Source organism: Paenarthrobacter sp. NPDC089714 (assembly GCF_044748905.1).
Lineage (GTDB): Bacteria > Actinomycetota > Actinomycetes > Actinomycetales > Micrococcaceae > Arthrobacter.
This window is the reverse complement of record NZ_JBIVGX010000010.1, coordinates 1-115,343: the sequence shown is the minus strand read 5'-3', so window position 1 is coordinate 115,343 and position 115,343 is coordinate 1. Positions and strand designations below refer to the sequence as shown.

Below are 115,343 nucleotides of genomic sequence, written 5' to 3'. Positions count from 1 at the left end.
GGGCGATCTTTGGTTTCCTGGTCCTGGGTATGGCCATTCCCGCCCAGGCCAACATGGTCCCGCTCTACGTACTTTTCGGACGGCTCGGACTGTTGGACAACCTCACGGGACTGATCGTGGCCAACGTGGTCTCGACACTGCCCATCGCCGTGTTCATCCTGGGCGGCTTCATGCGGACGCTGCCCAAGGAACTCTACGAAGCCTCCTCCATCGACGGAACGGGCCCGTGGAAAACCTACGCGTCGATCGCGCTGCCGCTGTCCGCACCATCGATCGCGGCCGCCGCAATCTTCCTGTTCGTCATCCACTGGAACGAACTGCTCTACCCCCTCCTGTTCATCCAGTCCCCCGGAAACCGCACCCTGCCCTTGGCGTTGCTGAGCTTCCAAGGCGAATTCCAGACCAACTACCCGCTGCTGTTCGCAGGAGTCATCCTGGCTTCGCTGCCGGTGGTGGTGGCCTACATCTTCCTGCAGCGCTACTTCGTGGCGGGCATCACCGCCGGCGCCAGCAAGGGATGAGCACAGCACTTACCGAAAGGCACTACCTATGAACCTGAAATCGGCACAGCACCTGATCAACGGGACCTGGCACTCAGCCGCAACGTCCAAAGACGTCAAGGATCCTGGAAACGGAAGCACTGTGGGCGAGGTGACGTGGGGAGGTGCGGAGGACGCGACCAGGGCCGCCGATGCCGCGGCCGAAGCATTCAGCAGTTGGTCCCGGACCACGGCACGGACACGGGCCGACCTGCTCCACAACGCCGCCGGCCTGTTGGCTGATCGCCGCGACGAACTGGCAAATACCCTGGCTTTGGAAGCCGGGAAACGACTGCCCGAAGCCCAGGGCGAAGTGGACTTCTCCGTGGAATACCTCAGGTGGTTCGCCGAGGAAGCACGCCGAACCACTGGCACCGTCAGCCCGCCGGAGCTCCGGGGCCGCCACCACCTCAGCGGCCGCAGGCCAATCGGCGTCGCCCTGAGCCTCACGCCGTGGAACTTCCCGGTGTCCATCCAGGCCCGGAAACTCGCGGCCATGCTCGCTGCCGGCTGTACCGTGGTGGGCCGGGTCTCCGAGAAGGCACCCCTTGCAGCTACCGGCCTGTTCGAGATCCTGCACGACGCGGGGTTCCCCGCCGGCGTCGTCAATCTTGTCCATGGACCATCCCGGGAAGTGACCGGGGCCCTGCTCAAGCACCCCGCCGTTCGGGCGGTCAGCTTCACAGGATCCACCGGCGTCGGACGGCAGATCATGGCCTCCGCTTCCGAACGGGTGGTGCGGCCGCTGCTCGAGCTCGGCGGCAACGCGCCGTTTATCGTCTTTGAAGACGCCGACCTCGATGCCGCCGTCGAGGGCGCAGTGCTTGGCAGGCTCCGCAACACCGGCCAATCCTGCGTGGCCGCCAACCGCTTCCTTGTCCAGGACAGCGTCGCGGACGAATTCGCCCGGAAACTGGCCGCACGGTTTGATGCCATGAGCATCGGGCACGGAGTTCCCGACGGCGACACACCGGCACCGGACCTTGGTCCAGTGATCGACGCCGAACGGGTGGCAGCTGTCCAGGCCCTGGTGGATGATGCCCTCAACCGCGGCGCCCAACGGGTCACCACGCGCACCGAGGTTCCTGGCGAAGGCTCCTTTATGGCACCGACGCTCCTCGTGGACGTTCCCGACGACGCGCTTCTGGTGAGCGAAGAAGTCTTTGGCCCGGCAGCCGGCGTCGTGACTTTCGCTTCGGAAGAGGAAGCGATCCGCAAGGCGAATGCAACGGAAATGGGCCTCGCAGCCTACGTCTGGACCAACAGCCCCAAGCGCGGCTGGGACATTCCCGAGCAGCTGGAAGCCGGCATCGTCGGCGTCAACGATCCCCTTCCGTCGGTGGCCTTCGCGCCCATGGGCGGGGCCAAGCAGTCCGGCCTCGGCCGGGAAGGATCCAACCTGGGCCTCGAGGAATTCGAGGAGGTCCAGTACGTTGCCTGGAAAGCCTAGATGCTGACCACCGGGCTGGTGCTGGGCGCCGTCGTGATGGGGGCCGGGATGCAGCGGGTGACCGGGATGGGATTCGCTTTGGTAGCGGCACCCTTCCTGGTCCTGCTGCTCGGTCCAGTGGAGGGCGTAGTGCTGGTCAACGTCTGCGGAGCCGTGACAGCCGGTGCCATCATCTTCCGCGTCGTGCGGGATATCGACTGGAAGCGGTACCTGGCACTGGCCGCATCCGCCCTCCTGGGGATTGTCCCCGCGGCCATCCTCATCCGGTTCATGCCGCCGCCGGTCCTGGAGATCTCGATCGGGGTCATCCTCGCCGTCGGCCTGACAGTCCTGCTGTTCATGAAATCCGCTGTCCTGCCCAAGCGTCGCCGGTACCTCTTCACCGCAGGAGGGCTCAGCGGTTTCATGAACACCGCGGCCGGGGTGGGAGGACCGGCCGTCAGCATGTACTCCATCGCAACCCGGTGGCAGCACAAGTCGTTCGCGGCCACCATGCAGCCCTACTTCTTCACCATCGGCTCCTTGTCGCTCATTTCCAAGGCGGTCACGGCACCGGAATCGTTTCCCGTCCTGCCGGCAACCATGTGGGTGGCGGTCGCCGTCGCCTGTTTGGTCGGACTCGTCCTGGGCGACCTCGCCTCCAAGCGGGTGTCCGCGCGCGCCGCGCAGATCCTGCTGATCATGCTGGCCTACCTCGGAGCGGCTGCCACCATTGTCCGCGGCGTCCTCGACGCCGTCGGCTGAACCCCATAACCCCCTAAGAAAAGGACCACTATGTTTGACGTCTCCCCCAAAGAAGGCACGCTGCGGGTTTCCACTTCCAACGGCGAACCCGTCTCCCTCACGGCTGACCCAAGCGGGCTCCGTCTTGAGATCGACACCAACTGCCGGTGCAGCGAAGCCCCTGAGCGGCGCGCCGGCTCGTACACGGATACCGACTTCGGCGCTCGCTGAATCAAGGACGATCATGGATCTTTCTTCGTCCTTCAAGGCTTACGACGTCCGGGGCATCGTCGGTGTGTCACTGACCGACCAAGTTGCAGAAGCCATCGGTGCCGCCTTCGTCGATGTCCTAGGCCTTGCCGGGAAGACCGTGTTCTGCGGCGGTGACATGCGCCCGTCATCTCCGGGGTTCGTCTCTGCTTTTTCGCGCGGTGCCTCCAGTAGAGGCGCCGATGTTCGCGATCTCGGCCTCATTTCGACCGATGAGCTCTATTTCGCCTGCGGATCCCTCAACGCGGCCGGCGCCATCTTTACGGCCAGCCACAACCCGGCACAGTACAACGGGATCAAAATGGCCCAGGCCGGAGCCGTCCCCGTTTCCTCCGATTCAGGGCTTTTCGAGATCCGGGACCTCGCCCAGCGCTACCTCGCCCAAGGAATTCCGGCGGCCGGCTCACCGGGTACCGTGGCCGCGCTGGACGTGCTTGGCGACTACGCACGCAAGCTGCGCTCCCTCGTTGACCTGACCGGCGTTCGTCCCCTCAAGGTTGTTGTGGACGCCGGAAACGGCATGGCTGGGATGACCGTTCCTGCGGTACTGGGCGGCCAGCACCTGGAGGCCCTGCCGCTGACGATTGTTCCCCTTTACTTCCAGTTGGACGGCACCTTCCCGAACCATCCCGCCAACCCGTTGGAACCAGAGAACCTCCGCGACCTGCAGGCGGCCGTCGTCGCGCACGGCGCCGACCTTGGGTTGGCGTTCGACGGCGATGCGGACCGCTGCTTCGTCGTCGACGAGATGGGACAACCGGTCACACCATCCGCCATCACCTCCATGATCGCGGTACGTGAGATCGCCAGGGCGCAGGCGGCCGGGGAGGCAGAGCCGGCCGTGATCCACAACCTGATTACGTCCACGTCGGTTCCGGAGTTCATCCAGTCCGCCGGTGGCCGTTCCGTCCGAACACGGGTTGGCCACTCGTTCATCAAGGCCCGCATGGCCGAAGAGGATGCAGTTTTCGGTGGCGAGCACTCGGCCCACTACTACTTCCGCGACTTCTACAACGCGGATACCGGCATGCTCGCCGCAATGCACGTCCTCGCCGCCCTCGGCGGGCAGCCTGGACCTCTCTCCAGCTTGGCGCAAAAGTACGAACCGTACTCCTCAAGCGGCGAAATCAACTCGGCCGTGGCGGACACGGCCACGTCCATCGCGGACATTCAGGGCTCCTACGAGGGCATGGACGGTGTCCTGCTGAATGATTTGGATGGCCTGACCGTGACCGCGGAATCAGGAGACTGGTGGTTCAACGTCCGGGCGTCCAACACCGAAGAACTGCTGCGGCTCAACGTCGAGGCCAAGGACGCCAAGACCATGGGGCGTGTGCGTGACGCTGTGCTGGAGATGATCCGGCGTTAGGGGGCCGGCGCGGCGCACAGCCCTCAGCCCTCTCCACCATCCTGCAGAACGGCAATATGCCGGTGCGCGTGCTTGATGAACTCCCGCGTGGCCGGCGAAAGTGAGCCGTTCACTCGGGTGATGAAGGCGAAGTGTTCGTGGAACGGCGGGTCCAGCCGCACGTAGCCAAGCCCGAGTGGTTCGAGCATGGACTTGGCAACGTGGTAGGACACCAGCGAATCACCAACGCCCTGCGCCGCGAGTTCCACGGCGTGGGTTTGGAATTCCACCTCGGCGATCGGATCCAAGGTCATGCCCGCGTGCTGGGCCCGGGCCGTCATGGACTGGCGGAGGGGGTCCGAGTCCGACCAGCGGGCTTCGGAGAGGATCAGCGGAGCGGTGGCCAATCGCTCAATCGAGATAGGTCCGTTCAACCGCGAAGGTTCGGCGCTGACGTAAACCACTTCGTCACGAAGCACAGGCGGCCCGACGGTCAGTCCCCGGTCGTCGATGGGGAGCTGCACCAGACCGGCTTCAAGGTCCCCGGAGCGCACAGCATCGGCAACTTCGGAGGAATTCAAGCCCACCACGCGGATCTTGACCATGGGGTATTGCTCGTGGAAATCGCGGATGAGCCCGGTCAGAAGGTACAGGTGAGCGCTGTTGAAGGTGCCGAATGACACCGTTCCGCCTTGAAGCGTGCGCACTTCCCGGACGAGGTCCGCCAGGCCCTCCACTTCGGCGAGCGCACGCTGCGCATTGGGAAGGAGAAGCCGTCCGGCCTCGGTGATCTGCAGCTCCCTGTTGGTCCTGGTAAACAGCTTGACGCCAAGGCTGTGCTCGAGCCGGCGGATCTGTTCGGACAGGCTGGGCTGGGCGATGTGTTCGGCTTCCGCGGCGGCTGACAGCGTTTTGTGCTTGGCGGCCGAGAGGAAGTAGCGCAGCTGTATGAGCGTGAGGTTAGGCATAGGCATTTCCTTGAGGAAGGGTCAGGAATTGAGTCTACACCTCGACCAAGAATCTCCGTACGGTAGTTCCATACCCGGTGACGCCAATCACATTGATTCGATAACCGGACGAATATCCCACCATCCAAGGACTCTCATGACCGCGATTTCTGCTGCGTCCGCGCACCTTATAGACGACGGACCATTGACCCGCTACCACCGCCGGCTCATTGCTGCTTGTTCGGGCGGGCCGTTCCTCGATGGCTACCTGCTCAGCATCGTGGGCGTCGCCCTCACTGGGGCAAGCGCGGAGCTGGGCCTGGGTTCGGTTGAGCTCGGCTTGGCTGGAGCCGCATCGCTGATCGGACTGTTCCTCGGCAGTCTGGTCCTGGGACCCATCACGGACCGCATCGGACGGAAGATGATGTACACCGTGGACCTGCTGGCCATGGTCATCGCCTCCGCGGCGTGCCTCTTCATCAGCGACGGCTTCCAGCTGATCCTCCTTCGCCTGGTGGTGGGCCTCGCAGTGGGAGCCGACTACCCCATCGCCACCGCGCTCCTCACTGAGTGGATGCCCAAGAAACGGCGCGGCGCCATCATCGGTTGGCTCTCCACCATCTGGCTCGTGGGCGCAATCGTGGCCTACGTTGTGGGCTTCGCACTCTCCAGCGCGTTCGGCCCTGAGTCGTGGCGCTGGATGTTGGCCAGCGGCGCCGTGTTCGGCATCATCGTGATGCTGCTCCGCTTCGGAGCCCACGAATCCCCGCGGTGGTTGGCCGCCAAGGGCCGGATCGAAGAAGCCCGCGAAGCCCTCAGCAAGGCCTTGGAACGCAACGTGACGGTAGAGGAAGTCCGCGCACTCGTGGCCACCGACGAGGAAGAGACCAAGTCGGGTTTCGCCTCGCTCCTGAAAGCTCCGTTCCTCAAGCGGACCCTGTTCTGCGGCCTGACGTGGATGTGCATCGCACTCCCCCAGTTCGCCCTCTTTACCTATGGCCCCATCATCCTGTCCCAGTTCGGCCTGGCCCACGGCGGCGCGGAGGAAACCCTGGGACAGATCGTCCTCAACCTCGGCTTCCTTGTCGGCACCCTGCCCGCACTCCGCTGGGTTGAAACCATCGGCCGCCGCCCCCTCATGATCTGGACCTTCGTGGCCGCCGCTGTTTTCCTCCTTCCGCTGGGCCTGTGGCCGAACGGCCCCAGCTGGTTCGTGATGGTCTTCTTCTTCCTCTTCACCCTGGCCAGCGGGGCCGGCACCATCCTGGTGTTCATCTACCCCAACGAGCTCTTCCCCACCAGCATCCGCGCTTCCGCCGTCGGACTTGCCACCGCCATCAGCCGCATCGGCGCGGCGATCGGCACCTACATGGTCCCGCTGTCCCTCAGCGGCCTGGGAACCGGTCCCACCATGATGATCGGCGTCGGCCTGACCCTGCTGGGCCTGGTGATCAGCATCGCCTGGGCCGAAGAGACACGCAACAAGTCCCTCACGTCACTGACCACCAAAATCATGACCACGGTCAAGAACTAAATCCTTAGGAACACCATGAACAACACCACTCCCCGCGTAGCACTGGTCACCGGCGCCGGCAGCGGCATGGGCCGGAGCACCGCGGACGTCTTCCTCAACGAGGGCTGGCACGTGATCGCCGTCGACGTTTCCGCTCCTGACTTCAACGGTCATTCGGGGCGGGTCACGCCGCTGGTGGCCGATGTGCGGGACCGCGCCGCGCTGGAGGAACAGCTCGACGCCGTCCTTCCGGACTTGGGTGGCTCCATCCACGCTGTCGCGAACATCGCCGGGGTGTACCCACCGTCTACCTTGGACTCGTTCTCGGAAGAGCTGTACCGCTTTGTGTTCGACGTCAACGTCCTGGGCGTCCTGAACGTCATGGCCGCCGCCAAACGGAACATGCCCGCGGGGTCCGCGATCGTAAACTTCGCCTCGGTGGACGGTTACCACGTCTCCCCCGGCCAGTTGGTCTACGGCGCCTCGAAGGCCGCCGTCATCATGATCACGAAGGCCACCGCGCTGGAACTGGCGGAGCGCAAGATCCGCGTCAACGCGATCGCCCCCGGATGGGTTAACACTCCAGGAAACGCCGCAACGGGACGCATGGAAGCGGCCGCGGATTCCATTCCCCTTGGCCGGGTGGCCGAGCCCGGGGAAATCGCCCGCTGGGCCTGGCTCCTCACCGGCAGCGACCACGCCGGATTCATGACCGGTGAGACGGTCACCCTCTCCGGCGGCGACGTCATCCGCTGAAACGGCACCACTCCCTATCTACCCGAACGGACACACCATCATGACCCGCTATTGCGTCATCGGCGCCGGCGCCGCCGGCATCTCAGCCCTCCAGCAACTCCGCCAGGCCGGCTACGACGTCGACTGCTTCGAAAAAGGCGACCGCGTCGGAGGCCACTGGCACACCGACTACGAGGCCCTGCACCTCATCACCGCCCGGGACATGACCCACTTCGAGGACTTCCCCATGCCGGCGCAATACCCGCACTTCCCGCGCCGCGACCAGGTGCGCGACTACCTCGAGTCCTACGCCCGGCACCACGGCCACTACGACATCATCCAGTTCAACACCGAGGTGCTTTCCGTCACCCCCGTAGCCACTGACGGACCGGTCGGGTCCGCGGGATGGAACGTCACCACCTCGCACGGCTCGGAGACCTACGACGGCGTGATCGTCGCCAACGGCCACCTCTGGGACAAGAAAACCCCGAGCTTCCCTGGGGAGTTCGCGGGCAAGCAACTGCACTCGTCCGAGTACACCAACGTGGGCGACATCGACGGCACCCGTGTCCTGGTGGTCGGTGCTGGGAACTCCGGCTGCGACCTCGCCGTCGACGTAGCCCAGCACCGCCTGGAAGCGGACATTGTGATCCGCGAAGGGACCTACTTCCAGCCCAAGGCGTACTTCGGCAAACCCCGCCAGGAACTGGACTTCCTGAAGCAGTTCGCCCCCGACGAGGTGGACCTCATCAGCCGTCTCCTGGCCCGCGTCTCCATCGGCGAATGGAGCGACTACCCCGGCATGCCCGAACCCAAGCACCGCACCTTGGCCGAGGGCAGCACCGTGGTCAACACCCTGCTGCCCTACTGGATCCAGCACGGCCGCGTGGGCGTGGTTCCTGGCATCGAACGCTTTGACGGCAAAACCGTCCACTTCACCAACGGCACCGCCAAGGAATACGACACCATCCTCTGGGCCACCGGCTTCCACTCCAGCGTCCCCTTCCTCGCCGAAGAACTGGTCCCCCGCCGCAAGGGCGCCCCTATCCGCTACGGCGCGGGCATCATCCCCGAAGGCCTGGAAAAGCTCTACTACGTGGGCATGATCGCACCCCGCGGACCACAAATCCCCGTCTACGGAATGCAGGCCAAACTCGTCGCCACCATGATCCGCCTCCACGAACAAGCCGGCGACGGCGGCGCCACCATCGGCGCGTACCTCTCCGGACTGCAGGAATCCGAAGACCGCATCGACATCGTCCGAGCCATCTGGGAAGACCAAATGGCCGACACCGAACGACTGCTGGCCGCCTTCGCGGCAGCCCAAGCAACCGCAACGCCGGTGACAGCCAGCGCCTGAGCCGGCCACCGCCGTCGTCCTTCCGTGGAAGCGGAAGCAGGCAGGGGTTGGCGCCGTCCGAAGGCGCCAACCCCCTGATCCCCACCCGATAAACACACCAAGAGACCAGGAAAAGATGACAACGCAGTCAACGGCCGTCCACACCAGACCCTTAGAAGCGAGCATTCCCCTGACAAAATCGGCCGGCCATGTGATTGTCGATTCGCTGGTGGCGCACGGCGTACAGCGAACGTTCGTGGTTCCCGGCGAGAGCTTCCTTGACGTCCTCGACGGCCTGCACGGATCGCCCATCCAGACCGTTGTGTGCCGCCACGAGGGTGGCGCCGCGTACATGGCCGAGGCCGACGGCAAGATGAACCAGATCCCCGGAGTGGTCATGGTGACCCGCGGGCCGGGCGCAGCGAACGCGCACGTCGGGCTGCACACGGCGTGGCAGGATTCGACGCCGATGGTCCTGTTCGTGGGGCTCATCCCGTTCGGGCACCGCGACCGGGAGGCGTTCCAGGAGTTCGACATCAAGGCCTGGTTCGATACCGGCGCCAAGCGCGTCATGGTCCTTGACCACGCCGAACGGGCCTCCGAGATCGTCGCCGAGGCCATGTTCGCAGCCCAGTCCGGACGGCCGGGTCCGGTGGTGGTCGGGTTGCCGGAGGACATCATCCGCCAGCAAATCGAACCCACGCTGCACCCCGCGATCCCCGTGGCCACGGGCGGGATGACAACGGTCGATACCCGGGCGGTGGCCGCCGCCTTGATGAATGCCACCAAACCTCTGTTCGTCACCGGCGGCAACGACTGGTCCCAGGCCGCCGCGAGCCAATTGACCGCTTGGCTCGAAAAGCACCACATCCCCGCCGCTGCCGAATGGCGCACGCAGGGAACAGTGTCCTTCGACTCACCGTCCTACGTGGGCCCCATCGGCTACGGACGGCCACGGCCCACCTACGACCTCCTGGAAGAAACCGACCTGCTCATCTTCGTCGGGACCGTCCCCGGCGATGTGATCACCGACGGTTTCGTGTGCCGGCAGGACTGGAACAAGCAGAACTTCCTGGTGACCATCGACCCCGCACTTCGCGGACGGTCCGGGCCCGTGTCCTGGCAGATCGTGGCCAAACCCGATGTCTTCGTCCGGGACCTTGTGGAGATCGACCTGCCGTTCCGCGAAGACTGGAAAGCCTGGACCAACCGAATGCGCGGAGAGCAGGTGGCCTTCGCCTCCCTGCCATCTCCCGTGCCGGGTCCGGGGCCCGCACACATGGATACCCTCATGGCACACCTCGTCCCGTCCCTGCCCGAAGACGCCCTGGTGACCTTCGGAGCCGGAGAACACACCAACTGGGCACACCGATACTTCCCCACCCGGCGCTACGCGTCCATGCTCAGTGCCCGCAACGGTTCCATGGGCTACTCCGTCCCGGCCGCGATCGCCGCATCCCTTGCCCACCCCGAACGACGCATCGTCACCATTGCCGGAGACGGCGAATTCCTCATGAACGGCCAGGAACTCGCCACCGCTGCACAATACGGCGCCACTCCGTTGGTGATCGTCATGGACAACCAGGAATACGGAACCATCCGCACCCACCAGGAACGCCACTACCCCGGCCGCGTCTCCGGCACCCAACTCCACAACCCAGACTTTGCCCTGATGGCCCGCGCCTTCGGCGGCTTCGGCATCCGTGTCGACGAAGACACGGACGTCCCCGCCGCGCTCGAAGCTGCGCTGCACGCCATTGACCATGACCGTACGTTTGCCCTGCTCCACATGGTGGTGGAACAGCGCACCAAGGCCTACTGAGACCCCAACGGGTTCAGCGTCTTCGAGAAGATGACGGCACCGTTGGCGTTCCGCAGGCTCACGTTGAAGGTGTTGTCGGAACCCAGTTCGACGTGCCCGAAGTACTGGTTCTCTCCATCGCGGGGAGACTCGCCGGGGAAACGCCCGGACTTGGCGAACACCACCTCCGGCCCGAACGTCCCGTCCATGCCGTTCGGGCCGAAGGACCCCGCGTTGATTGGACCGGCCACGAACTCCCAGAAAGGATCGAAGTCCGTGAAGGACGCGCGTTCGGGAGAATAGTGGTGTGCCGCGCAATAGTGCACGTCCGCGGTCAGCCACACCGTGTTCTTGATGCCGTACTTCTTGAACGCGCTCAGCACCCCGGCGATCTCCAACTCGCGGCCCAGCGGCGCCCCGTTGTCCCGGTTGGACAGGCTCTCCTGGTTCACCGCGCCGTCCGGAACCACGATTCCGAGGGGAAGGTCGGCGGCGATCACCTTCCAGGTCGCCTTCGACTGCCGGACTTCCCTGATCAGCCAGTCCACCTGTTCCCGGCCCAGGATGTTGGTGGCGTAAGGTTCCTTGCCGTCCGTGTTCGGCGACTTGAACGTCCGCATATCCAGGCAGAAGATGTCCAACTGCGGGCCGCGCGAAATCTTCCGGTAGATGCGCGCGGGTTGGTACTGGCCGGCGTCGTACGTTCCCGGACGCCACAGTGCAGCGGAGTCCGCGATCGGCATGTTCTCCTGCCACGCCTGCCGGCCGCGGGCGGCGAGGACGTTCACGTCGCGTTCGGTGTAGCGGGCGTCGTCCAGGATCTGGCCGGGGTACCAGTTGTTGTGGGTTTCGTGGTCGTCCCACTGGGCGATGACAGGTACGTCGGCGAACAGGGCGCGCATGTTGGCGTCCAGGGAGTTGTAGCGGTGGCGGCCGCGGTATTCCTTCAGAGTCTCGGCCACTTTGGCAACGTCCTCCGTGACGATGTTCCGCCACACCTGGCCGTCCTTTTCAGTGACGGTTTCGGCGATGGGGCCGTCGGCGTAGATAGTGTCACCCGAGTGGATGAAGAAGTCCGGGCGGGTCTGGTGCATGGCCTGGTAGCCGCGCATTCCGCCGATGTCCGGGTTGATGCCCCAGCCCTGCCCGGCGGTGTCGCCGGTCCAGACGAAGGACTGCGAGTACGACGCCGGCCTGCCGCCAGCGCGCGCGTCCTGCGAGCCGCCGTCGTTGGCTTTGTTCGTTCCCGGCGCAGTGCGGAAGGTGCCCTGAACAGCCTCCCCGAGGCCGTTCTCGTCTTCGAAATTCAACTCCAGCGTGAAGCGGGTACCTGCAGGAAGTCCCTTGGCATGGATCTTCGCGGTGAAGTCGCTGGCTTCGCTTGCCAGGGGGCCACGGATGGTTCGGCTGAAACCGTAGCGGCCGCGGAGAATGTCACCTGCGTCGTCGATGGCCCGGAGGGTGGCGGTGAGCCGGCCCGGTCCGGAGGCGCGGGACCACAGGACGGCGGAATCGGTGGTGACATCGCCGGTAGCGATTCCCGTAGGGAGGGTGAGGCGCTTGCGGACCAGGGGGATGGCGTTCGGGGCGGCGTTCGCGGGGCTTCCTGCCGTGGCGAGGCCGGCCAGGGTGAGGCCGGCGAGGGAGGTCTTGACGAGGGAGCGGCGTGAAAGGTCAGTCATGCCGTCCACCCTTTCGAGCCGTTGTGAACAGCGGGTGAGGGTGGGGTGAAGGTTTCGTTGGGCGGTTGCTCGACGCATCCTGTGGTGGGTGGGATTCTGGAGAAATGAATGCAGCCATCCGTGTCACCCCTGTCCGTGTCGGCGAACTTATGGCCGAAGGCGAACCGATGCCGATCTACGTCCATGTCATCGACCACCCCGAAGGGCGCATCCTGGTGGACACCGGCCTGACTGAACTTCATCCGGCAATCGCCGATATGGATCCCCGCCTGAACCCGTTGAACGAGCAGGATTTCGACATCCAGGGCATCGACATGGTGGTCAACACACACCTTCATTTCGACCACTGCGGTGGCAACCATCTCTTCGCCGGCAAACCCATCTACGTCCAGCGGCAGGAACTCGACGACGCCCGCACCAAGGACGACTACACCATCCCTCACTGGGTGGACGCACCCGGGGTTGATTACGTGACGGTGGATGGCGAGTTCGAGCTGCTTCCCGGGGTGCGCCTCCTTCCCGCGCCAGGGCACACCGCGGGTTCGCAGATTGTGGTCGTAGACGGCGACAACGGGCCGACCATCATCGCCGGTGACACTGCCGTGTGGTTCGGAGAACTGGATGATCCGGGCACGGAGGGACAACGGCTGGTGTTGTCGTTGAACCCGGACAAGGTGTGGCTCACGCACACCGACGAGCCGTGGAGGCCGGGGGCCACGGGCTGAACACGCCGCCTGAGCTGGTGCTGCCGCGTCGTCGATCGGCCGGCTTCTAGCGCTGCAGACACTGTGGACTTCGGGCATGATGCAGCCTAAGATCAAAACCAAGTTTGACTAGGTTTTCATCCACGCGCTGCCGTGCAGCCACTTCAACGGAGACACCACAGCATGACAGACCAACTGACCCGCAGTCCCTCGGCGTTGCGGGTGGTGCTTGGCACCCCCTTGTATCGCGGCGCAACGCTGGCACTGTTCTTCTCCGGGCTCGGCTTCTCCGCTGCCGCTCCACACATTGCCCGCTTCCTGGTGGAGGACTTGGGCAGTTCATTGACGGTCGCGGGACTCTACTATCTGACGAACCTCACCGCTTTAGGGGCGGGGTACCTTGTTGGACGGCGTTCTGATCACACGGGCCGCAGACTCGGCCCGTTCCGGCTCTGCGCAGTGGCCGGTTTCCTGGGGTGGCTGGGGATCGCGTTCTCAACCGAGCTCTGGATGCCGTTTGCCATCAGCGCCCTTGTCCTCGGCTTCGCCGGTGCCGCCACCTCCCAACTGTTCGCAGCGATTCATGATGAACTCCAGGCCAATCCTTCGCCGGCAGGTGATGGCGTGATCTCCTACGTCCGGATGTCGCTCACCCTGGGTTGGGTGATTGGCCCGGTAGCAGGCTCTTTCCTGGGCGCCCAACTCGGCCTGCGTGCCATGCTGATGGCTACGGCGGTTTGCACCCTGGCGCAGTTGCTGCCTCTGGGAACTCTTCGGGACCGGACCCGGAACACCGCAACAGGGATCGCCCCGACGCCGAACACCCAAGTATCACTCAAGACCATGTGGCCATTGCTGGCCTTCACGGGCCTCTACATCCTGGTGTACGCCGGAGAACCCATCAAGTACGCTTACCTCCCCATCTACATGAATGACCACCAGTATCCGCCGACACTTGGCGGCATCATCATCGGCATCCAACCGCTCGTGGAACTGATCCTGATGCCAGTGGCGGCGGTCCTTGCCCGCCGGACCGGAATGCTCAACCTCATGTTCCTCGGGGCGCTGTTCGGCGTCGGGGCGAACGTGCTCTTCGCGCTCAGCGGCTCACCCGTCGGGCTGCTGATCGCGCAGGTCCTCATGGGCGGCGTGTGGGGCATCTTCGCAGGCCTCGGAATCATCGTTGCCCAACGCCTGCTCCCACAAGCAGTTGCAACGGCGTCGGCGATCTTCATCAGCGCACCCGCGGTCAGCTCCGCCCTGGGAGGACTCGTCGGCGGCCTGGGAGTTGGCGTCGTGGGCTTGCCCCTGGTCTTTCTGGCCCCCAGCGCGCTGGCGCTCGTCGCTGCAGGTGGACTGTATGCGCTCCAGTTGCGGTTAGGCCGCCGGATCTAGGCCGAACCTGGCGAACGACGCCGGCCTGCCGCCTGCGCGCCCGACTCCAGTGCCGCCGTCGTCGGCTTCTGCTCAAAACGACTGCTCGATCAGCGTCAGCTGGGTGCCGTCAGGATCCACCAGGTAGCCTGCCCGGAGGCCCCAGGACTGCATCCTCACGGGGCGCAGCCTGGGCATGCCGGTGGTCATCACGGGTACGCCGGAACGCTGTATGGCTTCGTAGAGCCCATCGACGTCGGCAACCCGAACGGAGCACATGAAGTTGCTGGTGAACGGGTCAAGGTCCGGGGCGGGAAAGAACTCCAATTGCAGGCCGTCCCGCGTCAGGATCAGCCAGCCCTCATCGCGGAAAACCCGTTCGAAGCCGAAGCCACCGTAAAAGGCTTCGGTCACGTCGAAGTCCGCGGACGGAAGGTTCGGTACGGCACGGTCAGGCAGGGGTGTCGGGACCATGGACCTATCTTGGCACGAGGGTCACCGCTTGCGAGCCGGTGTCGCTGAGAGCAGGCCTGCTGTCGCTGCGCTGGTTGAGGACAGGTCATTGGCCGTTTCGATGACCAGATCCTGCATGGCCTGGGCTGCACGCGTGAGCGGAACGTCGTTTCGGTGCGCCAGGCTGATGGAGCGCGTGAAGCGCGGGGCCGTAAGCCGAACCGAGTGCAGACCTGGCCTGTCCACCATCACCATGGCCGGAACCACGGCCACACCCAGTCCGCGTTCCACGCAGCGCAGTACGGCGTCCATTTCGGCGCCCTCAAGGACGATCCTGGGAGTGAGGCCCGCCGCGCGGAAGGCCTGTGTGGTGGTTGCCCGCAGTTCATAGTTTTCCTGGAAAGTGATCTGCGGCAGTTCAGCCAATTCGGTGAGCGTCAGGGTTTCAACGCCCTCCAAGAGATCGCGCCTGGCCGAGGAGATGACCACCAGTTCCTCACTCAGGATCGGAAGCATTCCCAGGCTGGGCGAGGGGGTTGGCGCGTCCTCCGATGTGGTGACGAGGGCAAGGTCCAGCGCACCATTGGCCAGTTCCTCCAGCAAACCCAGCGAACCGCCCTCTGACAGGTGCAACTCGATGCCCGGATAGGCGGAATGGAAAGAGGTCAGGACTTCCGCAACGAGGCTGATGCACAACGTCGGGGTAGCGCCGATGCGCACCCTCCCGCGCCTGAGCCCGGCCAACTCCTGCATTTCAAATCGAACGGTGTCAGCATCTGCCAGCATCCGGGTCGCCAACGGCAGGAGAGCTTCCCCCGCTGCGGTCAACGTGACGTTGCCCCTGACGCGATGGAAAAGGGCCGCTCCGAGGTCGGACTCAAGGGTGGAGATTTGCCGGCTCAACGATGGCTGGGCCAGATGCAGATACGCGGCGGCCCGGGTGAAGTGCCCCATCTGGTGTACCGTCACGAAGCTCCGGAGCTGTTCAAGATTCACCTTCATAGCCTATATGCATCAAGGTGAGCAAAACAATGCATTGGACTGATCATGCAGTCGGTTTTTAGCATGAATTTATGAATACTTCCCCCGCAGAAAAGCAGATCTCCACCACTGTCCTCGTCATCGGGACGGGCGGATCAGGCCTCCGCGCGTCCATAGAGCTGGCCGAAATGGGAGTCGACGTGCTCGCCGTCGGCAAGCGCCAGCGCACGGACGCCCACACCTCCCTTGCCGCCGGCGGCATCAACGCAGCGCTCGGCACCATGGATGAAGACGACAGCTGGCAGCAACACGCAGCAGACACCATCAAGGAAAGCTACTACCTCGCCAACCCCCACACAGTAGAGATCGTTGCCCGCGGAGCCGCTCAAGGCATCCAGGACCTGGAACGCTACGGAATGGCATTCGCCCGTGAGGACGACGGACGCATTTCCCAACGCTTCTTCGGCGCCCACACCTTCCGGCGCACGGCCTTCGCGGGCGACTACACCGGGCTGGAGATCCAACGCAGCCTGGTTGCCAGGGCCCAGCAGTTGGAGATCCCCATACTGGACGAGGTGTACATCACCCGCCTGCTCGTGAAGGACAACCAGGTCTTCGGAGCCTACGGCTTCGACCTCAACAACGGCACCCGTTACCTCATCCATGCCGACGCAGTGGTCCTGGCCGCCGGAGGGCACAACCGCATCTGGCGCCGCACCTCCTCACGCCGCGACGAGAACACCGGAGACTCGTTCCGCCTCGCCGTCGACGCAGGGGCAAGGCTCCGCGACGCCGAACTCGTGCAGTTCCACCCCTCCGGGATCATCGAACCCGAAAGCGCCGCAGGCACCCTGATCTCCGAAGCCGCCCGCGGTGAAGGCGGGATCCTGCGCAACGACCTCGGCGAACGGTTCATGGAACGCTACGACCCGGAACGCATGGAACTGTCCACCCGCGACCGGGTTGCACTGGCCGCCTACACCGAAATCAAGGAAGGCCGCGGCACCCCCAACGGCGGAGTCTGGCTCGACGTCTCCCACCTCCCCCGCGAAACCATCATGGATCGCCTGCCGCGGGTCTACCAGACCATGTTGGAAGTCCAGATGCTCGACATCACCACGACTCCGATCGAAATTGCGCCGACCGCCCACTACTCGATGGGTGGCGTCTGGGTACGCCCGGAAGATCACAGCACGGATGTAGAAGGGCTGTATGCCATCGGCGAAGCATCCAGCGGGCTCCACGGTGCGAACCGTTTGGGTGGCAATTCGCTCATCGAACTGCTCGTGTTTGGCCGGATTGTTGCCCAAGCAGCCGCCGGCTACTCTGCATCCCTCACGTCCCAGCCCCGCTCGGCCGAAGCCCTGGCCCAAGCCCGGGCGGAAATCGACGAGCTGCTCGCCGCCGATGGCACCGAGAACGTACGGGCACTGCAACGGGCCATCCGCAACATGATGACCGAACACGCCGGCGTCGTCCGGGACGAAGACGGCCTCATGACCGGCCTCGCGAAACTCAACGCCATCGAAGAACGCATGCAAAACATCGGCGTCCACCCGGACCTCGCCGGCTACCAGGACCTGGCCCACGCCTTCGACCTCAAAGCCTCGGCACTCGCCGCCCGCGCCACCCTCGAATCCGCCATCGAACGCCGCGAAACCCGCGGCTGCCACAACCGCAGCGACTATCCCGGGATGGATGCGGAACTGCAGGTCAACCTCGTCTGGTCACCCACCACAGGCGTGGCTAAGGAACAGATCCCGGCCATCCCCGCCGAGATCGCCGCCCTGATGAAGGAAGTCTCAACGGTGGGCAAGCTGGTGGAGTAAGCCGGACGGTCCGTCGACCCAAAGTGCGCTCCCGCCAACTTAGGCAATAGTGTGGCCTTATGGGGACAAACGCCTTGAATAAGGGTACGCAGAACAACGGTGCGCAGAACAACGGCGAACAGCTCGACAAGCAGTCCCGCATTCTCGAAGCAGCCATGGAGCTGCTCTCGCGCCACGGCATCGCCGGAGTGAGCATGAGGGCAGTGGCCCGCGAAGCCGGAGTGGCGCTGGGCCTGGTGAACTATTACTACGACGACAAAACGAGCCTCATCCGCGCGGCCCTGCGCCGCGTGGATGAGGACGACCTCCTCCTCGTCGCCGCGAACTCCGAGGCAGACCCAGGCGAACATCTGCGCCAGGCCCTCCGCCGCGTCGCCGGCCCTGACCTGCTGACCACGCCCTACCTTTCCCTGCGCCTCCACCTCTGGGCCCTGGCCCAAGCTGATGAGGGCTACGCGGAAATCAATGCCGCGGCTTTCGACCGCTACCTCGACGGCGTCGCGACCCTGATCAACAACGCCACACCCGCGCTTTCCTGGGAGGAATGCCGGGACCGCGCCGCTGACATCGTCGTCATCCAGAACGGCATGTGGCTGACCTCCCTGCTGGGCATAGACAAAGGCGCCATCCAGCGCAGCATCGCCCGCACGGAGGAAATCGCCTTTGCCCCGGCGCGTGACGCCAAGTAGCTCGCCACAAGTCTCCTAACGAGACAGAGTCACAAACACGCGTATTGATATATCTCGCCTCAAAACGCTTGAACGATCGTTCAAAGTGGTTTAGTGTACTTCTATGACTTAGGACACACCTACTCCGGACCACTAACAATGCGCCCGGTCTCACATCCTCTGCAAAGTCGCCAACGCTGAACCACTCCGCATAACCCAATACACCGGACAGCACCGCACTACCGCCAACCAGCCCCGCGCCTTACAAGGCGCAGCTGCGCTGTACCCAAAACGCCGCACCGGAACCTCAACACCACCCCTGAAACACCCGCCCTACCTTTGAACACCGGGCCCAATTCCTAGGGAGATCCATGCCAAAAACGCTTTTCATCAACGGCTCATGGGAGGCGGCTGCCTCCGGCGCCGTCCGTGAAATCCGCAACCCCGCCGACGGCGAACTCGTCGCCACCGTATCCGAGGGAGGCAAGGAGGACGCCGAACGCGCCATAGAAGCGGCGCGCGCTGCTTTCGACTCCGGCGTCTGGTCCTCAACCCCCGCCCCGGAGCGCGGCGCCTTCCTCCTGAAGGTCGCAGCCGGGCTACGGGAACACCGGGAAAAGTTCGCCCGCGCCGAATCGCTGGACACGGGCAAACGGATCATCGAGAGCCGGATCGACATCGATGACATCGCCGCCTGCTTCGAGTACTTCGGCAGGATCGCCGGCCAGCAAGCGGGCAGGCTGGTGGACGCGGGCAACGCGGACGTCGTCAGCCGGATCGAATACGAACCGGTGGGCGTCTGCGGCCTCATCACCCCGTGGAACTACCCGCTCCTGCAGGCCGCGTGGAAGATCGCCCCGGCACTGGCAGCAGGATGCACCTTCGTGCTCAAGCCGTCAGAGCTGACACCATCCACCAGCATCCTCGCCATGCAGCTCCTGCAGGACCTGGGACTGCCCGACGGCGTCGCGAACCTCGTGACGGGACCCGGCGCCCAGGCGGGTGCACCGCTTTCGGAACATCCCGCCGTCGACCTCGTCTCCTTCACCGGCGGCCTGGAAACCGGCAAGCGGATCGCCGCGGCGGCGGCCGCGACGGTCAAGAAAGTGGCGCTGGAACTCGGCGGCAAGAACCCCAACGTGATCTTCGCCGACGCTGACTTCGATGCCGCCGTCGACAATGCCCTCAACGGTGCCTTCGTCCACTCCGGCCAGGTCTGCTCGGCGGGTGCCCGGCTGGTGGTGGAGGAATCGATCGCCGAGCGCTTCGTCGATGAGCTGGTCCGCCGCGCCGAAAGCATCCGCCTGGGCGGCCCGTTCGACGATGACGCCGAGACCGGACCGCTGATCTCCGCGGCCCATCGGGACAAGGTCCACACCTACGTCCAGCGGGGGCTCCAAGAGGGCGCCCGGTTGCGGACCGGCGGCGCGCCGGTTGAGGGCGGGACGTACGACGCCGGGTTCTACTACCAGCCCACCGTCCTGGACCGCGTCACCCGGGGGATGTCCGTGGTCACCGACGAGGCGTTCGGGCCAGTAGTGACGGTGGAGACGTTCTGTACCGAAGACGAGGCCGTGGCAACCGCCAACGACACGATCTATGGACTGGCCGGTGCCGTGTGGACGCAGGATGCCGGCAAGGCGCAACGTGTGGCAAAGCGCCTGCGGCATGGCACGGTCTGGATCAACGATTACCACCCCTACCTCCCCCAGGCCGAATGGGGCGGGTTCGGCCAATCCGGAGTCGGCCGGGAGCTCGGGCCCACCGGGCTGGCCGAATACCAGGAAGCCAAGCACATCTACCAGAACACCAGCCCCCAGGTAACCGGCTGGTTCGCTGACCACAGCGCTGCACACAGCAAGGAGAACTAGATGCACTTCGACAACATCGAGGACCTCAGCGAGCGCGCGTTCGACTACGTCGTGATCGGTGGCGGGTCCGCGGGCGCCGCGGTGGCCGCACGGCTCAGCGAAGATCCGGACGTGACGGTGGCGCTCGTGGAAGCGGGCCCGGACGATCGCAACCTACCCGAAATCCTGCAGCTGGACCGCTGGATGGAACTGTTGGAATCCGGTTACGACTGGGACTACCCGATCGAGCCGCAGGAGAACGGCAACTCGTTCATGCGCCACGCCCGGGCCAAGGTGATGGGCGGTTGTTCCAGCCACAACTCCTGCATCGCTTTCTGGGCGCCACGCGAGGACCTGGACGAGTGGGAGTCCAAGTACGGGGCCGCCGGGTGGAACGCCGACGCCGCCTGGCCGCTGTACAAGCGTTTGGAAACCAACGACGACGCCGGTCCTGACGCCCCGCACCACGGGGACTCAGGTCCTGTGCACCTCATGAACGTGCCTCCCGCCGATCCTGCCGGCGTCGCACTCCTGGACGCTTGCGAAGAGGCCGGCATCCCCCGCGCGAAGTTCAATACGGGCACCACGGTTGTCAACGGCGCCAACTTCTTCCAGATCAACCGCCGGGCGGACGGCACCCGCTCTTCCAGTTCGGTGTCCTACATCCATCCCATCATCGAGCGGCCCAACTTCACCCTGTTGACCGGACTCAGGGCCCGCCAACTGGTCTTCGACACGGACAAGCGTTGCACCGGCGTCGATGTTGTTGATTCGGCGTTCGGACGCACCCACCGCCTTGGCGCACGCCACGAGGTGATCCTCTCTACCGGTGCCATCGACTCCCCCAAGCTGCTGATGCTTTCCGGCATTGGCCCGGCCGCACATCTCGCGGAGCACGGGATCGAGGCCTTGGTCGACTCTCCGGGCGTGGGCGAAAACCTGCAGGACCATCCAGAGGGCGTGGTGCAGTTTGAGGCAAGGCAGCCCATGGTGCAGTCCTCCACCCAGTGGTGGGAGATCGGCATCTTCACCCCCACCGAGGAGGGCCTGGACCGTCCGGACCTCATGATGCACTACGGCTCGGTTCCGTTCGACATGAACACCCTGCGCCACGGCTACCCCACCACGGAGAACGGCTTCAGCCTCACCCCGAACGTCACCCATGCCCGTTCCCGCGGCACGGTCCGCCTGCGCAGCAGGGACTTCCGCGACAAGCCCATGGTGGACCCGCGCTACTTCACGGACCCCGAAGGCCACGACATGCGCGTCATGGTTGCGGGCATCCGCAAGGCCCGGGAGATCGCCGGGCAGCCCGCCATGGCTGAGTGGACGGGGCGCGAACTCTCGCCCGGCATCGAGGCGCAGACGGATGAGGAATTGCGGGAGTACATCCGCAAGACCCACAACACCGTGTACCACCCGGTGGGCACGGTCCGCATGGGAGCGTACGACGACGAGATGTCACCTTTGGATCCCGGGTTGCGGGTCAAGGGGGTCACCGGCCTCCGGGTCGCCGATGCGTCCGTCATGCCCGAACATGTCACCGTCAACCCCAACATCACCGTCATGATGATCGGCGAGCGGTGTGCTGATCTGATCCGGTCCAGCCGTCTTCACGCCAACGGCGCAGCCCTCGAACGGGAAGAGGAGGATTTCTCGCCTTCGTATGCCTAAGCGCCAAGCCCGGCGGGGCTGTTCCTGCCGGGCACAACCACCACAGCAAACTTCGATTCGCCGCGCCCCAGGGCGGCCGATCCCATCTTGCTTTCCTGATTAGGAGTCCACATGGAACCCATCAAGAGTAATGATTCAAGCGGCATGGACGAATTTGGCTACACGCAGACCCTGGACCGCAGCATCGGCAAATTCGCCAGTTTCGCTGCCGGCGTCAGCTACATCTCCATCCTTACCGGTGTTTTCCAGCTGTTCTATTTCGGCTTTTCCATGGCCGGACCGGCTTACGCCTGGTCCTGGCCCATCGTCTTCGTCGGCCAACTCATGGTTGCCCTCTGCTTCGCCGAGCTCGCCGGCCGCTACCCGGTGGCCGGGTCGGTCTACAACTGGGCCAAACGGCTTTCTTCCGGGACCCCGTCCTGGCTGGCAGGTTGGCTGCTGATGTTGTCCTCCATCATGGCCTTGGGGTCTGTTGCACTGGCGCTGCAGATCACCCTGCCCCAACTTTGGTCCGGCTTCCAGTTCGTGGGCGACGGCAGCGGACCCTTTGATTTCGCCATGAACGGTGTGGTTCTGGCGACGATCATGATCACCATCTCCACGCTGATCAACGCGTTCGGCGTAAAGCTCATGACGCGCATCAACAGCATCGGCGTTTTCGTGGAGCTGATTGCCGCGGTGCTGCTGATCCTGGCGCTCGGCTGGCATGTGGTCCGCGGTCCGGAGGTCTTCTTCGACACGGCAGGCTTCGGTGAAGGCCATGACCTGGGCTTTTTCGGCGTCTTCCTGATCGGCGCCATGGCATCCGGCTACGTCATGTACGGATTCGACACCGCCAGTTCCTTGGGCGAGGAGACCAAGGACCCCAAGAAGACGGCACCGAAAGCGATCATCCGGGCGGTCACGGCGTCCTTCCTGCTGGGCGGATTGATCCTGTTGTTTGGCATCCTGGCAGCACCGGACCTCACGGACCCCAAGGTGGGCGCAGCCGACGGCGGGCTCCAGCACATTGTTCTCAGTGTCCTCGGCGGGCCTTTCGGCAAGGCGTTCCTTGTGTGCATCGTCGTCGCCGTGGTGGTCTGCACGCTGGCCGTCCATGCTGCTGCGATCCGCATGATGTTCGCCATGGCCCGGGACAACAACCTCCCGTTCAGCCGCCAGCTCAGCAAGGTGGACCCGGTACGCCGGACCCCCACCGTGGCAGCCATCGTCATCGGCGTACTGGCCGTCATTCCGCTGCTCATCAACGTGATGCAGCCGGCCATCTTCACCATCCTGTCCAGCATCAGCATTGTCCTGATCTACCTGTCCTACCTTTTGGTCACCGTTCCCCTGTTGCGCAAGAGGTTCCTGAAGAAGTGGCCGATAGCGGACGCTCCCGGTTCCGAGTCCGGCTTCTCCCTGGGAAAGTGGGGCCTGCCGGTGAACATCCTCGCCGTGCTGTGGGGCGGTGCCATGACCATCAACCTGATCTGGCCGCGGCAGGAGATCTACAACTCCGTCCCGCCTTTCGAGTGGTACTTGCAGTGGGGTGGAGTGATCTTCGTGGCTGCTGTCACCGTTGGTGGGGCCCTTCTCTACCGGCTGAAGATCCGGCACCAGACGGGCATCCTGGCTGAACACGCCGCGAACCTGGCGGCCCATCCATCCACGGGATCGGAACCGGTCCCCCAAAACCCGCCACCCGCCGTCGTACCTTAGGAGCCAGGCACCTTAACGCACAGCGCCCCGCACCCAAGTAGGTCGCATTAGTGCGCGTTTTGAGCGATCATAACGCGCACTAATGCTACCCAGTTGGGTACGGGGCACTCGTGTGCCGGGACTAGGCGAAGTCGGACACCGCCGGGTCCGGGCCGATGCGGCCTTCGGTGCCGCGGTCCAGGCCGTTGATGGCCTCGACGTCGGCATCGTCCAGCTTCACGGACAAGGCCGCGAAGTTCTCCTGGATGCGGGATTCGGTGACGGACTTGGGGATGACGACGTTGCCGATGGCCAGGTGCCAGGCGATGACCACCTGGGCGGGCGTGGCCTGGTGCTTGGCCGCGATCTCAGCGACAGTGGGGTTCTCCAGCAGTTCGCCGCCCTGGCCCAGCGGGGACCAGGCCTGGGTGAGGATGCCCTTGGAAGCGTTGAAGGCACGCAGCTCGGACTGGTTGAAGAAGGGGTGCAGTTCAATCTGGTTGATCGCCGGGACAACGCCGGTCTCGTCGATGATGCGCTGCAGGCCCTCGGTGGTGAAGTTGGAGACACCAATGGACTTCACGCGGCCGCGCTTCTTCAGCTCGATCAGGGCCTTCCAGGTGTCCACGTATTTGTCCTGCTTGGGCTGCTGCCAGTGGATCAGGTACAGATCCAGGGTTTCGATGCCGAGGCGGTCCAAGGACTTCTCGAAAGCCTCCAGCGTGGCCTCGTAGCCCTGGTCGGCGTTCCACAGCTTGGTGGTGATGAAGATTTCCTCGGCGGAGAGGCCGGAGGAAGCAATCGCACGGCCAACGCCGGATTCGTTGCCGTAGATCTTGGCGGTATCGATGTGGCGGAAGCCGGCATCGAATGCCTGGCGGACCACCTTTTCGGCTACATCGTCTTCAACCTGCCACACCCCGTAGCCGAGCTGGGGAATGGTGTTGCCGTCGTTGAACGTAAGCGTTGGTGAGGAAGTCATGTCTGCAATCCTGCCAGCATGAAGTTGCTCAAAGCACCAAATATTACGCAGATCAGCTATCCGCTTAACTTTTTGCGTCAGTGGAATAAACGCGCACGCCGGTAGTTGCATGCGCTGCACACTTGAACCGAGCGGTCTTCAGTCCGTTGGCCTTCAGTCAGTACGAAAGGAGGCGCTCGGCATCCGCAACCTGTTCAAAAACAGACTCGGCCCGGCGCCGTACGGACAGCGCGCCCACTGGGACAGGACCAACAGCCAGCCGCAGCATGGCCGCAGCCTCCGCCGTCGTGGCCAGCGAATTGCCGGCCTTGGACAGCGCACGGTGGACGCCGGCAAGGGAACCTGGCACGTCAAGGCCATCGCTGGGCGCTCGTTTTTGCGCCTCAACGCAGATCACCCGAACGCGTGGGAGCAAGTCCGCAAGCTCGTTGGCGATCTGCACCAGCTCGTTGTACAACTCCTCGTCGTCAACGCCTTCCAATACCTGGTGATAGCGATCCAAGCCACGGTGGAAACGGTCATGGGCACGGCGCCACAGCCCCTTACCGAGCTCAAGATCGTCTTTCCGTCCCTGCCGGACGGCCCCAAAGAAACCCACGGCCAGGCTCAGAGGTACTGGCCCGGGCCGTGATCGGGATCGTCGGTCTGGCCGGGAGACGCAACGCCGGGTCCACCTGGGGCCTTGGCCCGCTGCGGCTGCCCGTTCTCGCCGATCACAATGCCTGGCGCGATCACCGTTCCCGGCGGAAGTTGGCGCAACTGGTGCTGGGCAGTTGCATGGTCACGGGCAGCCTGCTGGGCCGCGATGGCAGCCTGGATGCCGTGGAACAGGCCCTCCAACCAACCAACCAGCTGTGCTTGGGCTATGCGAAGTTCTGCATCCGAGGGCGCTTTGTCCTCCGGGAACGGCAGGCTGATACGCTCCAGCTCTTCGATAAGTTCGGGAGCCAGACCGTCTTCCAATTCCTTGATGGAACGTTCATGGATTTCTGCCAGGCGGCCACGTGCCGCGTCGTCCAGGGGTGCGCTCTTCACTTCTTCGAGGAGCTGCCGGATCATGGTTCCGATCCGCATCACCTTGGCCGGCTCGTCCACGAGCTCCTGGAGGTTGGTGCCCTTGGGCTTGTCCTTTGCCTCCTCTGGCCCCTGGTCAGCGCCGTTCAAGGCCGTGCCTTCCACCGGGGTACCCTCCACGGCTTGGTCGTCCGAAGCCTCATCCTTGGGCTGAATGTCGTTCAGATCGCTCATGCGTTTCATACTCTCACGTGGTTCGCGCCAGCCCGCGGCCAAGACCGGATTTTGGACTTCGTTCGTAGCGAAACTTCCGGCAGCCTCAGCAGCAGCGCCCTTGCGGGTTGATGTCCTGACGGTCCATGCGGTCCCGCCAGAACTCGCGCTCGGTCATGGCAGGACCTTCGTGGCCGGAGGACGTGAAGTGCTCCAGATACTTCTGGTACGCGTCGGCTCCCATCAGCCCCCGCATGTATCCGGCGAATCCACGAAAGCCCTTCGTGAGGGCTCCCACTAGTGGTGCCCCGCGCTCACGGGTCGCTGGTCCACGGGCAGGGCGTCCCACTCAGCAAGGAGTTCCTTCTCTGCTGCCGTCGGAATCAAACCGGCCGGAGCGAACACCTTGGACGGTACGGCCGGATCCTCGTGGTCCTGCCCGCCACCGGCACGGAACGCCCGGACCGTGGCAATGACGGCGGTGATGATCACGATGATGCTCAGGACGACGAAGATCACCGAAAGCACTCCCTGGATCATGGTGTTGCGGACCACCGCTTCCATGGCCTCAACCGTTTTGGCCGTCCCGAACGAGGTCTTTCCTTCCGCCAAGGCCTTGGTGAAAGCGGCATTGTTGGCAAAGTAGCCCACCGCCGGAACGGGCGAGAAGATCTTGAAGAAGCTTGCCGTGATGGTCACGACGGCGGCAAACGCCAGCGGGACTGCGACGATCCAGAGCCACTTGAACACTCCCCGCTTCGCAGCAATGGCCATGCACACGGCCAAGGCGATGGCAGCGAGCAACTGGTTGGCGATGCCGAACAGCGGGAAGAGAGTATTGATGCCACCCAAGGGGTCCGTGACGCCCATCAGCAGCACGGCACCCCACGCAGCAACCATGATCGCCGTACACAGCCAGGCGCCCGGCCGCCACGAGGCTTCCTTGAACCTGGGAACGAAGTTGCCGATCGAATCCTGCAGCATGAAACGCGCAACCCGGGTGCCGGCGTCCACCGCAGTCAGGATGAACAATGCCTCGAACATGATGGCGAAGTGGTACCAGAACGCCATCATTCCAGGCCCGCCGATGAACTGCTGCATGATGTGCGCCAGGCCAACAGCGAGCGTGGGCGCACCGCCCGAACGGGAAATGATGCTCTCCTCCCCCACGTCCTTGGCGGTCTGTGCCAGGACGTCCGGAGTGACGTTCACGTTCGCCAGGCCAAGGCTGTTGACCCACTGGGCCGCGGATTCAACCGTGCCGCCGGTCAGCGCGAGGGGTGCGTTCATGGCGAAGTAGATGCCACGGTCGATCGAGATGGCCGCCACCAGCGCCATGATGGCCACGAAGGATTCCATGAGCATGCCGCCGTACCCGATGAAACGGGTCTGCCGTTCCTTCTCGATCAGCTTCGGAGTGGTGCCGGAGGAGATCAATGCGTGGAACCCGGACAGGGCACCGCACGCGATGGTCACGAACAGGAAGGGGAACAACGCTCCAGAGAAAACCGGGCCGTTCTCACGGCTGGCGAACTCGCTGAAGGCCGGAACATTGATTTCCGGCCGCACCACGATGATGGCAAGGGCGAGCATCACTATCACGCCGATCTTCATGAACGTCGAGAGGTAGTCACGCGGTGCGAGCAGCAGCCACACAGGCAGGATCGCAGCGATGAAGCCGTAGATGATGAGGCCCCAGGCGATGGTCACCTTGTCCAGGTGGAAGAAGGCCGCACCCCATTCCGTTCCAGCCACGGCACCGCCGCCGATGATCGCGGCCATCAGCAACACAAAGCCGATGATCGAGACCTCCATGACCTTCCCCGGCCTCAGGTACCGCAGGTAGACGCCCATGAAGAGTGCGATCGGAATGGTCATGCCCACCGAGAAGACACCCCACGGGCTTTCGCCCAAGGCGTTGACCACCACCAGCGCAAGGATGGCCACGATGATGATCATGATCAGCAACGTGGCGACCAGGGCGGCGGTGCCGCCAATGACGCCAAGTTCCTCGCGGGCCATCTGGCCGAGGGACCGGCCGCCTCGCCTCATCGAGAAGAACATCACCAGATAGTCCTGCACCGCACCGGCAAGTACGACGCCGATGATGATCCAGATAGTGCCCGGGAGGTAGCCCATCTGTGCAGCAATGACCGGACCCACCAGCGGACCGGCGCCGGCAATGGCAGCGAAGTGATGGCCGAACAGGACGTTCCGATCGGTGCGGACATAATCCTTGCCATCAGCCTTGTACTCGGCCGGGGTAGCCCGCCGGTCATCCGGCTTGAGGAGGTACCGCTCAATGACCTTGGAATAGAAGCGGTAACCGATCAGATAGGTACACACGGCAGCGAAGACAAACCAGATGGCGTTGACCGTCTCGCCGCGGACCAGCGCAAGCATGACCCAAGCCACGCCGCCGAGCAGGGCAATGGCCACCCACAAGGCGATTTTGGCCGGGGTCCACTTCCGTTCGTCCTTTTCCCGTCGGGACTCATCCACGGCCGGCGGCGGCAATGTGGGGTCCAGCTCCCTTTCGAGTTCTTGTTCCGGGATGGCGTTCATGTCTCCTCCTTGAGAACCTTCTTGCTGCCGTGGCTCCGTTAGGGCACAGCCGGGCGTCACGGGCACGCTAGCAATGAAGGTTCCCCCCGAACGACGGAACCTACCGGGTGATCAGGCGTGGTGCGACGAGCGGCGGTTGCGCTGCGGTGAACGGCAACTACACTCCGCGCACTTTCCGAGAGTTCACTCCCCCGAGCGCTCCTGAACTTGCAGCATCCGCGCTTCGCACAGGTCCAGCCAGCGCACCTCTGCCTCCGCTTGGAAGATCAGGGAATCAAGTACCAGCAACCACGCAGTATCGGCGGAGCGCTGGTTTGCCGATGCCGCTTTCCTCGCTTGGGTGTGTTCCTGGAGGGCGCGCACGGACACTTCGCGCTGCGACTGGATCACGGCCGAGGCGTCCACACCCGGCAGGGTCACGGCGAGCGCCAGCTTGATGGCAATCTCGTTGCGGGGCGGGGTGCCGCGGTCCACCGCCCCGTCAAACCAGGCCCCGACTTCGGCGACCCCGGCGTCGGTGATGCTGTAGACGACGTGGCCGCCGCCGTCGTCGCCGTCGTTGCTGACCAGTCCGTCCCGCTCAAGGCGGTCCAGGGTGGTGTAAACCTGGCCGATGTTCAGCGGCCAGGCCGCGCCGGTCCGGTCCTCGAACTCCACGCGCAGCTCATAGCCATACCGGGGCTGGTCCTGGAGCAGGGCCAGGAGGCTGTGCCGGATGGACAATGGAGCTCCTTGCTATAAGGGGGGTGCCGGTCAGAGCAGCAACAGGACCTTACCCACATGCTCGCCGGAATCGAAGTACTCGTGGGCTTCCGCCACGCGGTCCAGCGGGAAAGACTTGGCCACCAGCGGCTTGATCCGGCCATCGGAGAGCATGGGCCAAACCACCTCACGCACGGCGGACATAATGACGCCCTTCTCGGCCACGGGCCGCGGTCGAAGGGCCGTGCCGATCACGGCGGCCCGTTTGCTGACCAGTTGTCCCAGATTGATCTCGGCTTTGGTGCCGCCTTGCAGCCCGATAATGATCAGGCGGCCGTAGTCGGCGAGTGCATCTACGTTCTGCTGCAGGTACTTGGCGCCCACGACGTCGAGGATCACGTCCGCGCCTTTGCCACCATTTTGCGCCTTGAGGCTTTCGACGAAGTCCTCGTCGGAGTAATTGATGGCGATGTCCGCACCAAGGAACGCCTTTGCGGTGCCCACTTTTTCGTCGGTGCCCGCGGTGGTGGCCACGTTGGCGCCGTACGCTTTGGCCATCTGGATGGCCATGGTTCCAATGCCGCCCGTGGCACCGTGGATGAGCACGGTTTCGCCGGGTTGGAGCTGCGCCGTCATGATGAGGTTCGAGTAGACGGTGGCCGCCACTTCGGGCAAAGCGGCCGCGGTGACCAGGTCAACGCCGTCGGGAAGCCGCAGTACCTGTTCGGCAGGAACGGCCACTTGCTGGGCGTAGCCGCCGCCCGCCAGCAGGGCCACAACCTTGTCCCCCAACGAGAACGCTTTGGTAACTCCAGGGCCGAAGCCGGCGATCCGTCCGGAAACCTCAAGCCCGGGAACCTCGGAGGCGCCAGGGGGCGGCGGGTAGAAACCGCGGCGCTGCTGCACATCGGCGCGGTTCAGCCCCGCGGCCACGACGTCGATCAACACCTCACCCTCGCCCGGCACCGGAGACGGGACTTCCCTGACGTCGAGGACTTCGGGCCCGCCTGGCTGGGAAATGTAGACGGCTTTCATGACGGACTCCCGGATTCTTGCTGGCACTTCCAGACCCGGGGCCGGGACGGGAAGCACGTGATGTTTTGGTACAGCCAACTCCCTATGAAACACTACTAGGCAGGGAAGGTTGTCCGAGCGGCCTAAGGAGCTGGTCTTGAAAACCAGTGTGCGGTAACCCCGTACCAAGGGTTCAAATCCCTTACCTTCCGCCAGGCGAATGCCCCGGATCTTTGGATCCGGGGCATTTTTCGTTGAAAAGTGTCAGAGCCCCTGCATAGTGTTCTTCGTGTCTCCACCACTACACCATCAGCCGCGGATCCTGCCGCGGCCTGACAACAGGAGCTGTACACATGCCTACGCCCGATATCACTGCCGGTTCGCCGTGTTGGATCGACCTGATGACGTCCGATACAGAGAAGGCGAAGTCCTTCTACAACGCACTCTTCGGCTGGACCTATGAGACCGGAGACGAAGAGAAGTATGGCGGCTACATCACCGCCTCCAAGGATGGGAAGCTCGTAGCCGGCATCATGCCGAAGCGGGAAGACATGGGCTCCATGCCGGACCTCTGGTCCACCTACTTGCGGACGGACGACATCAAAACCACCACAGAAGCCGCTGCCGCGAACGGCGGCCAGGTCTTCATGGAGCCGATGGATGTTCCCGAGCAGGGCAGCATGGCCATGTATGGAGACTCCTCCGGAGCCTCGATCGGAGCATGGCAGTTCGGGGAGATGAAGGGCTACCAACTCGCCGCCGAACCTGGAACGCCCGCATGGCATGAACTCCTGTCCAAGGACTATGAATCCGCAGTGTCGTTCTACCAAAACGTGTTCGGCTGGGAAACGGAGGTCATGAGCGACACTCCGGAGTTCCGCTACACCACGCTGGGCTCCGGAGACAACGCCAAGGCCGGGATCATGGACGCTGCAGATTTCCTTCCCGAGCAGGTGCCGTCCATGTGGAGCGTGTACTTCGCCGTAGAGGACACGGACGCCACGGTTGAGAAGGCCCTGGGACTTGGCGCCACCGTGGTCCAGGAGGCCGAGGACACTCCGTTCGGACGCCTGGCTACGTTGTCGGATCCAACAGGCGCCACGTTCAAGGTCATCCAGGATTTGGGCCAGACCGCTTAGACTCTTGATTTTCGGGTCGTGCCGGCCATCTCCTACCCAAGGATGGCCGGCAGGATCTGCCCACTCCCGGGCTTGGGGGATCGTTCGGCGTGGGCATGGCTTCTGGTCCCCCAATCGTTTGACCGCACCCTTCGAAAAACCAGGCTGTGGTCCTTCTGGGAATGAGGACCGGAAATTGCTTCACCGTTCACAAACTGCCAAGGCTGCCGCCGTGCTCGGCGTTGCGTCCATCGCGTTGGCCGGTTGTTCCTTAATCAGCAGCGGCGATGCCAAGCGGGACGAATCCGGCCGCCCCACCGAGACGTCCGTCGGCGAATCCGGTGCTGCCGTCACTGGCACGCTGAAAGGCGCTGCCAAGTAGTTCCTGCCGTTGACCGGGGCCACCCTCCGGCCACCGGCAAGCCACTCCCTATTCATCCGTTCGTGTTCAGCTTTGTCCGAGGCAGCTTTACCCGGGAGTAACTTCCGGCAAACGCCCCTGCACAAGACAGTGGGCGTCGTCCAAAGAGCCCTACAGGGCTCCCTGATGAAAGTTAGAGCGGATGAACCATAAGAATTGGAAACTCTTGGCGGGCACGGTCCTGTCGGCGGGGCTCTTAGCGGCCCCGCTGACGGCCGTTCCGGCCTTCGCAGCCGATGATCCCACTCCGGGCACATCACCTGTGGTCATCAATGAGGCCTACTTGAGTGGAGGCAGCAGCGGCGCAGCATTCAAGAACAAGTTCGTTGAGCTGTACAACTCCTCCGACTCACCTGTCAGCCTGGCCGGTTGGTCCTTGCAGTACCGTTCGGCAACGGGAACCGCTGCACCCACCGGCATCACTGCACTGACGGGAAGCATTCCTGCCAAGGGCTACTTCCTGATCCAGGGAGCCACCAACAGCGGCACCTCCACTGCCCCGGCCCTACCGCCGGCTGATGTCCAGGCCACGGGAACGCTGAACCCGGGCGGCACCGCGGGGACACTGATCCTTGCCAAGCAGAGCACTGCGGTGTCGCCGCTGGCTTCGGGCTCCGTGACGGGCAACGCGGCCATCGCGGACCTTCTGGGCTACGGCACGTCCAACACGTTCGAAACCGCAGCCGCAACGGCGCCCACCGGAAACACGGACGTCCGGAGCCTGAACCGCACCAACGGCGTTGACACGGACTCCAACGCCGCCGACTTCAGCCTCAGCGCGTCCATCACGCCCACGGCGTCCGGCGGCGGCACCCCGCCAACGGAGCCGGGTAGCGGCACCAAGACCATCGCCGAGATCCAAGGCACCGGCGCGGCCAGCCCGCTGGTCGGCAGCACCGTGACCACGCGCGGCAAGGTGACCGCGGTCTACGCCACCGGCGGCTTCAATGGCTACTACGTCCAGACCCCCGGAACCGGCGGCGACAACGGCGGGGCGGCCAGGACGGCGTCGGACGCTTTGTTCGTCTACTCCCCCACAACGGCTGGTTCGGTACAGCCCGGCGACTACCTGGAACTGACCGGCGTCGTGAGCGAATTTGCGAACCAAACCCAGATCACGGTGGAGGCCCCCGGGCTGAAGAAGCTCACCGAAGCGGCACCGGAAGTGAAGGCATCGCCGTTCGCGCTCCCCGCCAATGAGGCAGCCAGGGAGACGTTCGAGGGCATGCTCGTCGCTCCGCAAGGCACGTTCACCGTGACGGACAACTACTCCCTGAACCAGTACGGCGAAATTGGCCTCGCTGCCGGGACCTCGCCTTTGGTACAGCCGACGGCGGTAGCCGCCTACGGTTCGCCGGAGTACGCGGCGGTGGTGGCTGACAACGCGATGCGCGGCATCAAGCTCGACGACGGCGCGTCCACCAACTTCCTCAAGGACGCCACCACCAAGGCCCAGCAGCTCCCGTATCTGACCACCACCGATCCTGTCCGGGTGGGTTCTCCTGCCACGTTCAAGACCGACGTGATCCTGGGCTATGGCAACAACTCCTGGAAATTCCAGCCACTCAACGCCCTGACCCCCGAGAACGCCGACTCGGTCCAGCCGGCGACGTTCACTGCTTCACGCCCCGAGGGCCCGGCAGATGTTGGCGGCACCCTCAAGCTGGCGTCCTTCAACGTGCTGAACTACTTCCCCACCACCGGTGACCAGCTCAGTGGCTGCGTGTTCTACACGGACCGCGCCGGCAACCCGATCACGGTGAAGGAAGGCTGCAACGCCCGCGGTGCGGCCAACGCAGAGAACCTCCAACGCCAGCAGGACAAGATCGTTGCCGCCATCACCAAGTCCGGCGCAGACGTCGTTTCCCTGGAGGAAATCGAGAACTCGGCGCAGTTCGGCAAGAACCGCGACGACGCCCTGTCCAAGCTGGTTGATGCCCTCAACGCCAAGACGCCCGGGGTGTGGGACTACGTCCGCACTCCTGCGAACGCTCCCCCGCTGGGCGACGAGGACATGATCCGCACGGCGTTCATCTACAAGAAGGCCACCGCCGAACCTGTGGGCGAATCCGTCATCCACAACGACACCGTGGCTTTCGCCAGTGCGCGCAAGCCCCTGGCGCAGGTCTTCAAGCCAGTAGGTGCGGCCGATGACAAGAAGTTCATCGCGATCGTGAACCACTTCAAGTCGAAAGGCTCCGCGGCCACCCCGGACGACACCGACAAGGGCCAGGGCGCGTCCAACATCGCCCGCACCAAGCAGGCAGAATCGCTGCTGGCCTTCTCGAAGGACCTGCAGGCCAGCAAGGGCACGGACAAGGTCTTCCTGATCGGAGATTTCAATGCCTACGCCAAGGAAGATCCCATCAACGTCCTCACGGGCGCGGGCTACACCGACCTCGAAGCCGGAACCAACAAGCACTCCTATCTCTTCGGCGGAATGGTCGGCTCCCTGGACCACATCCTCGCTTCCCCTGCGGCCCAGAAGACCGTGACGGGAACCGACATCTGGAACATCAACTCCGTGGAGTCCGTGGCGTTGGAGTACAGCCGGTATAACAACAATGTGACCAACTACTATGCCGCGGACGAGTTCCGTGCCAGCGACCACGATCCCGTGGTGGTGGGCCTGAACCTGGCACCGGACGCACCGGCAAGCGTTGACCTGCAGTTCCTGGGCATCAACGATTTCCACGGCCGCATCGACTCCAACACGGTGCTCTTCGCAGGGACCGTGGAGAAGCTGCGGGCAGCAGCCGCTCCGGGCGCAACGGCCTTCATCTCGGCCGGCGACAACATCGGAGCGTCGCTCTTCGCTTCTTCCGTGGCTAAGGACCAGCCCACCATCGATGTGCTCAACGCCCTTGAACTGCAGGCTTCCGCAGTTGGCAACCACGAGTTCGACGGCGGGTGGCAGGACTTGCGCGACCGCGTCATTGCCGGTGGCAACAACGCAAAGTTCGCCTACCTTGGCGCCAACGTCTACCAAAAGGGCACCACCACCCCGGTATTGCCGGAGTACAAGGTCCTGGAGATGAACGGCTTGCGGGTTGCCGTGATCGGCACCGTGACGCAGGAAGTTCCGTCGTTGGTGACCCCGGCGGGGATAGCGGACCTGGAATTCGGTGATCCGGTAGAGGCCATCAACCGGGTCGCGGCCAAGATCAAGGCTGACAACGCGGCGGACCTGATCATCGTGGAAAACCACGACGGCGCTGCCTCCGGAACACCCGAAGGCGCCACCTTGGAGCAGGAAGTCGCAGCCGGCGGCCCGTTCGCCAAGCTCGTGAAGGAGACCTCCCCGGACGTGGCTGCGATCTTCACCGGGCACACCCACAAGGAATATGCCTGGGATGCGCCCATCCTGGACTCGAACGGACAGCCCACAGGCAAGACCCGTCCGATCGTGCAGACCGGAAACTACGGCGAGAACGTGGGCAGCGTGACCTTGACCGTTGACACCGCTTCCAAGTCGGTCACGGCGTACAAGGCATCGATCGTGGACCGCACCACGGACACGGCAGAAAGCCTCGTCGCCGCCTACCCGCGCGTGGCCGCCGTCAAGACGATCGTGGACAAAGCCCTGGCCAACGCCGCAGAGATCGGCAACCAGCCGGTGGGCGCGGTAACCGCTGATATCACCACGGCTTTCACCCCGGACCCGGCCGGCGGTGCACCGAAGCGCGACGACCGCGCGTCCGAATCCACGCTGGGCAACCTCGTGGCGGACTCGCTGGTGGATACGCTCAAGGCTCCTGAACTGGGCGCGGCGGAAATCGGCGTCGTCAATCCCGGTGGGCTCCGCAACGAGCTGTACTACGCCCCGGACGGAACCATTACCTACGCCGAAGCGAACGCAGTACTGCCGTTCGTGAACAACCTCTGGACCACGACGCTCACCGGCGCCCAGTTCAAGACGCTCCTGGAACAGCAGTGGCAGACCAACCCGGATGGCACGGTGCCCAGCCGCCCCTACCAGCAACTGGGCCTGTCCAAGAACGTCAACTACACCTACGACGCCGCACGCCCCGCGGGTGACCGCATCACCGGCATCTGGGTGGGTGGCGCCGTGATTGACCCGGCCAAGCACTACCGGATCGGGACGTTCAGCTTCCTTGCCACGGGCGGTGACAACTTCCGGGTGTTCAAGGAAGGCAGCGACACCAAGGACACGGGCCTGGTTGACCGCGACGCGTGGATCAAGTATCTGCAGGCGCACAACCCGGTTTCGCCGGACTTCGCCCGGCGCTCAGTGGCAGTGGCGAACACCACCGCCGCTGAGGTCAAGGCAGGCGACGCCATCACCCTGGCGGTGTCCAAACTGGACCTGACGTCCATCGGCAGCCCGGCCAACAAGACGCTCAAGGCAGCGTTCATTGATGCCAAGGGGGCCACAGTGGCACTGGGCGACGTCCCCGTTGCCTCCGGTGCAGCAAGCGTCAGCCTCAAGGTTCCCGCGGCAGCAGCCGCGGGAACCGGCACCGTGGTGCTGACCGCCGTCGAAAGTGGCACCACAGTCAAGGCGTTGGTCACGGTGGCAGCGAGCGGTCCGAACCCGCCGCAGTGCACCGCCCCCACCAAACCGTCCAAGTGGTACGACATCGTGGGCTGGCTCCGTTACGCGTTCGCGTGGCTGGAGTACCAGAAGTGCCTGAGGGGCTAAAAGCGGGTAGTACATCACGAATGCCGGTGTCGCAGCACTCAATAATGTGACGTCGTCAGTCCACGACGCACCCACTCTGGCTAATGGTCCGGCCGGTCAGCTCTCGCTGGCCGGCCGTTCGCCGGAGAGGTCCGCTGCGAAGGATTGGGGATTCATGGTGAAGCGTATCTTGCCCGGCGTGCTGGCGGGCGTTCTTGCTGGGGCAGCATTGGCCGCCGTAGGGCCGGCAAGCTCCTCGGCAGCCTTGGGCGCATTGGTCGCCCCACCACCAGCGGCCGCACCAACGGCATGTGTGCCGAGCGGCTCAGGCACGGACTACCAAGTGGGACCGAATTCCGGTCAACTGCCCTCCTTGGACAAGGTGCCATGGGAAGCCCTGAAGGCCGGGGACACCGTGCGCATTTTCGATCGCGCTGACCCATATCGCGGCAAGATCCTGATCCCTGGGACCGGAACCCAGGCGAAACCCATCCGGGTGTGCGGGGTCAAAGGCCCCACAGGTCATCGCCCAGTCATTGATGGAAGTGGCGCCATTGCCCGTCGGGGACTCAGCTACGTCGCCGCTTCACTGGACAACATCCAGGAAACCCGTGCAGTGATCATGATCGACCGGCTGGGTACCCAGGACTGGTGGCAAGCGGCGCCGTCATATGTCCAGGTGGACGGATTGGAGGTACGCGGGGCAAAACCTGGGAACACGTTCACCAATTCGTTGGGCAAAGTCCAGGGATACACCGGATTCGGAGCCTGCATCTGGATCGAGCGGGGGCAAAACATCACCATCGCTGATAACGAGATCCACGACTGCACGAACGGTGTGTCCAGCCGCTCAACCTCGGACAACGCCAAGACCGTCACAAGCAACATCCGGATCAGCAGGAACTACATCTACGGCAATGGAGTGGTGGGCTCTGAGGGCATCCACAACACCTACACGGAGAGCTCCGGGGTGATCTACGAATACAACCGGTTCGGCCCCCTCCGTGTCGGCGCCCTCGGAAACGCCATCAAGGACCGTTCGTCCGGGACAGTCGTCCGCTACAACTCGATCGAAGGTGGCGCCCATTCGATCGATTTGGTCGAGGCGGAAGACTTCTTCCCGGTCGTCAAGGACAACCCGGCCTACAGAACGACGTATGTCTACGGAAACCAGATCCGCAAGAATGGCCCCGTCGGCGGCTCCGTCATCCACTATGGCGGAGACCATTATGGCGCGGCTGGTGCCAGCAATTGGGGCGAATCCCTCTTCCGAAAGGGAATCTTGTACTTCTGGCACAACACCGTCGTGGTTTCCAACAATGAGTCGCCCTTGTTCAACATCTCCACCACAAAGGAACGTGCCGAAGTCTGGAACAACGTCTTCGCCTTCTCCGGCGTGACCTACCCAACGCTGCGGCAGGTCAGCGATGTTGACCCCTCCTACACAGCGGGTGGCGTGATCAACCTCGGAGTCAATTGGGCCGACAAAGCCCTGACCGACAATCCGTGGCGGACCTTGCCAGGGACCGTGAACGGGTGGGCCGGCTTGGTCAGGGGAACGGGTGTTCCTGTTGACTCGGGTTTTGTTCCCCTGGCTGGATCCACGGTCCTGAACCGCGCGCTGACGCCGGTTTCCGTGGCATCCGTCTCCTCTGCCTACCCCGTGGACAGGCAACTCGGGGCAGCGTACCTTCCCATAAGCCGAACCGTCATTGGCACAGCCCCCGACCTTGGCGCCCGTGAACGCTAGCACGGCCCGAGTCTCGAGATGACGCAAGAGCCGGGCGACTGGCTAGTTGCGGACGGGTTCCGGTATCCGCTCAGCGTCCTTCTGCAGCTCGGCGCGGAAGTGCTCGTAGCGGGCAAGGTGGGTGGGTCGCTTACGGAGGATGGCCCACGCAACGCCCAAGGCCAGGAACCAGACCGGGGTCACGAGCAACGCCATGAGGGTGTCAGGTTGGGTGGTCAAAGCCCAGAAGATGAACGCGAAGAACGCGAACACCACCCACACCATCACCACGCCGCCTGGCATCTTGAACTTCGAAGAATCATGAAGCTGCGGCCGGCGCTTCCGGAATGCCAGGTAGCTGGCCAGGATGATCGACCAGACAAACACGAAGCAGACGGCGGAAACGGTGGTGACCATGTCGAACGCCTTGCCGACGTCCTGGCCGGCGTACATGAGCACGACGCCGGACAGCAACAGGACGCAGGAAAGGAACAGGGCGTTGCGGGGTACTTTGCGTCCGGACAGGGCGCTGAAGACGGCGGGTGCGTCGCCTTCCTGTGCCAGGCCGTAGACCATGCGGGAAGTGGAGTAGATGCCGGAGTTGGCCGAAGACATCGCCGAGCTGAGAACCACCAGATTGACGATCGTAGCTGCGGCGCCCAGGCCGGCCAGGGAGAACATGGCGATGAAGGGGCTGTGTCCGGCGGCGAACTGGGTCCACGGCGTGACGGACATCAGGATGATGAGGGCACCAACGTAGAAGAGCAGCACGCGGATGGGGATGGAGTTGATGGCCTTGGGCAGGTTCTTCTCCGGATCCTTGGCCTCGGCAGCCGTGGTTCCCACCAGTTCGATGCCGACGAACGCGAAGACCGCGATCTGGAAGCCGGCCACGAAGCCCATGAATTCGTTGGGGAAGAAGCCGCCGTGTGACCAGAGGTTGGTGAAGCTGGCCGGGCCGGCGTCGGACTGGAAGCCGCTGAAGATCATGAAAAGGCCAACAATGATGAGCGCTGCGATGGCCACGATCTTGATGAGGGCGAACCAGAATTCCGTCTCGCCGAAAGCCCTCACCGTGGCAAGGTTGAGCAGCAGGAGGATGCCGATGGTGATGAGTCCGGGAATCCAGAGTGGCAGGCCCGGCCAGAGTTCCTTGGAGTAGCCGGCAATGGCGATCACGTCCGCGATGCCCGTGATGACCCAGCAGAACCAGTAGGTCCAGCCGGTGAAGAAGCCTGCCCAGGGACCCAGGAGGTCGGCGGCAAAGTCGCTGAAGGACTTGTAGTTCAGGTTGCTCAGCAGCAGTTCGCCCATGGCCCGCATGACGAAGAACAGCATGAAGCCGATGATCATGTAGACGAAAATGACCGACGGTCCGGCCGCTGAAATGGTCTTGCCGGAGCCCATGAAGAGGCCCGTTCCAATGGCACCGCCAATCGCGATGAGCTGGATGTGGCGGTTGCTGAGCTGGCGTTCGAGGTGGGGTTCTTGGCTGGTATCTGTTGGCGGGCGCTGAATCGTCATGAGGAACTCCATTGTTCAGGCGGTACCTTTTGGGTACCACGATGATTCGGGTTCCTCCCCGCTCTGTCATTGACCTGAGAGTTTCCGCGTTCTGCGCGCACGCAGAACCGCTTGCACCTTCGGTGAGCCCGGGAATCCCGGACTGCTTTCCAGAGTTGCCTCGCCGCGGCGGTACAGGGTGCCTGAGAGATTCCTGGGGAGGGTTTGCTCCTACGGCGCCTGACGGGATGTACCGGCAGGACTCTCCCGCCACGGATCAAAAGCGCGCACCACCTTGCCGGTGATGCAGCTCACACAGTAGCGAAGGCGTGGTGGTTCTTGCAAGCGGCCCAGCTCAGGCCATGGTTTTTGCCCTGCCAAAGCCCGCGTCCGCGGCGCGCGTCAGAGCTTCAGGATGCTGCGGGCGATCTCGTCGGCATCGCGCAGGGTCCGTTGCCCGCTCCTGTATGCCCTGCCCTTGGTGGGCCGTGCCTCGGCCGCGATCGCGGTTCCCCACTGCGTGGCGGACAGCTGAAGGCTCAGCACGTACAGCCCCCGGGTCACTGAACCGTTCGCCGCCACCGGGCGGTAAGGATGCGGTTCAACGTCCAGGCCTGTGGTCTGCACCGGAGTTCCCTCGACGCTCATCATGATCTTGGTACGGACCAAACCGTCCTCCAGCAGTTGCTCCAGGAGCGGCGAGATGTTTATGCCCACACGGTTCGCGGGCGACATCGCCTCGATCAGCGTCCGTGCCTGCGCCGGTACGTCGCGGACCCACGGCGAGAATGCTCGGAACACTTTGGCGTTCCGATCCACGCTGAACTTGGGGTCGGGTCCCACGAAACTCACGACGCCGGCACGCGCCAAGGCGGCTAATTGTTCCGACCGCAGCGCCGGAGGACCGCTGGCCAACCCCTCCACGAACGATTCGAACCAGCCCCGCAACTCGGCCACCCACGATTCGTCCGTGATGCCGCCGTCGGCCACTACTGTCTTGAGGATCGCCCGGCCGGTGTGCAGGGCACCGATGGCCATCTTCACGGGGTCGGATTCGCCGAGGGCGGAGCGCCGCGCGTCGTCGTCGAGGTAGTCCGTAATGGCTTTGTCCAGCTCCTTGCGTGAGGCAAAGGTCCGGCCGGCCAAGGGTGCTGCAAGCCCCTTCAGGTTGAGCCGGCGGGAGGCCACCACGTGCTTTTCCACGAGCGCACCCACGGCGCTTTCCCAGTTGCCCGTTGCGTGGGCGTGGGGCTGCAAGGCATCCTCCAGGTCCGCGAGGAACTGCGCCGGGTCCCGGATCGCCGCTGGTTGCGATCCCGCCAGCGTGGCGTAGTAGGCCCAGAGGGCGTCGCGGTGCAGGAGCGGCCAGAGGTCGTGATCGAAGCCCGGCTGGATGCCAGCGGCTTTGAAGCGGTCCATGGCGGCCTCGGTGAGGTACCGGAGCGTGATGCTCGTGGCGTAGTAGCCGGACAGCCCGGCCTTGGCGCGGTACGGGGTGCCCCTTCGTGAGGCAGCGATGATCTTCGGCTCGCGGCCGGACGGCCGGTACTCGAGCGTACCGGTCCCCGGAGCCACGGAGTCGACGAATTTGCCCCCGCGGCCTTCCGTCAGCTGCCCCATGACGTCGAAGAAATTCAGTCCCATGCCGCGGACCAGGACCGGCTCGTTGTCCGGTACGCGTGTCCAGTCCACATCAGCTGGAGGAGCAGGCGGGAAGTAGAGCAGGCCCTGTTCCCGCGCGGCGGTTTCGAACGAGCGCTGCTCGGGATTCAGCCGGGATTCGATGTGCCCCAGCGCGAGGACCACCGAACCGACCGTGAGGCTACCGCCGTCGGCCAGTTCGACGTCGAACATGTCACCAACCGGCCGCGCCGCGATGGCGGTGGTTTCATGGAAGGTGACCTCGACGCCGTCGGGCAGCCGCTGCAGCAGCTCCGCGAGGGTCTGGCGCAAATAGCGTCCGTAGATGGCGCGGCTGGGGAAGTTGTCCGACTCGAGGGTGGCCAGTTCCGCCTTCTCGGCCTGGTTCAGCCCCTGGCCATCACGACGCCGGGTGACTCGCCATTCGTCGAAGGACGTCCCCGCCAAGGGCGGCGCAAGTTCGGGATCCTCGGGAATGAGCGTCGGATAGAACGACTGGGTGTTCATCAGGTACAGCCGCGACTGGTCCGGCTGCCACACGTGGCCCGAACCGGCCGGGTAAGGATCAATGACGTGGATGTGGAGCGTTGCGGTCACATTCGCCTCGTCCGTGGTGGCGGCCCAGTTGGCGAGCAGCCGCTCAAGCACACTGGTACCCCGGGGGCCCGCCCCCACCAGGGCAACACGGATGATTTGCGATTTAGCCACGCTCAAGCCTAACGTCCGTGTGACTTGCTTCCCCGTGAAAAGAGTTGCTTGGATGGGGCGATGACCACCACAGAAGCTGATCAGACGCCACTCCCCGAAGACCGCCCCGCTACCGGACCCCGCCACGCCGCCGATGTGGCAGCGGAACCGACGGATGAGAATGTCTGGCTGGAAGACATCCACGGCGAAGAGCAGCTGGCCTGGGTCCGCGAGCAGAACGCCCGCACGGAGGACCTGCTGGAAGACGCCGACTACGCTGCCGTGGAGGCCGGAATCCTCGAAGTCCTGGACTCCACCGACCGGATCGCCATGGTGAACAAGCGGGGCGACTTCTACTACAACTTCTGGAAGGACCGGGAGCACCCCAAGGGCCTCTGGCGCCGCACCACGTGGGATAGCTACCTTTTGTCCGAACCCGTTTGGGACGTGCTGCTGGACGTTGACGCCCTCGCCAAGGCCGAGGGGATCGAGTGGGTCTTCCACGGTGCCGGGTTCCTGCGTCCCGCGCCCGGCGCCGAGTACCGTTTGGCGATGGTTTCGCTCTCCCCCGACGGCGGCGACGCCAACCGGTACCGCGAGTTCGACGTCGAGACCCGCTCCTTTGTGGACCCAGGCGCGGGCGGCTTCGACGTGCCAACCGCAAAAGGCAACGTCAGCTGGCTCGATGCCGATACGCTGCTCGTTTCCAGCACGGCGGACGGCCTCCCGGCGACGTCGTCCTCCTACGCCCGCACGGCGGTCCAGCTTCGCCGGGGGCAGTCGTTGGCCTCTGCGAAGCAGGTCTTCGAAATCCCCGAAGACCACATGCTCGCCATGGTGGCCCACGACGCCACTCCGGGCTACGAGCGGACCTTCGCAGTGGACTACATCGACTTCTACAACCGGAGCACGTGGCTGCTCCGCGACGATTCGTGGGTTGCCATCGAGGTACCCACGGACGTGAACATCAGCGCACACCGGGAATGGCTGATGTTCCGGCCCCAGAAGGACTGGTCCTTGGCCGATGTTGTCTATCCCGCAGGCTCGCTGCTGGCGGCCGGCCTGGACGCGTGGCTCGCGGGATCACGCGAGGTGGTGGTGCTCTTCACCCCGGACCAGCACACGTCCCTCCAGTCCTGGAGCTGGACCCGGGACTACCTCCTGCTGAACCTGCTGCACGACGTTTCCTCCGAAATCCGTGTGCTGGACGCCACCCGTCTCGATTCTGCGGGGTCCTGGGCCTCCAGCACCCTGGATGCCTGCCCGCCCCTCCACGATGTCAACGCCTACGCCGTGGATGACGAGGATGAATCCGGCGCCGGCAACGACTATTGGCTGGTCGCCACCGGCTTCACGACGCCCACCACGCTCACCCGGGGAACCCTGGAGCCCGGGGAAGCCGTGTACTCCCTGGACTCCGGGCGCACCGGGGGCGTCAACAGCCACCACGAAGAGGTGAAACGGTCGCCGTCGTTCTTCAACGAAGCCGGGTACGAGGTCCAGCAGCACTTCGCCACCTCCGCTGATGGCACCCGCGTGCCCTACTTCCAGGTGGCCTCAAAGGACCTGGTCCTGGACGGCCAAAATCCTACGCAGCTCTCCGGCTACGGCGGATTCGAAGTGTCCCGCACCCCTGCCTACAGCGGTACGGTTGGCCGTGCCTGGTTGGAGCGCCGCACCACCGGGCCGGATTCGCATGCCCGGGGTGGCGTGTATGTAGTGGCCAACATCCGTGGCGGCGGCGAATACGGGCCCTCCTGGCACCGCGCTGCACTCCAGGAAAACCGTCACCGTGCCTACGAAGACTTCGCTGCCGTCGCCCGGGACCTGATCTCCCGTGGAGTCACCAGCCGGAAGCGCCTCGGCTGCGTGGGCGGTTCCAACGGCGGGCTGCTGGTAGGCAACATGCTCACCCAGTACCCGGAGTTGTTCGGCGCGGTGTCCTGCGGAGTGCCGTTGCTGGACATGCGCCGCTACTCCAAGCTCTCCGCCGGGTACTCCTGGATTGCCGAATACGGCGACCCGGATGTTCCCGGGCAGTGGGAGTTCATCCGAACCTTCTCGCCGTACCACCTGTTGCACGACGGCGTGGAGTACCCGGAGACCTTCATCTGGACCGCCACGTCCGACGACCGCGTGGGCCCCGTCCAGGCCCGCAAGATGGCGGCCCGCATGCAGGCCATGGGCATACGCAACGTGTGGTTCCACGAAGCCTTGGAAGGCGGGCATGCCGGAGCCTCGGACAACCGGCAAGCCGCGGCCCTCCAGGCCCGGAGCAACCATTTCCTGTGGAGGGCGCTGGCCGGAATCAACTGACGCTCCTGGCCTGTTTTGCACTGGGCCGCTGGTTCTGCGTATCCTTGGTGGGCTAGCAATAGCGGATTGGAGACGTGCCAGAGCGGCCGAATGGACTTCACTGCTAATGAAGGGTCGGGGTTAAACTCGACCGGGGGTTCAAATCCCCCCGTCTCCGCGAATTGGTCCCGGTTTTTGAACCGGGACCTTTTGCGTTTAACGCCTCCGCCGCCCGCATCTACCGCCGCCGGGAACCGGCGCTGACCTCGGCTCCCGCGTGGCGGTGCAGTGTCAGGCTGTCGATGGTGCTGACCAGCATCAGGACGGCCATCGCCAGGAACGCCCCCTTGTAGGCGGTCACATGGTCGGACCCGAAAAGGTGGGTGGCGTCGAACAACCGGAGGAACAGCGCTCCGACGGCGATTCCCGCTCCCGCCGCCAGTTGGACCAAGGTGGCCGAAATGGCGTTGGCGGAGGGCAACTGTTCGGGAACGATGTCCGCGTACTGGACGGAGGCGTAGGCGGAAAATCCGATGGATCGGAAGGCACCGCTCAGGAGCAGGAGTCCGAAGATGACCGGCTCGGGTGTCTGGGCGGTAAGGAACGCGCACAGGGCAAACGTCACCGCCGATGCGAGGGAAGCGAAAACCAGCACCGTCTTGAATCCGAAACGCCGGATAAGCGGAGTGGTGGCGGGTTTAATGCCGATGTTGCCCACGAAAACGGCTGCCACCATGACGCCGGCCTTCAGCGGATCCCAGCCGAAACCGTCCTGGAACATGAGGGGCAGGAGAAACGGCACAGAGCTGATCGTCAGGCGGTAGATGAAGCCGCCCGTTGAGGTAGCGCGGAACGTCCGGGTCCCGAACACGTTCAGGTTGAACAGTGGGACCTTGGCCTTCGCCATCCACCAGACGGCACCTGCCAGCGACAAGACGCCCGCAGCAACCACGACGGCGGCAACCGACCCGGGCGCGTGGCCACCCAGCGTTTCCAGACCAACAACCAAGGCCCCGACGCCGAGCGTGGTCAGCAGCAGCCCGAACCAGTCCAGCCTGCGTTTGCCGTCCCCGGCGGTCTTCGGCACAAGCCGCAACGCCGCAATGAAGGCTGCGAGGCCCAGCGGAACGTTGATGATGAAGATCCAGTGCCAGGACAGGAAGGTGGTCAGCGCCCCTCCCACCATGGGGGCCAGGACCGGTGCCAGGAGTCCGGGCCACACGAGGAAGGCCGTCGCCCGGAGGAGTTCGGATTTCGGCGTTCCCCGCAGCACCACCAAGGTGCCTACGGGAACCATCATGGCCCCACCCGCGCCCTGGGCCACACGGCTCAGCGTGAGCATGGTCAGGTCCTGGCTGATGGCGCAGAGCAGCGACGCCACGGTGAAGACAGCGATGGCCAGGCAAAATACCCTGCGTGCCCCCAGCCGTTCGGCCAGCCAACTGCTGAGGGGAATACCCATGGCCACTGTCACGAGGTAAGCCGTCATGGTGATGTTGACATCCGCGGCCGGGACCCTGAAATCGGAGGCGATGCTGGGAACGGCCGTGGTGAGGATGGTGCCGTCGAGGAACTCCATGAAGAACGTTGCGGCCACCAGCAGCGCCAACCTCGGCTGCCATGTACTCTCCGTGGCGGTGGCAGCGTCGGTCTGGTTCGAATCTGTGGTCATTGCTCCGGTCCAAAGTCAGGATGGACGGCCCGTGCGGGGCTATCTTGCGTGTTTCATCGATCCTATAGAGACAATGTGGGAGCGATCACAAAATGACACAGCCTTACGTCCCGGGACGTTGCCCGGCACTCGCAGTTCCGCCGCTGTGGGCCGCGACAGCCGTGCCCGGGGAGACCTTCTACCCAGCCTGCGCCAACGCCAGCGGAAGGACCGGCCCTGCACCGGCCAGCCGCAGGGCCCGGGCGGCCACGGTCATGGTCCAGCGGCTGTCAACGAGGTCATCCACCAGAAGCACTGGTTGCCCAGCGGTTCCGGCGAGCGCTTGGCCCAGTTCCGGTCCCACCACCAGCCGGTCCCAAACTCCTGCAAGCCGGTAGGCACTGTTGCCTCCGCGGGACCCCGCGGGTCCGCCGTGCTGGGGCTCCAGGGACCCCAGGTAGGGCATGCGGCCGATCCCGGCGATTCCCCGGGCCAGGGAGTCCACCAACTGCGGCTTGCTCCTGGAGGGAAGGCTCACCACGGCAGCAGGCCGGCCCACCCCGCTCCAGGCAGTTCCGCCATCCGCGCCGGACCACTCGCGCAGTACTTGCACGCAGGCCTGGAGCATGGCCGGGTCCACCTCACGGTCAGCAGCTCCTGCCGCGAAGAGCTCGCGAAGCGCACCGCCCCAGCCCAAGTCCGTGAGACGGGCCAGCACACGCCCTTCAGCGATGCCCTCATCCGGCTTGATCTTGCCCTTGACGGGAACGCCCAACCGATCCATCCCGGACGGCCACTGCAGGCGGGGTTCCACCGCGATGCCCACCCTGCGCAGTGTCTGTCCTGCGGCGTCCACCGCGGCCGCGGCAATATCGTCCGGGAACCAGCGTCCGGCGCAATTGTCGCAGCGTCCGCACGGTGCTGCGGTCTCGTCGTCGAGCACGGAGGTGATGTACTCCATGCGGCACCCTGAGGTGTCCTGGTAGATGATCATCGAGTCCTGCTCGTCCACCCGGGCCTCGGCAATACGCGAGTATCGCTCGGCGTCATAGACCCACGGCTGGCCGGTGGACCGCCATCCTCCGCCCACGCGCTCCACGGCGCCGTCCACGGCAAGGACCTTGAGCAGCAACTCAAGTGGTGTCCGGCGCAGGTCCACGCGGGCTTCCAGTGCAACCGTAGACAGTGCAGACCCTGCATCCGCGAGGACGTCCAGCACGGCCGCGGCCTTTTCCGCGGAGGGCATGGAGGCCGTGGCGAAGTACTGCCAGATTTCACGGTCCTCGGAGCCCGGGAGCAGGAGGACATCGGCGTTGGCTGCCCCACGTCCAGCACGGCCCACTTGCTGGTAGTACGCCACCGGCGAGGACGGCGCCCCCAGGTGGATAACGAATCCGAGGTCAGGCTTGTCGAAGCCCATGCCCAACGCGGACGTGGCAACGAGGGCCTTGACCTGGTTGTCCTTCAGGAGCTGCTCGGCGCGCTCCCGTTCGGCGGGATCCGTCCTGCCCGTATAGGACAAGACGTTGTGCCCGGCTTCGGCGAGCAGCCTCGCGGTGTCCTCGGCCGCCGAGACTGTGAGCGTGTAGATGATTCCACTGCCAGGCAGGTCTGCGAGGTGGGTCAGCAACCAGCCAAGCCTGTCCCGGGAGTTCTCAAGATTCAGCACGCCGAGCCGCAGGGATTCCCTGCCCAGTGCTCCCCTGATGGTCAGGACACCTTCCCCGAGTTGTTCTTCGATGTCATGGACCACGCGGGAGTTGGCCGTGGCGGTAGTGGCCAGCACGGGCACACTCTGCGGTAGCTGGGCGATAAGGTCCGCTATCCGCCGGTAGTCGGGCCTGAAGTCGTGCCCCCAGTCCGAAATACAGTGGGCCTCATCGATCACCAGCAGGCCGGTGCGCCTGATCAGTTCAGGAAGCTGGTTCTCCCGGAAGGAGGGGTTGGTGAGCCGTTCCGGGGACACCAACAAGACGTCAACGTCGTCGGCCGCGAGCTGTTCCAGCACGGAGTCCCACTCCAGGGCATTGGCCGAGTTGATGGCCACCGCCCGCACACCGGCTCTCGCAGCCGCCGCAACCTGGTCCCGCATGAGGGCAAGCAGTGGCGAGACGATCAGCGTGGGGCCGGCACCGCGCCTGCGCAGCAACAGGGAGGAGACGAAGTAGACCGCCGATTTCCCCCAACCCGTGCGCTGGACCACCAATGCCCGCCTCCCGCCGTCCACCAAGGCCTCGATGGCCTCAAACTGGCCGTCGTGGAACTCCGCCTCCGGGTGCCCCACGAGTTCACGGAGGCAGGCGAGGGCCTGCTCACGGGTAGGTGTTTGCACGGAAACAGAGGGAATGTGGGGGTAGGAGGCCATGTACCCCAGTATTGCAGCCGGCCCTGACAGCCAGGACCCCGACGACCGGCTATGTGGACAACGTCTATCCACATGTATCCTGCGCCGGTTCATGCCCATTTGCACTGCCACAGTAGGATTGAGCGCGTGACTAGCGAGCAGAACAAGACTTTCGACCTCTCGGCTTCCTTCAAGGCGTACGACGTCCGGGGCATCGTGGGGGAATCCATTACGGCTGAAATTGTCCAGGCCGTGGGTGCTGCCTTCATTGACGTTCTTGGCCTTGAGGGCCAGACGGTCCTGGTGGGTGGCGATATGCGTCCGTCCTCGCCGGAGTTCAGCCAGGCGTTCGCCAAGGGCGCCGCTGCCCGTGGCGCGGACGTGCAGTTGCTGGATCTGATTTCCACTGACGAGCTCTACTACGCCTGTGGTGCGTTGAACGCCGCCGGTGCCACGTTCACCGCGAGCCACAACCCGGCCGAATACAACGGCATCAAGATGGCCAAGGCCGGCGCCCAGCCCATTTCTTCCGAAAGTGGCCTGAAGGAGATCCAGGCCCTGGCCGAGGAATACCTGAACCAGGGCAGCATCCCGGCAGCGGCCAGGCGCGGCCAGATCGGCGTGCGGGATGTCCTGAAGGACTACGCCGAGTACCTGCGCAAGCTCGTGGACCTTTCCGGGTCGCGGCGTTTGAAGGTTGTTGTGGATGCCGGCAACGGCATGGCCGGTTTGACCACCCCGGCAGTGTTGGGCGACAAGCTGCTCCCCGGCCTGCCTTTTGAGATCGTTCCACTGTACTTCGAGCTGGATGGTTCGTTCCCGAACCACCCCGCCAACCCTTTGGAACCGGAGAACCTGCGCGACCTCCAGGCAGCGGTCCTCAAGCACGGCGCCGACATCGGCCTGGCCTTCGACGGCGATGCCGACCGGTGCTTCGTGGTCGACGAGAAGGGCGAGCCTGTATCGCCGTCGGCCATCACCGCCATGGTGGCCCGCCGGGAAATCGCCCGCGCGAAGGCGGCCGGCGAAGAAACCCCGGTGATCATCCACAACCTGCTGACGTCCAAGGCCGTGCCGGAACTCGTGGCCCAGGACGGTGGCCGCGCGGTCCGTACCCGCGTGGGCCACTCCTTCATCAAGGCAGTGATGGCTCAAGAGGGTGCAGTTTTTGGTGGAGAGCACTCGGCACACTTCTACTTCCGTGACTTCTGGAACGCAGACACCGGCATGCTGGCAGCCATGCATGTTCTGGCTGCGTTGGGTGAGCAGGACGGTCCGTTGTCCGAGCTCGGCCGCCAGTACGAACCCTACGTTTCCTCCGGTGAGATCAACTCGGAAATCGAGGACAAGGCCGCAGCCGTGGAACGCGTCCGCGCTGATTTCGCCTCCGAAGACATCGAGATTGACCACATGGATGGCAGCACCTTCAGCGCCAAGGACGGCAGCTGGTGGTTCAACCTCCGCCCTTCCAACACCGAGCCCTTCCTCCGGCTGAACGCCGAAGCCAAGGACCACGCCACCATGGAAAAGATCCGCGACCGCGTCCTGGCAATCGTCCGGGGCTAGCAACGCAGAGGAATACTGACACCATGAGCCAAACACCTCAAGCAACGGGGCAACCGGCTGGACAAGACTCCAATCCTGACCAGGACCGCGAGCTCCGCGACACCCTGGGCACCGCCATTGGCACGGCCCAGGAACACCTGCTCCAGAACGGCGGCTTCCTCCCCTTCGGCATCACGCTGTCCCACGACGGCGAGCTCCGCATCGTCCTGGTCACCCCGAACGAGCCGGATGAGAACGGTGAGCTGGACGCGGAACAAATGCTGTCCGACGTCCAGGAGTTGTTGCGCCAAGGCCGTGACGGCTACCGCGCCGTGGCCATTGCCTATGACGTATCCTTGCCGGACCATGGATCGGACGGCATCACCGGCGCAGCCGAGCACCGGGATGGCGGCGTCCTGGCCGCCATTGTTCCCTACACGCAAACCAACGACGGTTTCACCTTCGGCGCCATGGAAGCGGATTCCCACGAGCCCACCATCTGGGTGGACTAGACCTCACTACGTTAGGCAAAAGCCATGAAGATCAACGCGTTCGCAGATGTGAGCCTCCGCGCTGTCATGGTCCTGGCCGCAGCTCCTGACGGAACGCTGTTGACCACACAGGCTGTGGCGGATGCTGTTGGCACGCCCTACAACCACGTCAGCAAGGCAATGGTCCGGCTGCGGGAGCTCGGGCTGATCGATGTTGAACGCGGCCGGCTGGGCGGCTCGCGCTTGAACGCCTCGGGAAGGAAGGCCACCGTAGGCCAACTCCTCCGCCAACTCGACAGCCGCCAGGACCCGGCCGAGTGCCAGTCCCCCAACGGCGACTGCCCCCTCCTCACCGAGTGCGGGCTCCGCCACGCCATGAAGCGGGCACGGGAAGCCTTCTACCGGGAGCTCGATGGCGTGGTGATTGCGTCACTGCCGCACGCCCGCCAGATGGCCCCGGTATTCCAAACCATAGGACTGCGGCCGCAGTTCCAGGCCGGGATATCCCCAGCAACCGAAGCCGCGGTCGCCGCTCCGTAACACCCTTCCGCGACACGCTGCGTCGCGATTTGCACATCTTTTCTACAAGGAGTAGAAATTGAGCTGTAAATACACGCATTTTAAATACGTATATTTACCGCTCGCGTCCGGACAACCAGCCGGACCCCAACCCCAGGAGAACCATGCTCTCGGAGAAGTCCCGCCCCATCATTGAAGCCACTCTTCCGCTGGTCGGATCGCGGATTGGCGAGATCACCGCTGATTTTTACAACCGCCTCTTCACCGCCCACCCCGAACTCCTGGATGGGCTTTTCAGCCGCTCCAACCAGCGCTCGGGAGAGCAGCAGAAGGCCTTGGCCGGGAGCATCGCCGCGTTCGCGACCCACCTGGTGACCAACCCGGGAACCCTTCCGGAGAAGGTACTCTCCCGCATCGCCCACAAGCACGCCTCCTTGGGGATCACCGAGGAACAGTACGGAGTGGTCTATGAGCACCTGTTCGCCGCCATCGCCGCTGACCTGGCTGACGTCATTACTCCAGAGATCGCCGAGGCGTGGACCGAGGTCTACTGGCTCATGGCCGATGCGCTGATCAAACTGGAGAAGGACCTCTACGCAGCCCAGGCCAACACGATGATGTGGATGCCGTGGCGGGTGGTGGCCAAGGAAGCCGCGGGCAAGGACTCCATGACCTTCACCCTGGAACCCGCCGATGATACGCCCGTCACCGCGGCAAAGCCCGGCCAGTACGTCAGCGTCAAGGTGACGCTGCCCGATGGCCTCCGCCAGGTCCGCCAGTACTCACTCTCCGGCAGCGCCGGCAGCAGCCGGATTTTCACCACCAAGCTCAACGACGGCGGCGAGGTGTCCACCGCCCTTCATACCGCCGTCGAGCCCGGCGACATCCTGGAAATCTCCAACCCGTACGGCGAGATCACGCTCAAGGAAGGCGACGGCCCCGTAGTCCTCGCCTCGGCGGGGATCGGCTGCACCCCCACGGCGTCCATCCTGCGCTCCCTCGCGGACACCGGTACGGAACGCGATGTCCTGGTGCTGCACGCCGAACGGTCCATGGAGAGCTGGGCACTCAGCGGCCAGATGACCGCGGACGCTGCGAGGATCGATGCCCAACTGCAGCTCTGGCTAGAGACCCCGCAGTCCGGCGCCAAAGAAGGTTTCATGTCCCTGCGCGAAGTCGACCTGCCCGCGGATGCCTCGCTGTACCTCTGCGGCCCACTGCCCTTCATGAAGAAGATCCGGGACGAAGCCATCGAGGCGGGCATTCCGGCCACCCGCATCCACTACGAAGTCTTCGGACCGGACGTCTGGCTCGCCAACTAACGCTTAAACCACGACGACGGCCTGTCACCTTTCCAGCGAAAGGCGACAGGCCGTCGTCGTGCACTTAAGGACGCCGTTGTCCCTAAGGGGTCTAGGCCAGGCGGCTCTTCAGGCCATCCAGCTCGGACTGGAGCGCCGCCGGGAGCGATCCACCGAAGTTGGCGAACCATTCCTCGATGGAGGCGAGCTCGGTTGCCCACTCGTCAGCGTCAACGCGAACCGCGGCTTCAACTTCTGCCGGGGTCATGTCCAGGCCTTCCAGGTCGATCGAGTCGCCGGTCGGAACGAAGCCGATCGGGGTCTCCACCGCGTCGGCCTTGCCCTCGAGGCGCTCGATGGCCCATTTGAGCACACGGGCGTTGTCCCCGAAGCCGGGCCAGGCGAAGCCACCCTCGGCCGTGCGGCGGAACCAGTTGACCAGGAAGATCTTCGGCAGGCGCTCCGGGTTGCCCTTGGCCGACAGGTTGACCCAGTGGTTCAGGTAGTCGCCTGCGTCGTAGCCGATGAACGGCAGCATGGCCATGGGGTCGCGGCGGACAACACCAACTGCGCCGGCCGCGGCAGCAGTGGTCTCCGAGGAGAGCGTGGAGCCCATGAAGATGCCGTTGGACCAGTCGCGGGCCTCGGTGACCAGCGGGATGGTGGTCTTGCGGCGGCCACCGAACAGGATGGCGGAGAGCTCAACACCCTCGGGGCTGAAGTACTCTTCGGCCAGCATGTCGATCTGGTCGATCGGCGTGCAGAAGCGGGAGTTCGGGTGGGCGGCAGGCTTGTCCGAGTCCGGAGTCCAGGACTCACCGCGCCAGTCGGTCAGGTGGGCCGGGGTTTCCTCGGTCATGCCTTCCCACCAGACGCCGCCGTCATCGGTCAGCGCTACGTTGGTGAAGATGCTGTTGCCCTTGGCGATGGCGCGCATGGCGTTCGGGTTGGTGCCCCAACCGGTGCCCGGTGCAACGCCGAACAGGCCGGCTTCGGGGTTGACGGCGCGAAGTTCGCCTTCCTTGCCGTAGCGCATCCAGGTGATGTCGTCGCCGAGGGTCTCGACCTTCCAGCCCTTGATGGTGGGGTCGAGCAGCGCGAGGTTGGTCTTGCCGCAAGCGGACGGGAACGCAGCGGAGACGTAGTAGGTCTTCTGCTCCGGGGAGGTCAGCTTGAGGATGAGCATGTGCTCAGCCAGCCAGCCCTCATCGCGGGCCATGACCGAGGCGATACGCAGTGCGTAGCACTTCTTGCCCAGCAGGGCGTTGCCGCCGTAGCCGGAGCCGAAGGACCAGATGGAGCGCTCTTCGGGGAAGTGGACAATCCACTTTTCCGGGTTGCACGGCCAGGCAACATCGGCCTGCCCTGCCTCCAGCGGTGCGCCCAGGGAGTGCAGGGCGGGAACGAAGAAGGCGTCGGTCTGGGTGATGCGGTCCAGGACGTCCGTGCCGATGCGGGCCATGATGCGCATGGAAGCCACGACGTAGGCGGAGTCGGTGATCTCAACGCCGAACTTGGGGTCTTCAGCATCCAGGTGGCCCATGACGAACGGGATGACGTACATGGTGCGGCCGCGCATGGAGCCGGCGAACAGTCCGCGCAGCTTCTGCTTCATCTCGGCCGGGGCCATCCAGTTGTTGGTGAAGCCTGCATCGCGCTCGTTCTCGGAGCAGATGAAGGTCTGCTCTTCAACACGGGCAACGTCTGCAGGATCGGAGAACGCTGCGAAGGAGTTCGGGAACGTTTCCGGGTTGAGCCGCTTCAGGGTGCCGGCCTCGACGAGTTCGTCGGTCAGCTTCTTGTTTTCTGCTTCGCTACCGTCAACCCAGTGGATGCGGTCCGGCTGGGTCAGCTCGGCAACTTCCTCAACCCAGGCCAGCAGGCGTGCATGCGTAGTAGGTGCCTTCTCAAGCAGCGGCAGTCGCGCCAGATCGCCCATTGCGGTTCCCTTCCCTCGGGTTCGGTGGTGTGTCCTAAACGATAGGGGGCGCGGACCAGACCAATCCGCTGTCAGACATCGGACAACCAAGGAACCAAAAAACAAAAACCGCGGAAATTCAAGGATCTGCGTTTCAAGACGCTCGTTTTAAGTGACGAAGGTCACCTAGACCGGTCTAGTTAGCTAGATTACAGCTTTCCGATTTGGAACTTCACATGAACTTCTGTAAAGTTTATTGAGGTTCGAGGGGGTCAGAGAAACAGACCGCCGAGAATCACGCGAAATGCGCCCATAGCTCAGCTGGATAGAGCGTCTGTCTACGGAACAGAAGGTCAGGGGTTCGAATCCCTTTGGGCGCACAAATGAAGACCCGCACCGGTTCGCCGGTGCGGGTCTTTTGCTGTCCCCGCGCGTACCCAACTACACGCCTCCCCAACTAAGTCGCAGTTGTGCGCGTTTAGCGCCCTCTAAACGCGCACAACTGCGACCCAGTTGGGAACGCAACGACGATAGGGCGAGGGCCGCCGTCGTACTTTTGCGGAAAGTACGACGGCGGCCCTCGCCTTGTGAATGCAAATACGGCTGGGGGCCGCGCTGCTCAGGTGCCCGGACCGAACGGCGTTGGCGGGGCGTAAGCCCGGCGGCGGGCCTGCGGGAGCGGATGGACGGGCGGGGCCTGGCCCACCACGTTGGTCAACGTGCCCAGCCGGTCCACCGTCAGACTCACAGAGTCACCCGCCTTGAGCGGTGGTGGCGTCTGGGAACCGTACCAACCCCAGAACTCGGCGAGGCAGCCGCCACCGCTCGTGCCGGAGCCGAGGACATCCCCACGCCGCACCCACGTTCCGCGGCTGGCATAGGCCACCAGTTCGGCGAAGCTCCACGCCATGTTGGCCAGGGAATCCGTGGCCAACACCTGTTCGTTAATAGACACGCTCATGCCAAGGTCCAGGAAGCCATCCAAGGTGGCATCCGCAACCTCGTCCTTGGTAACGAAGAAGGGGCCCAGCGAGGTGGCCGTGTCCTTGCCCTTGGCAGGCCCCAGCCCGACAGCCATTTCGGTGCGCTGCAGATCGCGGGCGGACCAGTCGTTCAAGATCATGTAGCCGACGATGTGTTCCTCGGCTTCCTCCACCGAGAGGTTGTATCCGTCAGCGCCTATCACGGCGGCTACTTCCAGTTCGAAGTCGAATTGCTGCGTGCCCGGCGCCATCGGGACGGTGGCGTTGTGGCCAACGGCCGCGTGCGGATTCGTAAAGTAGAACGCGGGGGCCTCGTACCAGGCCGGGGGTATGCCCTTGTCCGGAGCAACGGAGCGGAGGGCACCCACCGTGTGCTGCTCAAAGGTGATGAAGTCCCGGATGCTCGTGACCTCAAACGGCGGTAGCAGCTCGGCGTCCTGCAGGTCCACCAGCGCACCGCTGGAGGACTGCCAGGGCCAGGCAATCACATCGAAGGCCTCGAGGCCCTCCGGATAGAGCCGGCCCGAAACCAAACTGTCGTCGGCCAGCCCAAGGCGAGGTACGCCGTCGTGCATCATCCGGAAGAACTTCACCGCAGAACCTCCTCATCAAGGATCGCGACGGCACGGGTCCAGCCGGCGGACGCACCGTGGACCTTCACCGGGAAGCAGGAGACCTGGAAACCAGCGCTCGGAAGGATCTCCAGGTTGCTGAGCTTTTCGATGTGGCAGTATCCGATCTCCATGCCTGCTTTGTGCCCTTCCCAGATCAGGTCGTTATTGCCGGTTTCCACATATCGCTTAGCGGTATGGATGAACGGGGCATCCCAGCTCCAGGCATCGGTACCGGTCACCCGGACGCCTCGGCTGGTCAGGTAGAGCGTCGCTTCACGGCTCATGCCGCACCCTGTGGAGAGGTAGTCGTCCAACCCGTAGCGGGTGCCGGCAGCGGTGTTGACCAGGACGATGTCCCCCGGGGCGAGTTCATGGCCAATCCGGTCCAGTTCCGCTTCCACATCCGACGCTGTGGCAACGTACCCGTCTTCAAATGTCCGGAAGTCCAGCTTCACTCCCCTGCCGAAGCACCATTCCAGCGGAACCTCGTCGATGGTGATGGCCCGCGCACCGCCGTCCATGGTGGAGGCGTAGTGGTAGGGGGCGTCCAAGTGTGTTCCGGTGTGGGTAGTGGCCGTGACGCGCTCGATGGCCCAGCCTTCCCCTCCGGGCAAGTCGGACTCGGCCAGGCCTGGAAAGAAGGAGACCAGATCGCGGGCGGTTTCCTGATGATCGAAGTATTCGATCTCCGGGGTCAGGCCTGGCGGATCGGAGGCGATGTTGGCCCTGAGGCTGACGGACAGGTCTACGAGCTTAGGCATGCGTGGCGGGTTCCTTGTCTGGATATGTTTCGGCGACAGCGGCGGTGTGCGTCTGCGGGAGGAAGAACATGAGGCAGGCGCTCAGCAGGAACACCGCCCCGGAGAGGATGAGACCGGAAGAGAACCCCCAAGAGGCCGCGATTCCGCCCATGGCCAAGGGTGCGAAGGCTGCGACGCCGCGTCCGATGTTGAAACAGAAACCGGCGCCGGTGGTACGGATCCTCGTGGGATACAACTCGCCAAGGTACGAACCGAAAAGCCCGGCGAAGGTCATGAAGAAGGCATAGAGCGGCCCCATCCAGAGCAGGACTGCTTGGTGGGTGACCAGCCCATAGAGAGGCATCAGCACACCCGTTCCTGCAAGGGAGAGAATGATCGCGTTGCGGCGGCCGATTTTGTCAGCTACCCAACCGAAAGCGAGGTACCCAAGGAACATGCCCAGGTTCAGTACGGTCATGAAAAGACTCACTTGCCGTGGGTCCAGTCCCCGTTCACTGGAAAGGTAGCTGGGCAGCCACGTGGAAGCGCCATAGAAACCAATGAAGGCGCAGACAGCCACCAAGGTGGCAATGATGGTGCGGCGCCGGTATGGACCAGTGAACAGTTCCCGTGCGGTCACGCTGGCAGGGCGGCCGACGGCGGCCGAACGCGCCGCCCGCTCGGCGAGCCAGGCTTTGGACTCCGGGAAGAAGAACACCACCATCAGCAAGGGAACCAGCGCCGACAACCCGGTGACCAGGAAGAGCAGCCGCCAATCCGGCATGAAGAATCCGGCAATCAAAGCCGCACTTGCCCCACCCAACGGATAGGCCGCCAGGACGAAAGCGACAGCCCGCCCGCGCTGCGAGGGCGGCCAGGATTCAACGATGTAGGTTGACAGAACGGACCACACACCGCCCAAGCCAATGCCGGCAAGGAACCTCAAAGCCACGAACACCCCATAATTGGGCACCACAAAGAGGGCGGAGGTCAGTGCCACAAAGACCACCATGGACACGATCAGCGCGACGCGCCGGCCACGGTTGTCAGCCAGCCATCCCGTGATCACGCTTGAGCAGCCCATGCCCAGGAGCGTGGCGGTGGCCAGCAAGCCTCCTGCCAAGGGCGTCAGCCCCAGCTCGGCACTGATGGCCGGCAAGGCGAAGGAAAGCACTGCGATTTCGAGGGCATCGAAGAGGTAGATGACGAACGATCCAAGGAGGATGAACCATGTGGTTCCACGTTTCATGGTGGAAATCCCTTCTTAAGCGGGCGACGTTGCCCGGCGCGAAACAGAATTTAGACACTCATTCAGTTTCTGGATGGGATAGAATTTATACACCTATTCAGTTTGTGTCAACGACCGTCGGGAACGGAGCTATAGGCTGGAAACCATGTCCACAGAAGTGCAAGGGAATACCGCGGGAACACGTCGGCGCGAGCAGATCCTTGATGCCGCCGTCAGGATGTTCGCGGACCGGGGCTTCGAAGCAACAACCATGCGTGCCGTCGCCGAGGACATAGGCACTACGGCGCCGCTGGTGATCTACCACTTCGCCACCAAGCTGGATCTTTACAAGGCAGTCTTCGCCCGCTACCAACACCTCAACGAAGAACGCCGCCGTGAGGTACTCGCCGTCGACACTTCGGCGGGTGACGCCGTCGAACGAATCGTCGAGGCGTTCCTCCTGCCAACGTTGCGGGCGCAGGAAACACCGGATGGAAAGCTCTTCGCGCGGCTTGTCCTCCGGGAGGCTTCAGATCCGGCGGCCCATGAACGCGGCATCCTCGCCGAGTACTTCGATCCCATGGCGCGGGACTTCATTACGGTGATGCGCCAGGCGTTGCCGGACAAGCCGCGGGGTTTCCACGAATGGGCCTACCTTTTTGGCGTCGGCGCGCTCACGGGTACTGCGCTTCCGCACCGGATCGCGTCGCTCTCGGACCAGGACAACATCAACGAGTTCCGCTACGACTACCTGCGCTCAGTCCTGGTGGCCGGCTGGCGCGGCTAACACCCAACTAAGTCGCATTAGTGCGCGTTATGAGCCCTCAAAACGCGCACAACTGCGACCCAGTTGGGTGGCCACGACGATAACGCTAGGGCCGCCGTCGTACTTTTGCGGAAAGCACGACGGCGGCCCTTGCGTTTGCGTGCGCTACTCGCCAACGGCCTCGCTGATGCGGCGGCGGATGCCGTCGAAGTGGCGGTTGAGGAGCTCGGCTGCGAGCACCTTGTCCCCGGCAGCGACGGCGGCGTAGATGTTGCGATGGATGGCTGCGGTCTTGACCAGGTCCTCGTTACCCGCGCCGATCTCTACATGGATCTTCCGGTAGACCTTCCAGAACACACCCATGAGGTTGATCAGGAGTTCGTTGTTCAGGGGCTCGAAGAGGCGGCGGTGGAACTCGGCATCGGCGGCAACGAAGTTTTCTCCGGCGGCGGCCAGGTCTTCCATCTGCTTGACGGCTTCCTCGATCAGGGCAAGCTGATCGGGGGTCATGACGTCGATGGACGTGCCAATGAGTCCGGATTCGAGCGCCTGCCGGACATCCACCAATTGCAGGGCCTCGAGACCTTGGTGCCGCAGAGACAAACGTCCGCGGAACGTGAGGCCGTCGGCCAGCGCGTCGAAGTTGCTGGGGGCCACGAACATGCCGAAACCGTGGCGGATCTCGATGACACCCAGAGCCTGGAGCACCTTCAGGGACTCACGGAGCGTGTTCCGCCCAACACCCAGGGCAACCGACAGCTCGCTTTCCGTGGGCAAGGGATCGCCGGCTTCGAGTTCGCGTTCGAGGATCAGCTCCATAATGTCCGACTGCAAAGCACGCAGGCGTGCCTGTGCACTGAACCGCGCTTGCGGAACCACACCGGAAGTTGTCATGGCGCTCTCCTTGCCAATGCGCTCTCCCGTCAGTGCCGGGCAGCGCGGTGTTAATATTGAGGCGAGCTTAGCGCCCACCACAGAATGAGTGACTCGCAACATACAATATCGGATGTCCCACGTCCTTGATAAGTGTGTAGCGGGAATTCCTCGGATTTCCCGCCATTACTGGCCTGTACCGCCCGTCACGGAGGCCCCGCCAGCTCCCCCGGCACCCGACTCCCGCTTGACGTTCCGTTGTGACCGCCCTTACAGTTTCCATACGAGCATCGGACGTCCTACATCCGATAACCCACGAAACTCGAATGGTGAGGCACCCTATGAGCAAGACGATCCACAGCCTGCCGCTGGTCAACGACGCCAGCCGCCGGAACTTCCTGAAGCTAAGCGGCGCAGTTGGTGCAGCAGCCGCCTTCACGGCAACCCTTTCTGCGTGCGGCGGCGCTGCCAGCACTACCACCAGCAACGCAAGCAACACGGCGGCGGTGAACAAGGACCTCATCATCGAGGCAGGCATCTCCTACGCCCTCTCCACTGGCTTCGACCCGCTGAGCTCCTCCGGCGCAACGCCCATGGCAGCCAACCTGCACATCTTCGAAGGCCTCATCGAACTGCACCCGGCCACCCGCCAGCCCTACAACGCCCTCGCGGCATCGGACCCCAAGAAGGTCAACGACACCACCTACCAGGTGACCATCCGCGACGGCGCCAAGTTCCACGACGGCTCCCCCGTCACCACCGAAGACGTTGCCTTCTCCTTCACCCGCGTGATGGACCCGGCCAACAAGTCGCTGTTCTCCCAGTTCATTCCGTTCATCCAGGACGTCAAGCCGGTTGATGCGAAGACCGTGGAATTCACGCTCAAGTACGCCTTCCCCGGCTTCGGCCCGCGCATCTCCGTGGTCAAGATCGTCCCCAAGGCACTCGCCACCGACCTCAAGGCCTTCGACGCCAAGCCGGTGGGCTCCGGCCCGTACAAGCTGGTGTCCGCGGTCAAGGACGACAAGATCGTGTTCGAGGCGTTCGCAGACTACAACGGCCCCAAGCCCGCCCTGGCCAAGGGCATGAACTGGTTGCTGCTCTCCGACGCCGCAGCCCGCGTCACCGCAGTCCAGTCCGGCCGCGTCCAGGCCATTGAGGACGTCCCCTACCTGGACGTGGACGGCTTGAAGTCCAAGGTCAAGGTGGAGTCCGTCCAGTCCTTCGGCCTGCTGTTCCTCATGTTCAACTGCGCCAAGGCTCCGTTCGACAACAAGCTGGTCCGCCAGGCCCTGCACTACGGCATGGACAAGGAAGCCATCATCAAGAAGGCCCTGTTCGGCAACGCCAAGGCCGCCAGCTCGTACTTCCAGGAAGGCCACCCGGACTACGTCAAGGCCAAGAACGTCTACGGCTACGACGCCTCCAAGGCTGCCGACCTCCTGAAGCAGGCCGGAGTCAGCAACCTCGAATTCGAGTTGCTGACCACTGACACCGCCTGGGTCAAGGACGTTGCTCCGCTGATCCTCGAATCCTGGAACAAGATCCCCGGCGTCAAGGTCACCGTCAAGAACCTCCAGTCCGGTGCCTTGTACAGCGACCGCGTGGGCAAGGGCGATTACACCGTGGTCGCGGCCCCCGGCGATCCGTCCGTCTTCGGCAACGACGCGGACCTGCTCCTGAGCTGGTTCTACTCGGGAGCCACCTGGATGGAAAAGCGTGCCTTCTGGACCACCCCGGAGCGTACCAAGCTGCAGGACCTCATGAACAAGGGTTCGCAGGCCTCCGGCGATGAGGCCAAGAAGACCGTAGGCGAAATCGTGGACCTGGTCTCCGAGGAACTTCCGCTCTACCCGATCTTCCACCGCCAGCTTCCCAGCGCGTGGGACGAGAAGAAGCTCAACGGCTTCAAGCCGCTGCCCACGACAGGCCTGTCGTTCGTCGACGTCGGACGAACCGCCTAGTTCCTTGTGAGGCCTGCTCTGTGCGCTAAAACCCCAAAGCACGCAGGGCAGGCCCGCAAGCCAAGAAATTCCCAACCTACCGGAGAACAAATTGGTCACGATATTGCGTCTGCTTGGCCGCAGGCTTGCAGCCTTGCCATTGATGATCCTGGGCATCACGTTGCTCGTCTTCCTCGTCCTGCAGGCCGCTCCCGGCGACCAGGCCAGCTCGGCCCTCGGTGACGGGGCCAGCGAAGAAGCGAAGCAGCAGTACCGCCAGGAGAATGGCCTCAACGATCCCCTGGTCCTGCAGTACTTCCGCTTCCTCGGCAAGCTCCTGCAGTTCGATCTCGGGGTCACCACTCCCCCTGCCAAGTCCGTCGCTTCCATGATCGGTTCGGCTTTCCCCCTGACGTTGCAGCTGACGTTCCTGGGCGTCGTGATCGCGATCGTCCTGTCCCTCGCCTTCGGCATCATGGGCGCTCTCTACCGCGACAAGTGGCAGGACCAGTTGGTCCGTGTCTTTTCGATTGCCGCGATCGCCACGCCGTCGTTCTGGCTCGGCATCCTGCTCATCCAGTGGTTCGCGCTCGGCGAGAACCCGATGTTCCCCTCGGGCGGAATTGCGACGCCGGAATCCGGCTTTGGCGGTTGGCTCAACTCCATGGCGCTCCCGGCTTTGGCGCTCGGCATTCCCGTGTCCGCCTCGCTGATCCGAGTGGTCCGCACCTCCATGGTGGAAGAGCTGGACCGCGACTATGTCCGCACAGCGATCGGCAACGGTGTCCCCTACCGCGAGGTCGTCTCCAAGAACGTCCTCCGCAACGCGCTCGTCACCCCGGTGACCGTGCTGGGACTCCGCGTCGGCTACCTGCTCGGTGGCGCCGTCGTGATTGAAATGATTTTCGCCTTGCCCGGCATGGGCCAATTGATCCTCAACGGCATCACCAACCTGGACGTCAACCTCGTCCAGGGCGTGGTGCTCACCATCTCCGTCACCTTCGTTCTGGTGAACATCGTGGTGGACCTTCTTTACCTGCTCATCAACCCCCGAATCAGGACGGTATAGCTCATGCGCAGCAAGCTCGCAGATCGGCTGAGCGCCCCGGGCCTTCGTTTCAAAGCCCTGCCCTGGGGATCGCGTATCGCCCTGCTCTTCCTCATCCTCATTGTCCTCGCAGCCATCCTGGCGCCGGTCCTGGCGCCGCATGATCCGCTGGAGACCTTCATTCCGGCCACCCCGCCGGGCGCCGAGCACTTCTTCGGCACCGACCGGTTGGGTCGCGACATCTTCTCCCGGCTCCTGTTTGGCGCGCAGTCCTCGCTGATGATCGGCCTCGGCGCCGTGGGTCTCGCGATCCTGGTGGGCGCGCTCCTGGGTTCGTTCGCCGCGACGTCCAGCAAGTCCGTGAACGAGATCATCATGCGCATCATGGACATCCTGATGGCCTTCCCGGGCATCGCCCTGGCAGCAGTACTCCTGGCAGCGTTCGGCAACTCGGTTCCGACCATCATCATCGCGATCGCCATCATCTACACCCCGCAGCTGGCCCGCGTGGTCCGCGCCAACGTCCTGGCCCAGTACGGCGAAGACTACGTCCGGGCAGAGCGGGTCATGGGTGCCGGCCGTTTCTACATCCTGGTCAAGCACATCGTCCGCAACACCGCTGCCCCCGTGCTGGTGTTCGCCACCGTCATGGTGGCCGACGCGATCATCCTCGAAGCCTCCCTGTCCTTCCTGGGCGCGGGCGTGCAGGATCCTGCTCCGTCGTGGGGCAACGTGATCTCCTACGGCCGAAACCTGGTCCTGTCCGGTGGCTGGTGGGCCACCACCTTCGCCGGCCTCACCATCCTGCTGACCGTACTGTCCCTGAACATCCTCGCCGAGGGCCTTACCGACGCGATGGTCAACCCCAAGCTTCGCCGGGCTCCCGTGGTGAAGGACGACGACGGCTCCACCGCTGCCCTGACCGTGGACACCGAGGTGGCAACGTCAGTTGCCCAGCCTTCCGTTGTTGAGGAACACGAGCTCGACGGCGTGCGCGCAGCTTCCGGCCTGGGGGCCGGTTCCGGGGGCAGCCAGTCAGACCTGCCCACCCATGTTCGGACAGACACCGCCAACCCGCACCTCCTCCTGGACCGGGAACTTGCGTTGCTGGCAGAAATCGAAGCGAAGCGCACCGACCGCCTCCCGCAGGTACCGGCAGGCGCACGCAACGTCCTCGAGGTGAAGAACCTGTCCATCCGTTTCCCCGGCCGCTTCGGCGACACCGCGATCGTGGACAACGTGTCCTTCACTGTCCGGGAAGGCGAAACCATGGGACTGGTCGGCGAGTCCGGCTGCGGCAAGTCCATCACCTCGCTGGCCGTCATGGGCCTCCTCCCGAAAACCGCGGAGGTCACCGGATCCATCACTTTCGATGGCAAGGAACTCCTGGACGCCAACACCAAGCACAGCAACCCGAAAGCCTACGTTGGCCTTCGCGGCGAGCAGATCGCCATGGTCTACCAGGACGCGTTGAGTTCCTTGAACCCGTCCATGAAGATCAAGGAGCAAATGGAGCAGCTCACCAAGCGTGGCGGCAGGAAGACCCCGGCCGAACTGCTGGAAATGGTGAAGCTGGATCCCGTCCGGACACTCGCCAGTTACCCGCACGAGCTCTCGGGTGGACAACGCCAGCGCGTGCTGATTGCCATGGCCCTGTCCCGTTCGCCGAAGATCGTGGTTGCTGACGAGCCCACCACTGCCCTGGACGTCACGGTGCAGAAGCAGGTGGTGGACCTCCTCAACGAACTCCGTGAGCAACTCGGATTCGCCATGGTGTTCGTCAGCCACGACCTCGCCCTGGTCGCCTCCCTGGCTCACCGCATCACCGTGATGTACGCCGGCCAGGTAGTGGAATCCGCACAGGCTTCGGAGCTCCTGCAGAACCCCAAGCACGAATACACCCGGGGCTTGCTCGGCGCCGTGCTCTCCATCGAAGCCGACGCCACCCGGCTCCACCAGATCCCCGGCACGGTTCCTTCGCCGCGCGATTTCGCCACGGGCGACCGTTTCGCGGCGCGCTCACTGAGGCCCGACGCCGATCCCCACCAGAAATTGGTCCTCACCTCCGTGGCGTCAAGCAGCGGCGAAGACACGGACCACTACTGGGCGAGCCACCTGAAGGAGGACGCGAAGTGAGCACACCAGTCATCGAGCTCAGGGACGTCAAGGTCCATCACCGGGCACGAACCGGCGGACTCTTCCGGCCAAACATCGTCAAGGCCGTTGACGGCGTCGACTTCAGCATCAGCCGCGGCGAAACCGTGGGCATCGTTGGGGAGTCGGGCTGCGGCAAGTCCACGCTCGCGTCAGTGCTCGTGGGACTCCAGCCCCCGACGTCGGGAAATGTCCTGTTCCACGGAAAGCCGGCCATCAAGCGCAGCGCGGCCATGCGCCGCGAGTTCGGCCGCTCCGTCTCCGTGGTGTTCCAGGATCCGTCCACGGCCCTGAACCCGCGTATGACCACCCAGGACATCCTGACCGATCCCCTGCAGGTCCACGGCATCGGCAACGCATCCTCCCGCGCCGCCAAGGTCAAGGAACTGTTGGCGCTGGTAGGCCTGCCGCAATCGGCGGCCGAAGTGACGCCGTCGCAAGTTTCCGGCGGCCAGCGCCAGCGCGTGGCGATCGCCCGCGCACTGGCGCTGGAACCGGACATCATTGTGGCGGACGAGCCGACGTCGGCCCTGGACGTCTCTGTCCGGGCGCAGGTGCTGAACCTGCTCTCCGACCTGAAGACGCAGCTGAACCTGGGCATGGTGTTCATTTCGCACGATATCCAGACCGTCCGCTACGTCTCGGACCGGATCTGCGTCATGTACTTCGGCAAGATCGTCGAACAAGGCACAGCCGCCCAGGTCTTCGACAATCCCAGCAACGACTACACGCGGAAGCTCCTGGGCGCCGCGCCCAGCCTGCTCCACATCTAGCTTTTCCCTTCACTAGTTACCAACATCGGAGATTTCTGTGTCCACTCAGTTCCAGGGCGTCATCCCCCCGGTCATCACGCCCCGCCACGCCGATGGCAGCATCGACACCCAGTCGTTGAAGAACGTCACCAAGCACCTGATCGACGGCGGTGTATCCGGGCTGTTCGTGCTGGGTTCCTCCGGCGAAATCCCCTACATGACCAACGCCGAACGTGAACTGGTGGTCTCCACCATCGCCGACGCCAATGCCGGTGCAGTTCCCCTGATCGTGGGTGCGAACGAGCAAACCACCAACCGCGTCATCGAAGAAGCCCGCAAGGTGGTGGACCTCGGCGCAGATGCGATCGTGGTGACCTCCATGTACTACGCGATCGGAAACGTTGCGGAAACCGAGACCCACTTCCGCAGCATCCACGAGGCCATCCAGAAGCCCATCTTCGCCTACGACGTGCCCGTCCGCACGCACTTCAAGCTGCCCACGGACCTCCTGGTCCGCCTCGGCCGCGACGGCGTGATCGCCGGCGTGAAGGACTCCTCCGGCGACGATGTCTCCTTCCGCCAGTTGCTCCTCGCTGCCAAGGACATCCCCAATTTCGATATCTTCACGGGTCACGAAGTTGTAGTGGATGGCGCCCTCCTGGGCGGCGCGCAGGGCGTCGTCCCGGGCCTTGGCAACGTGGACCCCGCCGGCTACCGCCGCCTCTTCGACGCTGCGCAGGCCGGCGATTGGGCTTCGGCAGCGCGCGAGCAGGACCGCTTGGCCGACGTCTTCGAGATCGTCTACACCCCCAACGGCCGCGTGTCCGGCGGCGCCGCTGGCTTGGGCGCTTTCAAGACCGCGTTGCAGGTCATGGGCGTCATCGAATCCAACACCATGAGCTTGCCGATGCTGTCCCTGAACGAGACCGAAACCGCTGCGATCCGCGAAATCCTGGAGCGGAACGGGCTGGTCTAGCTTCCGATGACCTCTTCCATGACCCACGTGATCGGCGTTGACCTCGGCGGCACCAAGACCGCCGCCGGGGTTGTCTCCTCCTCAGGCGAGGTGCTGCTCTCGGACACCATTCCGACGCTGAACCGGGCCGGTGGCGAGGCGATCCTTGATGCCACCGCAGCGTTGATCGCGGGCTTGGTGGAGCGCGCTGCCGACGCCGGACTGACAGTGTCCGGCGTCGGTGTCGGCTCCGCGGGGGTCATTGATGCTGTTACTGGATCCGTGGTGTCCGCCACCGATGCCATCCTCGGCTGGGCCGGGACTGAACTGGCTGCCGGGCTTTCCTTGCGGCTTTCGATTCCGTCCTCGGCCCTCCGCGCCGTCAACGATGTCCATGCCCACGCCCTCGGAGAGGCCTGGCTGGGTGCCGCCGCAGGTTCCTCGAGTTCCCTGATGGTGGCGTTCGGGACAGGCGTCGGCGGCAGCTTTGTGCTGAACGGCGCGCCTCTTCTGGGCCACCGGTTTGTGGGCGGGCACGTGGGGCATTTCGCTTCACCGCTGGCGGCTTTTGATGGTGTTCCCTTGCCCTGCGTGTGCGGTGGCTCCGGGCACGTGGAGGCCATCGCGTCCGGGCCGGCCATCCATGAGGCCTACCTCCGGTTCGGCGGTTCTTCTGTCCTCGCTGCCGATACCCGCGGCGTGTTTGCGCTCGCCTCGGGTTTCGCCGAGAAGCACGACGCCGGCGCTGCCGCCAACTCCGCGGCCAGCCGCACCGCCGCCTCCCGCGCCATCGAACTGGGTGCCACCGCCGCCGGCCAAGCCGTGGGTGGACTCATCAACATCCTCGACCCCGAAACAGTGGTCATCTCAGGCGGCCTCGCCGATGCGGGCGAGCTCTGGTGGAAACCCATGGAAGCCGCGCTGCGCCAGGAACTCCTTGCTCCCCTGGCCGCCGTCCCTGTCGTCCCGGCAACCCTCGGCAACACCGCGGCCATCGTAGGCGCCGCGAAACTCGTTCTTAGCTAAGGAAAGACCTGTGATCCTGACCCCCGATGGCCTCGAAGCCGTCCGTTCCCAGCTCATCGTTTCCTGCCAGGCGTACCCCGGCGAACCGATGCGCGATCCCCGGACCACTGGCCAGGTTGCTGCCTCAGCCGTGATCGGTGGTGCGGCGGCGATCCGCGTCCAAGGATTGGCCGACGTGCAGTTGACTCGTACCGCCGTCGAGGTTCCGGTGATCGGCCTCTGGAAGGACGGGCACGACGGCGTCTTCATCACCCCAACCCTCCGGCACGCCCTGGCCGTAGCCAATGCGGGAGCGCATGTTGTGGCGGTCGACGGCACCCGGCGGCCACGGCCGGACAGGCTCTCCCTGGCTGACACCGTGGCCGGAATCCATGCCGAATCCCACGCACTGGTGATGGCCGACTGTGGTTCCTTCGAGGACGCCGTTGCTGCCGTTGAAGCAGGCGCTGACCTCATTGGCACCACCCTTGCCGGCTACACCGGCGAGCGCCCCAAGACCGACGGCCCGGACTTGGGACTCCTGGATCAGATTGCCTCGGCAGAGCTGGGAAAGCCGCTCATCGCCGAGGGCCGCATCCACACCCCCGCCCAAGCCCGCCAAGCCCTCGACGCCGGTGCCTTCGCCGTGGTGGTGGGCACCGCGATCACCCACCCTGCCACCATCACAGGCTGGTTCAAGGGAGCAATGCACGCCTAGCCCTTCGTTGCGGGGCTGCTAGAGCCCGTACTTCTCCAGCAGGCGCAGCCACACCTCGCTGATGGTGGGGTAGGAAGGTACAGCATGCCACAACCGGTCCAGCGGAACCTCTCCGACGATCGCGATCGTGGCCGAATGCAGCAACTCCGCGACGCCGGGGCCAACGAACGTCGCGCCAAGGATCACCTTGCGGTCCTCGTCCACCACGATCTGAGCCCAGCCCTTGTAATCGGAGGAGTACAGCTGGGACCCCGAGACGTTGATGGGCAATTCGACACCCGTCACGTTCTTCCCTTGCAGCAGGGCATGCTCCAGCGACGGCCCCACTGAGGCAACTTCTGGATCAGTGAAAACGACGCTGGGGATGGCGTGGTCGTTGGCCGTGTGCGCCAAGGAGCTCCACGGTTTGGGGGCTCCGCGCAGGTGGCCGCGTGCCCGGGCAACAATGGCATCGCCGGTTGCGCGGGCCTCGTATTTTCCCTGATGGGTCAGGAGCACCTTGCCCGCGGCATCACCCGCCGCGTAGAGCCACAGGCCGCTGGTGCCATCGCTGGCCGGGCCTTCCACCAGTCCGCTGGGATCCGTTGTGAGCCGGAGTTTTCCGTCCTCCGCGGCGACGCCCACGCTCTCCAGGCCAAGATTGGCCAGCGAGGGATGCCTGCCCGAAGCGACCAGGAGTTGGTCGGCAACGAGCGTGGTCCCGTCCAGCAGCACGCTGACCGAGCCGTCGTCGTTCTTCTCCACTTTCTCCACATCGGTGTGCACGTGGACCGCAACGCCATCGGCCCGGAGTCCTGCGAGCACCAGGTTGGCAGCTTCTTCCGGGTAGCTGCTGAGCAGCCGCCCCCGCGCAACGAGGGCAACATCCGAACCCAGCCGGGCAAACGCCTGCGCCAATTCAACGCCGGCCACGCCGCCACCGAGCACAACGAACCGACGCGGGACTTCCTTGGCCGCGGTGGCGCCACGGGTAGTCCAGAAGGGGACGTCTGCCAGGCCCTCGATGTCCGGGATGGTCGGCGTGGAACCCGTTGCGACGACGACGGCGTGGTGGGCCTTGAGTGCGTAGCTGTTTCCGTCCAGGCCATCAACCTGGACTTCGCGGGGGCCCGTGATGCGCCCGCGGCCGCGGATCAGCTCAATGCCTGCGCCGTCCAGCCACTCCACCTGGCCGCCGTCCTGCCAGTTGTTGGTGAACCAATCGCGGTGCTTGAGGGCTGCCTCCGCATCCACGGTTCCGGTCACTGCCTCGGAGGCACCGGGCACCAACTGGGCCGCGTGCAGGACGGTGCCCGGCCTCAACAGCGCCTTCGAAGGAATGCACGCCCAGTAGGAGCATTCGCCGCCCACCAGCTCACTTTCGATGATCACCGCCGACAATCCGCCACGAACCACCCTGTCCGCTACGTTTTCCCCCACGGCACCGGCGCCAAGAACGATCACATCGAATTCACGGGAGTTTTCGGCAGTCATGGGAGAAGCCTACGCCGGGTTGGACGGGCAAGTGAGAGAACTCTATTTGAACTGACTGGTCAGTTTAGTTAGAATTGATGCAGAACCAGAACCCATCACCCTTGAAGGGATCACATGCTGTCCGTACAGCAACTCCAGATCAACGGCCGCCGGACCGATCTCCTGCCGCCCACCTCGCTCGAAGCAAAGCGGGGCGAGCTCATCCTCATCTCGGGCGAAGGGCAGGACCAGCGCACCGCCCTCGCCCTTGCGCTGAGCGGCCGAATGAAGCCCAGCGACGGAATCCTGTCCTGGGACAGCACCACCAAAACCAAGAGGATCCGGCTCGCGAGCGCACTGGTCGATTCCCCCGGCGTCAACGAGCCCGAGCAGCACCTGAGCGTCCGCGACCTCGTCACCGAGGACCTGTCCCTCATTCCCCGCCGCTACCGTGGCGCGCTGCTGAGCAAGCCGTGGCTGAAGGTCAACCGTTTCGAGGACATCGCCGATCTCTGGATTGAACAACTTCCGGCGGGCCGCCGGCTTGAGTTGCTGACGTCCCTCGCCCTGGCAGACCCCGCGATCGACCTCCTGGTGGTCGACTCCCCCGATCGCCACAGCGCCGACCCCGCGGCTTGGTTGCCCCGGTTGCAGGATTTGGCGTCCGACGCCGGGAGGCCGCTTGCCGTTGTCGCGACCGTCAGTGCCCTTCCGGACGAATGGGACGGTCCTGCTGCTGTGATCGGCAATTCGGTAGCCCACGCTACGGAAGCCGAACCGGACCCAGCCGAACCACAACCGGAAGCCGAGCTGGCAGCCTCAACCGAAGGTGCCGCCGTCGAGCCCGAAAGCGCTCTTACCGAAGAACACCAAGAAGACCAAGACCTTCAAAGGACTGCAAAGTGACTGTGCTGCGGCTTGCCCGCTCCGAACTCAAGCGCATGACCGGCGGGCTCCTGCCCAAGCTGACCATCCTCGCCCTCACCATGGTGCCGCTCCTGTACGGGGCCGTTTACCTCTACGCGAACTGGGACCCCTACGGCAACCTCAACCAGATCGATGCTGCCCTGGTGGTGGAAGACACCGGCGCCACGTCGAAGGACGGCACCGAACTCCAGGCAGGCAAGAAGGTGGCCGACAGCCTGGTGGACGGCCACGTCTTCAACTGGAAGCAAGTCTCCAATGCGGAAGCCGCCGACGCTGGAGTGAAGACGGGCGAGTACGCCTTCGCCCTGCGCATTCCCAAGGATTTCTCCGCGAACCTGGTTTCGCCCGGCAGCTTCGATGCCGCCAACCAGGCCATGCTCCACGTGACCACCAACGATGCCAACAACTACCTCCTGAGCACCATCGTGGACAAGCTCACTACGGCGGTGCACTCAACGGTGGCCAAGGAAGTGGGCGAGGAAACGGCCAACCAGCTCCTCACGGGCTTCGGGACCATCCACGCGTCCATCGTCAAGGCCGCTGACGGCGCCGGGCAATTGGCCGATGGCGTGGGGAAGCTGAGCGACGGCGCAACCACCCTTCACGACGGCACCAGCCAACTGGTCACCGGCGCGGATCAACTGGTGGCCGGCCAGACCCAATTGCGCGATGGCGCCAACCAGCTAACCACAGGGGCGGGCCAGTTGAGCTCGGGCCTCACAGAACTGAAGAACAAGACCGCCACGCTTCCGTCGGATTCCAAGAAACTTGCCGACGGCGCCGCCCAAGTAGCCGCGGGCAACGCCCAGTTGAACGCGAAAGTGCAGGACGTCGTCGGGCAGTTGGACGCCGCGGACAAAGGCCTCCGGAACCGCGTCGTCGAATCCAACGCGCGGCTGGTTGCCGCGGGCGTGTTGACCCAGGAGCAGGCGGACAAAGTCCTCGCCGACATCGACGCCGCCGCCACGTCCAGCCCGGTGACCGATGCCAAGGCAAAGATCACGGGCGACGCCGCCAAGATCCAACAGCTTTCCGACGGTTCGGCCGCCGTGAGTGCCGGGGCAGCGAAGCTCGCCGGAGCGACGCCCGCGCTGACCGATGCCATCTCGCAGGCCGCGGACGGTGCGGGGAAGCTGAGCACCGGAGCGTCCACCCTTGCCACGGGCCAGCAGGCCGCCCTGGATGGCTCCACCAAGCTCGACGGCGGTGCACGCCAACTCGACGACGGCGCGGGACAACTTGCCACAGGCGCCGCGACAGCCAACGATGGCGCGCACACACTGGCGTCCGAGCTTGCCAAGGGTGCCGGTGACATTCCGAACCCCAACGACGAGCAGAAGAGCAACGTCTCCAAGGTCATCGCGGATCCTGTGGCGGTGGAGAACGTCTCCCAGGCGAAGGCCGGTTCCTACGGCGCAGGGCTGGCACCGTTCTTCCTCACACTCGCCCTCTGGATCGGCGTGTTCATGCTGGTCCAGGCCATGCGGCCCATCACCCAGCGGGCCCTGGCGTCCAATGCCCCGGCGTGGAAGATCGCCGTGGGCGGCTGGCTGCCGTTCTTCGTGGTTTCGGTGTTGCAGGCCACCATCCTCACGGTCGTGGTGAACCTCGGCCTGGGACTTAACGCCGCGCACCCCATCGGAATGTGGCTGTTCATGCTGGCCGCCGTCATGGCCTTCAGCGCGATCATCCAAGGCATCGTGGCGCTCCTGGGTACGCCCGGAAAGTTCGTGGTGCTGATCCTGCTGGTCCTCCAACTCGTCTCCTCCGGCGGCACATTCCCCTGGCAGACCACGCCCATGCCGCTCCACGTGGTGCACGAGGTCCTCCCCATGGGCTACGTGGTGACGGGCATGCGCCACCTGATCTACGGCGGCGAGCTGACCATGATCTGGCCCACCGTCCTTGGCTTGCTTGGTTACACTTTGCTGGGAGCGGCACTGTCTACGCTCGCCGTCCGCAAGCACAAGATGTGGACCTTGAAGACCCTGAAGCCGGAGATCGCAGTATGAGCACCGCCCCGCCGGGAACTGGAGAGAAGAAACTCCGGCCCGAGCGCACCAACGCCACCAAGCAACGCCTGTTCGAGGCGTCCATGGAACTCATCGGCGAACGCGGGGCAGCCGGGGTCACCGTGGACGAAATCGCCGCCGCAGCAGGTGTATCCAAGGGCACGGTCTACTACAACTTCGGCAGCAAGTCAGACCTGATCGCGCAATTGCTCAGGCATGGCGTGGACATCATGCTGGGGCGTCTGCAAGCCATCGAAGGACAGACTGACGATCCCCTGGAGGCCATGAAGAACATGGTGGACCAGGCCATGGAGTTCATGGACGACTACCCTTCCTTCGCCCGGCTCTGGGTCAGCGAGAATTGGCGGGCGCCGGGCGAATGGAGTGCAGTGTTCGCCGAGCTCCGCGGTGAGCTCCTTGCCGTGATCGGTTCAGCGGTGGAGGGCGTGGCTTCCGGGTACACGGTGGACACGTCCATTGCACGGGGAAGCCTGGAAGCAGCCATCTTCGGGGCCATCTTCGTGGTGGGACTGGACCGGCAAACCTACAACCCCGAGCGCACCCGCGAGCAGAGCGTGGCCGCGGTGATGACCATCATGCACGGATACGTCATCAAGTAGTGGCACGCGGCCCACACAACGGTACGCAACTGCAATCTACGACGGCGTGGCGCGGCGGCTTGGTCGGCGATGATTAACCTCATGCGTCACATGGGGAACAGTGGAAAACTAGCCATCATTGCCGCTGTCGTCTCCCTCGGATTGCTGGTCCTGGCCGCCGCCGTCCTGGAGGAAGTGGTCCTGTACCTGCTCCTGGGCGCCGTCCTCACGTGCTACCTGGCTTCCCTGATACAGGTCTTCAACCGGCGCCGGTACCTTGTGGTCCTCCTCGCCGCCGCCGGCACCGCCTTGTTCATTGGCTTCGGTATCGCGTTCCTGCGCATGTGGGGCCTCGCCTTCAACCAGGACTCCAACGCCTTGGGAAGCGCTGTGAGCAGCAAAGATTCGGACATCTACTTTTATCTGGCCGCGGTGGCCGGAGTGGGGACCCTGGGGATCTTGTTCCTCGGTGCGGTGTTGCCGGGCTTCGGTTCCCGCGCCCAGCCCGTCGCCGCCAGGCCCGGCAAGCGTCCCGCCGCCAAGCGACCTGCCGGATCAGTGCCGGCGAAGAGACCCGCCGCTCGGCCCGTCCAGGGCCGGCCTGCCCAGGGCCGACCCACCCAACCCCGGCCGGCCGCGGCCAAACGCCCTAATCCCGCAACCGTCAAGCGCCCCGCGCAGGTCGGCAAGGCGGCCACACCAGCCAAGCGACCGCCGTCGAACGCCTCCGCCCAACGCAAACCCGCCCCCAAGCGGTAGCCCCCAACGCCAGCGGGCCCGCAGAACGCGCTACCGGAGCGCTTTGGCCCGTAGAGCAGACCCCACAACAGGTGGTTTGCGGGACACTCCCAGCACAGCCGTCGCCACGCCGAGGAGCAGGACCAAGCCGCCCAGGATCTCGGCGGGCGTCGGTACTTCGCCAAGCACCAGCCATGCGGCGGTCATCCCCACCACGGGAACCAGCAGCGTGAAAGGCACGACGTCGGAACTCGGGTACAACGTCAGGAGCCTGTTCCAGATCCCGTAGCCAATCAGCGAGGCGAACACGGCCGTATACACCGCGCTCAGGATGGTGGCCGGCTGCAGATCCACGATGGTTCCAATCACCGCCTGCGGACCATCCACCACCAAGGACAGCGCCGCCAACGGCACAGGAACCACGGCTCCTGACCAGACCACTAGACCGAGCCCGGAGGTGGCCTTCGAGTGCCGGGCCACCACGTTCCCAACCGCCCACGACAAGGCGGCCGCCAGCACGATCATGAGCGGCAGCACGGGAGCCACGGCACTCCGCCCCAACGCAACGACTCCCAATCCGGCGATGCCCAGGACCACGCCGACCATTTGCCGCCGCGAAGGCCGCTCCCCCAGGATCCGCGAGGCAAGCAAGATGGTGAAAAGCACCTGCGCCTGCAGGACCAGCGAAGCCAGGCCCGCAGGCATACCCAACGCCATGCCCAGGTACAAAAGTCCGAATTGCCCGGCGCTCATGAAAAGCCCGACGCCGACAATGGCCTTCCAGCCCACGTCCGGTTTGCGGATGAAGAGGATGCAAGGAAAGACCACCAGAAGGAAACGGAAGGCCACGAAGAGCAGCGGCGGGACATCGTGGCCAGCAGGGTGCAACCCAAGGTCGATGGCAACGAAGTTGATGCCCCAAAGGACGGCGACAATGACCGCGAGCAAGGAATGGCGAAGGTTCACAGCTTAACTTTGACGCGATGGTCGATGAAGCACCAGCGTTGAATTCAGCATGAAACAACGTAGATTTACTTCATGATTGACATTTCCGCACTCCGGGCTTTGGTAGCCGTTGAGCAGCACGGGTCCGTGGTGGCAGCATCAGAGGTCATGGGCTACAGCCCCTCGGCCGTTTCCCAGCAGATCAAGAAGCTTGAGAAGCAGGCGGGGGTCGCCGTGCTGGAACGCAATGGGCGCGGCGTGCTGCTCACCGAGCGGGGCCTTGCCCTGGCCGGGTACGGGCGGCGCATCCTGGGCGAGCTGGAAGAGCTGCAGGCCACGCTGCTCGCCGATCCAGAGAAGCCGTCCGGCCTGCTGCGCCTGGTGGCCTTCTCCACAGCTTGCCGCGGCTTGGTGGGCCCCATGCTGGGAAGGATGGCAGCAGCCGGTTCCGCACTGGAGATCAGCGTCCTCGCCGAGGACCCCCGCGAGGCCGTCCAACGCGTCGCGTCCGGCGAGGCCGAGCTCGCTGTGGTCCACAACTGGAATTCCGTACCGCTGGTGATCCCGGAGAACATGGTGCTCGAGGACCTCTGCCTTGACCAAGCCGACATCCTGCTCAACTGCACCCACCCGCTCGCGGCGAGAACCGCCGTCGAGCGCGAAGACCTGCTGGACGAGACGTGGGTGAGCACCCCGGCAGGCGCCATCTGCAATGAGGCGTTGCTGCAGATCTTCGCCGGCCTGGGCCGGGTGCCGGACATCCGTGTCTACGATCCCGACTTTTCGACCCACGTCGCCATGGTGGAGCAGGCAGTGGCCGTGGCACTGGTCCCCCGACTGGGACGTCCACCGCTCCCAACTGCGGTGGTGGCTGTTCCCTTGGTGAATCCAGTCCAGCAGCGCGCTGTGGGGATCGTGTACCGCAAGACCATGACGGCGAGCCCCAACATCCGCCACGCCGTGCGCCTGCTCCGTGAGGTGGCTGCGCAGCAGGAACTGCCGCTGCAAGCAACGTCACACTGAGGAACATTCGACACCCTCCCAGGGGTTAGGTTAGCTTAACCTTACCTAACCACCGACGCGCCTGATGCGCCGGTCCAACACCGCTCGGAGGGGCCATGGCAGTTGAAGCAATCCTTTTTCCCACAGACACGAACCACCATCACCTGTATGGGCTGGCCAGCTACCACATGGTGGACGATGAGCTCTTTCCCAGCGCCCACAACCGCAGGGACACGTACGCACTCCCTGCTTTCGATATCCGCGGACAATGGGTCTACCCCAGCCGCTACAACGAATACCTCGCGCCACAGCTTCCTGTGTACATGTTCGACGGCGAATACCTGATTGCCACCGGCCACGGCGAGGAGGCTGCAGGCCTCCCCGTGTTCGAGATCCGCTGCATGTGCCTGCCGCAGCTTGCGGAACCGGACCCCGTCTAGGCCTGCATCCCGGCAGAACGCCCAGAGGCTAGTGCCGCGGCACCTTGAAATGTGTCAGCCTGGCATCCTGGCCGTCCAGCTCAGCCCACGGCTTCTCTGTTTCCATTACCGTCAACGCACTCGTTGGGTAACGCGTGGCAGCATCCATATAGGCGTCGTGGTCCGAGTCGCGGGAAGCCAGATGCATGGCCAGGTCCTGGACGCCTGGCATGTGCGAGATGACCATCAGCGTGGTGACCGTGTCCGGTACGTGGTTGATCACGGACAACATGCCTGTGGCCGATGCCGCGTACAGGCCATCCTCGAGTTTGGGCGTCGGAGCCTTCTCCCCGAGCTCGTCGCAGACCCACGTGCAGGTTTGCCGCGTCCTGAGCGCCGAAGAACACAAAATGAAGTCCGGCACGACCTTGTGCTTCAGGAGCCACTTGCCTGCAAGCGGGGCTTCGCGGTGGCCACGCTCTTCCAAGGGCCGTTCGTGGTCCGGGACGCCGAGTGGCCAGTCAGCCTTGGCATGCCGCATGATCACAAGCCGCTTGATGTGATGGTCGCTCATGACTCAACCCTATAGCTGCCAAGCCGGCGCAGATACGAAAGCGCCCGCCTCCCCAAGGGAGACGGGCGCCTTGTGCGCGGTACTAGATGGAGTATTCCGGGGCAGCCCAAACAATGACTTCGGGGTGCTCGTAGAAGCGGTAGCCCTGGCCACGGACCGTGCGGACAGTATTCGCCAGGCGGCCCAGCTTGGAGCGGAGGCGGCGGATGTGGACGTCGATGGTGCGCTCGTTGGGCACTTCCTCGGCGTTGCGCCACAGGCCTTCCAAGAGTTCGTCGCGGCCCACAGTGCGGGTGCCGTTCTCCACGAGGTAGTTGAGGAGTTCGAATTCCTTGAACGTCAGGTTCAGCGATTCGCCGTCCAGATGGACTTCGCGGCGGGCCAGGTCGATGAGCACGCCGGACGGGCGGGCTTCCTGCTGCGGCGCCGGACGGGCGGCCTCAGTGCGCTGGCGGGCGGCAACCGTGGGGTCACCAAAGGTGGAGCGGACGACGTCGAGTGCGGACCCGGGTGCATTGGCCGGCGCAACAGCGACTGCAGCGTAGCTCTCGGCACCGGTCACGAGGGACTGTGCATAGGCGCGGATTTCCTGGGCCAGCTTGGCAATGGACGTCCCGGCCGCGGCAGCGGTTTCCTCGTCAATACCCATGTAGAGCACGAATCCGCGCGCCACGTTGTCGTTGGCAACGGGGCGAAGGCGCTCGGTCTGGGCAACCACGGGGGTGGGCGCAGTAATCGGCGCTGGTTCGCTGGTGGGTACTGCTCGCAACTGGCCGTAGGAGTTGGGGTTGTAGCCCTGCGGGACGTACCCGGGTGCCTGCTGGGCGCCCTGGGAACCGGGGGCATAGCCCGGACGGTTGCCGAAACCGGGGCGCAGGCCGGCATTGGAAGCGGCCTTATTGGCGTTACGGACAGAGATGTGGACGTATCCGGATGCAACTGACATGGAGTGCTTACCTCAAAAGTGAATAGCCGTCATCGCGGCTTCGAATGCTGGTTGTCCCCGCAATGAGTCTGGGGAGGGGCGCCCAACGTTGGGCAAGGGGGCGAATGCCTGAAACTTCTTTGGGGTGGAAAGTTAGGCTTGCATTCGACAACAGCGGGTCTCGTCGCCAGCGGGTGTGCTGGACCAGATTGCTGCGGCTGCAGGTGCTGTTGAGTTCTTGTTCACATTGGAAGTGTGCAACGTAACAAAGGCAACACGCAAGTAACAATGTGCCAAAACGTCCACATCCTGAGACATCCGGCACTATTGTGCCTCAAATCACAATTCAGCGGGCCCCTAAAATGAACGCCATTCCGTTCGTCCGATGCCCGAAATATTGAACATGCAGTGAACTTTCTTCGACGATTAGTGCATTATGGCCTTCGCGATTTTCCAACCTCCTGCGGCCATGGAATCTCACGATCTGAAACAGTTACTGACCAGTCGCAACTCGACTCCGTCTCGATTTTAGTGGCCCGAATCTGCTACAAGCGGTAGAAACGGGCCACACCGTCCGGCTGGCAGCTCAGGACGTGGTGCCCGAACCCGTCGTCGAGCCCTGTCCGGAGGACGTAGTTGCCGTGGTGAGCCGGACGGAGGAGGCAGTGTAGGTGTCGCCGTCCTTGGTAGCCGTTACCCGCACTGTGGCGCCCGACTTGATGTCCGCGATGGTCAGGCTGCTGGTGGTGCTGCCCCGCTGCCTGGTGCCTTGGGCTACGGCTGTATCCGAACTGAGGACATACGTCCTGGAGAACCCATCGGAGCTCTTGACCGTCAAGGAATTGGACGAAACCTCACTGACCGTTCCGAGCTGATCGGCCATGGTCACGTATTCGTTGTCGCGGAGGACCACGTACTCGGAATGGATGGCGGCGTTCAGTCCACCGGCCATGCCCAAGCCGTCAGGCGACATGCCGCCCATCTGGCCGGGCATGCCCATGCCATTCTGGCCCGTTCCGCTCCCGTCCTGGCTGGTTCCCCCGGGTCCGAGGCCCTGTCCCGGGACGCCTTGCTGCGCACCGGTTCCGCCGGCCTGGCCCAAGGGCACGTTTGCCGCATCTGCCGAGCCGGCGTTGCCCAGGGAGTAGAAGCCCGCAGCCGTTCCTGCGGCGACAACCACCGCAACGCCGGCAACGATCAGTGTCCGCTTGAGCGTCCAGCGGCCCTGCAGGGTTCCCTTGTCCTTGCCGGACAGGGAGCTGCCCCAGCCGTTTGCGGGCGGAGCACCCCAGCCATTGGTGTTCGACGCCGGAGCTCCCCATCCGCTGTTGGCTGCGGTAGGGCCCGACGGCGGAGCTCCCCACCCGCTGTTGGCTGCGGAAGGGCCCGACGCCGGAGCTCCCCACCCTGCCGACGGCTGGGTTCCGGCGGGCTGGGTAGCGACCTGCCGTGTTTCCGGGGTCGGTGTGCCGCCGGGTTGGTCCCTGCGGCCCTTCTGGGAATCTGCCTCGCCCCATGCCCACGAGGATCCGGGATTGGCTTCACCGGGGCGGGGCTGTGCGGCTTCCTGCTTCGGCCCGGTATTTTCCTGGGGTGTGCCTTGGCTTCCCGGGGTGGTGCCCTGCGGGGCCGGGGACGTGGGGTCTTCGGGGCGCTGCTGCTCGTTCATGGTGTTCTCCAGATGGGGTTGTTGGTCCTCTTAGGCCCCAGAGTCTGCTGCCTGGCTGTGCGGAAGCTGTGTTGAGGAGCAGTCCCTCCTGTGACCTGTGGATTCGCGTGTTTCAGGACTCCCATCTCGCTAGTGTTGACTTCACAGGGTCCTCACAGGACCGGCAAAGCGCCGGCAAACCAGCAGATTGGAGAGTTGTCACATGGCATCCCCGCACTCCATGACCAACAACCTTCCCCAGCTCTCCCACCCGGACGGCTCCCCCATCCGCGCCCTGGTGGTGGACGACGAGCCGAGCCTCGCCGAGCTCATGAGCATGGGCCTCCGCATGGCCGGCTGGTCCGTCGCCGTGGCCGCAGACGGCCCCGAGGCCGTGAAGCTCGCTAAAGACTTCCGCCCTGACGTCCTGGTGCTGGACGTGATGCTTCCCGGATTCGACGGAGTTGAGGTCCTGAACCGGATCCGCGCGTTCGCCCCGGAAGTCCCCGCTCTCTTCCTCACCGCGAAGGATGCAGTACAGGACCGCATCGTTGGCCTGGCCGCGGGCGGCGACGACTACGTGACGAAGCCGTTCAGTATGGAGGAAGTCCTGCTGCGCCTTCACCGTTTGGTACAGCGCTCAGGTGTTGCCGCCATGGACACCGCAGAACTCGTAGTGGGCGACCTGACCCTGAACGTGGACACCCGCGAAGTAACCCGGGCCGGCGAGGACATCGCCCTCACGGCAACCCAGTTCGAGCTCCTGCGCTACCTCATGGAGAACCCCAAACGCGTGGTCAGCAAGGCCCAGATCCTCGACCGCGTGTGGGACTACGACTTCGGCGGGCAGGCGAACATCGTGGAGCTCTACATCTCCTACCTGCGCAAGAAAATCGAGGCCAACCACCCGCCCATGATCCACACCGTGCGTGGCGCAGGCTACGTCATCAAGCCCGCGGACTGAACCTTGACCACACTCTCAGGGGTCGCCCGGAAGACGCAGCGGAGCTGGCTGGACCCATCCACCTGGCATTTGCGGACCCGCCTGGTGCTCGTAGCCATGGCGCTGCTCGTTGCCATCTGCGGGGCGGTGGGAGTGGTGAGCTATGCGTCCATGGACATGGTGTTCAACCGGCAACTGGACCGGCAATTGGAGCAGGCGTCCAGCCGCGCAACCGACTTCGGCAGGCCACCCTCCAGCTACCCGAACGGCCGGCCGGACCCGCTCGAAGCCCGCGGGCAGGGCGCCGGCACCCTGAATGCGCGGATCAGCGGATCGACCGTCAGCAGCGCCGGGCTCATTGACGCTTCAGGAAACCGGGCAACGCTCTCCGCCGAAGACAAACAGATCCTCCTGGACCTCCCTTTGGACAACCGCCCCGTGGACCGATCGCTCTCCAACGGCGACTACCGGCTGGTGGCGGTCAAGGTGACCTACGGTGACGTGATCGTGACGGGCTTGCCGCTCGCCGACAAGCAGACCACCGAAGCGTCCCTCGTCTGGACCATGGTGTTCGTATCGCTCGGTGGCTTGGTACTGATTGGGCTGGCCGGAACCGTCATTATCCGGCGGACCATGCGGCCACTGGAGCAACTGTCCGAAGTGGCCACCAAGGTTTCCCGCCTGCCCCTCGACGCCGGCGAGGTGGCCCTCGCGGTGCGCGTACCCCCGTCGGCTTCCCACCCCGGAACAGAGGTAGGCAGCGTGGGCTACGCCCTCAACCAAATGCTGAACAACGTGGCCAGCGCCCTCGAAGCCAGGCAGGAAAGTGAAACCAAAGTCCGGCAATTCGTTGCCGACGCCTCGCACGAGCTCCGCACGCCCCTTACAGCCATCCGGGGTTACACCGAGATGCTGCGGATGACTGAGAATTTCACCGAGGATGGCCGCAAGTCGCTGGCGCGCGTCCAGAGCCAATCGGAGCGGATGAGCACCCTGGTGGAGGATTTGCTGCTCCTGGCCCGATTGGATGAAGGGCAGCCTTTGAAGGTCACGGACGTGGACCTGACACAGTTGGTCATTGAAACCGTGACTGACGAGAAAGTCATGGCCCCGGACCACGTGTGGCAGCTCAAGCTTCCGGATGAGCCCATTACGGTCCGCGGAGACGGCACGCAACTTCATCAGGTGCTGGCCAACCTGCTGTCCAACGCCCGCAAGCACACCGATCCGGGCACCACTGTGGTCACCGGCGTCATGCTGAGCGCGGACGGGAGTGCAGTGGTCACCGTGACAGACAACGGGCCCGGTATTCCCGCGGATTTCCAAGGCCGCATCTTCTCCCGCTTTGCCCGGGCTGACGCGGCACGTTCGGGATCGGAGGGCACGTCGGGCCTGGGCCTGTCGATTGTCGAATCGATCGTCGGAGCACACGGTGGCAGCGTCGAAGTCACCTCAAAACCGGGGCGCACGGAGTTCGCCTTGCGCCTCCCCTCAGTGACAAGCGAACAGGTGTAACGAAACCGGCAAGGCGACGCACCGGCGTCGTGATCTCTGTTACCTAAATGTGACTTAAGCAAAATCCTCCTGTACCGTCGAAAGGGTGGGTCGCCCCAAGAGGCCCACACCCGGGATGCGCCGAGCTCTGCCACTTCCCGGAGTTCCGTTCTCATCGAGGCAGAGACGGGGGACCCAGAGTCTCCGGGCCAGGCATTGCGCCGGCCCTTGGGGTGAAGCCGCAGCTACGCGCGCGGCCGGATGACCTCATCCGAACCCGACAGCTAACTCCGCAGGCGCTGAGAGGTAATCACACATGTCTGAATTCAAGGATCAGACGCGCCATTCCGCGCGTCACCGCGACGAAAACGATGCTCCCCTGACCAAGTCGCAGGCCGTTCTGAAGAACGCCGCACGCCAGGGCAAGGCCGGCCACCGCATGTCGGTCGTAGCAGGTGTCGTTGCCGCCGCACTCGGCGTCGCTTCGCTGGGACAGGCCGCCAACGCCGCGTTCAACCTGCCGGAACTGAGCCAGGCAGCGCAGACCCAGGCCGCCGTACAGTCTGACCCGAAGGCCAACGCTGCCTCAGACGCAGCTGCGGAAAAGGCTGCTGCGGATCGTGCAGCTTCGGCCAAGGCCGCAGCGGACCAGGCAGCGGCCGCAAAGGCTGCAGCCGAGAAGGCCGCCGCCGACAAGGCAGCTGCAGACAAGGCTGCCGCAGAGAAGGCCGCAGCCGATCAGGCTGCCGCTGCACAGGCCGCCGCCGAGAAGGCCGCCGCCGACGCCGCAGCAAAGGCCGCCGCTGACAAGGCGGCAGCAGCAGCTGCAGCCGCCGCCGCTGCCCCCAAGGCAATCGACGATCCCGCAGCCGCCAAGGCCTACGCCGCCAGCATCCTGGCCAACTACGGCTGGGGTCCAGGGGAAATGACCGCCCTGAACACGCTGTGGGAAAAGGAATCCAACTGGAAGACCACCGCAACGAACGCTTCCAGCGGCGCGTACGGCATTGTCCAGTCGCTCCCGGCTTCCAAGATGGCTACTGCTGGCGCCGACTGGCAGACCAACTACCAGACCCAGATCAAGTGGGGCCTGAACTACATCAAGGAGCGCTACGGTTCGCCGTCGGCAGCCCTCGCCTTCCACTTGGCCAACAACTGGTACTAAGCCAAAAGGGTTCCGAACAGCCGCTCCCGGCCCCGCCATCCGCACCAACCCCAACTGGTGCGAACGGCGGGAACGGGGGCGGCTTTCGCATGTCCAGACCCCGCCACAGTTACACAGTCCCGTCACAGCTTCCGCCTAAAGCCCTCACAATCGGCAGCCCCACTCTGGATGCATGACGCTCATAGATCCCGCCACCAGTGCGCTGCCGAACCCCGCCCATGCGGGGCACTTCGCCGCTCCTGCCTTGCCCGTTCGGCAGCCGCGGCGCTCTCCCGTGGACACCCGGACCGCAGTCCCCGTCCTGGACGTCACCATCCCCGTCCACAACGAGGAAACGGACCTTGAGGAATGCCTGCGCCGGCTGCACGGCCACCTCGTGGACACCTTTCCGCACACGTTCCGCATCACGGTGGCGGACAACGCGAGCACGGACAACACCCTTAAAATTGCGGAGCGGCTGGCCCGCGAACTTCCCGAGATCGCGGTGATGCGGTTCGAGGAAAAGGGCCGAGGCAACGCCCTCCGCCAGGTCTGGCTCGCGTCGCCTTCCCCCGTGCTGGCCTACATGGACGTCGATCTCTCCACCGACCTCGCTGCCCTTGCACCGCTGCTGGCTCCCCTGATCTCCGGGCATTCGGACCTGGCCATCGGGACACGGCTATCCCGCAACTCGCGGGTAGTGCGCGGACCCAAGCGCGAATTCGTTTCCCGCAGCTACAACGTCCTCCTCCACACCCTCATGGGTGCACGGTTCTCCGACGCGCAATGCGGCTTCAAGGCCATCCGTGCCGACGTCGCCCACCGGATCCTCCCCCACACGCTGGACAACGCCTGGTTCTTCGACACGGAACTTCTGGTCCTCGCCGAGCGCTGCGGCCTCCGCGTCCACGAAGTCCCCGTGGACTGGACCGACGATCCCAACTCGAGTGTCGACGTCGTACGGACCGCTTTGGCCGACCTCCGCGGCATGGCGCGCTTGACGCGCGACCTGGTCACGGGCCGCATCCCTGTCCCCGAACTGCGCGCAGCCTTGGCCCGCGGTCCGCTCCCGGCGTCGTCGCGGACCTCCGAATCGACCCCACGCACCAGCCTCTTCGGGCAGCTGGTCCGCTTCGGCTTCATCGGCGCGGCCTCAACAGTGGCCTACCTGCTGATCTTCCTGTTCTGCCGAGGCTTCATGGATCCGCAGCTCGCCAACTTCCTGGCCCTCATCATCACAGCCGTGGCCAACACGGCCGCCAACCGCCGGTTCACATTCGGCATCCAAGGCGGCAACCACGCGCGGCACCACTTTGAAGGGTTGATAGTCTTCGGCATCGGGCTGGCACTCACTTCCACCGCGCTCGCGCTGGTGCATGGAACCACGACGCCGGACCGCTGGGTTGAAGTGGCGACGGTAGTTGGCGCGAACCTCACCGCCACGGTTGCACGGTTCCTGCTGTTCCGGCTGTGGGTCTTCCGGAAACCGGCCCAAGCTGCGACGCCCGCGGAACCCGCCGCGGCCGCCGTCCCGGCCGCTGAAGCAGTTCAGACGGCAGCCTCCGCCCAGACCAACGAGGTGGCGGCGAAATGATCACCGCCCTCCAGCCAAGCAGCGCAATCGAAACCGAAGCCGGCAACCCCGTGCCCACGGACCACCGGCACTCGCGCTTGCACCGCATCGCCTTCGGCCGGCAGGCTCGCTGGGTCCGTCCTTCCGCCGCCGGGCTCCTGGTGGCGACAGCCTTCCTCTACCTCTGGAACCTCGCGGCCACGGGCTACGGCAATTCCTTTTACGCCGCCGCCATCCAGGCCGGCACCAAGGACTGGACGGCCTTGTTCTTCGGATCGCTCGACGCCGGCAACGCCATCACCGTGGACAAGCCACCGGCTTCCCTCTGGATTCCCGCGCTCGTGGGCAGGATCTTCGGCTTCTCCCCCACCAGCATGCTGGTCCCGGAGGCACTCATGGGAGTGGCCGCCGTCGGGCTTTTATACCTGGCGGTCAAGCGGGTGGCCGGACCCGCAGCGGGCCTCATCGCCGGTGGTGCGCTGGCTCTGACCCCCGTGGCGGCACTGATGTTCAGGTTCAACAACCCGGACGCCATGCTCACGCTGTGCCTGGTGCTGGCCGCGTACCTGACGACGCGGGCCATCGAAAAGGCGGGCTGGAAGTGGCTTGCCGCGGCGGGTGCCGTTGTTGGGTTGGCCTTCCTGAGCAAGATGCTCCAAGGCTTCCTGATTGTGCCCGGACTGGCGCTCGCGTACCTGTGGGCAGCTCCCACCACGCTCCGCAACAGGATCCTGCACCTGCTTGCAGCGGCAGCGGGAATCGTGGCGGTTGCGGGGACGTACATTGCGATCTTCCAACTAACCCCCGCCTCGGCGCGCCCCTACATGGCGGGGTCGGAGGGCAACAGCTTCCTTGAACTGACGTTTGGCTACAACGGCCTGGGCCGCATCACTGGATCGGGCGAAGGTGGCGCCGGTGGCGGCATGCCCGGGGGCGGTGGAGGCATGGGCGGCAATGCCGGATTCGGTGGCTCGGCCGGTTTGGGCCGCATGTTCGGCACCAGCTTTGGCGGCGAAGTTTCCTGGTTGCTCCCGGCGGCCCTCATCCTCCTGTTGGCCGGGCTGTGGTTCACGCGCCGCGAAATCCGCACCTCGCGGAGCCGCGCAGCCTTGCTGATGTGGGGCGGTTGGCTGATCGTCACCGCTGGGATTTTCAGTTACATGAGCGGCATCGTCCACCCCTACTACGCCGTTGCGCTGGCACCGGCCATCGCGGCGTTGATCGGCATTGGCTGCGTTGAGCTGTGGCGTGGCCGCGACTCTTGGGCAGCGCGGATCATCCTTGCCGTCGTGGTGCTGGGCAGCTCCCTCTGGTCGGCCGTGCTGCTGGGACGGGATGCCACGTGGCTGCCATGGCTCCGGATCGTCGTCGTGGTCCTCGGCGTCGTCGCGGCGGTCGCCCTGCTGCTCCGGGTGGACCGCCTCGGCGCCTCGGCACTCAAGGGCACGCTCCGACGCCTGCCCGCGGCCGCCGTCGTGGTGGTGTCCCTGCTTGCCGGTGGTTTGGGTACCGGTGCCTGGACCGTTGCCACGGCGGCGACCCCGCACTCCGGCTCCATCCCGACGTCGGGACCCGCCGGTGCGGCCAGCGGCGGCTTCGGCGCGCGGACCGGAGCAGACGGCCGCAACCGTGACTTCGGCAACGCCCAAAACGGGCTGGGCGGAGCTACCGGTCTTGGCGAAGCTCCCTCGGGCACAACGCTTCCCGACGGAACAGTTCCCGACGCAACGAACGGTGCACAGGATGCGGCCGCAGGCGGCTTCCCTGGAGCCGGGGGCTTCGGAGGCACAGGCGGAGCCGGGGGCGGCACAGCCAACGCCGAACTGACTGCACTCCTGAAAACCACCACCACCAAGTGGTCCGCGATCGTCTCCGGAGCAACCCAGGCCGCAGATCTGGAACTCGCCACGAACACCAGCGTCATCGCCCTGGGTGGCTGGAACGGCGGCGACCCCTATCCCACCCTGGCCCAGTTCCAGGACATGGTGGACAAGGGCCAGATCAGCTACTTCATCTCCGGCGGCGGCATGGGTGGTGGCGGCCGGGGTGGCAACTCCGAAGTGGCCGCATGGGTAGCAGCGAACTATGAAGCACAAACCGTGGGCAGCGCCACGATCTACAAGCTGGTGAACTGACCGTGACAACGTACTTCAAGCCACGCACGGACGCCCTCCAGCAGAACCCGCCGGCGAGCGCAACCCGTCGCTCGGTATTCCGCAGGCGAGGAACACGCCGGGCCAAGGGCTCTGCCGCCAGGACCACGGGAGTCCCTCGGAACCGTCTCGAGCTGGGTGCCGTCCTCCTGGGAACCGCAATCCTCTACCTCTGGGGGCTGGGTGCCTCTGGCTGGGCCAACGCGTTCTACTCCGCCGCGGCCCAGGCAGGTTCCCAGGACTGGGCCGCGTGGTTCTTTGGTTCCTCGGACGCCGCCAACTCCATCACGGTGGATAAACCGCCAGCAGCCCTCTGGATCACCGGCCTGTCCGTTCGTTTGTTTGGACTCAGTTCGTGGAGCATCCTGGTTCCCCAGGCCCTGATGGGCGTGGCCACGGCCTGGATCCTTTACCTCGCCGTCCGCCGGGCAGCCCTACCTGCCACCGGCAAGCTTCGCGAAGCCCACTACTCGGGCCTGCTCGCCGCGGCCGTCATGGCTCTCACTCCCGTGGCCACGCTCATGTTCCGATTCAACAACCCGGACGCCTTGTTGGTGCTGCTCATGACCGCCGGAGGCTACGCCGTGGTCCGGTCCATCCAGGAGAACAAGCTGCGGTGGCTGGTCATTGTCGGCGTGTTCCTCGGTTTCGGGTTCCTGGCCAAGCAACTCCAAGTCCTCCTGGTGGTTCCTGGTTTCGCGCTCGCCTACCTCGTCTCCGCCCGGCCCAGGCCCGTCCGACGCCTGCTCCATCTCCTGGCCGCGGGAGGGGCCATGGTGGCGTCCGCTGGTTGGTGGATTGCCGCCGTCGAGCTTGTCCCCGAAAACCTGCGACCCTACATCGGCGGTTCCCAGAACAACTCGATCCTTGAGCTGACCTTTGGCTACAACGGCCTGGGCCGCCTGAACGGTGACGAGACCGGCAGTGTGGGCGGCGGCGGAAATGGTTGGGGCACGCCTGGTTTGTTCCGCATGTTCGGCACGGAGTTCGGCAGCCAGATCGCATGGTTGATTCCCTCAGCCTTGATCCTCGGTGGCGCGTTGCTCTGGCTCGGACGGCGTGCTCCGCGGACCGATTCCGTCCGCGCTTCGGTCATCGTGTGGGGTTCCTGGCTCCTGGTGACCGGACTGGTGTTCAGCTACATGCAGGGCATCATCCACCCCTACTACTCGGTGGCGCTGGCTCCCGGAATTGCGGGGTTGGTGGGCCTGGGTGGCGTGTTGTTGTGGCAGCGCCGCTCCCAGCTTCCCGTGGCTCTTTTGCTTGGCGCTGCGGTGTTTGCCGCCGGCGCCACGGCGTTCAGCCTTCTTGGCCGCACCCCGACGTTCCTCCCGTGGCTGCGCTGGCTTGTCCTGGTGGGGGCCGTGCTGCTGGCTGCCGCTGTGGCACTCAGCGGCCGCTGGACTCCGGCGTGGTTGACGCGCACGACGGCGGGACTCGCCGTGGCCGTGTCGCTCGCCGGACCGCTGGCCTACTCGGTGGCGACGGCCGCGGTTCCCCATACAGGGGCAATCGTGAGCGCGGGTCCAGCCGGCACCGCAGGGTTTGGTGCGGGCCTTGGCCGCAACACAGCGCCCCAAGGCCTTCGCAGGCCCAGCACGCAACAGGGCACAGGGGCGGGTTCAGCACAGCAAGGTGCCGGTGGCCAGGGCTTTGCTGGTGGTGGCGGGCAGGGGGGCGGCATGGGTGGGCTGCTTAGCGCCACCACGCCATCGTCCGAGTTGGTGAGCGCCCTGAAAGCCGACGCCAGCGACTACACCTGGGCGGCCGCCGTCGTGGGCTCCAACAACGCCGCCGGGTACCAACTGGCCACGGGGCTGCCGGTGATGGCGGTGGGCGGGTTCAACGGGACCGATCCTTCGCCGACGCTGGCGCAGTTCCAACAGATGGTGGCGGACGGCAAGATCCACTACTTCATTGGCGGACGGCTCATGCAGGGCAACGGGGGCTCGGATGCTTCCAGTGAGATCGCAGCGTGGGTAGCCGCGAACTACCAGGCCACCACCATCGGAGGGACCACGGTGTACGAATTGCCGGGATAGTCGTACCACTCCAGGCCGGGCGCTACCTTTACCGCCGCACGCACCCGTAATCCGGGGTGCGCTGGGCGGAAACGGGCGCGCCACCAACGAACAACTGGAGCGCACGGCGGAAACGGGCGCGCCACCAACGAGCTTGCACCTGACGTTACGTGAGGATTTAGCGTGGTTCCCATGACGGGAACAAAGGGCAACGGTCCGTGGAGCATCGGTGAACTGGCCGCAGCGTGCGGCGTCAGCGTTCGAACACTCCACCACTACGACCAGATCGGGCTGCTGACCGCGAATGAGCGGACATCGGCTGGGCATCGGCGCTATGGCGAGGACGATGTCCAGCGGCTCTATCGGATCAAGGCACTGCAGATGCTGGGGCTCCCTTTGGCTTCGATCGCCGACGCCTTGGGCAGCACGCATGACGTGGCTTCCCTTCGCGGGCTCCTGAAACAGCAGTTGGACCACGTTCAGCAGCACGCCCGCCAGGTCCGCGTGCTCGAGGATCGTTTGGGCGAGCTGCTGGCCCGGATGGACGGACCCGTCATGCCCACCACGGAACAATTCATGACCACGTTGGAGATGATCACAGTGTTTGAGAACCACTTCACCCCGGAGCAGCGGGAACAACTTGCCGGGAAGCGCAACGAACTGGGTGCCGAGAAGATCGAGGCTGCCAAGGAACAGTGGGCCGGTCTGGTGCAAGAGGGCCTCGCTTTCGTCGCGGCGGAGACACCCGTGTCCGACCCGGCCGTCCAAACATGGGTCCGGAACTGGGACAGCATCGGGTCCATGTTCCACGCTGCCGAAGACACCAAAGCTGCAGCGAGGGCGGCGTGGCAGGAGAACAGCCAAGCGATCAGCGCAGACCTTCCTTGGAGCGCGGAGCAGATGACCGGACTCGTGAAGTACCTGCAGAAAGCCCGCGGCTAACTCCACGCCATCGCGACACTTGCCGCCGTTCGCTACCGTAATCGTGGGCGCGCCGGGCGGCAAAGGGTGCGCCACCAACGAACGAAGGCGCGCAAGGCGGGAACGGGTGCCCGGATTCTGCCTACGCTTCCAGTTCCGCTTCAAGGGCTCGTCGGACGGCCTCCACGGACGTCTCGACGTCGTCCGCATTCGTGGACCAATTGCTGACCGAGATCCGGAGGATGTCCCGACCCCTCCACGACGATCCGGACATCCACACCGCGCCCTCGGCCATGAGCCGCTGGGTCACGCGGCGTGTCCGGTCGTCACTGCCGAAGCTGACGGACACTTGCGTGAACACGACGTCGTTCAAAACCTCGACGCCGGGAATCGCAGCCAGCCCCTTGGCCAGCGCTCGGGCGTTAGCGGCCAGCCCCTCCACCATGGCAATCACGCCGTTGCGGCCCAGTTGGCGAAGTGCGGCCCACACCGGGATACCCCGGGCGCGGCGGGATAACTCGGGCACCTTCTCAAACGGGTCTCCCGGGCCCGCGTCCGTAGCGATGAAGTAACTCGTGTGGATGCTGAAGGCCCGCCTCATGGCCTCCGGACTGGAAACGATCGCCAGGCCACAGTCATAGGGCACGTTGAGGGTCTTGTGCGCGTCCGTGGCCCAGGAATCAGCGAGCTCAACGCCGGCCAACCGCTGCCGCAGCACGGGACTCACGGCAGCCCACAGCCCGAAGGCTCCATCAACGTGGACCCAGGCACCGCGGTCATGTGCCACCGCGATGGCCTCCTTCATGGGGTCGAACGCCCCCGAATGCAGGTTTCCTGCCTGCAGCGCCACCAATGAGGGCCCCGGCTGCTGTTCCATGGCCTCGGCCAACGCATCCGGGAGGATCCGGCCCTCCGCGTCAGCGTCCACTGGCACGCACGCCCCCAGACCGAGGTAGCGCAGGGCCAGGTCAACAGCCGCGTGGCGTTCCCTTCCGGCGAACACCGTTATCCGGGGAGCACCGGACAGCCCCAGGCCCTCCAGGTCCCAACCGGCCTGGTCCATGAGGTACTGGCGTCCCGCTGCGAGCCCCACAAAGTTGGCTGTCGTGGCTCCCGTGGTGAAGCCGACGTCGGCTGTTGCGGGCAGGTGCAGCAGGTCCAGCAACCAGGCCGCGGCCGACTCCTCGATCGCGGCCGCGGCCGGAGTCGCGAAACGAAGTCCCGTGTTCTGGTCCCAGGCGGACACCAACCAGTCCGCCGCCATGGCTGCGGGCAGGGTTCCCCCCATGACCCAGCCAAAGAATCGTCCGGACTGGATGGCCATCAATCCGGGTTCGGCCAACGACGCAAGCTCATCCACAACGTCGGCCGCTTCGGTGGCCTCATCGGGAAGACGCGGCAGGAGGCTCGAGGCGACCTGGTCGGCGTCGTACTGGGGACGGACTGGACGTGTGGGCACTGAGGCGAGCCAATCGGTAGCGTGCACCATGGCACGCTCCAAGGCAGCACCGTATGCCTCCGACAGCGCAGACATGGGCACAGCCTACTCCGGCGCTGCCCCAGCGAACAGGGCTAGAGCGTGAGGGTGATGAGGTGGCCGCCGTCGTCATCTCTCACGGCTTCGACCGTCACCGCGGAGTAGTGCGGAATACGCCACATGCCCGGTTCCAGCTCACCGCCGGCGTCGCCCACCACGACGGTGCGCATCCCGGCTGCGCGGGCGGCAGCAATGCCTGCCGGCGCGTCTTCGAACACCACGACGTCGGCCGGTTCCGCACCCAGCAGCGCGGCGGCTTTGAGGTATCCCTCCGGGTGCGGTTTGCCGCGCGTCACTTCTTCGGCGGTGACCGCCGTCGTTGGCATGGTGAGTCCGGCAGCCTGCATGCGGATGTCCGCGAGGATGCGGTCCGCGGAGGTGACCAGGGCGATGGCGTCGTCCGGGAGTGCTTGGAGCAGCGCTTCGGCGCCGGGCAGCGCGATGATGCCGTCGGTACGGTTGCGTTCCATCTCGCCCAGCTCGGCAGTGAGGGCAACGACGTCGGCGCCCGCCGGGGCGTACCGGCGGACCGTGTCACCGGCTTGGACGCCGTGGGAGGTCCGCAGGATCTCGTCGTAGTCCAGGCCATAGCGTTCAGCGAACTCAAGCCACACTTGCTCGACGATTGCCGTGGAATCCACCAAGGTGCCGTCCATGTCGAAGAGGACGGCGCGGACCGTGAGCGCCTGGGGCTGGGTAGGCAGGGACTGTGCGGCAGGAAGGGTCATGTTTCCATCCTGCCGCACAGGGCGTGTCTGGTGACCTGTCCGTTGGGACAGTGACTAGCCGTCCTGACGGTGCGGGATGTACTGAATCGCCCATTTATTGCCGTCAGGGTCGGCGAAGTACACAAAGTGGCCCCAGTCCTGGATGTCGATATCGCTGACGTCGACGCCGTTGGACTTGAGGTGTTCGTGTGCCTTATTGATGTCGCTGACCACGATTTGGAGGGAGGGCGCGGTCCCCGGAGGGGCATCGGACAGGCCCTCCCCGATGGCGATGGAGCAGGCCGAGCCGGGCGGAGTGAGTTGGACAAAGCGGATGCCGTCCATTGGACGCTCATCGAAGTCGGCGTTGAAACCGACCTTGTTGACGTAGAAATCCTTCGCTCGATCCACGTCGGACACAGGGACAAACACCAGTTCAAGTTTCCAGTCCATGCGCCACAGGCTAACGGGGCACGGTGGAAAGCGGTAGGGGTGGCGCGGTTAGCCCGCGATGCCGTACAAGCGGTCGCCCGCGTCGCCCAGGCCCGGGACAATGTACGACTTCTCGTTGAGCTTCTCGTCGATCGAGGCCAGGACGATCTTCACGTTCTTGTCCGCGAGTTCCTCTTCCAGCTTGGACAGGCCCTCGGGAGCAGCCAGCAGGCAGATGCACGTGACGTCCGAGGCTCCGCGCTTGAAGAGGAACTTGATGGCCTCGCGCAGGGTGCCGCCGGTGGCAAGCATGGGGTCCAGGACGAAGACCTGACGGCCTGTAAGATCCTCCGGCAGGCGCTCGGCGTAGGTGATGATGTCCAGGGTTTCCTCGTCACGGGCCATGCCCAGGAAACCGACCTCGGCTGTGGGGACCAGCTTGGTCATGCCCTCGAGCATGCCGAGCCCGGCGCGGAGGATAGGAACCACCAGCGGGGTGGGCTTGGTGAAGGCCGTGCCGATGGTCTTGGTGACCGGCGTCTCGATTTCGACGGGCTGGGTCTTGACCTCGCGGGTGGCCTCGTAGGCCAGCAGGGTGACGAGTTCTTCGGTAAGTTGCCGGAAGACCGGTGAAGGGGTGTTCTTATCCCGCAGTACGGTGAGCTTGTGAGCGACCAGCGGGTGGTCCACGACGAGTGTGCGCATCCCCCAAAACTATCATTGAGACATGAGCGCTACCGAGCCGTATCACGCAGAACACACTGCCTGGATGGGCCTTGCCCTGGATGAGGCACGGCTGGCGCTGGAAACGGACGACGTACCGATTGGTGCGGTCGTTTTAGGGCCCGACGGCGGCGTGCTGGGTTCCGGCCGCAACGAACGGGAGGCGCACGGCGACCCGACCGCGCACGCGGAGATCGTCGCCATCCGCCAGGCGGCTGCGGCCCTGCAACGGCACGCGCTCGAGCTGGGTGAGGGCGGCGACGGGTGGCGCCTGGAAGACTGCACGCTGGTTGTCACCCTTGAACCGTGTGCCATGTGTGCCGGGGCGATCGTCCTGGCCCGGATCCCGCGCGTCGTGTTTGGAGCGTGGGACGAGAAAGCCGGGGCCGTGGGCTCCGTGTTCGATATCCTCCGCGAGCGCCGCCTCAACCACTGGGTTGAGGTCTACGCGGGCGTGCGGGAGGACGAATGCGCTGTGCTGTTGAAGGACTTCTTCGCGGCGCACCGCGTACCGGCAGTGGAGCACCGCTCCCCCGCCTGAGTTGTTTGCCGCATCCTAAGGGAGCAAGCCATGACCGTGACCTTCAACCACACCATCGTCTACGCCACGGACAAGCACCGGTCCGCGGAATTCCTGGCCCGCATCTTTGGACTGCCCAAGCCGCAGACCATGTGGTCCTTCGTCACGGTTGCCCTGGAGAACGGCGTGACCTTGGACTTCCTTGGCGCTGAGGGCAAGGTTTCGCCCCAGCACTACGCCTTCTTGGTCTCTGAGAAGGAATTTGACCAGATCTTCCTGCGGATCACGGCCGAGCACGTTGACTATTGGGCGGACCCTTCCCGGACGCGCGCGCACCAGATCAACCACAACGACGGCGGCCGCGGCATCTACTTCCGCGATCCGGATGGGCACCTTTTGGAGGCGATCACCCGTCCCTACGGCTCAGGCTGACGTTGCGACCCGCAGGCTTCAGCGTCCGGCAGCAGCGTCCAACGCGTCGATCCGGACCTGGCGCGAAGCCGGCGAATCCAGGCTGAAGGACCTGAAATCACCCAGTTCGTCCCGGATCCACGCTTCCACTTCGGCGATCCGCTGGCTCACCGCAGGCGTGGGCGGCTCGAACGTCCATGCCGCAATGCGTTCCTTGCCCGGGTCATACTGCCAGAGCCCGATGATCCTCCCCCTGTCCAGGATGGGATGGTCCGGCAGGTCGGCCTGGAGGGCCAGGGTGGTGTCCAGCACTTTCTTGCCTTTGTCCTGGTCGGCGTACAGGTCTGCCGAGTTGCGCCTGTGGAGGACCAGTGAGTCGGTGCCTGCGAGCAGGTGGATCTGCTCTTCGCGTGGCTCCTCGAAAGCAACCAAACGTTCGACGTCGGCGGGCAGCATCCACAGTACGTCCCCGGCCGCCGTGGTCACCTCCACAGCGCCGACGGCGGCCAAAGCAGCCTTGGTTTGCGCCACCGTGAAGGCCGTAAACCACTGGCTCTGCTTCAGCGTCGCTCCGCCAGTCCAGCGCAAGTACCGCTCGAGCAGCAGGCGGCGGGCGCCGTCGTCGTCCATTCCGCTGGGCGGCAGACTCCAGGCAGTGTAGGCGTAGCGCTGCTGGTCAAGGCGGCCGTTGATGGGAACGCGGCGGATACGGCCGTCGGCCTGGAGGAGACCCAGGGCCGTGGGCAGGGTGGTGGAGGCTCCCTTCTTCTTGCCTTCCTCGCCGAGGCTGCGGACTGAATCGCCGAGTTCGTCCTTGAGCTGCTTGGGATCCATGGGGGCGCTGGATTCCCTGAGGACGTGCTCCACTTCGTCTTCCAGGAGGGCGATTTCGCCACGCTCAACACCGAGTCGCGCAAGAACCTTGAACGAGGCCAACGCAGCATCCCGACCCACTTGGAGGCCCCAGCCATAGTCGTTTTGGCCCAGGACGTAGGTGCAGCCGCGGGCTACGGGCAGTTCGTGGATCCTGAGGGCCGCAACGTCCCGATCAGCTTGTTCCCTGGTGATGCCGGCACGGGCGAACAGGCCCAGATAGGGATTGGCGCCGCCCACCGAACGGGCCCAGCCCGCCTGGTCCAGGACTTCCTCGGAGGTCTTTCCTCGCAGGGATCCGTCGAGGCCCTGTGCGTGCCAGGCCCAGGCGCGGAGCCGTTCAGGGATGAGGGTGGCTGCGGCGGGCACAGTGGGTGTCATGGCCCCATTGTGCACCACGAATTCTTGTTGTTCAGGCGCCCGCGGTGAGGGCATCCAGGACTGTTCGGGCCGTGGCATCCCAGCCGGGGAGCGTGTGGCGGGACATCATGGCGGCCTGGCGCCACTCGGTCCTCAGCGACTCGTCAGTGAGCCAGGCACGGATGGCCTTGGCGAGGTCTTCTGGGCCGGCGATCTTTACGGCTTGCCCGGCGCCGCTGCTGCCCAGTGCTTCCACCGCCCCGGTCCCCTCTTTCACCAACGCAGGCACGCCGTGTGCCAGGGACTCGACCACCACCATCCCGAACGACTCGGACGTGGAGGCGAGGAGGCTCAAATCGGCAGCGAGCCATTGGCGTTCAAGGGGTGTCCCACTGAGCTCACCGGTGACCGCAAGACGGCCTTCGAGCCCGTGACGTTCGACGGCGGCGGCCACCTCGGCGGCATACGCCGGGTCCGCGTCGTGCGAACCGATCAGCGCGGCCGTCCATGACAGGTCCTGGAGGCTGGCCAGCGCTTCCACGATCAGGGTCTGCTGTTTGTTGGGTAACAGGGCGGCGACAGCAACAAGATGCGGGGGCTCTGACCCGTTTGCTTCCCCGGCAGCCTCGGTCCCGGGCCGCGCTACAACTGTCCCAGAGCGGCCGTGCCTGGCCCGCAGCTCTCCTGCAGCATGGTTGCTGGGGCAGATCACGCCGGTAGCCGCGGCCAACGCCTTCCCCTCAAGAGTCGGATGCTCCGCGAGGGCCATATGGGACAGGATCCACACCCTCGTGCCGTTACCGACAGCGGCGGCCACCTCATCCGGCGCTCCGCTCGCTACCAGGCCGTCGGCAATGACTGTTGTGCCGCCGTCGAGCGCGTCCGCGAAACGCTGCCTGTCCGCCGGGCTGCCCACTGGCCAACCGCCGTCGACCGTCACCGTCTCGACGGCGGCGCCCAGGGCCTCCAAGTGCTCGGCGAGCTTGGCGTTGTACTTGTTGCCGCCCGAGCCGTGGCGTACGTTCCCGGGAACGATGAGCCGGATGTCCACATCAGTCGCCCGGGAGCTCCAGCGAGAAGCCCGCCCACGCGTCCGGGTTCTCGCGGAGGACTACGTCGATCCCGGCAAGCGCCCGGCCGTCGGCGGTTTCGGTGATCCGGGCTGCCACGGCCCCGGCGATGTGTTGGGCAAGGGCCTCCGTGGTGGACAGTTTGCCCTTGAAAGCGGGGTGTTCGTCCAGGTTCTTGTAGTTCAGGTCCGCCAGGACATCATCGAGGATGCTCCCGGCAGCGCCGATGTCCAAGACAATGGCGTCGTCATTGAGCTTGGAGCGCCGGAACGAGACTTCGGCAACGAACGTTGCCCCGTGCAGGCCCTGCGCGGGCCCGAACGCTTCCCGGGGAAGGCTGTGGGCGATCATGAAATGGCGTCGGACGGTCAGGCTGAACATGTCTTACTCCTCCGGCTTCGGATAGGCGACCACGTGGCAAAAACCACCCGGCTTTTCCAACAAATCTGCAAGCGTGCCGGGCAGGTTCCGGAACACGCACTCACTCGTCAGGAACGTGTCGAACAGTGGATCTTCCAGCGCTGCCACCGCAGTTTCCAGTCGCTGTGCGGTGGTGCGCCTGTGGCGGCGAGGCATGGCCACCTCGCCCACTTGGCTGGAACGGATGGTGAGCCGGCGGGCATGGAAATCCTCGCCGAGCGGCAGGGTGACTTCCTTGTCCGCGAACCAGGAGAGCTCGATGACGTCGGAATCGTCCCCGGCAAGCTGGAGGCTGAGCTTGAGACCGGCGTCGGTAGCGGAGCAGTGGAAGACGATGTCGCAGTCGTTCTTGGCTTCGTGCGGTTCTGCGAAGTCGATACCAAGTGTCTGAGCGAGCTCTTGCTTGGCCGGGTCGGCGTCCACCAACTGCAGTCGACCCAGCGGGTACTTCCGCAGGAGCGTCGCCAAGGCGCCGCCCACCAGGCCACCACCGACGACGGCGACCCGGTCACCCAGCCGCGGCCCGGCTTCCCACAGTGCGTTGACGGCCACCTCGACGATGCCGGTCAGGACAGCCCTCCGTGCGGGCACCTCCGTGGGCACGGCGGTGAGTTGGCTGGTGGGGACAACGTAGTAATCCTGGTGGGGGTGGAGGCTGAAGACGGTCTTGCCCAACCACTCCTGGGGCCCCGCTTCCACGACGCCGACGTTCAAATAGCCGTACTTCACCGGCCCCGGGAAATCGCCCTCTTGGTGCGGGGCGTGCATCCGCTCGGCAACCCTCGGCGGGACACGACCTTCGTGGACCACACGCTCCGTACCGCGGCTGACTCCCGAGTACAGCGTCCTGACCAACGCCTCGTCCTGCTGCGGCGTGGGCAGCGCTTCAGGGCGCAGCTCACCGTGTCCGGACCTGGTGACCCAGTAGGCTGTGGCCTCGTTTGGGGCTGTGCGCTCTTCGGAGATAGTCATGATACTTATGAATCTATCGCCGGGGTGCCCCGGACGGAAGTTGGCCTGTGTCCTGCGGCACTCTTGCGGCCCCGTTTTGGGGAACAGCGCCCACCTCCGGTACCCTATTTCAGTTGGTGACGTGTCCGAGCGGCCGAAGGTGCAACACTCGAAATGTTGTTTGGTGTAAAAGCCAACGTGGGTTCAAATCCCACCGTCACCGCCACATGGAAAGGCCCCGGTTCCCTTTGTTTGAAGGGAACCGGGGCCTTTCGCTTTGCCCAAAATTATCGTCCGGAAGGCGCCACGCTGGCCGTGAACCGGTCCGAAGAACTGTTCACCAAGATCCTGATTGTCCTCCCGCGGTAGGGCAGGTTTGACCTCGCCGTCAAGAGGCCTAACGCGTTCGAGGAAATCAACCTGACCCATTGACTCGCAGTTAATAGCGTCAGCCCCCCCCACATACCCCTTTGCTCGGAGCGTGGAAAGAATGGGAGCGGGTTCAGTTGGGCTGACTGGCAGTGATTCTTCCAGCGCCATCGGAGCGCGGCCAGGGTACATAAGGCCCGGCCGCGGCACAATCGCGTAGGCTTTTGCCTCGGCAAGTAGCTGGAATCGCAGGTCAGGAAAGGCACTAATCGTGGGGGCATACAAAGAAGTAGTAGACCGCGAAGGACCACAAGGGTCCGCATCGAGCAGTACAGGGGCCACAGCCCTGAATCTAGAATCCTTAAGCGCCTTCCAGACCAAAATCACAATGATGGTTGACGTCTACGCCAGGCTGCATCTCAAGGCAAGATTCTGGAGCCGCACCGTTCTGCTCATCACCCTCAGCTTTTCCGCCATCAGTGCCGGGATGAACTTGATGACGATATGGATCACGGAACCTTCGGTTGAAGTTCAGTGGCTCCTGCGAATTTCCACGATCCTAAGCCTGATACTGGTGGTGGCATCGCTTGCCTCCACGATTTGGGGTTGGGACCAGCGTGCCAGCGAGTGCAATTACGCCTTTCGACGGCTCATGTCCATTAAGACCAAGCTTCGGGTGGCCGATGAAGCTGAAGCACGGCGGATGCAGCGTGACTACTCAGAATTCGGTGATGACCTACCTCAGATCGGCACAAAGGAATTCACAAAAATCTGGAACGAAATCTTAGCCGAAAGGGACGCCCGGAAGGCGAGAGATGCTGCGCGGACAGCAACTACCAACGACCGATAGAAGGCATGGAGTGCGGGGGGATTCAAGAATCTACGCGTGATGCTCTTTGACCCGGCCACCCCGGCCCGGTCAAAGGAAAGCAGCATGAACAAGGAAAAATCAAGGGTGAAGAGTTGGTCACCGCCGTGGGTATCGCTTTACTGTCCGAGTATCTGCGGAGGGTAGTCTCGGCCAAGCCGGACAGCTTCAACGCCATTTACGGAGCGATGCCGACGCTCGACCTTGCCGTCTGCACGGCCATACTGCTGGTCTGGGCAGCCATCGGCATATGGGCGATCAGGATATACAGCACGCCCCTGAGCGGGCTTCTGCGCCGCCTGCTCGACCGCTTCGCCGGCTAGTTGCACCGACCACCGTTGGACTGAGTGTGGCACCCAGCCCGACGGGGTGGGGGTCTTTGATCGCCAAGGCGGGTTGACTAGTACCCTTCGCCGGTAAGCGGCCCCTCCCGATGAATCTGCGGGGTTTGCGCGCGAGGATATACATCGGCGTGATGTGTGCGGCGTAAGCCTCGGAAGTGAGCCTTCCGCACTTTGTCGTAGCCATGGGCTAAACAAGAGGCATGGGTGAAACCACGTGCAAGCGGTGCTGCAAGCCGCCAAAAAGACCTTCCAGACTTCGCAACATACGCGCACCGGGCCGACACGCGTCCTGCGTGACTCTGGCCACGCAGGGGCCTATAACAGGGGGGTGGATGACGTCGGAGACCCGCCCCACCGCAGAGAAAAATCCGCCCTGCGAGCCATGGGTCCAGACACCCGCACCGGCACGGATATGTCACCATCAAGACCGAGCGTGGGATCGTGATGGAACACCGCATAGTCATGGAGGCCATCCTTTGCGAGCTTCCGTCCAAGGGGGAAACGGTTCATCATAAGAACGGGCAGCGCGACGATAACCGGCCTAAGAACCTGGAACTGTGGTTTAACCAGCCATACGGCCAGCGCATCCCGGGCCTCATTGCCTACCTTGCGCATTACCACTCCGAAGCCCTCATGACAGCCCTGCAAGACAAAGTCGTGGTCTACTTGGAGTTGGTTGATGCCTAAAACGCTGCGTGGGTGCGTCTACAAGTTACAAGCGAACGTGCCCTGATCGAGACTCGATATGCCAATCAATCCAGTGAGGATCCGACGTGTTAGCCTTTCCGACATGACCGATGAAGAGTTCGCCTATTTTGGCCTTCTCGGTGGCCGATTCGATAAAAAAGGTTTTCCTGTCGAATCGCTGGGGGAAGTCGCTGCATATCGGGATTTGTTGTTTGCGGTGTCCAGGGATGTTTACCTCAGGAGCCACCCAGAACGAGAGCGCGTACCGCGCGGGTTTGAGGAAGAGTTCAATCTCCGACTCACCGACGTGCGGGAGGGCAGCACGATCGCCGGCCTTGAACTATTGCCATCCTTCGCTCGAGCAGGAACATCTAGTCTTCCTGGCATCGAGGGTGTGTTCGAAAGAGCACGCGATCTCTTAACCGAGGCAATCGCAGCCATTGCGGCGGGGGCCGAGGTTCCGGCAATGTTTCCTGCAGCAGCAATTTCAAAGCTTCGCAAACTTGGAAAAACCCTGCGAGCGGGTGAGCTACTTCGGTTCGGCAGTCCCTTTGAGGCCAGCGCCCGGGTCGACGTTACTCCTAGGCTGAATGATCGCTTCGTGGAACTTTCCGAGGCGCTCGATTACCCTATGCCTGGATCTTCCATTGGACGTATAGTCCGCTGGGATAGCGAACGAGGGACGTTCGGTCTCAGAAGTCCCGACGGCGAAATCATCGCCTGCGAACTCGGCGAACTCGACCCGTCGAACCTCCTCCAGTTTGTTAGCCCCGACGGCGTGAGCGGTCCGCTTGTCAATGTTTACGGAACCTCTCGTGTTTCTATGGACGGTCAGCTACAGCGGTTCAGTGCTGTAGCGGCCGTGGATCTGGTCAACACGCAAGGTATGGAGTCCCTGAGCAGTAAGCTTCAGCTCATTCAGAGCCTCGAGCACGGATGGTTAGGACCGGGAAGTGTTCCTCCCCTAGACACATCCATCGCGCGCGCAGAGAGGCTCCTGCCTGCCTTGGCTATTAAGAATGCCTCCATCGCGGCGTTGGCGGATGGAGGCATCAGGGCTGAGTGGGCAAGTCAAGGGACTGACTACGTGCTTGAAATCGAGGCTGACGGCCAGATGTACACAGCGGCTATCGGGGCAAAACCTGAAGATGATAGTGACAGCACGGTCGATTTCGACCAAGACCTGGCTAGGCATTTTGTATTTGTTGGTGACCTAGGGGAAAACCATGATGGCTGAGCCTGACTCGCTTCTGAGAGATGATGAACTGCTGCATCGTCAGGTGCATCCCAACTTTCTCAAGGGTGACGGAACCCTCATGAGCTCGGCGTTCAAACCGACGCCGAAAGATGAATCCAAGCTTTCCACGACGAGAGACGACCTTCTGGACGCTGCCGCGTCTTACGCTTGGTATCAGGACGCGGTAGGAGAATCCGCGGGCACGTGGAGTGTTTCGAATCAGGAGGCTGCTTCGGCGGAGGTTGAAGTCATTGTCGACGGCGGCCAAGGCGAACTGCATGAGGCTCATGTGTCGCTGTCCTTCGAAGGCAAGACTCGTAGTCAGAGCGAACGGACAGCAAGGCAATTGAGGGACTGTGCCACCACAAGGGGACGCCAGCACCCCGAGTCGTAACCTTTCCAAAGTTGCGCCCAGAAATTGCCCAAAATTTGCTCACACTCGACGTGAATATGGGTGATCTGAGGTGATGCAGATCCGCAGTAGGTCGCAATTGGCGGATCCTCAAAGGCTTTGCAGTGGGATCAAATCCCACCGTCACCGCCACATGGAAAGGCCCCGGTTCCCTTTGTTTGAAGGGAACCGGGGCCTTTCGCTTTGGCTAGAACTTGTACTCAAATCCGCCGGAAAGGGCCGGCTTGAGGATGAGGGTTCCCGATGACGCGGGCACATCAATGATCACCACGCCCTCTGCTTTCTCGCCCGGACCCATCCCGGAGATGGGAAACGTCTCGGAATCGTCAAGGCACGAGTAGGTTGCAGGTCCGCTCAGGGAACCGTTGAAGGTCTTGCCATCCTTACCGATGAACTTGAAGTCGTAGCCGCTCAGGTCGAACCGTGGAATCACAGCGTTGGCCAACTCCGGCGTAGTCTCCGCGCTGATGTCCACGGCCAGGAGTTTGCCGTTCTCTGCGGCTCGGGCATACGGCCTGGTACAGGTCACAGGCTTGATGCTGTTGACAATGAACTTGACCTGGACAGCACCCTTGGCGCCGCGGTCATTGAGAGTCCCCACATCACCCAGAGCCATTTCAAGGTTGCCGCGGCTATTGGTCTTGGTCTTGGGAGCGCTGGACGTGGTGGGAAGAGGTTTGGCGAGCGGTCCGCGCTCTTCAGCAACAGTCGGAGGCTCCATGGCATCCGCTAACGCTGAGGCAGTCCGGGCCACACCGGCAAAGAGGCCACCAGCCACCAGCACCGCCGAAACGATGAGGGCAACAAGTTTGTGCTGGTCATATGCCGCCAGCTTGCGCCCCTCCTTGTCAGTCTGCAGGTTGAGCAGTGTGAAGGCGAGGTCCACGAGAGCCCAGATTCCCAAGCCTCCGAGAGTCAGCAGCTTGGCGATACCAGTGCCGATCTTTCCGAGATAGAAGCGGTCCGCCCCGAGCCCGCCCAGGAAGAGGGAAAGGAGCCACGTCACCAGGAACGTCTTGTCAGACACCGCCGGGGGCTGAGTGTTTGGCTCAAATCCCGGAAGTGCCTGAAAGGGCTGTCCGCCGCCCTGGTACGCGGGCGGGGGCTGGTAGCCGGCCGGTTGCTGGTATTCCGGGGGCGGCTGGTAGCCCGGCGGCGGCTCGTAGCCAGGCTGCGGAGTTGGGTTTGGCTGATCGTGGCTCATGAAATTCCTTTCGACGCATAACGAGATGCGCCAAAGCGGGGATTGTGTGTCGCTAACAATCTGCCGGGAGTTCCATCGAAGCGCGAAACGAGTTTCCGTGGGCTGTGGAAAACTCACCCGCCCAGGAACTAATCAGATGTTGCAGCCCGATGCACGCGCAGCGGAATAGGGGTACCAGCTGATCGGGCCGGGTCCCATCTGCGGCGCGCACAGAATGTTCCACGTCCGCGGGCCAACAATGCCGTCGGCCTGGAGTCCCCAATAGCGCTGGAAACCGATAACGGCATTGCGGGTGGCCGGGCCATAGGAGTTGTCCACGGCGAGCGTGCCATATGGCGAACCGATGCGGGTGCGGAAGGCGTTCAGCAGGGTCTGGATGTTGCCGACACAGCTGGAGTACCCGCCGTAACTGTAGTTGTAGTCAACGCAACGTCCAGCGGCCTCGGCCGGTGCGGGAGCAGCGACGCTCAGCGTGCCGCCGAGGACAAGGCTGGCCGCCACAGACGTGAGCGCCAACGTGACGCGTCGGGTTGTTTTGCGCATGGGTAAATCCTTTCGATGGAGAATTTCGGCTCCATGCTAACCCAGCGCCACCCGCGGAGGGCATGGGGAGGCCTACCCAACTCGCGTTCCGGCATCTAACTCCTTGCGCCACCCGGCGGTACATTATTCACGGATGCCACAAGGACACCCTCGGAGCCGCACGGACGGTGGAGGCAACAATGGCCGGGTCAACCAGCAGGACAGGCAAGAGCACCGACTACGAGTTCGTCACTGTGTGGCGCGTGGCGGGAACGCTGCAGGAAGTCGTGGATGTCCTGGGAGACGCGGGCACCCTGAAACAGTGGTGGCCGGCTGTCTACCTCAAGGTCACGCCGGTGAGCACAGGAAGCCCTGATGGCATCGGCAACTCCTTCGACCTCCATACCAAGGGTTGGCTGCCCTACACGCTGCGTTGGAGGCTGACGGTCACCGAGCCGGTGACCCTGCACGGCTTCGCACTCACGGCCAAGGGCGACCTCAACGGAACTGGCCGTTGGACCTTCGAGACGGACGGCCCGGAGGTTGTCATCACCTATGACTGGCGGGTCAGCACTGCGAAGCCCCTCTTGCGCAGATTGAGCTGGCTCCTCAAACCGGCCTTCTCGGCCAACCACCACTGGGCCATGGCGCGAGGTGAGGAAAGCCTGGGACTTGAGCTCCGCCGTCGTCGTTCCACCACTGACCCGGCCAGGGTACCGGCGCCGCCGGGACCTACTTTCACCCGCAGGCCCAAACAGGAGGGACGCTGACCTTGCCGGATGAGAACACAGACGTTCCGCTCAAACCCGTAGGCACCCAAAGCCGGTGACGTTCCTTCAGCTCTCCCTGGTCTCGGCCGTGGCCCTTCTGGGGCCACTGTTGGCGTTGCCCAGGAAGTGGCACTTGCCGGTGGTCCTTGGCCAGCTCCTGGCAGGAATCCTGATAGGCCGCACAGGTCTGAAACTCGTGGATCCGGCCGACACCACGTTCACGCTGCTGGCCGACGTTGGCTTCGCGTTGATCATGTTTGTGGCCGGCACGCACATCCCCATCCGTGACAAGGCGATCCGGGCAGCGCTGGGCAGTGGAGCAGCCAGGGCTGGAGTGGCAGCTGCTTTGGCGGTCGCCGCAGGGATCGGTATAGCCGCCATATTCGGGACGGGCCATGCGCCGCTGTATATCGTGCTGCTGGCCTCTTCCTCCGCAGCCCTGGTGCTCCCGATCGTGGACTCGTTGAAACTCGGCGGTCCAAAGGTCCTGACCATGACGGCGCAGGTGGCCATTGCCGATATTGCCTGCATCGTGGCGCTGCCACTCGCCGTCGATCCGCCCAATGCCGGGCGTGCGGCCTTGGGGGCGGCAGCGGTGGCGGCCTGCGCCGTGGCGCTGTTCTTCGTACTCCGCGCCTTCGAGCGCAGCGGCACGCGCGGGCGCCTGCACGACGTTTCGGAGGACCGGAAGTTCGCCCTGGAACTGCGGATCCAGTTGGCCTTGTTGTTCGCCTTGGCCGGTTTGGCCGTCCTGGGCCACGTGTCGGTGATGCCGGCGGGATTCTCGTTCGGCCTGGCAGTGGCGGCAGTGGGCGAACCGCGGCGCCTGGCCCATCAACTGTTCGCAGTCAGCGACGGCTTCCTTGGGCCGGTCTTCTTCGTCTGGCTTGGGGCCTCACTGAACGTGAACGACCTCGGCAGCAACCCCCAGATGATTCTCTTGGGCGTCTGCCTCGGGGCAGGCACGCTCATTGTCCACTCCGCAGCGCGGCTGCTCGGGCAGCCCTTCCCCTTGGCAGTCCTCTCGGCATCACAACTGGGCGTCCCGGTGGCAGCGGCAACCATCGGTTCGCAACTGCACCTCCTGCAACCGGGCGAGGGCGCGGCCATGATCCTCGGAGCACTCATCACCATTGCTGCCAGTGCCGCTGCCGGTCCCCGGGCGGTCGCCTCCGAGTCGGCCAGGAAGCCATCCAAGGGCGGCACGGCAACGAAGTCCCGATAGAATCAAAGCCGTTGCCAACCCAGCCGGCGAACAAAGGGAGGACTCCGTGCGCACTTCGCAGCCCCGGTCGCCCTTCCATGCCCTTCGGTCCGGCGCACTTTCCGTGGTGGTCGTCCTGCTGGCGGCGGGAGCCCACGTACTTGGCGGCGGGGCGCTCCCCACGGCTCCGGTACTCGCGGCACTGATCGCGCTGACCGGCCTCGCGGCAACACTCGCAACCCGTTTCAAGCTGAATGTCGCGGCCATGACGGCACTCCTGGGCGCAAGCCAGTTGGTGTTGCACCAGGCCTTCACTTCCTTGGCTCCGATTGACGCGGCAGCACCTGCGGGGGGCCATCACCCCGGGACAGAGAGCCTGGCGCCCATCGTGGATCCGGCCACCCACCTGCACGAGCTTGGCACCACGGCCGGCGCCCTGATGTTCATTGCGCACGTGATGGCAACGGTTGCTTCAGCGGCCGTGCTCGCCAAGGGCGAAGACGCGTTGTGGCAACTGGCCGCGTGGCTGCGTCCGCTGGTCACCCTGCCGTCGTTGCTTTTCAAGCCCGACGCCGGTGCCACGCCTGTCGCCGTCGGAGCACCTGACGTTTTCATCCCCCGCCCCTGGCGGAACCTCAGGCAAGACAGCCGCCGCGGCCCGCCGGCCGCCGTCGTCCGTCCTTAGTCCCGCCCGGCACCAGCCTTCCATGGTGACGGGCCCCAAACCTGTACCCCGCGCCGTTTCCAGGCGCACCCTGAAAGGCCATCCCATGAAAAACTCCACCCTCCGCCGTACCCTGTCCGCTACCGCCGTGGCCGGTGGCACCGCCGCCTTGATGATGGCCGGACTCGCCGGCGCGTCCGCCCATGTTGGCGCCACGCCGGACAAGACCGCCGCCAACTCGTACGCGCTGGTGACGTTCGGCATCCCGCACGGCTGCGACACGTCCCCCACCACCAAGGTCACCATCAACCTCCCCCAGGAACTGACCGATGCCCAGCCCACGGTCAACCCCAACTGGACGGTGGAGAAGGTGACCGAAACGCTTGCCGAGCCCAGGAAGCTCGACGACGGCACGTCCATCACCAAGCGGACCAGCCAGATCGTTTACACGGCCAAGACGCCCCTGGATCCGCACCTGCGCGACGCTTTGGTCCTTTCCGTGAAGCTGCCGGACGCGGCGGGCAAGACCATCTACTTCCCCACGCTGCAGACGTGCGAGCAGGGTCAGACGGACTGGTCGGAAATTCCCAAGGATGGACAGAACGAGCACGACCTGAAGTCGCCGGCCCCGTCGGTTGCCATCACCGCCGCCGACGCGTCGGGCGATCACCACGCCGCTGCCACGGTGTCCACGGAGCAAGCATCCTCCGTGACCGACGATGGCTCCACGGCCCGCAGCTGGGCCGGCATGCTGGCCGGTATCGCAGGCCTGGTCCTGGGCGCGGCAGCGTTCTTCCGCCGCTCCAAGGCGACCAAGTAACTGGCCAGGCGCCCTGAAAGATTACGATCCGGGCGCCAATCCGCCGCCCCGGCCGTGGCTCGATTGACTCGTGCCACGGCCGCGGCAAGGCTGGTGCCCATGTGGACTCAGCGCATCAAAACCGGACTTCTAACGACGACGGCGGCCGCGTCACTGCTGCTTATTGCCGCCTGTGGACCCAGCCCCAGCCCTGCAGGGAGCAGCAGCGCCCCGCCTACATCATCTTCGCCGTCGGCATCCTCCTCGGCCAGCGCCCCGGCCTCCGCTTCCGCGAGCTCCTCGCCGTCGGGTTCCGCGACATCCGCGGCTCCCGCAGGTCCGGGGTTGTGCAAGGCGGCCTCCCTCACGGCGACCACGGACTCAACGGGTGGCGGCGCAGCGGGCAGCATCTACGAGAAGCTGATCCTGACCAACTCCGGTTCTGCCACCTGCACGCTTGAAGGCTTCGCCGGAGTTTCCCTGACGGCCGACGCCAACGGGGCACCGATCGGCGAACCCGCAACGCGTGAGACAACCACCCCCGTGACCAAGATCGAGCTGGCACCGGGCAAGGCTGCGTGGGCCGAACTCCGTTACACCCAGGCCGGGAACTACGGCGACTGCACCAAGGTTGCGGCGGCCGGCTACCGGATCTACCCGCCGGAAGATACGGCCTCCCTGTTCGTCGCCGAACCGCACGATGCTTGCAGCAACGCGGGCATCAGGCTCCTGAGCATCACCGCTTTCCAGGCAGTCTGAGCTCCGCCCCACGGCCCGGGCATGATCTGGCGCTTCTTCTGCCGGACCTTATTCTGTCCGTGCCGTGGGGCATGATGGAGGAATGCAGGAGCAGCAGGCGTCTTCCGGCGCCATCAGCCGTTTCAGCCAGGCAACCAGGGAATGGTTCCTCGGCGCATTCAGCGAGCCCACGCCTGCCCAAGATGGCGCATGGAACGCGATCTCTTCCGGTTCCCATGCCTTGGTGGTGGCTCCCACCGGCTCGGGCAAAACGCTCGCAGCCTTCCTGTGGGCTTTGGACCGTCTGCATTCAACACCCACGGACACTCTGCCCGGCTTGGAAGAGGTCCCCGCGGGCAAGCGGCCCAGGAAGCCAAAAACCAAGACGCGCGTCCTGTATATCTCGCCCCTGAAGGCACTGGGCGTGGACGTGGAGCGCAACCTCCGCTCGCCGCTGATCGGCATCACGCAAACCGCCAAGCGTTTGGGGCTGCCGGCTCCCCTCGTGACGGTGGGCGTCCGCTCCGGGGATACGACGGCGGCGGATCGCCGCACGCTGTTGACCAACCCGCCGGACATCCTCATTACCACCCCGGAGTCCCTGTTCCTCATGCTGACGTCCCGGGCCCGGGAAACGTTGAGCGAAGTGGACACCATCATCATTGACGAGGTCCACGCTGTGGCCGGCACCAAGCGCGGTGCCCACCTCGCAGTGTCTTTGGAGCGGCTCGACGCTCTGCTGCCCAAGCCGGCCCAGCGCATCGGGCTTTCGGCAACGGTGCAGCCCCGTGAACTCGTTGCACAGTTCCTGGCCGGCCAGGCTCCCGTCGAGATCGTGGCTCCGCCGTCCAAGAAGAACTGGAACCTCACCGTCACCGTCCCTGTGGAGGACATGTCGGACCTGCAGGGTGCTTCCGGGGCGTTCGACTCGGGGCCCGCATCAGGGCTGCAGCCACAGGCCTCCATTTGGCCGCACGTGGAGGAACAGATCGTGGATCTCGTCCTTTCCAAGCAATCCACCATCGTGTTCGCCAACTCCCGTCGCCTCGCCGAGCGCCTGACCGCCCGGCTCAACGAGATCTACGCCGAGCGGCAGTTGATGGCCGAGGCTGGATCCGCCTGGGACGAGTCTCCCGGGCAGGGCGGTTCGGGCCAGTGGGACACCGCGCCGGGTTCCGCGGCGTCCGCCGTCGCATCGCCGGGCGGAGACTCCGCGAAGTCCCCCACGTCCACGGCTACGCCGGCACACATGATGGCCCAAGCCGGAAGCACCAGCGGCGCCGATCCCGTCCTGGCAAGGGCACATCACGGCTCCGTGTCCAAGGACCAGCGCGCCCTGATCGAAGATGACCTGAAATCCGGCAGGCTGCGCTGCGTCGTTGCTACGTCCTCGCTTGAACTGGGCATCGACATGGGCGCCGTGGATTTGGTCATCCAGGTGGAGTCGCCGCCGTCCGTGGCCAGCGGCCTGCAGCGCGTAGGCCGTGCGGGACACCAGGTGGGTGAGATCTCCGAAGGCGTCCTCTTCCCGAAGCACCGGGCGGACCTGCTGCACACCAGCGTCACCGTGGAGCGCATGCTCAGCGGCCAGATTGAGCGGCTCAGCATACCCACCAATCCCTTGGACATCCTGGCGCAACAGACCGTGGCAGCCACGGCGCTGGGCAGCATCGACGTCGAAGAGTGGTTCAGCACAGTCCGCCGGTCCGCACCCTTTGCCAGCCTGCCGCGCTCGGCGTTCGAGGCCACGCTGGATCTCCTGGCCGGCAGGTACCCCTCGGATGAATTCGCCGAGCTCCGGCCACGCATCGTGTGGGACAGGCATGCCGGAACCATCGAAGGACGGCCCGGCTCCCAGCGCCTGGCCGTCACCTCCGGCGGAACCATCCCGGACAGGGGGCTGTTCGGCGTCTACATCATCGGTACAGAGGTCGAGGGAACGGGCTCTTCGGACGGCGGCGAGGGCGATGGTCCCAGCTCTTCGGCGCGGGCCGCCAAGGGAGGCCGTCGAGTCGGCGAACTCGATGAGGAAATGGTCTACGAGTCCCGCGTGGGAGACATCTTCGCGCTGGGTGCCACCAGCTGGAAGATCGAAGACATCACCCACGACCGCGTGCTGGTCTCCCCCGCTTTCGGCCAGCCCGGGAAACTTCCCTTCTGGAAAGGCGACTCGCTGGGCCGCCCCGTGGACCTTGGCCGGGCACTCGGTGCTTTCATCAGGGAGCTCTCCGCCGCCGACCCTGCTCCGGCCATGGAACGGTGCCAGGCCAGCGGTTTGGATGCCTTCGCGGCCAACAACCTGATCCAATACCTGGACGAGCAGAAACAGGCCACGGAAGTCGTCCCGAGCGACCGCACCCTGGTGGTGGAACGCTTCCACGATGAACTCGGAGACTGGCGGGTGGTCCTGCACAGTCCCTTCGGCATGCCGGTCCACGCACCCTGGGCCCTCGCGGTGGGCCAGCGCCTCCAGCAACGCTATGGCCTGGACGGCTCGGCCATGGCGGCGGACGACGGCATCGTCCTTCGCGTCCCCATGATGGAAGACGAACCGCCCGGCGCAGAACTTTTCCTCTTCGACCCCGAAGAGCTCGAACAGATCGTTACCGCAGAGGTGGGCGGCAGCGCCCTGTTCGCCTCCCGGTTCCGCGAATGCGCTGCCCGGGCCCTGCTGCTGCCGCGGCAGAACCCCACCAAACGCCAACCACTCTGGCAGCAACGCCAACGCTCGGCGCAGTTGCTGGACGTGGCCAAGAAGTACCCGGCGTTCCCCATCGTCCTCGAAACGGTGCGGGAATGCCTGCAGGATGTCTACGACCTTCCTGCGTTAAAGGACATCGCCGCGTCCGTTGAGCGTCGCGAACTCCGGATCGTCCAGACCACCACGCAGCAGCCTTCCCCCTTCGCCAAGTCCTTGTTGTTCGGTTATGTGGCCCAGTTCCTCTACGAAGGCGATTCGCCCCTGGCCGAGCGCCGGGCCGCAGCGCTTGCCCTGGATTCCACGCTCCTCAACGAGCTCCTGGGACGCGTGGAACTGCGCGAACTCCTGGACGCCAAGGTCATCGACACCACGGAACGCGAACTGCAACGGCTGGTTCCGGACCGCCGCGTCAAGGGGATGGAAGGCGTGGCGGACCTGCTGCGGTTACTGGGGCCCCTTGCCGTGGAAGAAGCGGCTGAGCGTTTGCAGGCCGCGGAGCCTGGGTCCGAACAGACTCCGGCCGCCGGGGCAGCACCTGCTACTGAGGGGGCCGCACTCACCTCGCCGGAGCACGCCACGGACCAGCCCTCCATTGACCAGGACGTGCCCGCCTCCGCAACCACCGCCGAGGCCGGATCCCATCTCCAGGCACTCCAGAAAGCCAACCGCGCACTCAAGGTGACCATTGGCGGCGTCGAACGTTTTGCTGCGGTGGAGGACGCTGCCCGGCTGCGCGACGCCATCGGGGTGCCCCTGCCGATGGGTGTGCCGCTGGCGTTCATCGAACCGGTGAACGATCCCTTGGGCGACCTCGTTTCCCGGTATGCACGCACGCACGGGCCGTTCACGGCGTCCGAGGCAGCAACGCGGCTGGGCCTCGGGGTTGCGGTGGTCAATACCGCGCTGAAGCGGCTCGCCGCCGATGGCCGCGTGGTGGAAGGCGAATTCCGTCCGCACGCCACAGCGCCCGAAACGCAAGCACCTGATCCTGACGTCATCAGCCTCGAGGCTCCCCCGTCCAGCGAATGGTGCGATTCCGAAGTCCTTCGGAAACTCCGGCGACGGTCCCTGGCGGCGCTCAGGGCAGAAGTGGAACCCGTCGATGCCGCGGCATACGGGCGTTTCCTTCCTGCGTGGCAAAACGTCACGGCGCCCGGAAAGTCACGCAGCCAAGCACTCCGCGGGCTGGACGGCATCATCACCGCCGTGGACCAATTGTCAGGCGTCCCCGTTCCAGCCTCGGCGTGGGAGCCGCTGGTCCTCGCCAGCCGTGTGGCCGACTACAAGCCCGCCATGCTGGACGAACTCATGGCAGCCGGTGAACTCTTGTGGTCCGGCGCCGGATCCCTGCCCGGCAACGACGGCTGGATCAGCCTGCACGTTGCCGATTCCGCCGAGCTCACCCTCAACCCGTCGCCGGAGTTTGAACCCGGCGACGCGCAGCAACGCCTGATGGACTATCTGGGTGCGGGCGGCGGCTACTTCTTCCGGCAGCTCACGGAGGTTGCCGGTGGCATGGATGCCGTTCTGAGCGACGACGCCGTGGTTTCCGCCCTGTGGGACCTCGTCTGGGCCGGACGGGTTACCGGAGACACCTTTGCCCCGGTGCGCGCCATGATCGCCGGCGGGCGGACGGCCCATCGCCAAGTGGCCAAGGCGCCCCGGGCCAGGGCGCCGCGCATGAGCCGACTCGGCCGCCACGGCGCGGGCCTCCTTGGATCACCCGGGCTGACCGGTGGCCGCTATGGATCAGTGGCAGCCCAGGCGCCCACGCCGCCACTCGCCGTCGGACGCTGGTCCGCCCTTCCCCTGCCGGAATTGGATCCAACTATCCACGCCCGCGGCACCGCCGAGCTTCTCCTGGACCGCTACGGGGTGGTGACCCGGGGTTCGGTGATGGCGGAGAACATCCTGGGCGGCTTCGGCCTCATGTACAAGGTGCTCGCGCGGCTGGAGGAAGCCGGGCGCTGCCGCCGCGGATACTTTATTGAGCATCTCGGCGCAGCCCAGTTCGCAGTGCCCGCCACCGTTGACCGGCTGCGCTCCTTCACCGAGGATGCCCGCATCGCCCAGCCAGACCCGACGGCGCTGGCCCTCGCGGCAACCGACCCTGCGAATCCCTATGGAGCCGCCCTTCCCTGGCCGACAGTGGCCGGCGAGGCCGGCTCGGGACATCGGCCGGGACGGAAGGCAGGGGCGTTGGTGGTGATGGTCGACGGCGCGTTGGTCCTTTACGTCGAACGCGGCGGTAAGACGCTGCTCACCTTCAGCTACGACGACGCCGCCCTCACCGTAGCTGCCGAGGCTCTGGTGGGCGTGGTTCGTCGAGGCGCCGTGGACAAGCTGTTCATGGAGAAGGTCAACGGGCACGACCTCCTGGAAACACCTATCGCCGTCGCCCTCGCCGCAGCTGGCGCCTACTCGACGCCGAAGGGACTGCGGATCCGTGCCTGAGGGAGATTCCGTCTGGCGCGCCGCCGATAAGCTCCACCAAGCCCTTGCCGGCCAGGTGGTGACGACCTCGGATTTCCGCGTGCCGCGCTTCGCCACGTTGAACCTTGCCGGCTGGACCATGACCGAGGTTGTGCCGCGCGGAAAACATTTGCTGATGCGCCTGGTGGGTCCGGAGGATACGGAACCTGGGGCCAGCCGGAAACCACGCGCCCTCACCATCCATTCACATTTGAAGATGGAGGGTTCGTGGATGGTCTACGCACCTGGCGGCCGGTGGACCAGGCCCGGGCACACAGCGCGTTGCGTGCTGAGGACAGCGGTGGCCGATGCCGTGGGATTCTCGCTGGGCATCCTCGAGGTTGTGCCTACCGGCGAAGAAGACAAGATCGTAGGCCATCTTGGACCGGACCTCCTTGGGCCGGACTGGGACGAAGCCGAGGCCTTGCGGCGGCTCCAGGCTGAACCGGATGTTCCCATCGGCTACGCCCTGCTGAATCAGCGGAACCTCGCCGGGATCGGGAACATCTACCGCTGCGATTCCTGTTTCCTGTCCGGCGTTCACCCTGCCCTGCCGGTGGGCCAGGTCCCGGATCTGGCAAGGATCGTCCGCGATGCCAAGCGGCTTCTGGGCGAGAACCTCGGTCCCGGCCGCAGGTCCACCCTCGGCCCGCGCGCCATGCGGCCCGGCTACTGGGTCTACGGCCGGACCCGCCAACCTTGCCGACGGTGCGGAACACCCATCCAGCACGGCTTGCTTGCGGCACCGGACGGCACCGAGGAAAGGGACATCTATTTCTGTCCACAGTGCCAGCCAGCGCCACGTGGTGCGGAAGGAACTGAGACGGGACCAGCCGGACCGTCCCGCAACGCAATCTCCGGGCAACGCGCTTCAGGACGGGCTGCCCGGCCCCGTTACGGAAGGTAGCTATGCCGCCAGGGTGGGTTGCGTTTCCCCGGTGGGTGCCGTCGTCGCAGGCCTCTCCGGCACGATGAACCTGGGCAGCAATATCTGCACGATCGGCCCAATCGCCAAGGCGTAGACCACGGTTCCCACGCCCACGGATCCACCCAACAGCCACCCCACCGCCAGGACCACAACCTCGATCCCTGTGCGGACCAGTCGAACGGACCAACCCGTCCGCCGCACCAACCCGGTCATCAGGCCGTCGCGCGCACCCGGGCCCAGCCGGGCTCCGATGTAGCAGGCGGAAGCAATACCGTTGAGGATCACGGCCCCGGCCAGCATGGCAATCTGACCACCGAGGTGCGAGAACGCGGGAATCAGCCAAAGGCCCAGGTCGGCAAACAAACCCACCAGCACGGCGTTCGCGAGTGTTCCGATGCCCGGCATCTGCCGCAGCGGAATCCAAAGCAGCAGCACCAGGAAACTGACGGCGATAACCACGATCCCAATGCTGAAGCCGGTCTTCTGGGACACACCTTGGTGGAACACGTCCCACGGGTCCAGGCCGAGTCCGGCGCGGATGAACATGGCAAGGGAAATGCCGTACATCGCAAGGCCGATCAGGAGTTGGGTGATTCTTCGGGTCATCATGAAACCATGATCGCGAAAAACTGGCCTTGTATTCCATAGCCAGTTTGAAATACTGGACTGGTGACAGGCTCACTTAATCCCACCGCGCTCACCCGCCTCCTCGGCTCTTGGAACTCCGGCGCCCTGCCCGCCTACCGGGAGCTGGCCGACGTCGTGCGTTTACTGGTGATGGACGGGCGAATCCCGCTGGACGTCGCACTACCGAGCGAGAGGGCGTTGGCCCAAACACTGGGCCTGAGCAGAACCACGGTGACCGCTGCGTACTCCACCCTGCGGGAGCAGGGTTTCCTGACCGCAGGCCAAGGCAGCCGGGGCAGAACCTGCATTCCGCACCGCAGCTCGCCCGTGACCATGCCAGGGCTGGCAGCGCCGGAGGGACTGCTGGACCTGGCGTACGCATCGCTGCCGGCAGCAGGCGAGGTGGTGCACCGCGCCTTCGCCGATGCGCTGACCGAACTACCCGCCCTTCTGCCTGGCTTTGGCTACGACGCCGTTGGAGTGCCTGCGCTCCGGCAGGCCATCGCGGACAGGTACACGGCCGAGGGCGTTCCCACCACGGCCCAGCAGATCCTGGTGACGTCCGGGGCGCAGCACGCGTTGAACATTGTCCTGAAGACCTTGGCAGGGAAACAGGACAAAGTCCTGGTGGAACACCCCTCCTATCCGAACGCCCTGGACGCCATCCGGGCCACCGGGTGCCGCCCGCTTCCGGTGGCGATGCCGGCCGCCGGAGCCGCGGCGGGCTGGGACATCGATGCCATGGTGGCTGCCATGAACCAGCAGCGTCCAGCCATGGCCTACCTCGTCCCGGACTTCCATAACCCCACCGGTCGCATCATGTCCGACCTTCAGCGGCGCCGCCTGGCACGGGCCGCAGCTTTGGCCGGGACGGTCCTGGTGGTGGATGAGACGCTGCGGGGGTTGAACCTCGACGGCGTCAGTGCGGCACCGATGGCATCCTTCAGTTCTACGGTGGTCTCCATCGGGTCACTGAGCAAGTCCCACTGGGCCGGCCTCCGCATCGGGTGGATCCGCGCTGAGCAATCGGTCATCAACCGCCTGGTGACCACCAGGACCACCATGGACCTGGGCGGTCCAATCGTGGAGCAACTGGCGGCCGCCCGCCTGGTGGGTGCCTACTCCGAGCCGATGGACGCCCGGCTGGCCGAACTCCGGCAGAACCGGTCCGCTTTGATGGAACTGCTGGCAGAGCATCTTCCCGAGTGGGAGGTGGAGCGGCCCCGCGGCGGACTCACCGTATGGTGCAGGCTGCCGAATCCGAGCAGCACGGCCCTGACGGTCCTGGCACCCGATTTCGGCGTCCGCTTGGCAGCAGGGCCGCGGTTTGGGGTGGGCGGCGCGTTCGAACAGTACATGCGCGTGCCCTACACCTTGCCGCCGGCATCCTTGGAGGTGGCAGTCCGCGCCCTCCGGGCAGCGCAAGACAAGATCGACGCATCACCCCAGCTCAGGAGGAGCCTCAAGTCCGGGCGCCCCGCCGCGGCCGCCGTCGCCTGACCACCCAGCCGCCTGACCACCAACTGACTGGCAGTAGTGGTTGTTCTCGCTCAAAACAACAACAAGTGCCAGTTAGACAATATGAACGGGGGCGGCCCGCCTGGGGCGGTCATTATCGCCGGGCTGGGTCCTTCCGCGCCAGCTTCCCATGGGAGTGCAGGTTTCGCGG

At 64.6% G+C, this 115,343-nt stretch carries 97 protein-coding genes, 5 tRNA genes and 2 riboswitches (1 of these 104 running past the window's edge); of the genes, 66 read left to right on the top strand and 36 right to left on the bottom strand.

Translation table 11 applies throughout. The features are described 5' to 3' along the window. The 5 genes in view from ACIPY3_RS16810 to ACIPY3_RS16790 are tightly spaced (at most 30 nt apart) and all read left to right on the top strand, a layout consistent with a single transcriptional unit that may run on beyond the window. A protein-coding gene (locus ACIPY3_RS16810) for a carbohydrate ABC transporter permease (RefSeq protein ID WP_400335959.1) crosses the window boundary here: on the top strand, nucleotides 1-521 show its 3' portion. It extends 295 nt beyond the left edge of the window; only the last 521 of its 816 coding nucleotides appear in the window; its start codon lies off the left edge, out of view; its stop codon occupies nucleotides 519-521. A 28-nt stretch (nucleotides 522-549) separates the two neighbouring features. After that, nucleotides 550-1,989 (top strand): NAD-dependent succinate-semialdehyde dehydrogenase, encoded by a 1,440-nt coding sequence (locus ACIPY3_RS16805; RefSeq protein ID WP_400335958.1) that lies wholly within the window; start codon nucleotides 550-552, stop codon nucleotides 1,987-1,989. Further along, nucleotides 1,990-2,733 (top strand): sulfite exporter TauE/SafE family protein, encoded by a 744-nt coding sequence (locus tag ACIPY3_RS16800; RefSeq protein ID WP_400335956.1) that lies wholly within the window; start codon nucleotides 1,990-1,992, stop codon nucleotides 2,731-2,733. 30 nt (nucleotides 2,734-2,763) lie between these two features. Next, a complete protein-coding gene (locus ACIPY3_RS16795) occupies nucleotides 2,764-2,943 on the top strand; it encodes a hypothetical protein (RefSeq protein ID WP_400335954.1) in 180 nt (59 codons plus the stop codon). A 13-nt stretch (nucleotides 2,944-2,956) separates the two neighbouring features. After that, the gene (locus ACIPY3_RS16790) at nucleotides 2,957-4,351 is read left to right on the top strand and encodes a phosphomannomutase/phosphoglucomutase (RefSeq protein WP_400335951.1); all 1,395 of its coding nucleotides are present in this window, start codon (nucleotides 2,957-2,959) and stop codon (nucleotides 4,349-4,351) included. A gap of 23 nt (nucleotides 4,352-4,374) precedes the next feature. Here the strand turns inward: ACIPY3_RS16790 and ACIPY3_RS16785 are convergent, their stop codons facing one another. Next, nucleotides 4,375-5,298 carry a LysR family transcriptional regulator gene (locus ACIPY3_RS16785; protein ID WP_400335948.1) on the bottom strand — a complete coding sequence of 308 codons (924 nt, stop codon included), beginning with the start codon at nucleotides 5,296-5,298 and terminating at the stop codon, nucleotides 4,375-4,377. A gap of 136 nt (nucleotides 5,299-5,434) precedes the next feature. Here ACIPY3_RS16785 and ACIPY3_RS16780 point away from each other — a divergent pair, with 136 nt between their 5' ends. From ACIPY3_RS16780 to ACIPY3_RS16765, 4 genes are all read left to right on the top strand, one after another. After that, a complete protein-coding gene (locus ACIPY3_RS16780; protein WP_400335946.1) occupies nucleotides 5,435-6,811 on the top strand; it encodes an MFS transporter in 1,377 nt (458 codons plus the stop codon). Nucleotides 6,812-6,826: 15 nt separating this feature from the next. After that, entirely contained in the window at nucleotides 6,827-7,546 is a 720-nt protein-coding gene (locus ACIPY3_RS16775) for an SDR family NAD(P)-dependent oxidoreductase (RefSeq protein WP_400335944.1), read from the top strand. Between the two features lie 40 nt (nucleotides 7,547-7,586). Further along, nucleotides 7,587-8,885, top strand: coding sequence for a flavin-containing monooxygenase (locus tag ACIPY3_RS16770; RefSeq protein WP_400335942.1), 1,299 nt, complete (start codon nucleotides 7,587-7,589; stop codon nucleotides 8,883-8,885). Between the two features lie 115 nt (nucleotides 8,886-9,000). Then, nucleotides 9,001-10,686 carry a thiamine pyrophosphate-dependent enzyme gene (locus ACIPY3_RS16765; protein ID WP_400335940.1) on the top strand — a complete coding sequence of 562 codons (1,686 nt, stop codon included), beginning with the start codon at nucleotides 9,001-9,003 and terminating at the stop codon, nucleotides 10,684-10,686. Here the strand turns inward: ACIPY3_RS16765 and ACIPY3_RS16760 are convergent. Beyond that, nucleotides 10,680-12,347: an alkaline phosphatase D family protein gene (locus ACIPY3_RS16760; protein ID WP_400335938.1), complete on the bottom strand. Its 1,668-nt coding sequence runs from the start codon at nucleotides 12,345-12,347 to the stop codon at nucleotides 10,680-10,682. The two genes, ACIPY3_RS16765 and ACIPY3_RS16760, sit on opposite strands and share 7 nt — an antisense overlap. 104 nt (nucleotides 12,348-12,451) lie before the next feature. On the opposite strand from ACIPY3_RS16760, the gene ACIPY3_RS16755 reads away from it, so the two are divergent. Continuing rightward, a complete protein-coding gene (locus ACIPY3_RS16755) occupies nucleotides 12,452-13,072 on the top strand; it encodes an MBL fold metallo-hydrolase (protein WP_400335936.1) in 621 nt (206 codons plus the stop codon). A 162-nt stretch (nucleotides 13,073-13,234) separates the two neighbouring features. Continuing rightward, the gene (locus ACIPY3_RS16750; RefSeq protein ID WP_400335934.1) at nucleotides 13,235-14,446 is read left to right on the top strand and encodes an MFS transporter; all 1,212 of its coding nucleotides are present in this window, start codon (nucleotides 13,235-13,237) and stop codon (nucleotides 14,444-14,446) included. Between the two features lie 72 nt (nucleotides 14,447-14,518). On the opposite strand, the gene ACIPY3_RS16745 is transcribed toward ACIPY3_RS16750, so the two are convergent. Together ACIPY3_RS16745 and ACIPY3_RS16740 are read right to left on the bottom strand one after the other, a co-directional pair. Further along, nucleotides 14,519-14,884, bottom strand: a complete 366-nt coding sequence (locus tag ACIPY3_RS16745; RefSeq protein WP_400336035.1) for a bleomycin resistance protein — start codon at nucleotides 14,882-14,884, stop codon at nucleotides 14,519-14,521. A 36-nt stretch (nucleotides 14,885-14,920) separates the two neighbouring features. Then, nucleotides 14,921-15,880, bottom strand: coding sequence for a LysR family transcriptional regulator (locus ACIPY3_RS16740; RefSeq protein ID WP_400335931.1), 960 nt, complete (start codon nucleotides 15,878-15,880; stop codon nucleotides 14,921-14,923). 71 nt (nucleotides 15,881-15,951) lie between these two features. Here ACIPY3_RS16740 and ACIPY3_RS16735 point away from each other — a divergent pair, with 71 nt between their 5' ends. The 5 genes from ACIPY3_RS16735 (at nucleotide 15,952) to ACIPY3_RS16715 (ending at nucleotide 23,581) form a co-directional block, all read left to right on the top strand. Beyond that, the gene (locus ACIPY3_RS16735; protein ID WP_400335929.1) at nucleotides 15,952-17,688 is read left to right on the top strand and encodes an L-aspartate oxidase; all 1,737 of its coding nucleotides are present in this window, start codon (nucleotides 15,952-15,954) and stop codon (nucleotides 17,686-17,688) included. A gap of 59 nt (nucleotides 17,689-17,747) precedes the next feature. Next, on the top strand, nucleotides 17,748-18,377 hold the full coding sequence (locus ACIPY3_RS16730) for a TetR/AcrR family transcriptional regulator (RefSeq protein ID WP_400335927.1): 630 nt from the start codon (nucleotides 17,748-17,750) through the stop codon (nucleotides 18,375-18,377). 350 nt (nucleotides 18,378-18,727) lie between these two features. Next, nucleotides 18,728-20,227, top strand: coding sequence for an aldehyde dehydrogenase family protein (locus ACIPY3_RS16725; RefSeq protein ID WP_400335925.1), 1,500 nt, complete (start codon nucleotides 18,728-18,730; stop codon nucleotides 20,225-20,227). Further along, on the top strand, nucleotides 20,228-21,880 hold the full coding sequence (locus ACIPY3_RS16720) for a GMC family oxidoreductase (RefSeq protein ID WP_400335923.1): 1,653 nt from the start codon (nucleotides 20,228-20,230) through the stop codon (nucleotides 21,878-21,880). It abuts the gene before it with no gap. Nucleotides 21,881-21,991: 111 nt separating this feature from the next. Next, entirely contained in the window at nucleotides 21,992-23,581 is a 1,590-nt protein-coding gene (locus ACIPY3_RS16715; RefSeq protein WP_400335921.1) for an APC family permease, read from the top strand. Between the two features lie 121 nt (nucleotides 23,582-23,702). On the opposite strand, the gene ACIPY3_RS16710 is transcribed toward ACIPY3_RS16715, so the two are convergent. From ACIPY3_RS16710 to ACIPY3_RS16680, 7 genes are all read right to left on the bottom strand, one after another. Then, nucleotides 23,703-24,542: an aldo/keto reductase gene (locus ACIPY3_RS16710; RefSeq protein WP_400335919.1), complete on the bottom strand. Its 840-nt coding sequence runs from the start codon at nucleotides 24,540-24,542 to the stop codon at nucleotides 23,703-23,705. A 157-nt stretch (nucleotides 24,543-24,699) separates the two neighbouring features. Beyond that, nucleotides 24,700-25,140 (bottom strand): hypothetical protein, encoded by a 441-nt coding sequence (locus ACIPY3_RS16705; RefSeq protein ID WP_400270673.1) that lies wholly within the window; start codon nucleotides 25,138-25,140, stop codon nucleotides 24,700-24,702. Nucleotides 25,141-25,148: 8 nt separating this feature from the next. Next, entirely contained in the window at nucleotides 25,149-25,790 is a 642-nt protein-coding gene (locus ACIPY3_RS16700; RefSeq protein ID WP_400335916.1) for a bacterial proteasome activator family protein, read from the bottom strand. 85 nt (nucleotides 25,791-25,875) lie between these two features. Then, a complete protein-coding gene (locus ACIPY3_RS16695; protein ID WP_400335914.1) occupies nucleotides 25,876-26,067 on the bottom strand; it encodes a YbdD/YjiX family protein in 192 nt (63 codons plus the stop codon). Next, on the bottom strand, nucleotides 26,067-28,334 hold the full coding sequence (locus ACIPY3_RS16690) for a carbon starvation CstA family protein (protein WP_400335911.1): 2,268 nt from the start codon (nucleotides 28,332-28,334) through the stop codon (nucleotides 26,067-26,069). The genes ACIPY3_RS16695 and ACIPY3_RS16690 overlap by 1 nt, the downstream gene beginning before the upstream one ends. A gap of 183 nt (nucleotides 28,335-28,517) precedes the next feature. Beyond that, nucleotides 28,518-29,057, bottom strand: a complete 540-nt coding sequence (locus ACIPY3_RS16685) for a PadR family transcriptional regulator (protein WP_400335909.1) — start codon at nucleotides 29,055-29,057, stop codon at nucleotides 28,518-28,520. 30 nt (nucleotides 29,058-29,087) lie between these two features. After that, nucleotides 29,088-30,071, bottom strand: a complete 984-nt coding sequence (locus ACIPY3_RS16680; RefSeq protein WP_400335907.1) for an NAD(P)H-quinone oxidoreductase — start codon at nucleotides 30,069-30,071, stop codon at nucleotides 29,088-29,090. 103 nt (nucleotides 30,072-30,174) lie between these two features. Between ACIPY3_RS16680 and ACIPY3_RS16675 the strand changes: the two genes are divergently transcribed. The 5 genes from ACIPY3_RS16675 (at nucleotide 30,175) to ACIPY3_RS16655 (ending at nucleotide 37,981) form a co-directional block, all read left to right on the top strand. After that, nucleotides 30,175-30,265, top strand: a tRNA-Ser gene (locus tag ACIPY3_RS16675). Nucleotides 30,266-30,403: 138 nt separating this feature from the next. Then, complete coding sequence (locus ACIPY3_RS16670; RefSeq protein WP_400335905.1) at nucleotides 30,404-31,189, top strand: VOC family protein; 786 nt, start codon at nucleotides 30,404-30,406, stop codon at nucleotides 31,187-31,189. A gap of 175 nt (nucleotides 31,190-31,364) precedes the next feature. After that, entirely contained in the window at nucleotides 31,365-31,550 is a 186-nt protein-coding gene (locus tag ACIPY3_RS16665; protein ID WP_400335902.1) for a hypothetical protein, read from the top strand. A gap of 181 nt (nucleotides 31,551-31,731) precedes the next feature. After that, complete coding sequence (locus ACIPY3_RS16660) at nucleotides 31,732-36,252, top strand: ExeM/NucH family extracellular endonuclease (protein WP_400335900.1); 4,521 nt, start codon at nucleotides 31,732-31,734, stop codon at nucleotides 36,250-36,252. Nucleotides 36,253-36,406: 154 nt separating this feature from the next. Beyond that, a complete protein-coding gene (locus tag ACIPY3_RS16655) occupies nucleotides 36,407-37,981 on the top strand; it encodes a hypothetical protein (RefSeq protein ID WP_400335897.1) in 1,575 nt (524 codons plus the stop codon). 42 nt (nucleotides 37,982-38,023) lie between these two features. Here the strand turns inward: ACIPY3_RS16655 and cycA are convergent, their stop codons facing one another. Together cycA and ACIPY3_RS16645 are read right to left on the bottom strand one after the other, a co-directional pair. Continuing rightward, nucleotides 38,024-39,484, bottom strand: a complete 1,461-nt coding sequence (gene cycA, locus ACIPY3_RS16650) for a D-serine/D-alanine/glycine transporter (protein WP_400335895.1) — start codon at nucleotides 39,482-39,484, stop codon at nucleotides 38,024-38,026. A gap of 159 nt (nucleotides 39,485-39,643) precedes the next feature. Next, nucleotides 39,644-39,743: riboswitch (glycine riboswitch) on the bottom strand. A gap of 122 nt (nucleotides 39,744-39,865) precedes the next feature. Beyond that, nucleotides 39,866-41,812, bottom strand: a complete 1,947-nt coding sequence (locus ACIPY3_RS16645) for an FAD/NAD(P)-binding protein (protein ID WP_400335893.1) — start codon at nucleotides 41,810-41,812, stop codon at nucleotides 39,866-39,868. 60 nt (nucleotides 41,813-41,872) lie between these two features. On the opposite strand from ACIPY3_RS16645, the gene ACIPY3_RS16640 reads away from it, so the two are divergent. Next, a complete protein-coding gene (locus tag ACIPY3_RS16640; protein WP_400335892.1) occupies nucleotides 41,873-44,107 on the top strand; it encodes a prolyl oligopeptidase family protein in 2,235 nt (744 codons plus the stop codon). 68 nt (nucleotides 44,108-44,175) lie between these two features. Next, nucleotides 44,176-44,264, top strand: a tRNA-Ser gene (locus tag ACIPY3_RS16635). A 60-nt stretch (nucleotides 44,265-44,324) separates the two neighbouring features. Here the strand turns inward: ACIPY3_RS16635 and ACIPY3_RS16630 are convergent. Together ACIPY3_RS16630 and ACIPY3_RS16625 are read right to left on the bottom strand one after the other, a co-directional pair. Beyond that, nucleotides 44,325-45,758, bottom strand: coding sequence for an MFS transporter (locus ACIPY3_RS16630; RefSeq protein WP_400335889.1), 1,434 nt, complete (start codon nucleotides 45,756-45,758; stop codon nucleotides 44,325-44,327). Between the two features lie 178 nt (nucleotides 45,759-45,936). Continuing rightward, nucleotides 45,937-48,102, bottom strand: coding sequence for a RecQ family ATP-dependent DNA helicase (locus tag ACIPY3_RS16625; protein WP_400335886.1), 2,166 nt, complete (start codon nucleotides 48,100-48,102; stop codon nucleotides 45,937-45,939). Nucleotides 48,103-48,228: 126 nt separating this feature from the next. Between ACIPY3_RS16625 and ACIPY3_RS16620 the strand changes: the two genes are divergently transcribed. From ACIPY3_RS16620 to ACIPY3_RS16605, 4 genes are all read left to right on the top strand, one after another. Beyond that, a complete protein-coding gene (locus tag ACIPY3_RS16620) occupies nucleotides 48,229-49,647 on the top strand; it encodes a phosphomannomutase/phosphoglucomutase (RefSeq protein WP_400335884.1) in 1,419 nt (472 codons plus the stop codon). Nucleotides 49,648-49,670: 23 nt separating this feature from the next. Continuing rightward, nucleotides 49,671-50,138 (top strand): hypothetical protein, encoded by a 468-nt coding sequence (locus tag ACIPY3_RS16615; protein WP_400335882.1) that lies wholly within the window; start codon nucleotides 49,671-49,673, stop codon nucleotides 50,136-50,138. Between the two features lie 24 nt (nucleotides 50,139-50,162). Next, nucleotides 50,163-50,657: an RrF2 family transcriptional regulator gene (locus ACIPY3_RS16610; RefSeq protein ID WP_400335880.1), complete on the top strand. Its 495-nt coding sequence runs from the start codon at nucleotides 50,163-50,165 to the stop codon at nucleotides 50,655-50,657. Nucleotides 50,658-50,800: 143 nt separating this feature from the next. Then, nucleotides 50,801-51,958, top strand: coding sequence for a globin domain-containing protein (locus tag ACIPY3_RS16605; protein WP_400335878.1), 1,158 nt, complete (start codon nucleotides 50,801-50,803; stop codon nucleotides 51,956-51,958). A 91-nt stretch (nucleotides 51,959-52,049) separates the two neighbouring features. Here ACIPY3_RS16605 and ACIPY3_RS16600 read toward each other — a convergent pair whose 3' ends face one another. Beyond that, a complete protein-coding gene (locus tag ACIPY3_RS16600; RefSeq protein WP_400335876.1) occupies nucleotides 52,050-53,876 on the bottom strand; it encodes a phosphoenolpyruvate carboxykinase (GTP) in 1,827 nt (608 codons plus the stop codon). A 285-nt stretch (nucleotides 53,877-54,161) separates the two neighbouring features. Here ACIPY3_RS16600 and ACIPY3_RS16595 point away from each other — a divergent pair. Beyond that, nucleotides 54,162-54,235, top strand: a tRNA-Arg gene (locus tag ACIPY3_RS16595). 239 nt (nucleotides 54,236-54,474) lie between these two features. Here the strand turns inward: ACIPY3_RS16595 and ACIPY3_RS16590 are convergent. Genes ACIPY3_RS16590 through ACIPY3_RS16580 form a run of 3 tightly spaced genes read right to left on the bottom strand, consistent with a single transcriptional unit; the run spans nucleotide 54,475 to nucleotide 57,441 of the window. Continuing rightward, entirely contained in the window at nucleotides 54,475-55,431 is a 957-nt protein-coding gene (locus ACIPY3_RS16590; RefSeq protein ID WP_400335874.1) for a fumarylacetoacetate hydrolase family protein, read from the bottom strand. Continuing rightward, nucleotides 55,428-56,213, bottom strand: coding sequence for a cyclase family protein (locus tag ACIPY3_RS16585; protein WP_400335872.1), 786 nt, complete (start codon nucleotides 56,211-56,213; stop codon nucleotides 55,428-55,430). The genes ACIPY3_RS16590 and ACIPY3_RS16585 overlap by 4 nt, the downstream gene beginning before the upstream one ends. Continuing rightward, a complete protein-coding gene (locus ACIPY3_RS16580) occupies nucleotides 56,206-57,441 on the bottom strand; it encodes an MFS transporter (protein ID WP_400335870.1) in 1,236 nt (411 codons plus the stop codon). The genes ACIPY3_RS16585 and ACIPY3_RS16580 overlap by 8 nt, the downstream gene beginning before the upstream one ends. A 145-nt stretch (nucleotides 57,442-57,586) precedes the next feature. Between ACIPY3_RS16580 and ACIPY3_RS16575 the strand changes: the two genes are divergently transcribed. Further along, on the top strand, nucleotides 57,587-58,207 hold the full coding sequence (locus ACIPY3_RS16575) for a TetR/AcrR family transcriptional regulator (RefSeq protein WP_400335868.1): 621 nt from the start codon (nucleotides 57,587-57,589) through the stop codon (nucleotides 58,205-58,207). A 144-nt stretch (nucleotides 58,208-58,351) separates the two neighbouring features. On the opposite strand, the gene ACIPY3_RS16570 is transcribed toward ACIPY3_RS16575, so the two are convergent. Further along, nucleotides 58,352-59,080: a FadR/GntR family transcriptional regulator gene (locus ACIPY3_RS16570; RefSeq protein WP_400335866.1), complete on the bottom strand. Its 729-nt coding sequence runs from the start codon at nucleotides 59,078-59,080 to the stop codon at nucleotides 58,352-58,354. A 320-nt stretch (nucleotides 59,081-59,400) separates the two neighbouring features. Between ACIPY3_RS16570 and ACIPY3_RS16565 the strand changes: the two genes are divergently transcribed. The 7 genes from ACIPY3_RS16565 to ACIPY3_RS16535 all read left to right on the top strand — a co-directional run bounded on the left by ACIPY3_RS16565 (nucleotide 59,401) and on the right by ACIPY3_RS16535 (nucleotide 67,634). After that, complete coding sequence (locus ACIPY3_RS16565) at nucleotides 59,401-61,023, top strand: ABC transporter substrate-binding protein (protein ID WP_400335864.1); 1,623 nt, start codon at nucleotides 59,401-59,403, stop codon at nucleotides 61,021-61,023. Between the two features lie 91 nt (nucleotides 61,024-61,114). After that, a complete protein-coding gene (locus ACIPY3_RS16560) occupies nucleotides 61,115-62,071 on the top strand; it encodes an ABC transporter permease (RefSeq protein WP_400335861.1) in 957 nt (318 codons plus the stop codon). 3 nt (nucleotides 62,072-62,074) lie between these two features. Next, complete coding sequence (locus ACIPY3_RS16555; protein WP_400335859.1) at nucleotides 62,075-64,186, top strand: dipeptide/oligopeptide/nickel ABC transporter permease/ATP-binding protein; 2,112 nt, start codon at nucleotides 62,075-62,077, stop codon at nucleotides 64,184-64,186. Further along, nucleotides 64,183-64,977: an ATP-binding cassette domain-containing protein gene (locus ACIPY3_RS16550; RefSeq protein ID WP_400335857.1), complete on the top strand. Its 795-nt coding sequence runs from the start codon at nucleotides 64,183-64,185 to the stop codon at nucleotides 64,975-64,977. The genes ACIPY3_RS16555 and ACIPY3_RS16550 overlap by 4 nt, the downstream gene beginning before the upstream one ends. A gap of 37 nt (nucleotides 64,978-65,014) precedes the next feature. After that, nucleotides 65,015-65,932 (top strand): dihydrodipicolinate synthase family protein, encoded by a 918-nt coding sequence (locus ACIPY3_RS16545; protein WP_400335855.1) that lies wholly within the window; start codon nucleotides 65,015-65,017, stop codon nucleotides 65,930-65,932. A gap of 18 nt (nucleotides 65,933-65,950) precedes the next feature. Further along, nucleotides 65,951-66,937 carry an ROK family protein gene (locus tag ACIPY3_RS16540; protein ID WP_400335852.1) on the top strand — a complete coding sequence of 329 codons (987 nt, stop codon included), beginning with the start codon at nucleotides 65,951-65,953 and terminating at the stop codon, nucleotides 66,935-66,937. Nucleotides 66,938-66,947: 10 nt separating this feature from the next. Continuing rightward, nucleotides 66,948-67,634, top strand: coding sequence for an N-acetylmannosamine-6-phosphate 2-epimerase (locus ACIPY3_RS16535; protein WP_400335849.1), 687 nt, complete (start codon nucleotides 66,948-66,950; stop codon nucleotides 67,632-67,634). 18 nt (nucleotides 67,635-67,652) lie between these two features. Here the strand turns inward: ACIPY3_RS16535 and ACIPY3_RS16530 are convergent, their stop codons facing one another. Beyond that, nucleotides 67,653-69,107: a dihydrolipoyl dehydrogenase family protein gene (locus ACIPY3_RS16530; RefSeq protein ID WP_400335846.1), complete on the bottom strand. Its 1,455-nt coding sequence runs from the start codon at nucleotides 69,105-69,107 to the stop codon at nucleotides 67,653-67,655. A 114-nt stretch (nucleotides 69,108-69,221) separates the two neighbouring features. Here ACIPY3_RS16530 and ACIPY3_RS16525 point away from each other — a divergent pair, with 114 nt between their 5' ends. The 4 genes from ACIPY3_RS16525 to ACIPY3_RS16510 all read left to right on the top strand — a co-directional run bounded on the left by ACIPY3_RS16525 (nucleotide 69,222) and on the right by ACIPY3_RS16510 (nucleotide 73,383). Beyond that, nucleotides 69,222-69,992: an ABC transporter ATP-binding protein gene (locus ACIPY3_RS16525; RefSeq protein ID WP_400335844.1), complete on the top strand. Its 771-nt coding sequence runs from the start codon at nucleotides 69,222-69,224 to the stop codon at nucleotides 69,990-69,992. Then, a complete protein-coding gene (locus ACIPY3_RS16520; RefSeq protein ID WP_400335843.1) occupies nucleotides 69,989-72,025 on the top strand; it encodes a YhgE/Pip family protein in 2,037 nt (678 codons plus the stop codon). The genes ACIPY3_RS16525 and ACIPY3_RS16520 overlap by 4 nt, the downstream gene beginning before the upstream one ends. After that, entirely contained in the window at nucleotides 72,022-72,645 is a 624-nt protein-coding gene (locus tag ACIPY3_RS16515; protein ID WP_400335841.1) for a TetR/AcrR family transcriptional regulator, read from the top strand. Before ACIPY3_RS16520 ends, ACIPY3_RS16515 begins: the two co-directional genes overlap by 4 nt. Nucleotides 72,646-72,735: 90 nt before the next feature. Continuing rightward, entirely contained in the window at nucleotides 72,736-73,383 is a 648-nt protein-coding gene (locus tag ACIPY3_RS16510; protein ID WP_400335839.1) for a hypothetical protein, read from the top strand. A 30-nt stretch (nucleotides 73,384-73,413) separates the two neighbouring features. On the opposite strand, the gene ACIPY3_RS16505 is transcribed toward ACIPY3_RS16510, so the two are convergent. Further along, the gene (locus ACIPY3_RS16505; protein ID WP_400335836.1) at nucleotides 73,414-74,328 is read right to left on the bottom strand and encodes an EamA family transporter; all 915 of its coding nucleotides are present in this window, start codon (nucleotides 74,326-74,328) and stop codon (nucleotides 73,414-73,416) included. Between the two features lie 72 nt (nucleotides 74,329-74,400). Here ACIPY3_RS16505 and ACIPY3_RS16500 point away from each other — a divergent pair, with 72 nt between their 5' ends. Continuing rightward, nucleotides 74,401-75,330 (top strand): LysR family transcriptional regulator, encoded by a 930-nt coding sequence (locus ACIPY3_RS16500; RefSeq protein ID WP_400335834.1) that lies wholly within the window; start codon nucleotides 74,401-74,403, stop codon nucleotides 75,328-75,330. Nucleotides 75,331-75,425: 95 nt separating this feature from the next. Then, the gene (locus tag ACIPY3_RS16495; protein WP_400335832.1) at nucleotides 75,426-75,749 is read left to right on the top strand and encodes a hypothetical protein; all 324 of its coding nucleotides are present in this window, start codon (nucleotides 75,426-75,428) and stop codon (nucleotides 75,747-75,749) included. Nucleotides 75,750-75,777: 28 nt separating this feature from the next. On the opposite strand, the gene ACIPY3_RS16490 is transcribed toward ACIPY3_RS16495, so the two are convergent. The 3 genes from ACIPY3_RS16490 to ACIPY3_RS16480 all read right to left on the bottom strand — a co-directional run bounded on the left by ACIPY3_RS16490 (nucleotide 75,778) and on the right by ACIPY3_RS16480 (nucleotide 78,896). Beyond that, nucleotides 75,778-76,302 (bottom strand): SixA phosphatase family protein, encoded by a 525-nt coding sequence (locus ACIPY3_RS16490; RefSeq protein WP_400335830.1) that lies wholly within the window; start codon nucleotides 76,300-76,302, stop codon nucleotides 75,778-75,780. 82 nt (nucleotides 76,303-76,384) lie between these two features. Next, complete coding sequence (locus ACIPY3_RS16485) at nucleotides 76,385-77,248, bottom strand: winged helix-turn-helix domain-containing protein (protein ID WP_400335828.1); 864 nt, start codon at nucleotides 77,246-77,248, stop codon at nucleotides 76,385-76,387. Between the two features lie 565 nt (nucleotides 77,249-77,813). Then, nucleotides 77,814-78,896, bottom strand: coding sequence for a hypothetical protein (locus tag ACIPY3_RS16480; RefSeq protein WP_400335826.1), 1,083 nt, complete (start codon nucleotides 78,894-78,896; stop codon nucleotides 77,814-77,816). 202 nt (nucleotides 78,897-79,098) lie between these two features. On the opposite strand from ACIPY3_RS16480, the gene ACIPY3_RS16475 reads away from it, so the two are divergent. From ACIPY3_RS16475 to ACIPY3_RS16445, 7 genes are all read left to right on the top strand, one after another. Beyond that, nucleotides 79,099-79,839, top strand: a complete 741-nt coding sequence (locus ACIPY3_RS16475) for a response regulator transcription factor (protein ID WP_397323830.1) — start codon at nucleotides 79,099-79,101, stop codon at nucleotides 79,837-79,839. Nucleotides 79,840-79,842: 3 nt separating this feature from the next. Continuing rightward, complete coding sequence (locus tag ACIPY3_RS16470) at nucleotides 79,843-81,333, top strand: ATP-binding protein (RefSeq protein ID WP_400335823.1); 1,491 nt, start codon at nucleotides 79,843-79,845, stop codon at nucleotides 81,331-81,333. A 108-nt stretch (nucleotides 81,334-81,441) separates the two neighbouring features. After that, nucleotides 81,442-81,625: riboswitch (cyclic di-AMP (ydaO/yuaA leader) on the top strand. Nucleotides 81,626-81,628: 3 nt separating this feature from the next. Then, nucleotides 81,629-82,477, top strand: a complete 849-nt coding sequence (locus ACIPY3_RS16465) for a hypothetical protein (RefSeq protein ID WP_400335821.1) — start codon at nucleotides 81,629-81,631, stop codon at nucleotides 82,475-82,477. 172 nt (nucleotides 82,478-82,649) lie between these two features. Next, complete coding sequence (locus ACIPY3_RS16460; protein ID WP_400335819.1) at nucleotides 82,650-84,050, top strand: glycosyltransferase; 1,401 nt, start codon at nucleotides 82,650-82,652, stop codon at nucleotides 84,048-84,050. Then, the gene (locus ACIPY3_RS16455) at nucleotides 84,047-86,164 is read left to right on the top strand and encodes an ArnT family glycosyltransferase (RefSeq protein ID WP_400335817.1); all 2,118 of its coding nucleotides are present in this window, start codon (nucleotides 84,047-84,049) and stop codon (nucleotides 86,162-86,164) included. Before ACIPY3_RS16460 ends, ACIPY3_RS16455 begins: the two co-directional genes overlap by 4 nt. Nucleotides 86,165-86,166: 2 nt before the next feature. Further along, a complete protein-coding gene (locus ACIPY3_RS16450; RefSeq protein ID WP_400335814.1) occupies nucleotides 86,167-88,224 on the top strand; it encodes an ArnT family glycosyltransferase in 2,058 nt (685 codons plus the stop codon). Between the two features lie 171 nt (nucleotides 88,225-88,395). Next, on the top strand, nucleotides 88,396-89,145 hold the full coding sequence (locus ACIPY3_RS16445; protein WP_400335811.1) for a MerR family transcriptional regulator: 750 nt from the start codon (nucleotides 88,396-88,398) through the stop codon (nucleotides 89,143-89,145). A gap of 121 nt (nucleotides 89,146-89,266) precedes the next feature. Here ACIPY3_RS16445 and ACIPY3_RS16440 read toward each other — a convergent pair whose 3' ends face one another. Genes ACIPY3_RS16440 through upp form a run of 4 tightly spaced genes read right to left on the bottom strand, consistent with a single transcriptional unit; the run spans nucleotide 89,267 to nucleotide 92,505 of the window. Next, nucleotides 89,267-90,658 (bottom strand): pyridoxal phosphate-dependent decarboxylase family protein, encoded by a 1,392-nt coding sequence (locus tag ACIPY3_RS16440; protein WP_400335809.1) that lies wholly within the window; start codon nucleotides 90,656-90,658, stop codon nucleotides 89,267-89,269. A gap of 38 nt (nucleotides 90,659-90,696) precedes the next feature. After that, on the bottom strand, nucleotides 90,697-91,389 hold the full coding sequence (locus tag ACIPY3_RS16435; protein ID WP_400335807.1) for an HAD-IA family hydrolase: 693 nt from the start codon (nucleotides 91,387-91,389) through the stop codon (nucleotides 90,697-90,699). A 54-nt stretch (nucleotides 91,390-91,443) separates the two neighbouring features. Then, nucleotides 91,444-91,821: a VOC family protein gene (locus ACIPY3_RS16430; protein ID WP_397323818.1), complete on the bottom strand. Its 378-nt coding sequence runs from the start codon at nucleotides 91,819-91,821 to the stop codon at nucleotides 91,444-91,446. Nucleotides 91,822-91,869: 48 nt separating this feature from the next. Further along, complete coding sequence (upp, locus tag ACIPY3_RS16425) at nucleotides 91,870-92,505, bottom strand: uracil phosphoribosyltransferase (RefSeq protein ID WP_400335806.1); 636 nt, start codon at nucleotides 92,503-92,505, stop codon at nucleotides 91,870-91,872. A gap of 22 nt (nucleotides 92,506-92,527) precedes the next feature. On the opposite strand from upp, the gene ACIPY3_RS16420 reads away from it, so the two are divergent. Together ACIPY3_RS16420 and ACIPY3_RS16415 are read left to right on the top strand one after the other, a co-directional pair. Further along, complete coding sequence (locus tag ACIPY3_RS16420) at nucleotides 92,528-93,064, top strand: nucleoside deaminase (RefSeq protein WP_400335803.1); 537 nt, start codon at nucleotides 92,528-92,530, stop codon at nucleotides 93,062-93,064. A 30-nt stretch (nucleotides 93,065-93,094) separates the two neighbouring features. Beyond that, nucleotides 93,095-93,475, top strand: a complete 381-nt coding sequence (locus ACIPY3_RS16415; RefSeq protein ID WP_400335800.1) for a VOC family protein — start codon at nucleotides 93,095-93,097, stop codon at nucleotides 93,473-93,475. Between the two features lie 18 nt (nucleotides 93,476-93,493). On the opposite strand, the gene ACIPY3_RS16410 is transcribed toward ACIPY3_RS16415, so the two are convergent. From ACIPY3_RS16410 to ACIPY3_RS16395, 4 genes are read right to left on the bottom strand one after another with little or no spacing between them, the layout of a single operon-like run. Next, the gene (locus tag ACIPY3_RS16410) at nucleotides 93,494-94,708 is read right to left on the bottom strand and encodes a DNA glycosylase AlkZ-like family protein (protein WP_400335798.1); all 1,215 of its coding nucleotides are present in this window, start codon (nucleotides 94,706-94,708) and stop codon (nucleotides 93,494-93,496) included. 31 nt (nucleotides 94,709-94,739) lie between these two features. Next, a complete protein-coding gene (locus tag ACIPY3_RS16405; RefSeq protein WP_400335796.1) occupies nucleotides 94,740-95,738 on the bottom strand; it encodes a glycosyltransferase family 4 protein in 999 nt (332 codons plus the stop codon). Nucleotide 95,739: 1 nt separating this feature from the next. After that, the gene (locus ACIPY3_RS16400) at nucleotides 95,740-96,138 is read right to left on the bottom strand and encodes a 6-pyruvoyl trahydropterin synthase family protein (RefSeq protein WP_400335794.1); all 399 of its coding nucleotides are present in this window, start codon (nucleotides 96,136-96,138) and stop codon (nucleotides 95,740-95,742) included. 3 nt (nucleotides 96,139-96,141) lie between these two features. Next, nucleotides 96,142-97,149, bottom strand: a complete 1,008-nt coding sequence (locus ACIPY3_RS16395; RefSeq protein ID WP_400335793.1) for a zinc-binding alcohol dehydrogenase — start codon at nucleotides 97,147-97,149, stop codon at nucleotides 96,142-96,144. A gap of 115 nt (nucleotides 97,150-97,264) precedes the next feature. Here ACIPY3_RS16395 and ACIPY3_RS16390 point away from each other — a divergent pair. The 7 genes from ACIPY3_RS16390 to ACIPY3_RS16360 all read left to right on the top strand — a co-directional run bounded on the left by ACIPY3_RS16390 (nucleotide 97,265) and on the right by ACIPY3_RS16360 (nucleotide 101,177). Beyond that, nucleotides 97,265-97,354, top strand: a tRNA-Ser gene (locus ACIPY3_RS16390). A gap of 534 nt (nucleotides 97,355-97,888) precedes the next feature. After that, entirely contained in the window at nucleotides 97,889-98,347 is a 459-nt protein-coding gene (locus ACIPY3_RS16385) for a hypothetical protein (protein WP_400335792.1), read from the top strand. Nucleotides 98,348-98,472: 125 nt separating this feature from the next. Beyond that, nucleotides 98,473-98,688: a hypothetical protein gene (locus tag ACIPY3_RS16380; protein ID WP_400335789.1), complete on the top strand. Its 216-nt coding sequence runs from the start codon at nucleotides 98,473-98,475 to the stop codon at nucleotides 98,686-98,688. A 465-nt stretch (nucleotides 98,689-99,153) separates the two neighbouring features. Next, nucleotides 99,154-99,396: an HNH endonuclease gene (locus ACIPY3_RS16375; RefSeq protein ID WP_400336033.1), complete on the top strand. Its 243-nt coding sequence runs from the start codon at nucleotides 99,154-99,156 to the stop codon at nucleotides 99,394-99,396. 103 nt (nucleotides 99,397-99,499) lie between these two features. Further along, on the top strand, nucleotides 99,500-100,633 hold the full coding sequence (locus tag ACIPY3_RS16370) for a hypothetical protein (protein ID WP_400335788.1): 1,134 nt from the start codon (nucleotides 99,500-99,502) through the stop codon (nucleotides 100,631-100,633). Continuing rightward, nucleotides 100,623-101,027, top strand: coding sequence for a hypothetical protein (locus ACIPY3_RS16365; protein WP_400335786.1), 405 nt, complete (start codon nucleotides 100,623-100,625; stop codon nucleotides 101,025-101,027). Before ACIPY3_RS16370 ends, ACIPY3_RS16365 begins: the two co-directional genes overlap by 11 nt. Nucleotides 101,028-101,096: 69 nt before the next feature. After that, nucleotides 101,097-101,177, top strand: a tRNA-OTHER gene (locus ACIPY3_RS16360). 55 nt (nucleotides 101,178-101,232) lie between these two features. On the opposite strand, the gene ACIPY3_RS16355 is transcribed toward ACIPY3_RS16360, so the two are convergent. Further along, entirely contained in the window at nucleotides 101,233-102,249 is a 1,017-nt protein-coding gene (locus tag ACIPY3_RS16355; protein WP_400335784.1) for a TM2 domain-containing protein, read from the bottom strand. Between the two features lie 132 nt (nucleotides 102,250-102,381). Continuing rightward, complete coding sequence (locus tag ACIPY3_RS16350) at nucleotides 102,382-102,792, bottom strand: peptidoglycan-binding protein (protein WP_400335782.1); 411 nt, start codon at nucleotides 102,790-102,792, stop codon at nucleotides 102,382-102,384. Nucleotides 102,793-102,971: 179 nt separating this feature from the next. On the opposite strand from ACIPY3_RS16350, the gene ACIPY3_RS16345 reads away from it, so the two are divergent. The 7 genes from ACIPY3_RS16345 to ACIPY3_RS16315 all read left to right on the top strand — a co-directional run bounded on the left by ACIPY3_RS16345 (nucleotide 102,972) and on the right by ACIPY3_RS16315 (nucleotide 113,026). Further along, entirely contained in the window at nucleotides 102,972-103,541 is a 570-nt protein-coding gene (locus tag ACIPY3_RS16345; RefSeq protein WP_400335780.1) for an SRPBCC family protein, read from the top strand. A gap of 55 nt (nucleotides 103,542-103,596) precedes the next feature. Beyond that, the gene (locus ACIPY3_RS16340) at nucleotides 103,597-104,766 is read left to right on the top strand and encodes a cation:proton antiporter (RefSeq protein WP_400335777.1); all 1,170 of its coding nucleotides are present in this window, start codon (nucleotides 103,597-103,599) and stop codon (nucleotides 104,764-104,766) included. A gap of 46 nt (nucleotides 104,767-104,812) precedes the next feature. Further along, nucleotides 104,813-105,430 (top strand): hypothetical protein, encoded by a 618-nt coding sequence (locus ACIPY3_RS16335; protein ID WP_400335775.1) that lies wholly within the window; start codon nucleotides 104,813-104,815, stop codon nucleotides 105,428-105,430. Between the two features lie 85 nt (nucleotides 105,431-105,515). Next, on the top strand, nucleotides 105,516-106,229 hold the full coding sequence (locus tag ACIPY3_RS16330) for a YcnI family protein (protein WP_400335773.1): 714 nt from the start codon (nucleotides 105,516-105,518) through the stop codon (nucleotides 106,227-106,229). Nucleotides 106,230-106,328: 99 nt separating this feature from the next. Next, nucleotides 106,329-106,967, top strand: coding sequence for a DUF4232 domain-containing protein (locus ACIPY3_RS16325; protein ID WP_400335771.1), 639 nt, complete (start codon nucleotides 106,329-106,331; stop codon nucleotides 106,965-106,967). Nucleotides 106,968-107,049: 82 nt separating this feature from the next. Then, nucleotides 107,050-112,101, top strand: a complete 5,052-nt coding sequence (locus ACIPY3_RS16320; RefSeq protein ID WP_400335769.1) for a DEAD/DEAH box helicase — start codon at nucleotides 107,050-107,052, stop codon at nucleotides 112,099-112,101. After that, nucleotides 112,094-113,026, top strand: a complete 933-nt coding sequence (locus ACIPY3_RS16315; RefSeq protein WP_400335767.1) for a DNA-formamidopyrimidine glycosylase family protein — start codon at nucleotides 112,094-112,096, stop codon at nucleotides 113,024-113,026. Before ACIPY3_RS16320 ends, ACIPY3_RS16315 begins: the two co-directional genes overlap by 8 nt. Here the strand turns inward: ACIPY3_RS16315 and ACIPY3_RS16310 are convergent, their stop codons facing one another. Further along, on the bottom strand, nucleotides 113,027-113,656 hold the full coding sequence (locus ACIPY3_RS16310) for a YitT family protein (protein WP_400335764.1): 630 nt from the start codon (nucleotides 113,654-113,656) through the stop codon (nucleotides 113,027-113,029). A gap of 60 nt (nucleotides 113,657-113,716) precedes the next feature. Between ACIPY3_RS16310 and ACIPY3_RS16305 the strand changes: the two genes are divergently transcribed. After that, entirely contained in the window at nucleotides 113,717-115,174 is a 1,458-nt protein-coding gene (locus ACIPY3_RS16305; protein WP_400335763.1) for a PLP-dependent aminotransferase family protein, read from the top strand. Nucleotides 115,175-115,343: the final 169 nt, after the last annotated feature.

Bases quoted from the DNA above. Each gene is read 5' to 3' on its own strand.
- ACIPY3_RS16805 (WP_400335958.1), top strand. From the start codon at position 550: ATGAACCTGAAATCGGCACAGCACCTGATCAACGGGACCTGGCACTCA.
- ACIPY3_RS16800 (WP_400335956.1), top strand. From the start codon at position 1,990: ATGCTGACCACCGGGCTGGTGCTGGGCGCCGTCGTGATGGGGGCCGGG.
- ACIPY3_RS16795 (WP_400335954.1), top strand. From the start codon at position 2,764: ATGTTTGACGTCTCCCCCAAAGAAGGCACGCTGCGGGTTTCCACTTCC.
- ACIPY3_RS16790 (WP_400335951.1), top strand. From the start codon at position 2,957: ATGGATCTTTCTTCGTCCTTCAAGGCTTACGACGTCCGGGGCATCGTC.
- ACIPY3_RS16785 (WP_400335948.1), bottom strand. From the start codon at position 5,298: ATGCCTAACCTCACGCTCATACAGCTGCGCTACTTCCTCTCGGCCGCC.
- ACIPY3_RS16780 (WP_400335946.1), top strand. From the start codon at position 5,435: ATGACCGCGATTTCTGCTGCGTCCGCGCACCTTATAGACGACGGACCA.
- ACIPY3_RS16775 (WP_400335944.1), top strand. From the start codon at position 6,827: ATGAACAACACCACTCCCCGCGTAGCACTGGTCACCGGCGCCGGCAGC.
- ACIPY3_RS16770 (WP_400335942.1), top strand. From the start codon at position 7,587: ATGACCCGCTATTGCGTCATCGGCGCCGGCGCCGCCGGCATCTCAGCC.
- ACIPY3_RS16765 (WP_400335940.1), top strand. From the start codon at position 9,001: ATGACAACGCAGTCAACGGCCGTCCACACCAGACCCTTAGAAGCGAGC.
- ACIPY3_RS16760 (WP_400335938.1), bottom strand. From the start codon at position 12,347: ATGACTGACCTTTCACGCCGCTCCCTCGTCAAGACCTCCCTCGCCGGC.
- ACIPY3_RS16755 (WP_400335936.1), top strand. From the start codon at position 12,452: ATGAATGCAGCCATCCGTGTCACCCCTGTCCGTGTCGGCGAACTTATG.
- ACIPY3_RS16750 (WP_400335934.1), top strand. From the start codon at position 13,235: ATGACAGACCAACTGACCCGCAGTCCCTCGGCGTTGCGGGTGGTGCTT.
- ACIPY3_RS16740 (WP_400335931.1), bottom strand. From the start codon at position 15,880: ATGAAGGTGAATCTTGAACAGCTCCGGAGCTTCGTGACGGTACACCAG.
- ACIPY3_RS16735 (WP_400335929.1), top strand. From the start codon at position 15,952: ATGAATACTTCCCCCGCAGAAAAGCAGATCTCCACCACTGTCCTCGTC.
- ACIPY3_RS16730 (WP_400335927.1), top strand. From the start codon at position 17,748: ATGGGGACAAACGCCTTGAATAAGGGTACGCAGAACAACGGTGCGCAG.
- ACIPY3_RS16725 (WP_400335925.1), top strand. From the start codon at position 18,728: ATGCCAAAAACGCTTTTCATCAACGGCTCATGGGAGGCGGCTGCCTCC.
- ACIPY3_RS16720 (WP_400335923.1), top strand. From the start codon at position 20,228: ATGCACTTCGACAACATCGAGGACCTCAGCGAGCGCGCGTTCGACTAC.
- ACIPY3_RS16715 (WP_400335921.1), top strand. From the start codon at position 21,992: ATGGAACCCATCAAGAGTAATGATTCAAGCGGCATGGACGAATTTGGC.
- ACIPY3_RS16710 (WP_400335919.1), bottom strand. From the start codon at position 24,542: ATGACTTCCTCACCAACGCTTACGTTCAACGACGGCAACACCATTCCC.
- ACIPY3_RS16700 (WP_400335916.1), bottom strand. From the start codon at position 25,790: ATGAGCGATCTGAACGACATTCAGCCCAAGGATGAGGCTTCGGACGAC.
- ACIPY3_RS16690 (WP_400335911.1), bottom strand. From the start codon at position 28,334: ATGAACGCCATCCCGGAACAAGAACTCGAAAGGGAGCTGGACCCCACA.
- ACIPY3_RS16680 (WP_400335907.1), bottom strand. From the start codon at position 30,071: ATGAAAGCCGTCTACATTTCCCAGCCAGGCGGGCCCGAAGTCCTCGAC.
- ACIPY3_RS16670 (WP_400335905.1), top strand. From the start codon at position 30,404: ATGCCTACGCCCGATATCACTGCCGGTTCGCCGTGTTGGATCGACCTG.
- ACIPY3_RS16660 (WP_400335900.1), top strand. From the start codon at position 31,732: ATGAACCATAAGAATTGGAAACTCTTGGCGGGCACGGTCCTGTCGGCG.
- ACIPY3_RS16655 (WP_400335897.1), top strand. From the start codon at position 36,407: ATGGTGAAGCGTATCTTGCCCGGCGTGCTGGCGGGCGTTCTTGCTGGG.
- cycA (WP_400335895.1), bottom strand. From the start codon at position 39,484: ATGACGATTCAGCGCCCGCCAACAGATACCAGCCAAGAACCCCACCTC.
- ACIPY3_RS16640 (WP_400335892.1), top strand. From the start codon at position 41,873: ATGACCACCACAGAAGCTGATCAGACGCCACTCCCCGAAGACCGCCCC.
- ACIPY3_RS16630 (WP_400335889.1), bottom strand. From the start codon at position 45,758: ATGACCACAGATTCGAACCAGACCGACGCTGCCACCGCCACGGAGAGT.
- ACIPY3_RS16625 (WP_400335886.1), bottom strand. From the start codon at position 48,102: ATGGCCTCCTACCCCCACATTCCCTCTGTTTCCGTGCAAACACCTACC.
- ACIPY3_RS16615 (WP_400335882.1), top strand. From the start codon at position 49,671: ATGAGCCAAACACCTCAAGCAACGGGGCAACCGGCTGGACAAGACTCC.
- ACIPY3_RS16610 (WP_400335880.1), top strand. From the start codon at position 50,163: ATGAAGATCAACGCGTTCGCAGATGTGAGCCTCCGCGCTGTCATGGTC.
- ACIPY3_RS16605 (WP_400335878.1), top strand. From the start codon at position 50,801: ATGCTCTCGGAGAAGTCCCGCCCCATCATTGAAGCCACTCTTCCGCTG.
- ACIPY3_RS16600 (WP_400335876.1), bottom strand. From the start codon at position 53,876: ATGGGCGATCTGGCGCGACTGCCGCTGCTTGAGAAGGCACCTACTACG.
- ACIPY3_RS16585 (WP_400335872.1), bottom strand. From the start codon at position 56,213: ATGCCTAAGCTCGTAGACCTGTCCGTCAGCCTCAGGGCCAACATCGCC.
- ACIPY3_RS16580 (WP_400335870.1), bottom strand. From the start codon at position 57,441: ATGAAACGTGGAACCACATGGTTCATCCTCCTTGGATCGTTCGTCATC.
- ACIPY3_RS16575 (WP_400335868.1), top strand. From the start codon at position 57,587: ATGTCCACAGAAGTGCAAGGGAATACCGCGGGAACACGTCGGCGCGAG.
- ACIPY3_RS16570 (WP_400335866.1), bottom strand. From the start codon at position 59,080: ATGACAACTTCCGGTGTGGTTCCGCAAGCGCGGTTCAGTGCACAGGCA.
- ACIPY3_RS16565 (WP_400335864.1), top strand. From the start codon at position 59,401: ATGAGCAAGACGATCCACAGCCTGCCGCTGGTCAACGACGCCAGCCGC.
- ACIPY3_RS16555 (WP_400335859.1), top strand. From the start codon at position 62,075: ATGCGCAGCAAGCTCGCAGATCGGCTGAGCGCCCCGGGCCTTCGTTTC.
- ACIPY3_RS16540 (WP_400335852.1), top strand. From the start codon at position 65,951: ATGACCCACGTGATCGGCGTTGACCTCGGCGGCACCAAGACCGCCGCC.
- ACIPY3_RS16530 (WP_400335846.1), bottom strand. From the start codon at position 69,107: ATGACTGCCGAAAACTCCCGTGAATTCGATGTGATCGTTCTTGGCGCC.
- ACIPY3_RS16525 (WP_400335844.1), top strand. From the start codon at position 69,222: ATGCTGTCCGTACAGCAACTCCAGATCAACGGCCGCCGGACCGATCTC.
- ACIPY3_RS16515 (WP_400335841.1), top strand. From the start codon at position 72,022: ATGAGCACCGCCCCGCCGGGAACTGGAGAGAAGAAACTCCGGCCCGAG.
- ACIPY3_RS16510 (WP_400335839.1), top strand. From the start codon at position 72,736: ATGGGGAACAGTGGAAAACTAGCCATCATTGCCGCTGTCGTCTCCCTC.
- ACIPY3_RS16500 (WP_400335834.1), top strand. From the start codon at position 74,401: ATGATTGACATTTCCGCACTCCGGGCTTTGGTAGCCGTTGAGCAGCAC.
- ACIPY3_RS16495 (WP_400335832.1), top strand. From the start codon at position 75,426: ATGGCAGTTGAAGCAATCCTTTTTCCCACAGACACGAACCACCATCAC.
- ACIPY3_RS16490 (WP_400335830.1), bottom strand. From the start codon at position 76,302: ATGAGCGACCATCACATCAAGCGGCTTGTGATCATGCGGCATGCCAAG.
- ACIPY3_RS16485 (WP_400335828.1), bottom strand. From the start codon at position 77,248: ATGTCAGTTGCATCCGGATACGTCCACATCTCTGTCCGTAACGCCAAT.
- ACIPY3_RS16480 (WP_400335826.1), bottom strand. From the start codon at position 78,896: ATGAACGAGCAGCAGCGCCCCGAAGACCCCACGTCCCCGGCCCCGCAG.
- ACIPY3_RS16475 (WP_397323830.1), top strand. From the start codon at position 79,099: ATGGCATCCCCGCACTCCATGACCAACAACCTTCCCCAGCTCTCCCAC.
- ACIPY3_RS16465 (WP_400335821.1), top strand. From the start codon at position 81,629: ATGTCTGAATTCAAGGATCAGACGCGCCATTCCGCGCGTCACCGCGAC.
- ACIPY3_RS16460 (WP_400335819.1), top strand. From the start codon at position 82,650: ATGACGCTCATAGATCCCGCCACCAGTGCGCTGCCGAACCCCGCCCAT.
- ACIPY3_RS16455 (WP_400335817.1), top strand. From the start codon at position 84,047: ATGATCACCGCCCTCCAGCCAAGCAGCGCAATCGAAACCGAAGCCGGC.
- ACIPY3_RS16445 (WP_400335811.1), top strand. From the start codon at position 88,396: ATGACGGGAACAAAGGGCAACGGTCCGTGGAGCATCGGTGAACTGGCC.
- ACIPY3_RS16440 (WP_400335809.1), bottom strand. From the start codon at position 90,658: ATGTCTGCGCTGTCGGAGGCATACGGTGCTGCCTTGGAGCGTGCCATG.
- ACIPY3_RS16435 (WP_400335807.1), bottom strand. From the start codon at position 91,389: ATGACCCTTCCTGCCGCACAGTCCCTGCCTACCCAGCCCCAGGCGCTC.
- ACIPY3_RS16430 (WP_397323818.1), bottom strand. From the start codon at position 91,821: ATGGACTGGAAACTTGAACTGGTGTTTGTCCCTGTGTCCGACGTGGAT.
- upp (WP_400335806.1), bottom strand. From the start codon at position 92,505: ATGCGCACACTCGTCGTGGACCACCCGCTGGTCGCTCACAAGCTCACC.
- ACIPY3_RS16420 (WP_400335803.1), top strand. From the start codon at position 92,528: ATGAGCGCTACCGAGCCGTATCACGCAGAACACACTGCCTGGATGGGC.
- ACIPY3_RS16415 (WP_400335800.1), top strand. From the start codon at position 93,095: ATGACCGTGACCTTCAACCACACCATCGTCTACGCCACGGACAAGCAC.
- ACIPY3_RS16410 (WP_400335798.1), bottom strand. From the start codon at position 94,708: ATGACACCCACTGTGCCCGCCGCAGCCACCCTCATCCCTGAACGGCTC.
- ACIPY3_RS16400 (WP_400335794.1), bottom strand. From the start codon at position 96,138: ATGTTCAGCCTGACCGTCCGACGCCATTTCATGATCGCCCACAGCCTT.
- ACIPY3_RS16395 (WP_400335793.1), bottom strand. From the start codon at position 97,149: ATGACTATCTCCGAAGAGCGCACAGCCCCAAACGAGGCCACAGCCTAC.
- ACIPY3_RS16385 (WP_400335792.1), top strand. From the start codon at position 97,889: ATGGTTGACGTCTACGCCAGGCTGCATCTCAAGGCAAGATTCTGGAGC.
- ACIPY3_RS16375 (WP_400336033.1), top strand. From the start codon at position 99,154: ATGGAACACCGCATAGTCATGGAGGCCATCCTTTGCGAGCTTCCGTCC.
- ACIPY3_RS16370 (WP_400335788.1), top strand. From the start codon at position 99,500: ATGACCGATGAAGAGTTCGCCTATTTTGGCCTTCTCGGTGGCCGATTC.
- ACIPY3_RS16365 (WP_400335786.1), top strand. From the start codon at position 100,623: ATGATGGCTGAGCCTGACTCGCTTCTGAGAGATGATGAACTGCTGCAT.
- ACIPY3_RS16355 (WP_400335784.1), bottom strand. From the start codon at position 102,249: ATGAGCCACGATCAGCCAAACCCAACTCCGCAGCCTGGCTACGAGCCG.
- ACIPY3_RS16350 (WP_400335782.1), bottom strand. From the start codon at position 102,792: ATGCGCAAAACAACCCGACGCGTCACGTTGGCGCTCACGTCTGTGGCG.
- ACIPY3_RS16345 (WP_400335780.1), top strand. From the start codon at position 102,972: ATGGCCGGGTCAACCAGCAGGACAGGCAAGAGCACCGACTACGAGTTC.
- ACIPY3_RS16330 (WP_400335773.1), top strand. From the start codon at position 105,516: ATGAAAAACTCCACCCTCCGCCGTACCCTGTCCGCTACCGCCGTGGCC.
- ACIPY3_RS16325 (WP_400335771.1), top strand. From the start codon at position 106,329: ATGTGGACTCAGCGCATCAAAACCGGACTTCTAACGACGACGGCGGCC.
- ACIPY3_RS16320 (WP_400335769.1), top strand. From the start codon at position 107,050: ATGCAGGAGCAGCAGGCGTCTTCCGGCGCCATCAGCCGTTTCAGCCAG.
- ACIPY3_RS16310 (WP_400335764.1), bottom strand. From the start codon at position 113,656: ATGATGACCCGAAGAATCACCCAACTCCTGATCGGCCTTGCGATGTAC.